The sequence below is a fragment of the Pantoea sp. UBA4549 genome (assembly GCF_002387285.1).
GTDB lineage: Bacteria > Pseudomonadota > Gammaproteobacteria > Enterobacterales > Enterobacteriaceae > Pantoea > Pantoea borealis.
In genome coordinates this window covers 51456-163951 of record NZ_DGLH01000006.1, presented here as the reverse complement: position 1 = coordinate 163951, position 112496 = coordinate 51456, and the positions used below count along the sequence as shown (strand labels likewise).

113 protein-coding genes, 1 tRNA gene, 1 other RNA gene and 1 other annotated feature (1 of these 116 only partly in view) are annotated in these 112496 nt (G+C 56.5%); of the genes, 64 read left to right on the top strand and 51 right to left on the bottom strand.

The window, feature by feature from the left end; all coding sequences use genetic code 11:
* The 13 genes from leuS to lipA all read left to right on the top strand — a co-directional run.
* Window positions 1–269, top strand: partial view of a leucine--tRNA ligase gene (leuS, locus tag B3041_RS04130; RefSeq protein ID WP_065649876.1) — the end only. It extends 2314 nt beyond the left edge of the window; the window shows 269 of its 2583 coding nt (coding positions 2315–2583); the start codon falls outside the window, past its left edge; the stop codon is at window positions 267–269.
* 14 nt (window positions 270–283) lie between these two features.
* Window positions 284–883, top strand: a complete 600-nt coding sequence (gene lptE, locus B3041_RS04125) for an LPS assembly lipoprotein LptE (protein ID WP_292969656.1) — start codon at window positions 284–286, stop codon at window positions 881–883.
* Window positions 880–1911, top strand: coding sequence for a DNA polymerase III subunit delta (gene holA / locus B3041_RS04120; protein WP_292969654.1), 1032 nt, complete (start codon window positions 880–882; stop codon window positions 1909–1911). Before lptE ends, holA begins: the two co-directional genes overlap by 4 nt.
* On the top strand, window positions 1904–2572 hold the full coding sequence (gene nadD / locus B3041_RS04115; protein WP_292969652.1) for a nicotinate-nucleotide adenylyltransferase: 669 nt from the start codon (window positions 1904–1906) through the stop codon (window positions 2570–2572). The genes holA and nadD overlap by 8 nt, the downstream gene beginning before the upstream one ends.
* Before the next feature lie 111 nt (window positions 2573–2683).
* Complete coding sequence (gene rsfS / locus B3041_RS04110) at window positions 2684–3001, top strand: ribosome silencing factor (RefSeq protein ID WP_065649880.1); 318 nt, start codon at window positions 2684–2686, stop codon at window positions 2999–3001.
* A 3-nt stretch (window positions 3002–3004) separates the two neighbouring features.
* Entirely contained in the window at window positions 3005–3475 is a 471-nt protein-coding gene (rlmH, locus tag B3041_RS04105) for a 23S rRNA (pseudouridine(1915)-N(3))-methyltransferase RlmH (RefSeq protein WP_013357098.1), read from the top strand.
* A 33-nt stretch (window positions 3476–3508) separates the two neighbouring features.
* A complete protein-coding gene (gene mrdA, locus B3041_RS04100; protein WP_292969646.1) occupies window positions 3509–5413 on the top strand; it encodes a peptidoglycan DD-transpeptidase MrdA in 1905 nt (634 codons plus the stop codon).
* An 8-nt stretch (window positions 5414–5421) separates the two neighbouring features.
* Window positions 5422–6534 (top strand): peptidoglycan glycosyltransferase MrdB, encoded by a 1113-nt coding sequence (mrdB, locus tag B3041_RS04095; protein WP_065650496.1) that lies wholly within the window; start codon window positions 5422–5424, stop codon window positions 6532–6534.
* A 10-nt stretch (window positions 6535–6544) separates the two neighbouring features.
* Window positions 6545–7618 carry an endolytic peptidoglycan transglycosylase RlpA gene (gene rlpA, locus B3041_RS04090; protein WP_292969644.1) on the top strand — a complete coding sequence of 358 codons (1074 nt, stop codon included), beginning with the start codon at window positions 6545–6547 and terminating at the stop codon, window positions 7616–7618.
* 124 nt (window positions 7619–7742) lie between these two features.
* Window positions 7743–8954, top strand: a complete 1212-nt coding sequence (gene dacA, locus B3041_RS04085; protein ID WP_065649883.1) for a D-alanyl-D-alanine carboxypeptidase DacA — start codon at window positions 7743–7745, stop codon at window positions 8952–8954.
* A gap of 95 nt (window positions 8955–9049) precedes the next feature.
* Window positions 9050–9313 (top strand): DUF493 family protein YbeD, encoded by a 264-nt coding sequence (gene ybeD / locus B3041_RS04080; RefSeq protein WP_065649884.1) that lies wholly within the window; start codon window positions 9050–9052, stop codon window positions 9311–9313.
* A 69-nt stretch (window positions 9314–9382) separates the two neighbouring features.
* On the top strand, window positions 9383–10033 hold the full coding sequence (gene lipB / locus B3041_RS04075; protein ID WP_065649885.1) for a lipoyl(octanoyl) transferase LipB: 651 nt from the start codon (window positions 9383–9385) through the stop codon (window positions 10031–10033).
* A gap of 176 nt (window positions 10034–10209) precedes the next feature.
* Window positions 10210–11175 (top strand): lipoyl synthase, encoded by a 966-nt coding sequence (gene lipA / locus B3041_RS04070; protein ID WP_039383121.1) that lies wholly within the window; start codon window positions 10210–10212, stop codon window positions 11173–11175.
* A gap of 98 nt (window positions 11176–11273) precedes the next feature.
* Here lipA and tatE read toward each other — a convergent pair whose 3' ends face one another.
* The 5 genes from tatE to pagP all read right to left on the bottom strand — a co-directional run bounded on the left by tatE (window position 11274) and on the right by pagP (window position 14112).
* Window positions 11274–11477, bottom strand: coding sequence for a twin-arginine translocase subunit TatE (gene tatE / locus B3041_RS04065; RefSeq protein WP_039383119.1), 204 nt, complete (start codon window positions 11475–11477; stop codon window positions 11274–11276).
* Window positions 11478–11576: 99 nt separating this feature from the next.
* Complete coding sequence (locus B3041_RS04060; protein WP_292969640.1) at window positions 11577–12371, bottom strand: deaminated glutathione amidase; 795 nt, start codon at window positions 12369–12371, stop codon at window positions 11577–11579.
* Between the two features lie 24 nt (window positions 12372–12395).
* Complete coding sequence (locus B3041_RS04055; protein WP_065649887.1) at window positions 12396–12821, bottom strand: GNAT family N-acetyltransferase; 426 nt, start codon at window positions 12819–12821, stop codon at window positions 12396–12398.
* A gap of 358 nt (window positions 12822–13179) precedes the next feature.
* Window positions 13180–13389 carry a transcription antiterminator/RNA stability regulator CspE gene (gene cspE / locus B3041_RS04050; protein WP_010615627.1) on the bottom strand — a complete coding sequence of 70 codons (210 nt, stop codon included), beginning with the start codon at window positions 13387–13389 and terminating at the stop codon, window positions 13180–13182.
* Between the two features lie 150 nt (window positions 13390–13539).
* Complete coding sequence (gene pagP / locus B3041_RS04045) at window positions 13540–14112, bottom strand: lipid IV(A) palmitoyltransferase PagP (RefSeq protein WP_065649888.1); 573 nt, start codon at window positions 14110–14112, stop codon at window positions 13540–13542.
* 942 nt (window positions 14113–15054) lie between these two features.
* On the opposite strand from pagP, the gene B3041_RS04040 reads away from it, so the two are divergent.
* Window positions 15055–15300 (top strand): hypothetical protein, encoded by a 246-nt coding sequence (locus B3041_RS04040; protein WP_065649889.1) that lies wholly within the window; start codon window positions 15055–15057, stop codon window positions 15298–15300.
* Between the two features lie 37 nt (window positions 15301–15337).
* Here B3041_RS04040 and gntT read toward each other — a convergent pair whose 3' ends face one another.
* Window positions 15338–16654 (bottom strand): gluconate transporter, encoded by a 1317-nt coding sequence (gntT, locus tag B3041_RS04035; protein ID WP_065649890.1) that lies wholly within the window; start codon window positions 16652–16654, stop codon window positions 15338–15340.
* 276 nt (window positions 16655–16930) lie between these two features.
* On the opposite strand from gntT, the gene B3041_RS04030 reads away from it, so the two are divergent.
* Entirely contained in the window at window positions 16931–18076 is a 1146-nt protein-coding gene (locus B3041_RS04030; RefSeq protein ID WP_292969612.1) for an iron-containing alcohol dehydrogenase, read from the top strand.
* A gap of 19 nt (window positions 18077–18095) precedes the next feature.
* Here the strand turns inward: B3041_RS04030 and B3041_RS04025 are convergent, their stop codons facing one another.
* Complete coding sequence (locus tag B3041_RS04025) at window positions 18096–18920, bottom strand: Cof-type HAD-IIB family hydrolase (protein WP_292969610.1); 825 nt, start codon at window positions 18918–18920, stop codon at window positions 18096–18098.
* Window positions 18921–19208: 288 nt separating this feature from the next.
* On the opposite strand from B3041_RS04025, the gene B3041_RS04020 reads away from it, so the two are divergent.
* Window positions 19209–19436 carry a hypothetical protein gene (locus tag B3041_RS04020; protein ID WP_292969608.1) on the top strand — a complete coding sequence of 76 codons (228 nt, stop codon included), beginning with the start codon at window positions 19209–19211 and terminating at the stop codon, window positions 19434–19436.
* A 325-nt stretch (window positions 19437–19761) separates the two neighbouring features.
* On the opposite strand, the gene B3041_RS04015 is transcribed toward B3041_RS04020, so the two are convergent.
* Window positions 19762–19992, bottom strand: a complete 231-nt coding sequence (locus B3041_RS04015) for a DUF1272 domain-containing protein (protein WP_292969606.1) — start codon at window positions 19990–19992, stop codon at window positions 19762–19764.
* Window positions 19993–20123: 131 nt separating this feature from the next.
* Between B3041_RS04015 and B3041_RS04010 the strand changes: the two genes are divergently transcribed.
* Window positions 20124–21227 (top strand): AI-2E family transporter, encoded by a 1104-nt coding sequence (locus B3041_RS04010; protein ID WP_292969604.1) that lies wholly within the window; start codon window positions 20124–20126, stop codon window positions 21225–21227.
* Window positions 21228–21593: 366 nt separating this feature from the next.
* On the opposite strand, the gene B3041_RS04005 is transcribed toward B3041_RS04010, so the two are convergent.
* Window positions 21594–21670 (bottom strand) — tRNA-Arg (locus tag B3041_RS04005).
* Between the two features lie 95 nt (window positions 21671–21765).
* Complete coding sequence (locus tag B3041_RS04000) at window positions 21766–22269, bottom strand: DUF1198 family protein (RefSeq protein WP_065649895.1); 504 nt, start codon at window positions 22267–22269, stop codon at window positions 21766–21768.
* A gap of 175 nt (window positions 22270–22444) precedes the next feature.
* Between B3041_RS04000 and folD the strand changes: the two genes are divergently transcribed.
* On the top strand, window positions 22445–23311 hold the full coding sequence (gene folD, locus B3041_RS03995; RefSeq protein WP_065649896.1) for a bifunctional methylenetetrahydrofolate dehydrogenase/methenyltetrahydrofolate cyclohydrolase FolD: 867 nt from the start codon (window positions 22445–22447) through the stop codon (window positions 23309–23311).
* The gene (ybcJ, locus tag B3041_RS03990) at window positions 23311–23523 is read left to right on the top strand and encodes a ribosome-associated protein YbcJ (protein WP_039383070.1); all 213 of its coding nucleotides are present in this window, start codon (window positions 23311–23313) and stop codon (window positions 23521–23523) included. The genes folD and ybcJ overlap by 1 nt, the downstream gene beginning before the upstream one ends.
* 33 nt (window positions 23524–23556) lie before the next feature.
* Here ybcJ and cysS read toward each other — a convergent pair whose 3' ends face one another.
* A complete protein-coding gene (cysS, locus tag B3041_RS03985) occupies window positions 23557–24942 on the bottom strand; it encodes a cysteine--tRNA ligase (RefSeq protein ID WP_292969599.1) in 1386 nt (461 codons plus the stop codon).
* Between the two features lie 215 nt (window positions 24943–25157).
* Between cysS and ppiB the strand changes: the two genes are divergently transcribed.
* The 4 genes from ppiB (at window position 25158) to purK (ending at window position 28070) form a co-directional block, all read left to right on the top strand.
* Entirely contained in the window at window positions 25158–25652 is a 495-nt protein-coding gene (gene ppiB / locus B3041_RS03980; RefSeq protein WP_039383066.1) for a peptidylprolyl isomerase B, read from the top strand.
* Window positions 25652–26368 (top strand): UDP-2,3-diacylglucosamine diphosphatase, encoded by a 717-nt coding sequence (locus B3041_RS03975; protein ID WP_065649898.1) that lies wholly within the window; start codon window positions 25652–25654, stop codon window positions 26366–26368. Before ppiB ends, B3041_RS03975 begins: the two co-directional genes overlap by 1 nt.
* Before the next feature lie 131 nt (window positions 26369–26499).
* Window positions 26500–27009: a 5-(carboxyamino)imidazole ribonucleotide mutase gene (gene purE / locus B3041_RS03970; RefSeq protein WP_065649899.1), complete on the top strand. Its 510-nt coding sequence runs from the start codon at window positions 26500–26502 to the stop codon at window positions 27007–27009.
* On the top strand, window positions 27006–28070 hold the full coding sequence (gene purK, locus B3041_RS03965) for a 5-(carboxyamino)imidazole ribonucleotide synthase (protein ID WP_292969595.1): 1065 nt from the start codon (window positions 27006–27008) through the stop codon (window positions 28068–28070). Before purE ends, purK begins: the two co-directional genes overlap by 4 nt.
* Window positions 28071–28106: 36 nt before the next feature.
* Here purK and ybbP read toward each other — a convergent pair whose 3' ends face one another.
* On the bottom strand, window positions 28107–30524 hold the full coding sequence (gene ybbP, locus B3041_RS03960; RefSeq protein ID WP_292969593.1) for a putative ABC transporter permease subunit YbbP: 2418 nt from the start codon (window positions 30522–30524) through the stop codon (window positions 28107–28109).
* A complete protein-coding gene (gene ybbA, locus B3041_RS03955; RefSeq protein ID WP_292969591.1) occupies window positions 30521–31207 on the bottom strand; it encodes a putative ABC transporter ATP-binding protein YbbA in 687 nt (228 codons plus the stop codon). The genes ybbP and ybbA overlap by 4 nt, the downstream gene beginning before the upstream one ends.
* Here ybbA and tesA point away from each other — a divergent pair.
* The 5 genes from tesA to B3041_RS03930 all read left to right on the top strand — a co-directional run bounded on the left by tesA (window position 31175) and on the right by B3041_RS03930 (window position 34971).
* Window positions 31175–31807 (top strand): multifunctional acyl-CoA thioesterase I/protease I/lysophospholipase L1, encoded by a 633-nt coding sequence (gene tesA, locus B3041_RS03950; protein ID WP_139074203.1) that lies wholly within the window; start codon window positions 31175–31177, stop codon window positions 31805–31807. The two genes, ybbA and tesA, sit on opposite strands and share 33 nt — an antisense overlap.
* A 25-nt stretch (window positions 31808–31832) precedes the next feature.
* Complete coding sequence (locus B3041_RS03945; protein ID WP_292969588.1) at window positions 31833–32606, top strand: SDR family oxidoreductase; 774 nt, start codon at window positions 31833–31835, stop codon at window positions 32604–32606.
* A 79-nt stretch (window positions 32607–32685) separates the two neighbouring features.
* Window positions 32686–33540 (top strand): co-chaperone YbbN, encoded by an 855-nt coding sequence (locus B3041_RS03940; protein ID WP_292969586.1) that lies wholly within the window; start codon window positions 32686–32688, stop codon window positions 33538–33540.
* A 58-nt stretch (window positions 33541–33598) separates the two neighbouring features.
* Window positions 33599–34513, top strand: coding sequence for an SPFH domain-containing protein (locus tag B3041_RS03935; protein WP_065649903.1), 915 nt, complete (start codon window positions 33599–33601; stop codon window positions 34511–34513).
* The gene (locus B3041_RS03930) at window positions 34513–34971 is read left to right on the top strand and encodes an NfeD family protein (protein ID WP_065649904.1); all 459 of its coding nucleotides are present in this window, start codon (window positions 34513–34515) and stop codon (window positions 34969–34971) included. Before B3041_RS03935 ends, B3041_RS03930 begins: the two co-directional genes overlap by 1 nt.
* Here the strand turns inward: B3041_RS03930 and cueR are convergent.
* Window positions 34947–35363 (bottom strand): Cu(I)-responsive transcriptional regulator, encoded by a 417-nt coding sequence (gene cueR / locus B3041_RS03925; protein WP_065649905.1) that lies wholly within the window; start codon window positions 35361–35363, stop codon window positions 34947–34949. The two genes, B3041_RS03930 and cueR, sit on opposite strands and share 25 nt — an antisense overlap.
* A 94-nt stretch (window positions 35364–35457) precedes the next feature.
* Here cueR and copA point away from each other — a divergent pair, with 94 nt between their 5' ends.
* From copA to ybaK, 3 genes are all read left to right on the top strand, one after another.
* The gene (copA, locus tag B3041_RS03920) at window positions 35458–37968 is read left to right on the top strand and encodes a copper-exporting P-type ATPase CopA (protein ID WP_292969583.1); all 2511 of its coding nucleotides are present in this window, start codon (window positions 35458–35460) and stop codon (window positions 37966–37968) included.
* Between the two features lie 68 nt (window positions 37969–38036).
* Window positions 38037–38846, top strand: a complete 810-nt coding sequence (locus B3041_RS03915; protein ID WP_292969581.1) for a TraB/GumN family protein — start codon at window positions 38037–38039, stop codon at window positions 38844–38846.
* Window positions 38847–39052: 206 nt separating this feature from the next.
* Window positions 39053–39532 carry a Cys-tRNA(Pro)/Cys-tRNA(Cys) deacylase YbaK gene (ybaK, locus tag B3041_RS03910; protein ID WP_065649908.1) on the top strand — a complete coding sequence of 160 codons (480 nt, stop codon included), beginning with the start codon at window positions 39053–39055 and terminating at the stop codon, window positions 39530–39532.
* On the opposite strand, the gene B3041_RS03905 is transcribed toward ybaK, so the two are convergent.
* On the bottom strand, window positions 39529–40401 hold the full coding sequence (locus B3041_RS03905) for a LysR family transcriptional regulator (protein ID WP_065649909.1): 873 nt from the start codon (window positions 40399–40401) through the stop codon (window positions 39529–39531). The two genes, ybaK and B3041_RS03905, sit on opposite strands and share 4 nt — an antisense overlap.
* 91 nt (window positions 40402–40492) lie before the next feature.
* On the opposite strand from B3041_RS03905, the gene B3041_RS03900 reads away from it, so the two are divergent.
* Window positions 40493–40924 carry a multidrug/biocide efflux PACE transporter gene (locus B3041_RS03900; protein ID WP_065649910.1) on the top strand — a complete coding sequence of 144 codons (432 nt, stop codon included), beginning with the start codon at window positions 40493–40495 and terminating at the stop codon, window positions 40922–40924.
* Window positions 40925–40972: 48 nt separating this feature from the next.
* Here B3041_RS03900 and ushA read toward each other — a convergent pair whose 3' ends face one another.
* On the bottom strand, window positions 40973–42667 hold the full coding sequence (gene ushA, locus B3041_RS03895; protein WP_292969840.1) for a bifunctional UDP-sugar hydrolase/5'-nucleotidase UshA: 1695 nt from the start codon (window positions 42665–42667) through the stop codon (window positions 40973–40975).
* A 407-nt stretch (window positions 42668–43074) separates the two neighbouring features.
* Here ushA and ybaL point away from each other — a divergent pair, with 407 nt between their 5' ends.
* Entirely contained in the window at window positions 43075–44763 is a 1689-nt protein-coding gene (gene ybaL / locus B3041_RS03890; RefSeq protein ID WP_292969577.1) for a YbaL family putative K(+) efflux transporter, read from the top strand.
* A 99-nt stretch (window positions 44764–44862) separates the two neighbouring features.
* On the opposite strand, the gene B3041_RS03885 is transcribed toward ybaL, so the two are convergent.
* The 4 genes from B3041_RS03885 to B3041_RS03870 form a co-directional block, all read right to left on the bottom strand.
* Complete coding sequence (locus B3041_RS03885; RefSeq protein ID WP_065649913.1) at window positions 44863–46164, bottom strand: inosine/guanosine kinase; 1302 nt, start codon at window positions 46162–46164, stop codon at window positions 44863–44865.
* A gap of 61 nt (window positions 46165–46225) precedes the next feature.
* Entirely contained in the window at window positions 46226–47185 is a 960-nt protein-coding gene (hemH, locus tag B3041_RS03880) for a ferrochelatase (protein ID WP_065649914.1), read from the bottom strand.
* Window positions 47186–47299: 114 nt separating this feature from the next.
* The gene (gene adk / locus B3041_RS03875; RefSeq protein ID WP_065649915.1) at window positions 47300–47944 is read right to left on the bottom strand and encodes an adenylate kinase; all 645 of its coding nucleotides are present in this window, start codon (window positions 47942–47944) and stop codon (window positions 47300–47302) included.
* A 151-nt stretch (window positions 47945–48095) separates the two neighbouring features.
* On the bottom strand, window positions 48096–48917 hold the full coding sequence (locus tag B3041_RS03870) for a DUF6024 family protein (protein ID WP_065649916.1): 822 nt from the start codon (window positions 48915–48917) through the stop codon (window positions 48096–48098).
* A 184-nt stretch (window positions 48918–49101) separates the two neighbouring features.
* Between B3041_RS03870 and B3041_RS03865 the strand changes: the two genes are divergently transcribed.
* Window positions 49102–49971, top strand: a complete 870-nt coding sequence (locus B3041_RS03865) for a LysR substrate-binding domain-containing protein (protein ID WP_065649917.1) — start codon at window positions 49102–49104, stop codon at window positions 49969–49971.
* Window positions 49972–50033: 62 nt separating this feature from the next.
* On the opposite strand, the gene htpG is transcribed toward B3041_RS03865, so the two are convergent.
* The 6 genes from htpG to B3041_RS03835 form a co-directional block, all read right to left on the bottom strand.
* Complete coding sequence (gene htpG, locus B3041_RS03860) at window positions 50034–51908, bottom strand: molecular chaperone HtpG (protein ID WP_065649918.1); 1875 nt, start codon at window positions 51906–51908, stop codon at window positions 50034–50036.
* A gap of 100 nt (window positions 51909–52008) precedes the next feature.
* On the bottom strand, window positions 52009–52614 hold the full coding sequence (gene recR, locus B3041_RS03855; RefSeq protein ID WP_039383019.1) for a recombination mediator RecR: 606 nt from the start codon (window positions 52612–52614) through the stop codon (window positions 52009–52011).
* The gene (locus B3041_RS03850) at window positions 52614–52943 is read right to left on the bottom strand and encodes a YbaB/EbfC family nucleoid-associated protein (RefSeq protein WP_031377860.1); all 330 of its coding nucleotides are present in this window, start codon (window positions 52941–52943) and stop codon (window positions 52614–52616) included. The genes recR and B3041_RS03850 overlap by 1 nt, the downstream gene beginning before the upstream one ends.
* A 50-nt stretch (window positions 52944–52993) precedes the next feature.
* Entirely contained in the window at window positions 52994–54985 is a 1992-nt protein-coding gene (gene dnaX, locus B3041_RS03845) for a DNA polymerase III subunit gamma/tau (RefSeq protein WP_292969563.1), read from the bottom strand.
* Window positions 53588–53649, bottom strand: a sequence feature (DnaX frameshifting element). (Overlaps the previous gene by 62 nt.)
* 228 nt (window positions 54986–55213) lie before the next feature.
* Window positions 55214–55765 carry an adenine phosphoribosyltransferase gene (gene apt / locus B3041_RS03840; protein WP_292969561.1) on the bottom strand — a complete coding sequence of 184 codons (552 nt, stop codon included), beginning with the start codon at window positions 55763–55765 and terminating at the stop codon, window positions 55214–55216.
* Between the two features lie 153 nt (window positions 55766–55918).
* Window positions 55919–56296 (bottom strand): DUF454 family protein, encoded by a 378-nt coding sequence (locus B3041_RS03835; RefSeq protein WP_292969559.1) that lies wholly within the window; start codon window positions 56294–56296, stop codon window positions 55919–55921.
* Window positions 56297–56348: 52 nt separating this feature from the next.
* On the opposite strand from B3041_RS03835, the gene priC reads away from it, so the two are divergent.
* Genes priC through rsmS form a run of 3 tightly spaced genes read left to right on the top strand, consistent with a single transcriptional unit; the run spans window position 56349 to window position 57317 of the window.
* Window positions 56349–56861 carry a primosomal replication protein gene (priC, locus tag B3041_RS03830; protein WP_292969557.1) on the top strand — a complete coding sequence of 171 codons (513 nt, stop codon included), beginning with the start codon at window positions 56349–56351 and terminating at the stop codon, window positions 56859–56861.
* A gap of 53 nt (window positions 56862–56914) precedes the next feature.
* Window positions 56915–57151, top strand: coding sequence for a hypothetical protein (locus B3041_RS03825; RefSeq protein ID WP_313066865.1), 237 nt, complete (start codon window positions 56915–56917; stop codon window positions 57149–57151).
* A gap of 10 nt (window positions 57152–57161) precedes the next feature.
* Complete coding sequence (gene rsmS, locus B3041_RS03820) at window positions 57162–57317, top strand: pleiotropic regulatory protein RsmS (protein ID WP_065649923.1); 156 nt, start codon at window positions 57162–57164, stop codon at window positions 57315–57317.
* Here the strand turns inward: rsmS and acrR are convergent.
* Complete coding sequence (gene acrR / locus B3041_RS03815) at window positions 57314–57949, bottom strand: multidrug efflux transporter transcriptional repressor AcrR (RefSeq protein WP_065649924.1); 636 nt, start codon at window positions 57947–57949, stop codon at window positions 57314–57316. The two genes, rsmS and acrR, sit on opposite strands and share 4 nt — an antisense overlap.
* 143 nt (window positions 57950–58092) lie before the next feature.
* Between acrR and B3041_RS03810 the strand changes: the two genes are divergently transcribed.
* The 4 genes from B3041_RS03810 (at window position 58093) to ykgO (ending at window position 62996) form a co-directional block, all read left to right on the top strand.
* The gene (locus B3041_RS03810; RefSeq protein ID WP_065649925.1) at window positions 58093–59289 is read left to right on the top strand and encodes an efflux RND transporter periplasmic adaptor subunit; all 1197 of its coding nucleotides are present in this window, start codon (window positions 58093–58095) and stop codon (window positions 59287–59289) included.
* 16 nt (window positions 59290–59305) lie between these two features.
* Window positions 59306–62461 (top strand): multidrug efflux RND transporter permease subunit AcrB, encoded by a 3156-nt coding sequence (locus tag B3041_RS03805; RefSeq protein ID WP_065649926.1) that lies wholly within the window; start codon window positions 59306–59308, stop codon window positions 62459–62461.
* Between the two features lie 124 nt (window positions 62462–62585).
* A complete protein-coding gene (locus tag B3041_RS03800) occupies window positions 62586–62843 on the top strand; it encodes a type B 50S ribosomal protein L31 (protein ID WP_039383008.1) in 258 nt (85 codons plus the stop codon).
* 12 nt (window positions 62844–62855) lie between these two features.
* On the top strand, window positions 62856–62996 hold the full coding sequence (gene ykgO, locus B3041_RS03795) for a type B 50S ribosomal protein L36 (protein WP_071668939.1): 141 nt from the start codon (window positions 62856–62858) through the stop codon (window positions 62994–62996).
* A 40-nt stretch (window positions 62997–63036) separates the two neighbouring features.
* Here the strand turns inward: ykgO and B3041_RS03790 are convergent, their stop codons facing one another.
* The 3 genes from B3041_RS03790 to B3041_RS03780 are packed head-to-tail and all read right to left on the bottom strand — an operon-like array spanning window position 63037 to window position 65414.
* On the bottom strand, window positions 63037–63915 hold the full coding sequence (locus B3041_RS03790) for a metal ABC transporter substrate-binding protein (protein ID WP_292969550.1): 879 nt from the start codon (window positions 63913–63915) through the stop codon (window positions 63037–63039).
* Window positions 63916–63936: 21 nt separating this feature from the next.
* On the bottom strand, window positions 63937–64776 hold the full coding sequence (locus tag B3041_RS03785) for a metal ABC transporter permease (protein WP_065649928.1): 840 nt from the start codon (window positions 64774–64776) through the stop codon (window positions 63937–63939).
* The gene (locus B3041_RS03780) at window positions 64773–65414 is read right to left on the bottom strand and encodes a metal ABC transporter ATP-binding protein (RefSeq protein WP_065649929.1); all 642 of its coding nucleotides are present in this window, start codon (window positions 65412–65414) and stop codon (window positions 64773–64775) included. Before B3041_RS03780 ends, B3041_RS03785 begins: the two co-directional genes overlap by 4 nt.
* A 327-nt stretch (window positions 65415–65741) precedes the next feature.
* Here B3041_RS03780 and B3041_RS03775 point away from each other — a divergent pair, with 327 nt between their 5' ends.
* The 3 genes from B3041_RS03775 to B3041_RS03765 all read left to right on the top strand — a co-directional run bounded on the left by B3041_RS03775 (window position 65742) and on the right by B3041_RS03765 (window position 66861).
* A complete protein-coding gene (locus B3041_RS03775; RefSeq protein ID WP_065649930.1) occupies window positions 65742–66095 on the top strand; it encodes a hypothetical protein in 354 nt (117 codons plus the stop codon).
* Window positions 66096–66240: 145 nt separating this feature from the next.
* Window positions 66241–66618 (top strand): Hha toxicity modulator TomB, encoded by a 378-nt coding sequence (gene tomB, locus B3041_RS03770; protein ID WP_039383003.1) that lies wholly within the window; start codon window positions 66241–66243, stop codon window positions 66616–66618.
* Window positions 66619–66642: 24 nt separating this feature from the next.
* Complete coding sequence (locus B3041_RS03765; protein WP_065649931.1) at window positions 66643–66861, top strand: HHA domain-containing protein; 219 nt, start codon at window positions 66643–66645, stop codon at window positions 66859–66861.
* Window positions 66862–66965: 104 nt separating this feature from the next.
* On the opposite strand, the gene ffs is transcribed toward B3041_RS03765, so the two are convergent.
* An RNA gene (ffs, locus tag B3041_RS03760) (signal recognition particle sRNA small type) lies at window positions 66966–67062 on the bottom strand.
* Window positions 67063–67215: 153 nt separating this feature from the next.
* Between ffs and B3041_RS03755 the strand changes: the two genes are divergently transcribed.
* On the top strand, window positions 67216–67527 hold the full coding sequence (locus tag B3041_RS03755) for an MGMT family protein (RefSeq protein WP_065649932.1): 312 nt from the start codon (window positions 67216–67218) through the stop codon (window positions 67525–67527).
* A gap of 36 nt (window positions 67528–67563) precedes the next feature.
* On the opposite strand, the gene B3041_RS03750 is transcribed toward B3041_RS03755, so the two are convergent.
* On the bottom strand, window positions 67564–68121 hold the full coding sequence (locus B3041_RS03750; protein ID WP_065649933.1) for a YbaY family lipoprotein: 558 nt from the start codon (window positions 68119–68121) through the stop codon (window positions 67564–67566).
* Between the two features lie 203 nt (window positions 68122–68324).
* Between B3041_RS03750 and tesB the strand changes: the two genes are divergently transcribed.
* Complete coding sequence (gene tesB / locus B3041_RS03745; protein WP_292969543.1) at window positions 68325–69188, top strand: acyl-CoA thioesterase II; 864 nt, start codon at window positions 68325–68327, stop codon at window positions 69186–69188.
* A gap of 41 nt (window positions 69189–69229) precedes the next feature.
* On the opposite strand, the gene amtB is transcribed toward tesB, so the two are convergent.
* The 5 genes from amtB to B3041_RS03720 all read right to left on the bottom strand — a co-directional run bounded on the left by amtB (window position 69230) and on the right by B3041_RS03720 (window position 75149).
* Window positions 69230–70519 carry an ammonium transporter AmtB gene (amtB, locus tag B3041_RS03740; protein WP_065649935.1) on the bottom strand — a complete coding sequence of 430 codons (1290 nt, stop codon included), beginning with the start codon at window positions 70517–70519 and terminating at the stop codon, window positions 69230–69232.
* A gap of 32 nt (window positions 70520–70551) precedes the next feature.
* Entirely contained in the window at window positions 70552–70890 is a 339-nt protein-coding gene (glnK, locus tag B3041_RS03735; RefSeq protein WP_003850469.1) for a P-II family nitrogen regulator, read from the bottom strand.
* 231 nt (window positions 70891–71121) lie between these two features.
* The gene (locus tag B3041_RS03730) at window positions 71122–72885 is read right to left on the bottom strand and encodes a SmdB family multidrug efflux ABC transporter permease/ATP-binding protein (protein ID WP_065649936.1); all 1764 of its coding nucleotides are present in this window, start codon (window positions 72883–72885) and stop codon (window positions 71122–71124) included.
* Window positions 72878–74665, bottom strand: a complete 1788-nt coding sequence (locus tag B3041_RS03725) for a SmdA family multidrug ABC transporter permease/ATP-binding protein (RefSeq protein WP_065649937.1) — start codon at window positions 74663–74665, stop codon at window positions 72878–72880. Before B3041_RS03725 ends, B3041_RS03730 begins: the two co-directional genes overlap by 8 nt.
* A 22-nt stretch (window positions 74666–74687) precedes the next feature.
* Window positions 74688–75149, bottom strand: a complete 462-nt coding sequence (locus B3041_RS03720) for an Lrp/AsnC family transcriptional regulator (RefSeq protein WP_065649938.1) — start codon at window positions 75147–75149, stop codon at window positions 74688–74690.
* Window positions 75150–75264: 115 nt separating this feature from the next.
* Between B3041_RS03720 and B3041_RS03715 the strand changes: the two genes are divergently transcribed.
* The gene (locus tag B3041_RS03715; RefSeq protein ID WP_065649939.1) at window positions 75265–76299 is read left to right on the top strand and encodes a PLP-dependent cysteine synthase family protein; all 1035 of its coding nucleotides are present in this window, start codon (window positions 75265–75267) and stop codon (window positions 76297–76299) included.
* 35 nt (window positions 76300–76334) lie between these two features.
* Here the strand turns inward: B3041_RS03715 and cof are convergent, their stop codons facing one another.
* Entirely contained in the window at window positions 76335–77156 is an 822-nt protein-coding gene (gene cof, locus B3041_RS03710; protein ID WP_292969451.1) for an HMP-PP phosphatase, read from the bottom strand.
* A gap of 93 nt (window positions 77157–77249) precedes the next feature.
* Between cof and B3041_RS03705 the strand changes: the two genes are divergently transcribed.
* Together B3041_RS03705 and queC are read left to right on the top strand one after the other, a co-directional pair.
* Window positions 77250–78959, top strand: coding sequence for an SgrR family transcriptional regulator (locus B3041_RS03705; RefSeq protein WP_292969450.1), 1710 nt, complete (start codon window positions 77250–77252; stop codon window positions 78957–78959).
* Between the two features lie 27 nt (window positions 78960–78986).
* Window positions 78987–79682, top strand: a complete 696-nt coding sequence (gene queC / locus B3041_RS03700) for a 7-cyano-7-deazaguanine synthase QueC (RefSeq protein WP_065649942.1) — start codon at window positions 78987–78989, stop codon at window positions 79680–79682.
* Between the two features lie 42 nt (window positions 79683–79724).
* Here queC and B3041_RS03695 read toward each other — a convergent pair whose 3' ends face one another.
* The 9 genes from B3041_RS03695 to bolA all read right to left on the bottom strand — a co-directional run bounded on the left by B3041_RS03695 (window position 79725) and on the right by bolA (window position 90101).
* Entirely contained in the window at window positions 79725–80129 is a 405-nt protein-coding gene (locus B3041_RS03695; protein WP_065649943.1) for an acyl-CoA thioesterase, read from the bottom strand.
* A gap of 101 nt (window positions 80130–80230) precedes the next feature.
* Window positions 80231–80551: a helix-hairpin-helix domain-containing protein gene (locus B3041_RS03690; RefSeq protein WP_065649944.1), complete on the bottom strand. Its 321-nt coding sequence runs from the start codon at window positions 80549–80551 to the stop codon at window positions 80231–80233.
* Window positions 80552–80690: 139 nt separating this feature from the next.
* Entirely contained in the window at window positions 80691–82559 is a 1869-nt protein-coding gene (gene ppiD, locus B3041_RS03685) for a peptidylprolyl isomerase (RefSeq protein WP_065650500.1), read from the bottom strand.
* A 235-nt stretch (window positions 82560–82794) separates the two neighbouring features.
* A complete protein-coding gene (gene hupB / locus B3041_RS03680; protein ID WP_065649945.1) occupies window positions 82795–83067 on the bottom strand; it encodes a nucleoid-associated protein HU-beta in 273 nt (90 codons plus the stop codon).
* A 211-nt stretch (window positions 83068–83278) separates the two neighbouring features.
* Window positions 83279–85633: an endopeptidase La gene (gene lon, locus B3041_RS03675; protein ID WP_065649946.1), complete on the bottom strand. Its 2355-nt coding sequence runs from the start codon at window positions 85631–85633 to the stop codon at window positions 83279–83281.
* Window positions 85634–85822: 189 nt separating this feature from the next.
* Window positions 85823–87094, bottom strand: a complete 1272-nt coding sequence (clpX, locus tag B3041_RS03670) for an ATP-dependent protease ATP-binding subunit ClpX (RefSeq protein ID WP_039382987.1) — start codon at window positions 87092–87094, stop codon at window positions 85823–85825.
* A 127-nt stretch (window positions 87095–87221) separates the two neighbouring features.
* Complete coding sequence (gene clpP / locus B3041_RS03665) at window positions 87222–87845, bottom strand: ATP-dependent Clp endopeptidase proteolytic subunit ClpP (protein ID WP_065649947.1); 624 nt, start codon at window positions 87843–87845, stop codon at window positions 87222–87224.
* Window positions 87846–88180: 335 nt separating this feature from the next.
* Entirely contained in the window at window positions 88181–89485 is a 1305-nt protein-coding gene (tig, locus tag B3041_RS03660) for a trigger factor (RefSeq protein WP_292969448.1), read from the bottom strand.
* Window positions 89486–89786: 301 nt separating this feature from the next.
* Entirely contained in the window at window positions 89787–90101 is a 315-nt protein-coding gene (gene bolA / locus B3041_RS03655; RefSeq protein WP_292969446.1) for a transcriptional regulator BolA, read from the bottom strand.
* A gap of 265 nt (window positions 90102–90366) precedes the next feature.
* On the opposite strand from bolA, the gene B3041_RS03650 reads away from it, so the two are divergent.
* The 8 genes from B3041_RS03650 (at window position 90367) to B3041_RS03615 (ending at window position 99247) form a co-directional block, all read left to right on the top strand.
* Entirely contained in the window at window positions 90367–90945 is a 579-nt protein-coding gene (locus tag B3041_RS03650) for a lipoprotein (RefSeq protein WP_039382984.1), read from the top strand.
* A gap of 56 nt (window positions 90946–91001) precedes the next feature.
* On the top strand, window positions 91002–92489 hold the full coding sequence (ampG, locus tag B3041_RS03645) for a muropeptide MFS transporter AmpG (protein ID WP_292969444.1): 1488 nt from the start codon (window positions 91002–91004) through the stop codon (window positions 92487–92489).
* A gap of 436 nt (window positions 92490–92925) precedes the next feature.
* Complete coding sequence (cyoA, locus tag B3041_RS03640; protein ID WP_039382982.1) at window positions 92926–93849, top strand: cytochrome o ubiquinol oxidase subunit II; 924 nt, start codon at window positions 92926–92928, stop codon at window positions 93847–93849.
* Window positions 93850–93853: 4 nt separating this feature from the next.
* The gene (gene cyoB / locus B3041_RS03635; RefSeq protein ID WP_292969442.1) at window positions 93854–95836 is read left to right on the top strand and encodes a cytochrome o ubiquinol oxidase subunit I; all 1983 of its coding nucleotides are present in this window, start codon (window positions 93854–93856) and stop codon (window positions 95834–95836) included.
* The gene (locus tag B3041_RS03630; RefSeq protein ID WP_039382980.1) at window positions 95836–96450 is read left to right on the top strand and encodes a cytochrome o ubiquinol oxidase subunit III; all 615 of its coding nucleotides are present in this window, start codon (window positions 95836–95838) and stop codon (window positions 96448–96450) included. The genes cyoB and B3041_RS03630 overlap by 1 nt, the downstream gene beginning before the upstream one ends.
* Window positions 96450–96779 carry a cytochrome o ubiquinol oxidase subunit IV gene (locus B3041_RS03625; RefSeq protein ID WP_039382979.1) on the top strand — a complete coding sequence of 110 codons (330 nt, stop codon included), beginning with the start codon at window positions 96450–96452 and terminating at the stop codon, window positions 96777–96779. The genes B3041_RS03630 and B3041_RS03625 overlap by 1 nt, the downstream gene beginning before the upstream one ends.
* A 13-nt stretch (window positions 96780–96792) precedes the next feature.
* Window positions 96793–97680: a heme o synthase gene (gene cyoE / locus B3041_RS03620; protein WP_039382978.1), complete on the top strand. Its 888-nt coding sequence runs from the start codon at window positions 96793–96795 to the stop codon at window positions 97678–97680.
* Window positions 97681–97882: 202 nt separating this feature from the next.
* Window positions 97883–99247 carry an MFS transporter gene (locus B3041_RS03615; RefSeq protein ID WP_292969437.1) on the top strand — a complete coding sequence of 455 codons (1365 nt, stop codon included), beginning with the start codon at window positions 97883–97885 and terminating at the stop codon, window positions 99245–99247.
* Window positions 99248–99280: 33 nt separating this feature from the next.
* Here B3041_RS03615 and adhP read toward each other — a convergent pair whose 3' ends face one another.
* Window positions 99281–100321, bottom strand: coding sequence for an alcohol dehydrogenase AdhP (gene adhP / locus B3041_RS03610; RefSeq protein WP_292969435.1), 1041 nt, complete (start codon window positions 100319–100321; stop codon window positions 99281–99283).
* Between the two features lie 29 nt (window positions 100322–100350).
* Window positions 100351–101871, bottom strand: coding sequence for an aldehyde dehydrogenase family protein (locus B3041_RS03605; protein WP_292969433.1), 1521 nt, complete (start codon window positions 101869–101871; stop codon window positions 100351–100353).
* Between the two features lie 249 nt (window positions 101872–102120).
* On the opposite strand from B3041_RS03605, the gene B3041_RS03600 reads away from it, so the two are divergent.
* Window positions 102121–103890 carry a sigma-54-dependent Fis family transcriptional regulator gene (locus tag B3041_RS03600; protein ID WP_292969431.1) on the top strand — a complete coding sequence of 590 codons (1770 nt, stop codon included), beginning with the start codon at window positions 102121–102123 and terminating at the stop codon, window positions 103888–103890.
* Here the strand turns inward: B3041_RS03600 and B3041_RS03595 are convergent.
* Complete coding sequence (locus B3041_RS03595) at window positions 103887–104378, bottom strand: YajQ family cyclic di-GMP-binding protein (protein WP_039382976.1); 492 nt, start codon at window positions 104376–104378, stop codon at window positions 103887–103889. The two genes, B3041_RS03600 and B3041_RS03595, sit on opposite strands and share 4 nt — an antisense overlap.
* A gap of 124 nt (window positions 104379–104502) precedes the next feature.
* On the opposite strand from B3041_RS03595, the gene panE reads away from it, so the two are divergent.
* Both panE and yajL read left to right on the top strand, forming a co-directional pair.
* Window positions 104503–105423: a 2-dehydropantoate 2-reductase gene (gene panE / locus B3041_RS03590; protein WP_065649957.1), complete on the top strand. Its 921-nt coding sequence runs from the start codon at window positions 104503–104505 to the stop codon at window positions 105421–105423.
* Entirely contained in the window at window positions 105377–105988 is a 612-nt protein-coding gene (gene yajL, locus B3041_RS03585; RefSeq protein ID WP_065649958.1) for a protein deglycase YajL, read from the top strand. Before panE ends, yajL begins: the two co-directional genes overlap by 47 nt.
* A gap of 478 nt (window positions 105989–106466) precedes the next feature.
* On the opposite strand, the gene thiI is transcribed toward yajL, so the two are convergent.
* Entirely contained in the window at window positions 106467–107915 is a 1449-nt protein-coding gene (thiI, locus tag B3041_RS03580; protein WP_292969424.1) for a tRNA uracil 4-sulfurtransferase ThiI, read from the bottom strand.
* 234 nt (window positions 107916–108149) lie between these two features.
* Between thiI and xseB the strand changes: the two genes are divergently transcribed.
* From xseB to B3041_RS03560, 4 genes are all read left to right on the top strand, one after another.
* Window positions 108150–108392 (top strand): exodeoxyribonuclease VII small subunit, encoded by a 243-nt coding sequence (gene xseB / locus B3041_RS03575; RefSeq protein ID WP_039382972.1) that lies wholly within the window; start codon window positions 108150–108152, stop codon window positions 108390–108392.
* Window positions 108392–109291, top strand: a complete 900-nt coding sequence (gene ispA, locus B3041_RS03570) for a (2E,6E)-farnesyl diphosphate synthase (protein ID WP_065649960.1) — start codon at window positions 108392–108394, stop codon at window positions 109289–109291. Before xseB ends, ispA begins: the two co-directional genes overlap by 1 nt.
* Window positions 109292–109310: 19 nt before the next feature.
* The gene (dxs, locus tag B3041_RS03565; RefSeq protein ID WP_065649961.1) at window positions 109311–111176 is read left to right on the top strand and encodes a 1-deoxy-D-xylulose-5-phosphate synthase; all 1866 of its coding nucleotides are present in this window, start codon (window positions 109311–109313) and stop codon (window positions 111174–111176) included.
* 68 nt (window positions 111177–111244) lie between these two features.
* The gene (locus tag B3041_RS03560) at window positions 111245–112219 is read left to right on the top strand and encodes an aldo/keto reductase (RefSeq protein WP_292969418.1); all 975 of its coding nucleotides are present in this window, start codon (window positions 111245–111247) and stop codon (window positions 112217–112219) included.
* Window positions 112220–112496 lie beyond the last annotated feature (277 nt).

The following is a 112496-nucleotide window of genomic DNA, read 5'->3' as shown; positions in this document are numbered from 1 at the left end:
TGTGGCAGGCGCTGGGTGGCGAAGGCAGCATTGATAATGCACCGTGGCCTGAAGCGGATGAAGCCGCAATGGTCGATGATTCAATGCTGGTCGTGGTACAGGTTAACGGTAAAGTGCGCGGCAAAGTCACCGTGGCAGCAGATGCTACTCAGGAGCAGGTGCAGGCGAGAGCCGCCCAGGAGCCACTGGTGGCAAAATATCTGGACGGCGTCACGCTGCGTAAAGTGATTTATGTCCCTGGCAAACTGCTTAACCTGGTCGTGGGTTAAGTTCAGGAGGAACTGTGCGACAACTAGTTATCAGGCTGTTTGTCCTGCTTGCGGTGCTGGCCACCGCAGGCTGTGGATTTCATCCGCGTGGCACCACTCAGGTGCCATCGGAGATGAAAACGCTGATTGTACAGAGTGGCGATCCCTACGGGCCGCTGGCGCGCACCGTGCGTCAGCAGCTGCGCATCAACGATGTCAACATCGTTGAGGACAGCAGAGAGGCCAGCGCAACTTACCCGACGCTGCGTCTGGGAAGTGTGCGACAGGGGCGTGACACCGCGTCAGTGTTTATCAGCGGTACCACGGCGGAATATTCGCTGGTGATGACGCTGACCGCGCAGGTCGTGCTGCCAGGCAAAGGAATTTATCCTATCAGCACCACGGTCTACCGCTCGTTCTTCGACAACCCTAACGCCGCACTGGCAAAGGATGCGGAACAGGATATGATCCTGCAGGAGATGCGTCAGCGTGCAGCAGAGCAGCTGGTGCGTAAACTGCTCACGGTGCATGCCGCGCAGCTCAATAACAAAGAGACGCTGCCGGAGCCGGAGGTTATTACGCCGGGTTCTGATTCACCGGAAGTGCCCTCCTCTTCCGCCACCAGTCTGCAATGATCAGGATTTATCCTGAGCAACTGCACGCGCAGCTTCGTGAGGGGCTGCGCGCCTGCTATTTTCTCGCCGGTAATGAACCCCTGCTGATTCAGGAGAGTGCGGATGCTATTCGCGCCGCTGCTGGCAGCCAGGGGTTTGAAGAGCACTTTGCGGTGACGCTTGATGCCCAGACCGACTGGCAGGCGCTTTTCGCCAGCTGTCAGGCGCTGAGTCTGTTCACCCTGCGTCAGACACTGACGCTGACGCTGCCGGAAAACGGGCCGAATGCTGCGATGGCTGAGCAGCTGGTTACTCTTTCTGCCTTACTGCACAGCGATATTCTGCTGGTACTGCGTATGACAAAACTGACCAAAGCACAGGAAAACAGCGCCTGGTATAAAGCGCTGAGTGCGCAGGCAGTACTGGTGCCGTGTCAGACGCCTGAACAGGCACAGCTGCCGCGCTGGGTCGCCGCTCGCGCCAAAGCGATGCAGCTCAGCGTCGATGACGCTGCTGTTCAGCTGCTTTGCTACTGCTATGAAGGCAATCTGCTGGCGCTGGCCCAGGCGCTGGAGCGGCTGTCGCTGCTCTGGCCTGACGGCAAGCTGACGCTGCCGCGGGTGGAAGCCGCAGTAAACGATGCTGCCCATTTTACGCCCTTTCACTGGGTGGATGCGCTGCTGGCGGGAAAAGGCAAGCGGGCGCTGCACATCCTGCATCAGCTGCAGAAAGAGGACAGCGAACCGGTGATCCTGCTGCGTACCCTGCAGCGCGATCTGCTGACGCTGCTTCATCTGCAGCGCAATCAGGCAAAGCAGCCTCTGCGTGCGCTTATGGACCAGCAGCGCATCTGGCAGAACCGGCGTGCGCTCTTCACCGGGGCGCTGCAGCGGCTGGACGCCGAACGGCTGCATCAGGCGATACACTTGCTGGCTGAGCTGGAGCTCACTATGAAGCAGGATTATGGTCAGAATCTCTGGCCGCAGCTGGAAACGCTCTCGCTGCTGCTCAGTCAGCGCCACTTTCCGTCAGGATTACATGATGTCTGAGCTCAGCGCCCTGTTTGGCGGCACGTTTGATCCGGTGCATTATGGTCATCTGCATCCGGCAGAGGCGCTGGCGCAGCAGGTTGGGCTGAAAAAAGTCACGCTGATGCCCAACAATGTGCCCCCCCACCGGCCACAGCCGGAAGCGAGTGCCGCACAGCGGGTGGCGATGCTGCAGTGTGCGATTGCCGACCGGCCCCTGTTTGATATCGACACGCGCGAGCTGCAGCGCCAGACCCCCTCCTGGACTGTCACCACGCTGGAAGCGCTGCGTGAGGAGCGCGGTCCCCGGCAGCCGCTCGGCTTTATCATCGGCCAGGATTCACTGCTGTCGCTGCATAAATGGCATCGCTGGCAGGAGCTGCTGTCACTCTGTCACCTGCTGGTTTGCAAACGACCCGGCTATGCAACAGAAATGGGGTCGCCTGAGATGCAGCGGTGGCTGGAACAGCATCAGACGCAGGATAGTGCGGCGCTGCACAACGCGCCGGCGGGCCATATCTGGCTGGCGGAAACGCCGCTTTATGCTATTTCTGCCACTGAAATCCGCCAGCGGCGTCATCAGGGGCAATCCTGCAGCACGCTGCTGCCGGCAGCGGTGATCGACTATATCGACCGCACCGGCCTCTATCGGGATGTTCCGCCAGCCGGCGCGGGTAAATAACCCGGATATATATCCCCCCCGGTTGTAGCATGCTATACTGCGCCGCTTAATTTTTGGCTGCATTTCCGGGCATTCAGCCAGCCCGCATTACCTGTTTTTAAGGGGAACCTTTTGCAAGGCAAAGCACTCCAAGAGTTCGTTATTGATAAAATTGATGATCTTAAAGGCCAGGATATCATTGCGATTGATGTTCAGGGCAAATCCAGCATCACCGATTACATGATCATCTGCACCGGCACCTCAACCCGCCATGTTGCCTCTATTGCCGATCACGTTATGCAGGAGTCCCGCGCAGCTGGCCTGACCCCGCTGGGCGTGGAAGGTAAAGCGGCAGCGGACTGGGTTGTTGTCGATCTCGGTGACGTCATTGTGCACGTAATGCAGGAAGAGAGCCGTCAGCTTTATGAGCTGGAAAAGCTCTGGAGCTAAGCAGTGAAACTGCAACTTGTAGCCGTTGGCACTAAAATGCCCGACTGGGTTCAGACCGGTTTTATGGAGTATCTGCGGCGTTTTCCCAAAGATATGCCGTTTGAGCTGACTGAAGTTACGGCCGGAAAACGCGGCAAAAACGCTGATATTAAACGCATTCTGGAAAAAGAAGGCGAAGCGATGCTGGCGGCAGTGGGCAAAGGTAATCGTATTGTCACGCTCGATATTCCCGGACAGCCGTGGGAAACCCCACAGCTGGCACAGCAGCTGGAACGCTGGAAACTGGATGGCCGTGACGTCAGCCTGCTGATTGGTGGTCCTGAAGGCCTGGCTCCGGCGTGTAAAGCCGCTGCCGAACAGAGCTGGTCGCTGTCGGCGCTGACGCTGCCTCATCCGCTGGTACGCGTACTGGTTGCTGAAAGCCTTTACCGCGCCTGGAGTATTACCACGAATCACCCTTATCATCGTGAATAAACGCCCGACAACCTCCAGATAAAAACGCAGCGGATGAAACTACAGAGCAACGCTTTTCGCGATTACACTGCCGAACAAAAACTGTTTGTCCGCCGCGCCCTTGTGGCGTTCATCGGCATTCTGCTGCTCTCCTGCGTGCTGATTTTCAACCTCTATCATTTGCAGATCCTGCGGTTTGATGATTACAGCACCCGCTCGAATGAGAACCGTATCAAGCTGGTACCGGTCGCCCCGAGCCGCGGCATCATCTACGATCGCAACGGCGTTCCGCTGGCGCTGAACCGCACGATTTATCAGGCGGAACTGGTTCCGGAAAAAGTTGACGACCTGAAGCAGACGCTGCAGGCGCTGCGACCGGTGCTGGATCTGACTGACGACGATATCGACGCCTTTGAAAAAGAGCGCAAGCGCTCGCGTCGCTTTACCTCTATTCCGGTTAAAACCGGCCTGAATGAAGTCCAGGTTGCACGTTTTGCCGTGAATCAATACCGCTTTCCCGGCGTGGAAGTTAAAGGCTACCAGCGCCGCTATTACCCTTATGGCCAGACGCTGACGCACGTTGTGGGATATGTATCCAAAATCAACGATCGCGATGTCAAACGCCTTGATGAAGAGGGTAAGTGGCCTAACTATGCCGCCACGCATGATATCGGCAAGCTCGGTATCGAAAACTACTATGAAGATGTGCTGCACGGCAAAACCGGCTATGAAGAGGTCGAGGTCAATAACCGTGGCCGTGTGATCCGTCAGCTGCATGAGCAGTCTCCGCAGGCGGGCCGCGATATCTGGCTGACCGTTGATCTCCGGCTGCAGCAATACATTGAAACCCTGCTGACCGGCAGCCGGGCAGCGGTTGTTGTCAGCGATCCGCGCACCGGTGAGATCCTGGCGCTGGTCTCCACGCCAAGCTACGACCCCAACCTGTTTGTCGATGGCATCTCCAGTAAAGATTACAAGGCGCTGCTGAGTGATGAAAACCGGCCACTCTATAACCGCGCACTGCAGGCCGCCTACCCGCCCGCCTCGACGGTAAAACCTTACGTCGCGGTATCAGCGCTGAGCGCGGGCGTCATTAACCGTAATACCAGCCTGTTCGATCCTGGCTGGTGGCAGCTCCCTGGTTCTGAAAAGCGTTACCGTGACTGGAAAAAATGGGGCCACGGCCGTCTTAACGTTACAAAATCGCTGGAAGAGTCAGCGGATACGTTCTTCTATCAGGTCGCCTATGATATGGGCATCGATCGCCTCTCGGAGTGGATGACCAAATTTGGCTATGGTCATCGCACCGGTATCGATCTGCCGCAGGAGAGCGCCGGTAATATGCCGACGCGCGACTGGAAAATGAAACGCTTTAAAAAACCCTGGTATCAGGGTGACACGATTCCGGTCGGTATCGGACAGGGCTACTGGACTGCTACGCCGGTACAGATGAACAAAGCGATGATGATCCTGATTAATGATGGGGTTATCAAAGTGCCGCATCTGCTGCGCGCTACGCGTGAGGGCAGCGCCATGGTGCCTTATCGTCAGCCACCGGATGCACCGATTGGCGATATTCACTCCGGCTATTGGGAGATTGCCAAAGATGGCATGTATGGCGTCGCCAACCGCGCCAACGGTACAGCACACAAAAGCTTTGCTGATGCGCCCTATAAAATTGCTGCCAAGTCAGGTACCGCACAGGTATTTGGCCTGAAAGAGAATGAAACCTATAACGCGCACAAAATTGCCGAACGCCTGCGCGATCACAAACTCATGACCGCTTTTGCGCCATACGACAAACCGCGCGTGGCCGTTACCATCATTCTGGAGAACGGCGGCGCCGGCCCGGCAGTGGGAACCGTAATGCGCCAGATCCTCGATCACATAATGCTGGGTGACAATAATACGGTGCTGCCTGAAGCCGCCCCGACGCCGCCCGGCTACGAAGGTGAATAATCATGTCGATGAACGATAGTCCGCAGAAAAGGACGATCTGGACACGTATCCATATCGACCCGCTGTTTATGTTAATTGTTATTGCGCTGCTGACTTACAGCGCCATTGTGATCTGGAGCGCCAGCGGGCAGGATCCGGGCATGATGGAGCGGAAGCTGGGTCAGATTGCTATGGGCACGGTGATCATGCTGGTGATGGCGCAGGTACCGCCGCGCGTTTATGAGAGCTGGGCGCCCTATCTCTATATTGTCTGCGTGATTTTACTGATAGCCGTTGACGCCTTTGGCCATATCAGTAAAGGCGCACAGCGCTGGCTCGATCTTGGATTTGTGCGCTTTCAGCCGTCAGAAATAGCCAAAATTGCCGTGCCGCTGATGGTCGCGCGCTTTATTAACCGCGACGTCTGTCCGCCCACGCTGAAAAATACCGGCATCGCCCTGGTGCTGATCTTTATGCCTACACTGCTGGTGGCAGCACAGCCCGATCTCGGCACCTCTATTCTGATCGCCGCTTCCGGCCTGTTTGTGCTGTTCCTGTCCGGTATGAGCTGGAAGCTGATTGGCGTGGCGGTGCTGCTGGTTGCCGCCTTTATTCCGGTGCTGTGGTTTTTCCTGATGCATGACTATCAGCGCGATCGCGTGATGATGCTGCTCGATCCTGAAAGCGACCCGCTCGGCGCGGGGTATCACATTATTCAGTCCAAAATAGCCATCGGTTCCGGTGGCCTGCGCGGTAAAGGCTGGCTGCACGGTACGCAGTCCCAGCTGGAGTTTCTGCCGGAGCGTCATACTGACTTTATCTTTGCCGTGCTGGCAGAGGAGCTGGGCCTGGTCGGCGTGCTGCTGCTGCTGCTGCTCTATCTGCTGCTGATTATGCGCGGCCTGATCATCGCCGCACGGGCGCAAACCACGTTTGGTCGCGTGATGTCAGGCGGATTAATGCTGATTCTGTTTGTTTATGTTTTCGTTAATATTGGCATGGTAAGTGGTATCTTACCGGTGGTTGGCGTACCGCTGCCGCTGGTCAGTTACGGCGGGTCGGCGCTAATCGTATTAATGGCGGGGTTCGGCATTGTCATGTCGATCCATACTCATCGAAAAATGTTGTCTAAAAGCGTTTAAGAGGCTGCACATGCGTAAGGACTGGCTTGGGGTTGCACTGGCGTCACTGGTATTAAGTGCCTGTACCACACAGGAACCGCAAACAAATACGCCACCGCCACAACCGGCGTATAACGGTCCGGTAGTGGAGATCCCGGGCGTTGAGCCGCGCTATGAACCGATCAATCCGGCCACCAGCCAGGATTACAGCGTGAATGGCAAAACCTGGCGCGTGGTCAAAAATCCGTCCAGCTTCAGTGAAGTGGGCCTGGCAACCTGGTATGGCGATGAAGCTAAAGGCAACCGCACCGCTATTGGTGAAACCTACGATCCTGATGCACTGACCGCCGCGCATCCTACCCTGCCCCTGCCGAGCTACGTGCGTGTCACCAATATGGCCAACGGCCGGCAGATTGTGGTACGCGTCAACGATCGCGGTCCCTACATGCCGGGGCGTATTATCGATCTGTCACGCGCCGCGGGCGATCGTCTGAATATTTCAAACAATACGCGCGTTCGGGTCGACTTTATCAACGTCGCGCCTGATGGCTCAGTTTCCGGCCCCGGTACAATTGGCACCACGGTGGCGAAGCAGAGCTACGCGCTGCCCGCCCGTCCCGATCTCAGCGGCGGTAATGTCATGAACGGCGGCAGCGCGCCGCAGCCCGCAGACACAGACGTGCGCGAAGTTGATAACCGTGCGCTGCAGGGCGACGACAGCCTGGGTGCCCCGGTACAGAGCAGCGGCTTTCTGGGCGCGCCGCAGCCGTTAGCAAACGGCGTGCTGGAGGGCAGCGAGCCGCCGCCGGCCCCTGCACCCGCAGTAGCCGCCCCTGCCGCTCCCGCCGCCGCGACCAGCCAGAGCGCACCGGCCAGCGGCAGCTATGTTGTGCAGGCTGGCGCGCTGAATGATGCAGGTCGCGCACAGCAGCTGGCCAGCACGCTGGGTAAGCGCTTTGGCGTGCCGGGTAAGGTTGAGAGCAGCGGTAATGTTTACCGCGTTCAGCTTGGCAGCTTTGCCCGCCGCGCGGATGCTGCGGCCCTGCAGCAGCGCCTCAGTACGGAAGCGCAGATTAACGCCTTTATTACCACAGCTCGTCCCTGAAAGTGACGGACAGTAACATTTACGGCTAAAACTGACCGGCAATGCGGGATGCTGCCCGATCCCGCATTTGCTATAGTAAGGCACTTTTTTCACCCTTAACCCCACGGATGTTGTAGTCCTTAACATGAATACGCTGAAACCTTCTCGTTTGCTGAAACGCCTGACAGTGGGATCACTGGTCGCCTTCTCTCTCAGCCATGTTGCCTTTGCTGATGATATCAATCTCAAAACCATGATTCCGGGTGTGCCGGACATTGATGCTGAGGCTTATGTACTAATCGACTATAACTCCGGCAAGGTACTGGCAGAAAAGAACGCTGATGCGCGCCGCGATCCCGCCAGCCTGACTAAAATGATGACCAGCTACGTTATCGGTCAGGCGGTTAAAGCCGGTAAGATCCATCAGGATGATATTGTTACCGTGGGCAAAGACGCCTGGGCTACCGGCAATCCGGTATTCAGGGGCTCATCGCTGATGTTCCTCAAGCCAGGCGATCGCGTGCCGGTCTCCCAGCTGACACGCGGCATCGTGCTGCAGTCCGGTAACGACGCCTGTGTTGCGATGGCTGATTACGTGGCTGGCAGCCAGGATGCGTTCGTTAACCTGATGAATAACTATGTTGGCGCACTGGGCCTGAAAAACACCCACTTCCAGACGGTACATGGTCTGGATGCTGACGGCCAGTACAGCTCCGCACGGGATATGGCGCTGATTGGCCAGGCGCTGATCCGCGACGTGCCGGATGAGTACGCTATCTACCGTGAGAAAGAGTTCACCTTTAACAATATTCGTCAGATGAACCGTAACGGTCTGCTGTGGGACAGCAGTCTGGCAGTAGACGGCATCAAAACCGGTCATACTGAAGCGGCGGGCTATAACCTGGTGGCGTCTGCTACCGAAGGCCAGATGCGCCTGATCTCCGCCGTAATGGGCGGCCACACCTTTAAAGGACGCGAGACCGAAAGCAAAAAGCTGCTGACCTGGGGCTTCCGCTTCTTCGAAACCGTGGCACCGCTGAAAGCGGGTAAAGAGTTTGCTTCTGAACCCGTCTGGTTTGGCAATACCGATCGCGTTCAGCTGGGCGTGGAGAAAGACGCCTATCTGACTATCCCGCGCGGCCGGATGAAAGATCTGAAGGCGAGCTATGTGCTGAACAACACTGAACTGCACGCGCCGCTGAAGAAAAACCAGGTGGTTGGCAGCATTAACTTCCAGCTTGATGGTAAAACGGTTGAGCAGCGCCCGCTGGTCGTATTGAATGAAGTTGAGGAAGGCGGTTTCTTTGGCCGCATCATCGACTACATCAAGCTGATGTTCCATCACTGGTTTGGCTGAGTCGCGGTTGAAAAATCACCAGCCCGCCCATAAATAAGATATGATCAAGGCTCTCGCCCAGGCGGGAGCCTGTTTTTTTAAGCACCGGAGTTAATATGAAAACCAAACTGAATGAACTGCTCGAATTCCCTACCCCCTTTACCTATAAAGTTATGGGACTGGCGCAGCCGGAGCTGGTTGATCAAGTGGTTGAAGTGGTGCAGCGGCATGCGCCTGGCGACTATACACCTGACGTAAAGCCCAGCAGCAAAGGCAACTACCACTCTGTATCCATCACCATTACCGCGACCCATATTGAGCAGGTTGAAACGCTCTATGAAGAGCTGGGTAACATCGATATCGTGCGCATGGTTCTGTAATACCGGCGCTGGCAAAGCCCGCTTTGCCAGCGTTATACTCAGGCTTTCCCTCTTTACCGGACCTCTGCTGTGTCTGCAAATACACTTCTTGTACGCAATCTTGGCCTGCGCGACTGGCAGCCTGTCTCTGACGCCATGCATCACTTTACCGATACCCGCAACGCGGAAACCCCCGACGAGCTCTGGCTGGTTGAGCACGCGCCGGTCTTTACGCAGGGACAGGCTGGTAAAGCTGAACATCTGCTGATGCCAGGCGATATTCCGGTGGTGCAGAGCGATCGCGGGGGGCAGGTCACTTATCACGGCCCGGGCCAGCAGGTCATGTACGTGCTGGTAGATATTAAGCGGCGCAGGCTGGGCGTGCGCGAGCTGGTTACGGCGCTGGAAGAGACCGTCATTGCCACCCTGGCAGAGTACGGCGTGGCGGCGCGCGCGCGCGCAGATGCGCCCGGCGTTTACGTGGGTGATGACAAAATCTGTTCGCTCGGATTGCGGATCCGTAAAGGCTGTTCATTTCACGGGCTGGCGCTGAATATCGCGATGGATCTGGCTCCGTTTCTGCGTATCAATCCGTGCGGCTATGCCGGGATGCAGATGACGCAGCTAAGCCAGTTCCGGCCCGGTGCTCTGCCGGCTGACGTACGTCCGCGTCTGGTGGCACACTTCGCGCGTTTAACAGGATTTGACGAGATGGCCTGGCAGGATGAAAGCGCTGACTGACCTTGTCTGTGCGTGCGTATTTACAAAATTGTAACCTTTCTCACCGCATAGCGGCTGCTTCTGCAGCGGCGAGATGATATAATTTTTGCAAATTTTTCAAAAAAAGTTGAAAGCCTGGTTCTCAGTTTGAGTGAGGAAGCTTTCAAATCGCAATCCCGATCGGAACCTGCAGATTTATGAGTAAACCAATTCAGATGGAACGCGGCGTCAAGTATCGCGATGCCGACAAAATGGCGCTGATTCCGGTGAAAACCGTGGTCACCGAGCGCGACGAAATTCTGCGTAAGCCGGAGTGGATGAAGATCAAACTGCCGGCCGACTCCAGCCGCATTCAGGGCATCAAAGCCGCGATGCGTAAAAATGGCCTGCACTCCGTTTGCGAAGAAGCCTCCTGCCCGAACCTGGCGGAGTGTTTCAACCACGGCACCGCCACCTTTATGATCCTGGGCGCCATCTGTACCCGTCGCTGCCCGTTCTGCGACGTGGCGCACGGTCGTCCTAATGCGCCTGATGCGAACGAGCCGCTGAAGCTGGCGCAGACCATTGCCGATATGGCACTGCGTTATGTGGTTATCACCTCTGTCGATCGCGACGATCTGCGTGACGGCGGCGCACAGCACTTTGCTGACTGCATTACAGCTATTCGTGAAAAGAGTCCCAGCATAAAAATTGAAACGCTGGTCCCTGACTTTCGCGGACGTATGGATCGTGCACTGGAGATCCTCACCGCCACGCCGCCTGACGTGTTTAACCATAATCTGGAAAACGTGCCGCGCGTCTATCGTCAGGTACGTCCTGGCGCTAACTATGAGTGGTCGCTTAAGCTGCTGGAGCGCTTTAAAGAGGCGCATCCTGATATCCCGACTAAATCGGGCCTGATGGTCGGCCTGGGCGAAACCAATGCAGAGATTGTGGAAGTGATGCGCGATTTGCGTCGTCACGGCGTAACCATGCTGACGCTGGGACAATATCTGCAGCCGAGCCGTCACCATCTGCCGGTACAGCGCTATGTCAGCCCGGCGGAATTTGATGAGATGAAAGAAGAAGCGATGGCGATGGGCTTTACGCACGCCGCCTGTGGCCCGTTTGTGCGCTCGTCTTACCATGCGGATATGCAGGCTAAAGGGCTGGAAGTAAAATAATCCTCTGCTGACATCTTTCTGATACAAAAAAACCAGTCTCTTTGAGTCTGGTTTTTTTTCATCACAACTTGTTACAGTTGTGCGGCCCGGGCACGCCGTTACTCTTTATGGCTGACGCGCTCTGCCGGGATCTCATCTGCACTGCTCTTTGCAACGGTGCTGTCGTCGTCTTTCATGGCTTTTTTAAAGCCCTTGATCGCCGATCCTAAATCACCGCCCAGTGAACGCAGCTTATTAGTACCAAATAACAGAACAATAAGCGCACCGATAATCAGCAGCTTGGCAATACTGATACCTTCCATACTCTACCTTCAGCTCTCACGTATAACGGACAGCCCTTATTAACGCGCACTCTGCGCCGGCACTCAACAGAATTCTGTAACAGAGTAAGATCGGATCGATCACTCCTGACGCAGCTGCGGCGTGGCAAAGCGGCGGTTCTCCAGCACCGGCAAAATGCGGCGTGCGTAAGCGAGTCGCTCCCTTTCCAGATCGGCAAAGATCAGCGCCGCAGATTCAGCGGCCTGCGCGATCGTCACCCCCAGCGGATCGATCGTCATACTGTTGCCAATATTACGCGGCCCGCATTCTCCGGTGGCAACCAGATAACAGGTATTTTCCAGTGCGCGGGTAGCAGTCAGTAGCGCCCAGTGACGCTCTTTTTGCGGACCTCTGACCCAGGCCGCGGGCAGTACCAGCACGTCTGCCCCATCCAGCGCCAGACGTCGTGCCAGCTCAGGAAAGCGAATATCGTAGCAGGTCATCAGCCCGACCTTCATACCCGCGACTTCAATCAGCGGCGGGATACTGCTGCCTGGCGTCACGCGCTGCGACTCCTGCATCGCAAAGGCGTCATAGAGATGCAGCTTGGCGTACCGGGCAATGATCCTGCCACTACGCAATGCAATCAGCATGTTTTGCGTTTTTCCTGCTGCAGCCGGCACGTGCACGCTCATAATAGTCGTGAGGCTGTTCTCTGCACTTTCAGCCAGCAGCGCGCTGACAAACGGGCCATCAAGCGGCTGTGCCGCCTGCAGAATACGATCGGGATGATCCCTGTCCTGCATCAGCACCGCTTCCGGCAGGACCAGCAAATCGGCCCCCCCTGCCCGCGCACGCTGCATCAGATCGCGGCAGGTAACGATATTCTCCTGCCACTCGCTACTGACGGCGAACTGCCCCATTGCCGCTCTCATTTTTTCTCCTCCGGTACCGCTGTGCTAACAGAGATCTTTTATATGATAGCGCGGTGACTCCACATAGCCTTCACGTGCGTAAAACTGATTGGCCTTAAGCCGCGAAGCGTGACAGTGCACCTCCATACGATCGCAGCCTCGCTGCCGCGCCAGCTGCTCAGCGTGGGACAGCAGCTGCTGGCCGCTGCCTTTACTGCGTTCACCTTCCGCAATGCAAAAATAGCTGATACGGGCGAAATCCCCTGCCAGCGCCAGCTGCGGGATAAAATGCAGCGACAAAAATCCCAGCACCTGCGCCCCGTGCTCCGCCACCAGCAGAATCTCATCCGGATGAGTACAAAGCTGCGCCAGACGCGCTTCAATAACGTGCTCAGTGCCGCTATAGCCAAGCTCAGCCAGCAGTGCGCTCAGGGCGAAACAGTCATCGGGCCGCGCTTTTCGTATATGCATCGTGCTCCTCCTTGTATCGGGCTGTTGTTATATAGCCTGTGAACAGGAAAAGCTGCAAGCGGTAGTGGTTAAAACTCTGTTGCATCCCCGGTTTGTGAAACAGCCAGCAAAAAGCAGCGATGCCCTATTTCTGTCATCCGGGCTTAAGGCTGACTTAATCTTGCTTTGGCATGCTGAAGAAAATCACATCTGAGGCGAGTAAAATGAAAAACTGGATCCCACGTTCTTCGGAAGAGATACTGGCACTGGCTTTTACTGCAGTAGTGGTTGCTGCCTGGCTGATCACCTGGTGGCAGAACTGAAAAATGGATAAAAAAAACCCGCCATCAGGCGGGTTTTTAAAATTCTGACTGTTAACTTACAGAGCGGTAACGTTAGCAGCAGATGGGCCTTTAGCGCCGTCGGTGATTTCAAACTCTACACGCTGACCTTCAGCCAGAGTTTTGAAGCCGTTGCTCTGGATAGCAGAGAAGTGTACGAATACATCTTTGCTGCCATCTTCTGGAGTAATGAAACCGAATCCTTTGGACTCATTAAACCACTTAACGTTACCTTTGATCTTGGACATCTATATTACCTTTACATGAAAAATGGACACTAAACTGTGTCGTCATCTAGTACAGCAATTGCAGTGGCATTTGTCCAGTCCGAATTGATGAAAAAGTGATAAATATCGGATTTTTGTTCCTGCATCACACTTTTGCACTTACCTGCTCGCTTAAAACTGGAATCTGAGCCAGGCAAAATAGACGTTGCCATTATTATAAGTACCGGGAATGTAAGTCATTTGAAAGGTAGCAGGCCCATAGCCTATGGAAGCCAGCGGCAGTACCAGCGGTACCGGAATATATTTCCAGTTGTCACGTGCAGTAAAGCCAGCGGTATAGCCCGCTCCCAGATGAAAATGCTGATCCTGCAGCGGACGCCACGTTGCTTCCCAGCCATAGCCGGCAATAGGTTCCCACTTGTTGAAGGAGTCTTTAAACGCCATGACATAGAGCCCGTTCCAGTTGCCTTTGTCATCCCAGCGCGAGACGCCGCCCCCTGCGCCCCACGGCCGTTCGTTATACTTTTTGATGTGCTCATCATCATATGTCCAGCGGTTGTGCCAGGTAATAGCCGGTACATAAAGATCATAATGCTGTGGCGCAGACCAGGTCTGCGCCACATTGTCACTGAAACTATTCCATCCCGCTTTAAGCGCGGCGCCTGCCGTAGCGGCTGAAGCAGAAAATGAGACCAGTATGGTCAACACGCAGCCCGATATGGCTGCTAAAACGTGTCGATTCACAAATAAAACCCTGTTATTGCGTAATGTAATGGCAAGCAGAACATCTGTAAGTTGCTCTGCAAAACTGATTGCTGCGTTTTTACGTCTGAAGTTACCAAAAAGAGTGGTAACGCTTTTCAGATATAGTCTGAAATGACATACACGCAAGAGGCGTATTGTACCTTTCAGCGTCGCAATCGCTAAAACCCTGGCTAAACAAAACAGAAAAAGGGTTTCTGTGACGTAAAGTGCACTTTTAGCAATTAGCTGAACGAAAAAAATCCTTATTTATCATGGATTAGATTAAATTTGCCGTGTTGTTATACATATAAACAGAATTAATCATTTGAACCCGGACTCTGATTGAGATATTTCTTGTTTTCTGCGAGGGAACAGGGAGAGGAAGGGTGACGATTTGTTGCAGCCAGTGCGGCAGTAAAAAGTTCTACTATACGTGCCAGCAGAGTGAGACTTCAGAGCCAGCAGGTCATCACGGCGCGCGCTGTGCAGTATGCAGGAAGCCGCTGAGTAGTGCAGATATTAAACCGCCTGAAATGACAGGCCGACAGCCCATTGTACGCTATGCGCGATAATAATTTCAGGCACCCGCAGGTGCCTGAACACGTCAGAAAATCAGCTTGAATACACCCGTAATAGTCAACAGCCCGACAATAAAGACAATCGCAATAATCCACAGAAATATTTTCATTATTCGCTCCTTCAATTTGAAAATTTATGCATCCGCTGCTGAGTATAGCTGAATATTCTGAACTCACCGTGCGCTGCCGGCGTGCGTTTCGCTTACCCGTCAGGAAAATAAGCCCATGGTATTTCTGCGAGCAGGGTCTCAGCTCAGTCATTAACTGGCCCTGCTGGCGCTCTTTACGGATAACGACAGGCTAAACTTAAAGCGCCTGCAACGGGCCTCAATGGTTATCTCTGTTAGCGAAACGAGGAGAAATTATGAGTACGATTAATACCAGCATGGGACGTTATAGCCTGAAGGCTAAAGATGTCGGCAGCCATATTAAAGGGAGTATCGCTATTAACGATGAAGGCGGTACACAGCTGACCATGCAGGAGTTTGATGAGCACTATCTGGATGATGTGGTGAATAATGTCATCTACCCGGTAACGGGGGGCAATCGTGAAATTACCCGCGCACTGCGCGAGCAGATGGTTAAAGCGGGTTTTGAGCAGCCACATTAAGGCTGTCGGGCCACAATTCTGTGGCCCGTTATAAGCATTACAGCGCAGCAGAGAGCAGCAGACAGCCTGCCAGACCGCATACGGAAATAATCGTCTCCAGCGCTGACCACGATCGGATAGTCTCACCGATGGTGAGATTAAAGTACTCTTTAAACAGCCAGAAGCCCGGATCGTTAACGTGCGAGAAAATCACGCTGCCGGAGCCTACCGCTATCACCATCAGTTCAGGGCTGGCCCCACTGGTCACGATCAGCGGTGCAACAATCCCGCCAGCCGTAATCGCGGCAACCGTGGCTGACCCCAGCGCAATACGCAGGATCGCCGCAATCGACCAGGCCATAAAAATCGGCGACAGGTTGGTCGCATGCATCATGCCCGCGATATATTTGTCCACGCCGCTGTCCACCAGCACCTGTTTAAACGCCCCGCCACCGCCAATAATCAGCAGCATCATGGCAATGATCTTGATGGAGTCGGTGATCGTGCCCATCACCTCATCCATGCTGCGTCCGCGATTCAGACCAAAGGTAAAAATAGCGATCAGTACAGCAATCAGCGTTGCCATAATCGGATCGCCAAAGAACTCTGCGTACGGCAGCAGCACGTGTCCTTTCGGCAGCAGCATCTCAGCCACCGCACGTAATGCCATCAGGATCACCGGCACCAGCGCAGTCCAGACGCTGACGCCAAATCCTGGCATCTCTGCTTCCGTAAAGGTTTTTGGATTCCACAGCCCTTCCGGAATCGGCTTATCGATGCCTTTCAGAAAACGCGCATACACCGGGCCAGCCAGAATTACGGTAGGGATCCCCAGCAGCGTGCCGTAAAGCAGCGTTTTGCCCATATCAGCGTTAAATAGCGTAGCGATTGCGGTCGGGCCCGGATGCGGCGGCAGAAAACCGTGCGTTACTGATAGTGCTGCTGCCATGGGAACACCGACGTAAAGCAGCGGCACGCGCGCTGATGCGGCGATGCTGAATACCAGCGGCAGCATCAGCACAAAACCCACCTCATAAAACAGCGCAAAGCCGACGGTAAAACCGGTCAGTACCAGCGCCCACTGGATATGTTTCTCACCAAATTTTTTAATCAGCGTAGTAGCAATACGCTGTGCGCCGCCACAGTCAGCCAGCAGTTTACCCAGCATGGCACCAAAGCCCATAATCAGCGCCAGGCTGCCAAGCGTTCCGCCCACGCCGGTTTTAATCGAGCCGATCACTTTATTAACCGGCATGCCCTGCATCATGCCCACCGCCAGCGCCACCAGAATCAGCGCGATAAAGCCGTTAAGTTTGAAGCGAATCATCAGCAGCAGCAGCAGCGCTACGCCAATCGCCACATAGAGTAATGGCATGGTTTTTCTCCACTTTTTTACGCGCGGCGTCAGTTGCCAGCGGGTTGCGTTGTTCTATCGGATCGGCCAGATGCGGCCGGATGTTGCAAAATGCGTCATACTGTTACCGGTATCATGTTAAGGGTAACATCAGACCGGTAACATCAGAGTGGCGGGCAGAATTTCGTTTTTGCGAAGGCGATCAACTTTTGCTCATTCAGCTAACGGCCTTTATATCGGCGTCTGCAGCGCTTTCGCTACACTGGCTGCCTGAAATCAATCTGAAAGGATAGACAGGTGAGTGAGAACCTGATTGCGCTTTACAGTAACCAGCAAACTCTGTGCGGACGCGGCAGTATTCACCGTCTGCTGCCGTTACTGGCTGAGGACCCGCAGCCTGCGCTGCTGTTCTGCGGCCGCTCATTTCTCGCTAGCGAGACGTGGCGTCAGCTGGAGGGTGAGCTGCAACACGCTATTCAGGACTATGAAATAGTCAGTCACGAAGCCTCTCCGGAAGAGATTGACGTCTGGGTCGCGCGCTGGCGCGGGCGGGTTGCGCGGGTGGTGGCGATTGGCGGTGGCAGCGTACTGGATGCGGCCAAAGCGTTCTGCGCCATGGTGCAACATCCTTTGCCGACGGCGTGCTATCTGGAGAAAGTGGGTGATACACCGGTGCAGGGCGATACGCTGCCACTGATTGCTATCCCGACTACTGCCGGCACCGGCAGCGAAGTCACGCAGAACGCTGTTGTCACCGATCAGCAGCAGATCAAAATCAAAGCGTCGCTGCGCCATCCGAACTTTGTTCCTCCTGTCGCGATTCTTGATCCTGATCTGCTGCGCGGCACGCCTGATAAGATCCTTGCCACCTGCGCTATTGACGCCTTTACCCATCTGTTCGAAGCCTACCTGTCAAAAAAAGGTAACTTTTTTACTCAGCAGATGGCGCTCAGCGGGCTGCGACTCTTTTTCCAGGCCTGGCCGCACCTGAACCGTGCTGACCAGCAGGGAGATGAGGCGCGCGAGGCTATTATGATGGCGTCATGGCTGGGCGGCCTCTGCCTGAGCAGCGCCGGGCTGGGAGTGATCCATGGCATCGCTGGCGAGCTGGGGGCAATCAAAGCGATTCACCATGGTGAAGCCTGCGGCCGCCTGCTGTTTCCGTTTCTGGAGCTGCTGGCAGAGAGCGATCACCCTGAGCAGCAGCATCTGATGGCCACGTTTGCCGCGCAGCTGATGCCCGGGGCGTCCGCCCCTGCCCCGCTGGCACTGAAGGCCTGGCTGCAGCAGCACGCTATTGTCCCGTTCTGGCAGGAGGGACCCGCGCTCTCTGCCACAGAGGTGGACTGGATTGTCGCACGCGCTAACAGTAAAAACAGCTGGGTAACCTATGACAGTACGCAGCTGACCGACATGCTTGTTCAGGCGTGGCGCGTTCTTTAATCCTGCCCGCGCGCTCTGCTCAGGCGAACGGGCCGTCGCCCGCCAGCATCTGCTCTATGACCTGCAGTACGCCAGCATGATTATTATCCGCGGCGCCATAGCGCGCCGCGGCTTTGACCCGATCCGGCGCGTTCTGCATAGCAAAGCTGAATCCTGACTGCGCCAGCATTTCCAGGTCGTTGCCGCCGTCGCCGAATGCCAGCACCTCACTGCTCTCAATCCCCCAGCGCTGCTGCAGCAGACGCAGTCCGTTGGCTTTGTGGAGTCCCGGCACAATCAAATCCACTGAACCGTGGCCGCTGGAGGTGGCCGCAGCCGATCCCTGATGCAGTCGCTCAATGTCTGCCATCAGAACCGGTACATACTCATCAGAGAGGTTCAGGGCAAATTTGAACAGCCGGTCACCGGCAATCTCATCCAGCGTCTCAATGGGCCGCAGGCGGTGACAGTAATGCCGCATCTTCTGCAGCCACTGCGCGTCCGCACCGGCAAAGTAGTAGGCGCTGTTGCGACCACAGATAAGAAAACGCAGGCCGGGATAGTTACCCTGCTGCAGCGTATCCAGCACGGCGTGCACTGCATCAGGGCTAAACGCACCGCAGAAAAGTTCCTCTTCACCGTCAAGGATCCACGCACCATTCTCTGCGACGAACGCGATCTCATGGGCAATGTCCGGAAAAAAGGATTTCAGCTGGTAGTACTGATTGCCGCTGGCGACGACAAACCGGATACCACGCTGTTTCATCATTTGGTAACAGGCCATAAAGCGCGGCCGGTCATACTGCTTGCGGTCATCCAGAAAGGTGCCGTCCATATCCACTGCTACCATTTTAACTGCGGCCATCACTGCTCCTTAGCATATGCGTATTAGCGATAGCTCACAGAATAGCCTGGCAAATGATGAAAACTGAAACGGAGCGGGAGTTATGGTGTATTCCGGAGGGAGATTACCTGAACGCGCCGCAGAGTAAGATGGCGGTGATAATGCCGGTTGCCGCTGCTGCCAGCACATAATTATTGTCGATGAAGGCCCGGAACTCACGTACCTGCCAGGCAAAACGGTCACTGTAATAATGTCCTTACGACCCGGTCCGCGGTGATCCCCTTCCCGGCCGGGTGCGGGCTGGTTTTTATGGAGATTCCCGTGGGGAGCCGCCAGGGCTTTCGCCTGACCTGGCAAGGAAACTGTATGCTGCATCTCATAAGAGAAATAGCGATCGGCACTTTATTTTTTTTCACAATGCTCTTCATCACTGCAGCAATAAAAGAAAAAAACATAAAAAAACCCGACCACAGGGATCGGGTAAATAAAAATGTTTCACTATTCAGAAACAGGGAAACCCTGCAAATCAGAGGGTAAAACTGAAGCACACAACGCCACATCACCAGCATTGCGCGCGCAGAATATCACTTCATCACTAAAATAATAAATAAAATTAACCGAATTTAAGAATATTACTTAACGCTGGCTCGCCAGTTAACGGTGTTATTAAATAAGGTCGGTGCTCTGACCTCACGCCTGCATTAGAATTAAAAACTCAGAGAAAACATTAAATTAAAATAATGGCCTTTTTAGCCTGAGATCAGGAAAATAACTGCCCTGTCATCCCTCTGATTTCACCCACAGTAAAATTATAAGCAGCATAATTAATTATCTGTTTGCTGGCTGATAACGCGCGCCAGAATTACGGCTGCCGGGTGTGCCGTAGCTGAGAAGCCGGATGCCGCGCCAGCGCTGCGGCAGGCCGTATCGGGCGGCGGACCAGTTCACCGCTGCAGTTCGGACAGCGCTGCAGCAGAACATGCTCAGCGCAGGTTGCGCAGAATGTGCATTCAAATGAGCAGATACGTGCCTCCGTGCTTTCCGGCGGTAAATCCGCATTGCACCACTCACAGTTAGGTCGCAGTTCCAGCATAGGGTTCTCCGGTTTAGCGCAGGCTCAGGACAGATTTTTATCCGTTACTGCATTCAATCATGTGAAACAGATTACATTCTGCGCCAGCCGTTCTATAGTTCTTTCGCTACGTTTATTTGCGAGGCTATGGAATGCGTGTTAAAGGCTTAAATATCGGTTTCTTTATTCTTATCCTGGCGATTGTCACCATCGCCTTTTTTGATGTGCTGTCACCTTATTTCTCCGCTATTCTCTGGGCGGCTATCCTGGCGGTGATTTTTGCTCCGCTCAAAGTGCTGCTGCGGCACAAAATGGGCGATCGTAACGGGCTCGCCTCTTTTGTCACGCTGCTGATTATCTGTCTGATTGTGTTTACGCCGCTGGCGATCATCACCTCATCGCTGGTCGTGGAGATCAATACCGTTTACGTCAAGCTGCAGAATAATTCAGCGCAGTTCCCGACGGTGTTTGCTGAGCTGCTGCAGCACCTGCCGGGCTGGGCGCAGCGCTATCTGGCCGACCACGATCTCAACAACTCTACCCAGATTCAGCAAAAGCTCTCTGAGTTCGCGCTGAAAGGCGGCCAGTATATGGCGGGCAGCGTGCTGCTGATTGGTAAAGGCACGTTTACCTTTACCGTGAGCTTTGGCGTGATGCTCTATTTACTGTTCTTCCTGCTGAAAGATGGCGCCTGGCTGGTGGGCCTGATCCTCGAAGCGCTGCCGCTCTCCACCTATGTGAAGCATCATCTGCTGATGAAGTTTGCTGCGGTGTCGCGCGCGACCGTGAAAGGGACCGTGGTGGTGGCAATTGTTCAGGGTGTACTGGGCGGCTTTGCTTTCTGGATCACTGACATCGACGGCAGCCTGTTGTGGGGCGCACTGATGGCATTCCTGTCCCTTATCCCGGCGGTCGGATCTGCCATCGTCTGGGTGCCGGCAGCAATCTTTTTCTTTGCCACCGGCGCGCTGTGGAAAGGTCTGTTCCTGGTCGGCTTCTTTGTGGTGATTGTCGGCCTGGTAGATAATATTCTCCGCCCGCTGCTGGTGGGCAAAGACACCAAGATGCCGGACTATATGATCCTGATCGCCACGCTGGGCGGCATGGAAATCTACGGCATCAACGGCTTTGTGATTGGCCCGCTGATTGCCGCTCTGTTCATCGCCTGCTGGAATCTCCTCTCCGGTCGCGATAACCGCGACAACGCCGAAGAGATTGATGAAGAGTTTATTGAAGAGGGCAAAACGCGCGAGTAGCGCTATGCGCTGAGCTGACTAAAAACCGCCTGCGGGCGGTTTTTTTATGGCTGCTGCTCTGGCTGACGATTAAAGGCCGCTGGCAAAAGCGCATCAGCCTGCTGACTCACGATAGTGGCGGAAAGCGCCGGATAGCGGCTATCAGGCCCGGTTTGCCTGTTGCAAAAAGGCAGTGGATACCGGGTATGAGCATGGCCGGGCGGATGGGAAAGTACAAAAAGGGGATAGCGATATGCGCACCTTGTGCCTGACTATCTTACCGGGCACGTGTGCAAAATTGACTCAATTTCAGGAAATAATGACACAACTATGACACAAGGAGAAAATCAGGTTGGTGTGTAGCTGACGTAACGGCTTGATTTGACTTGGCGCGCCCTACAGGATTCGAACCTGTGACCTACGGCTTAGAAGGCCGGTGCTCTATCCAGCTGAGCTAAGGGCGCTGAGGAGTTGGGTCGGATTATACGTCGGGAAGCGGGTACGTCAACGTTTTTGCCGTTTCTGTGCAGCGGAGTGCTGCGGGAATAACCAATTTGCGTCAATGACGCCTGCGCCATTCGCTGAGCGACACGAGATTACTGGTGCCGGTGGATTCCCCTTCCAGCTCAACCCCTTGCGGCGTAAAACGTGCATTAAATTGTTCACGCCGCGCATGCAGCTCCTGACTGTCCGGCTCCAGCTGGCGCAGAAAGCCCAGCGCGAGCAGCAGCTGCTGGCGGCTGATGAGTGCCGGAAAACCGGCGCGGCTGAGGATGGTATGCCAGCGCTGACTGTTCTCCTCGCTGCCATCAACAATCAGGACCTGCCAGATCAGCAGTACCGCTGCGCCATTATGCAGATGCGTTTCGTTATCGCGGCTGAGGTAGTCGGTGAACTCTTTCGCCGCCTCTTTACCCATCATAGAGAGCATGGATTCCACCTGCACCGGCGGCAGCTGCAGCCGTTTACTGAGCCGCTGGGCGGCGTGACGTGAGCCGGCGGTGAGCAGCTGAAACCCAGCGACAAACACCACCGCCAGAGTGGCAAGCATTATCCAGATCATTGCATCGTTCCCAGAGTGTCCTGCAGATATCATACGCATGCAGGCTGGCACGCGTCACCACGAAAAAAGCCGGAAAGCGCGTGCGCTGCTGAAACTGTGACTGACAGCCGCCCGCGCTTCTGCCAGAATAGGCGCCATCCCCGATTTAACTCTCTACAGATGGATTTCCTCTCTGATGGCAGCAAAAATTATTGACGGTAAAACGATTGCGCAGCAGGTGCGTAGCGAAGTTGCGGAAAAAGTGCAGCAGCGCCTGGCAGCGGGTAAACGTGCGCCGGGTCTGGCCGTGATTCTGGTAGGCGAAAACCCTGCTTCGCAGATCTACGTCACCCATAAACGTCGCGCCTGCGAAGAGGTGGGCTTTGTCTCCCGTGCTTACAACCTGCCCGACTCTACCGGTGAAAGCGAGCTGCTGGCGCTGATTGATGAGCTAAACAGTGACCCGACCATTGATGGCATTCTGGTGCAGCTGCCGCTGCCGGCCGGGATCGACAACGTCAAGGTGCTGGAGCGCATCACGCCGGATAAAGATGTGGATGGTTTCCATCCCTATAACGTAGGTCGTCTCTGCCAGCGCGCGCCAAAGCTGCGTCCCTGCACGCCGCGCGGTATCGTCACGCTGCTGGAGCGCTATAACATCGATACCTATGGCCTGAACGCGGTCGTGGTCGGGGCGTCTAACATCGTTGGCCGCCCGATGAGCATGGAGCTGCTGCTGGCGGGCTGTACCACAACCGTTACTCACCGCTTCACCCGCGATCTGCGCCATCACGTGGAGCATGCCGATCTGCTGGTCGTGGCCGTGGGCAAGCCCGGTTTTATTCCGGGTGACTGGATCAAACCAGGCGCGGTGGTGATTGATGTCGGCATCAACCGGCTGGAGAGCGGCAAAGTGGTAGGCGACGTTGATTTTGCCGCTGCCGCTGAGCGGGCCTCTTACATTACGCCAGTACCGGGCGGGGTCGGGCCGATGACGGTAGCGACTTTAATTGAAAACACGCTGCTGGCGTGCGAAGCGTATCACGACGTGGAGGAAGCATAATGGCGAGTTTCTCACTGGGTAAACATCAGCACGTTGATCTGTGCGATCTGCTGAAGCTGGAAGGCTGGGTAGAGAGCGGCGCGCAGGCCAAAGCGGTGATTGATGAAGGTGAAGTACGCGTAAACGGGGCAATTGAAACGCGCAAGCGCTGTAAAATTGTCGCCGGACAGACAGTAGAGTTCGCCGGTCAGCGCATCACGGTTGTTGCATAACAAAAAGGGCGAACCCGGGTTCGCCATTTTTTCTTATTTGCGCCGCCAGATGGTGCCCTGCGGACCATCTTCCAGCACAATGCCGAGCGCGTTGAGCCGGTCACGCGCCACATCCGCCTGCGCCCAGTCTTTCGCCTGACGCGCATCGTTGCGCATTTTGATCAGCTGCTCAATCTCTGCCACTTCGTCATTATTCGTCTGCGCTCCGCTCTGCAGGAACAGCTCCGGATCCTGCTGCAGGATCCCCAGCACATTCGCCAGCTCGCGCAGTCTGGCCGCCAGGCCGTCAGCCGCCGCTTTATCTTCGCTCTTCAGACGGTTCACGTCGCGCGCCATATCAAACAGTACCGAATAGGCTTCCGGCGTGTTGAAGTCATCATCCATTGCCGCCCGGAAACGCGCTTCAAACGCTTCGCCACCGGCAGGCGCTGCGCCGGTATCGGTATGCCGCAGCGCGGTGTAAAGACGCTCCAGCGCCGCGCGCGCCTGGTTAAGGTTATCTTCGCCGTAGTTAAGCTGGCTGCGATAGTGCCCCGACATCAGGAAGTAACGTACCGTTTCAGCATCATAGTGCTGCAGCACATCGCGCACGGTGAAGAAGTTGCCGAGTGATTTTGACATCTTCTCACGGTCAACCATTACCATCCCGGAGTGCATCCAGTAATTGACATAGGGACCGTCGTGCGCGCAGGTGGACTGCGCCACTTCATTTTCGTGATGCGGAAACATCAGGTCAGAGCCGCCGCCGTGAATATCAAAGTGGCTGCCAAGCTGCCTGCAGTTCATGGCAGAGCACTCAATGTGCCAGCCAGGGCGGCCGTTGCCCCACGGCGATTCCCACGATGGCTCATCGGCTTTGGACATCTTCCACAGCACGAAATCCATCGGGTTGCGTTTTACGTCTGCCACTTCCACACGGGCGCCCGCCTGCAGCTGCTCCAGATCCTGACGCGACAGCGCGCCATAATCGGTATCGCTCAGCACGTCAAACATCACATCGCCGTTGTCCGCCACATAGGCGTGACCGCGCTCAATCAGCCGCTGCACCAGCTCGATAATTTCCGCGATATGGCGCGTGGCACGCGGTTCCAGATCCGGTGGCAGAATGCCCAGTGCGGCAAAATCCTGGTGCATCTCCGCAATCATGCGGTTGGTCAGCGTCTCAATGGTTTCGCCATTTTCGTTAGCGCGGCGAATAATTTTGTCATCAATATCAGTGATATTACGCACATACTTCAGCTGATAGCCAATATAGCGCAGGTAGCGCGCCACCACGTCAAATGCCACAAACGTACGCCCGTGGCCGATATGACAGAGGTCGTAAACCGTAATACCACACACGTACATGCCGATTTCACCAGCATGAATAGGTTTAAATTCCTCTTTCTGTCGACTCAGGGTGTTATAGATCTTTAGCATTGAACGGTTCCGTTTTTATCGTGTGCGGGAGACGCCTTCTTTGGTAGCCTGATATTGTGCCGTATTTTTCTGACTTGTGCATCGCTGAGATACCAGATGCCGTTGCCTTGCTGACGCGTTCCGGGAAATTATGATATAAGAGGCGTCGACAAAATGCCCGTCCGCATGCGAACGCGGCAACTGAGACTGAATACAACCTCCACAGGACGAATATAATGGTCACTTTCCAGACGAACCATGGCGATATCGTAATCAAAACCTTTGATGATAAAGCGCCGGCCACCGTACAGAACTTCCTGGACTACTGCCGTGAAGGTTTTTATGACAACACTATTTTCCACCGTGTCATCAATGGCTTTATGGTTCAGGGCGGCGGTTTCGAACCGGGCATGAAGCAGAAAGCCACTAAAGCTGAAATCCGCAACGAAGCGAACAACGGCCTGAAAAACACCAAAGGCACGCTGGCGATGGCGCGTACCCAGGCACCGCACTCGGCAACCGCACAGTTCTTCATCAACGTTGCTGACAACGACTTCCTGAACTTCCGTGACGAAAGCCTGCAGGGCTGGGGCTACTGCGTGTTTGCTGAAGTGGTTGAAGGCATGGACGTGGTTGAGAAGATCAAAGCGGTGAAAACCGGCCGCAGCGGTATGCATCAGGACGTGCCGACCGAAGACGTTGTCATCCAGAAAGTGACCGTCAGCGAGTAATGTCGCGTACGCTGTTTATCGCAGATCTGCATCTGTGTCAGGAAGAACCGGCAATTACTGCCGGTTTTCTGCATTTTTTGCAGGGTGAAGCGCGTGAGTGCGAGGCGCTTTACATCCTGGGCGATCTGTTTGAAGCCTGGATTGGCGATGACGATCCCAATCCGCTGCATCAGCAGATCGCCGCTGCCCTGCGCGCGCTGCCGGTGCCGGTGTTTTTTATTCACGGCAACCGCGATTTTCTGCTGGGCAAACGCTTTGCCCAGGCCAGCGGCATGACGCTATTGCCAGAGGAGCAGGTGCTGGAGCTGTATGGTCAGCGCGTGCTGATTATGCACGGTGACACGCTCTGCACCGACGATGCTGGCTATCAGCGTTTTCGCGCAAAGGTGCACCAGCGCTGGCTGCAGCGGCTGTTTCTGGCGCTGCCACTGCGTCTGCGGTTGCGCATCGCGGCCAGAATGCGCGCCGGCAGCCAGCAGGCGAACCAGCATAAATCGCAGTCCATTATGGATGTGAACCCGCAGGCGGTGGCGGCAGCCATGCAGCGCCAGCAGGCCCCGCTGCTGATCCACGGTCATACGCACCGGCCGGAAATTCATACGCTCTCTCTGAATGGCCTTCCCGCGCAGCGCGCCGTCCTTGGGGCGTGGCACGATGCAGGTTCCATGATCCAGCTTGACGCCAGCGGCGTAAAACTGATCGCTTTCCCCTTCTGATTGCGCGGGTACAATTGCCCGTTTTCTGGCCGCGCAACCGTTTTCCTTGCTGCTATCTCATGCTATTCTCTGTGCCCTTCTTACCTGCCTCACCGGCCAGGTTCGTCTGTCTATTCACAGGAGTTGACCGCATGTCATCCACCGCCGCCCCGGCCCGTATCGCCATCGTCATGGGTTCCAGAAGTGACTGGGCTACCATGCAGTTCGCCGAGGAAATTCTCAACAGCCTGGACGTTCCCTTTCACGTGGAGGTGGTCTCTGCCCACCGCACCCCGGACAAGCTGTTCAGTTTTGCTGAAGGTGCCGCCGCACAGGGCTACCAGGTGATCATTGCGGGCGCCGGCGGTGCTGCGCATCTGCCCGGCATGATCGCAGCAAAAACGCTGGTGCCGGTGCTGGGCGTACCGGTGCAGAGCGCCGCGCTGAGCGGTGTTGACAGCCTCTACTCGATTGTTCAGATGCCGCGCGGCATTCCGGTGGGGACGCTGGCCATTGGTAAAGCGGGCGCAGCCAACGCGGCGCTGCTGGCCGCACAGATCCTGGCCACCCACGATGCGGCACTGGCGTCGCGTCTTAGCGCGTGGCGCCAGGCGCAGACCGATGAGGTGCTGGAGAATCCGGATCCGCGGGGTCAGTCATGAAGCCGGTATGCGTACTGGGTAACGGTCAGCTGGGCCGTATGCTGCGCCAGGCGGCTGAGCCGCTGGGTATTGCGGTCTACCCGGTGGGACTGGATGCGGAGCCCGCCTCGCTGCCCATTGCAGAGAGCGTGATCACCGCCGAGATTGAACGCTGGCCGGAAACCGCCCTGACGCGCGAGCTTGCCCGCCACCCCGCGTTTGTGAATCGCGATATCTTCCCGCGTCTTGCCGATCGTCTGACGCAGAAGCAGCTGCTGAATGAACTTGGTCTGGCTACCGCACCGTGGCAGCTGCTGGCCGCGCCTGATGAGTGGCCGGCGGTGTTTGAGAAGCTGGGCGAACTGGCGATTGTCAAACGCCGCACCGGCGGTTATGACGGCCGCGGCCAGTGGCGGCTGCGGGCGGGTGAAACAGCGACCTTACCCGCTGAGTGCTACGGCGAATGCATTGTCGAACAGGGCATTAATTTCAGCGGTGAAGTATCGCTGGTAGGCGCGCGCGGTCAGGATGGCAGCATGGTGTTCTACCCGCTGACGCATAACCTGCACGAAGAGGGCATTCTGCGCACCAGCGTGGCGTTTCCGCAGGCTGACGCCACGCAGCAGCAGCAGGCGGAAACCATGCTCAGCGCCATTATGCAGGCGCTGGATTACGTGGGCGTCATGGCGATGGAGTGCTTTATCACGCCGCAGGGGCTGCTGATTAATGAGCTGGCGCCGCGCGTCCACAACAGCGGTCACTGGACGCAGAACGGCGCGTCCATCAGCCAGTTTGAGCTGCATCTGCGCGCCATCCTCGGCCTGCCGCTGCCGCAGCCGGCGGTATTTGCACCGTCAGTGATGGTGAACCTGATCGGCAGCGACGTAAATCATGCCTGGCTGACGCAGCCGCTGGTGCACCTGCACTGGTATGGCAAAGCGGTACGCCCCGGCCGCAAGGTGGGACACCTGAACCTCACCGACAGCGAGCCGTCACGTCTTGCCGCTGCCCTGCACGCGCTGCAGCCGCTGCTGCCGCCGGAATATGCCTCGGGCCTCGCCTGGGCGCAGGCGAAGCTCTGATTTGCTGACGGGGTCCCTCAGCCTGAGGGCCCCCGGTTACGCCGCGTCAAAGCGCCGGAACAGCGCTTTTCCTTTCAGCAGTTGCACCCCCAGCCAGCCGCCGCACAGCGACAGCAGAAGCGCCCCGCACAGCGGTAGCGCAAACCACAGCGTCCAGTCGGGCTGCCAGGGAAAATCAAAGATTTTACGCTGCAGTGCCCATAGCGCGGCCTCTGCACCCAGCGCAGCCGCTATTCCGGAAACCACCCCAAGCAGAGCAAACTCACACCACAGCGTGCCGCGCAGCAGCCGCCTGCTCGCCCCCAGCGTGCGATAGACCACCAGCTCCTGACGGCGCTGACGCATGCCAATCTGGATCTGCGCCAGCAGCAGCAGGACACCACACAGCGTCACCAGCACCACCATGATTTCCAGCGCCTGGCTCACCTGCGCCAGCACCTGGCCAATCTGTTTCATGATGCTGCCAATATCGAGCAGACTCAGCGTCGGAAACGCCCGGTTCAGCTGCGCCAGCAGCGCCGGGTCGTTCGCCATGCGAAAGCTGGTCAGCCAGGTCTGCGGCTGCTGATCCAGCGCACCGGGTGGAAAGATAAAGAAGAAGTTGGGCCGCAGACTCTCCCAGTCCACCTTACGCAGACTGCTGATGCGTGCGCTGAACTGCTGAGTATCACCGCTGAAAGTCAGCGTATCACCTGGCTTAACGCCCAGTCGCTGCGCCAGCTCCGCTTCAATCGAAACTTCCCCTGCCCGCGGGGGCCAGCTGCCGGCCAGCAGCGGGTTATGATCCGGCCGCTGCGCCTGCCAGGTCAGATTGAGTTCGCGGTTCAGCGCATTATCCTGACGGGGATCGGCCGCTTTGCCGTTCAGTTCAACCAGACGCGCGCGCACCACGGGATAAAAGGTTTCCGGTTTGATCTGATGCTGCTGCAAAAAATCGCGTACCTGCGGCACCTGCGCCTGCGTAATATTCAGCAGAAAATAGTTTGGCGCATCCGGTGGCAGCTGCTGCTGCCAGCGATCGAGCAGATCGCCGCGCATAACCAGCAGCAGCGCCAGCAGCATAAAAGAGAGTGAGAACGCGGCCAGCTGGCTCAGCGTCATTGCCGGCTGTCGCAGCAGACGATTAATTGCCAGCCGCAGCGCCAGGTTACGCACCACCAGCCGGCGCAGCAGCAGCAGCGTACCCCAGCCCAGCACAGCGAGCAGCAGCGCCAGCAGCAGCACGCCGGTGAGCAGCGCCCAGAGCATTTTGCTCCCCCCCAGCAGCAGTGCCAGCAATGCAACCACCACCAGCGCCATTACCGGCAGATAGAGGCGCAGCGGCCAGACGCGCGCCACCGCATCACGTCGCAGTACGCGCAGCGGCTGGGTAGCCATCAGCAGACGATAAGGACGCAGGCCCACCAGCAGGGAGATAACAAACAGGGTGCCCAGCGCCCAGAACCATGGCCAGAGGCTGGCGGCTGGCAGTGACGCAGGCAGCACCGGTTTCAGCATAGTAAGCAGCAGCAGTTCGATCCCCTGCCCCAGCGCGCTGCCGGTTATGCCCGCTAACAGCAACACTGCCAGCCACTGGCCGATAATCAGCCGCTGCAGCGCACGCCGCGTGGCCCCCAGCGTTTTCAGCACCGCCACCAGATCGTAACGGCTGCGACAGTAGTGGCTCATCGCTACCGCCACGGCTGCGATGGCCAGCAGCAGCGTCAGCAACGCTGAGAGCAGCAGAAACTGCTGCGCACGCTGCATGGAGCGGCCCAGCGCATCCTCTGAATTTTCCGTACTTATCCAGCGTTCGCCCGCTTTAAGGCGCGGTTCAATCCAGCGATCGTAGCGCGCCAGCGGGGCCGCATCGCCGGAAAACTTATAGCGCCAGCTCAGGCGGCTGCCGGGCTGAATGGCACCGGTTTTCTCAACATCGGCAAGGTTCATTAACAGACGAGGCGCCGTCTGGAAGGGATTAAACCCGCTGTCCGGCTCCTGAATTACCGTACCGGCAATACGCAGCGTGGCGTCGCCGACCTCTATCGGCTCGCCGACGCGCAGATCCAGCAGCGCCAGCAAACGCGGTGCGACCAGCACGCTGCCTGCAGCCGGACGCAGGCCCGGGGGCTCAGTCTGCAGCGTACCAAACATCGGATAGGCGTTATCCACCGCTTTGACATCTGCCAGCTGCGGCGTCTCCTGCGCAAAGGTCATGGTGGTGAAGCTGAGCTGACGACTGATCGCTAACCCCTCCTCACGCGCCTGTGTCAGCCAGGCTTCCGGCACCGGCCGGCTGCTGCGCAGCGTACGATCGCCCGCCATAAAATCGCGGCTCTGCTGGCTGAGTCCTTTCTCCATGCGATCGCTGATGGATCCCAGCGCCAGCACGCAGGCCACCGCCAGCGTCAGCGCCAGCCAGACGATCAGCAGCGAAGGCGAGCGCCATTCGCGCCAGAACCAGCGCCAGATCATGCTTCCTCCCACAGCTTGCCGTCACGCAGCCGCAGCCGCCGATCGCAGCGCGCTGCCAGCTGCTCATCGTGAGTAACCAGGATCAGCGTCGTGGCGTAATCACGGTTGAGCGAGAACAGTAAATCGGCAATGCGCTCTCCGGTCTGACGATCCAGATTACCGGTGGGTTCATCCGCAAACAGCAGGCCGGGACGCCCGCTAAACGCGCGTGCCAGCGCCACCCGCTGCTGTTCGCCCCCTGAGAGCTGCGCCGGCAGATGATGCAGGCGTGCTTCCAGGCCGAGCTGTGCCAGCAGTTCGCTGGCCTGAGCACGGCTGTCGCGGTCGCTTTCACCGCGCAGCAGCGCCGGCAGCTGTACGTTCTCCAGCGCGTTCAGCGTGGGCACCAGCATAAATGACTGAAACACAAAACCGACTTCACGGGCGCGCAGCGCCGCGCGCTGCTCTTCGTTCATGCGGTGCAGCGGCTGCCCCAGAAGGTGTACCTCGCCGCTGCTGCCATCATCCAGCCCGGCAAGGATCCCCAGCAGCGTCGACTTCCCCGATCCCGATTCGCCAATCAGCGCGAGCGTCTCGGCTGGTTTGACAACCAGCTCAACTCCGGTAAGGATTGAGAGCTGATGCTCACCCTGACCGACGGACTTAGTAAGATGATGAACCGCAACAATGTTTTCCGCTGGCATTATCCCTTCCTGTGTATGGTGCTGCTGCTGGTATCGCGCATTGCTGCGGCCGATACCCTGATGGTATTAGGCGACAGCCTGAGCGCCGGCTATCGGATGTCTGCCAGCGCCGCCTGGCCTGCCCTGCTCAGTACGCGCTGGCAGCAGCAGCCAAAAGTCGTGAATGCCAGCATCAGCGGTGATACCGCCGGCCAGGGTCTGGCCCGGCTGCCTGCACTATTAAAACAGCATCAGCCGCGCTGGGTGTTAATCGAACTGGGCGGTAATGATGGTTTACGCGGTTTTCCGCCGCAGGCTATCGCGCAGGATCTGCGTGCGATTATCAGTGCGGTAAAAGCCGCTGACGCGCAGCCGCTGCTGATGCAGATCCGGCTGCCCGCTAATTATGGACGACGATACACTGACGCGTTCAGCGCCATCTATCCGCGTCTGGCGGAAGAGTATAGCCTGCCGCTGGTGCCCTTTTTTATGGAGCAGGTCTATCTGAAGCCGGAGTGGATGCAGCAGGATGGTATTCATCCCAATCCGGATGCGCAGCCGTTCATTGCCCGCATAATGGCTGACGCGCTGGCTCCGCTAGTTAAGCATGACGCACGCTGAGCCGTGCGATTTTACAGGTAAAGAAATGCAAAAATCGGTTTTGATCACCGGCTGCTCCAGCGGTATCGGGCTGGCAGCTGCCAGCGATTTGCAGGCGCGCGGCTATCACGTGCTTGCCGCCTGCCGCCGTGCGGAAGATGTCGCGCGGATGACAGCACTGGGGTATACCGGCATCCGGCTCGACCTTGATGATGCCGCGAGTGTGGATGCCGCGGCAGAACAGGTGCTGGCACTCACCGGGCATTGCCTGCACGGGCTATTTAATAATGGCGGATTTGGCCAGTACGGGCCGCTGAGCAGCGTCAGCCGCCAGCAGCTTGAGAAGCAGTTCTCCACCAATCTGTTTGGCACCCATCAGCTGACGATGCGGCTGCTGCCGGCGCTGCAGAACAGCGGCGACGGCCGCATTATCAATACCAGCTCGGTGCTGGGACTGATCTCCACCCCGGGGCGTGGTGCCTATGCCGCCAGTAAGTGGGCGCTGGAAGCGTGGAGCGATGCGCTGCGTATGGAGGTGCGCGCCAGCGGCGTGCGCGTCAGCCTGATAGAGCCGGGACCTATCGCCACGCGCTTCACCGATAACGTGCAGCAGGGTGAACAGGATAAGCCGGTGCAGAATCCCGGTATCGCCGCACGCTTTACCCTGCCGCCGGAGGCGATTTTACCCAAACTGCGCCATGCGCTGGAGAGCCGTCACCCGCGGCTGCGCTATCCGGTGACGCTGGTGGCCTGGGGCATGAGTTTTCTGAAACGGCTGCTGCCAGGCTGGATGCTGGATCGCATTTTGCGCAGCAACTGAGCGGTAACATCAGCCAGCGCTTGAAGCGGGCCACTTTATCCCCATATTCTCTAAACACTTTCTGCCAGGAGCGTTTTTCATGTCACACGCTTTGATCACCGATATCAATGAGTCCAATCTGCAGCAGACGCTGGAGCAATCCATGCAGCTGCCGGTTCTGTTCTATTTCTGGTCTGAACGCAGTCAGCACTGCCTGCAGCTGACCCCGGTGCTGGAGCGTCTGGCACAGGAGTATGCCGGCCAGTTCCTGCTCGCAAAGCTTGACTGCGACAATGAGCCAGTGGTGGCATCTCAGTTCGGCCTGCGCTCGCTGCCCACGGTTTATCTGTTCCAGAATGGACAGCCGGTAGATGGTTTTCAGGGCCCGCAGCCGGAAGAGGCGATCCGCGCGCTGCTGGAAAAAGTTTTGCCGCGCGAAGAGGAGCTGAAAGCGCAGCAGGCCATGGAGCTGATGCAGCAGAACAAGCCGCTGGAAGCGCTGCCGCTGCTGAAAGATGCCTGGCAGCTGAGTAATAAAAACAGTGAGATTGGCTTTCTGCTGGCAGAAGTGCTGATCACCCTGAACCGCAGTGATGAAGCTGAAGCGGTGCTGGATGTGGTGCCGCTGCAGGATCAGGATACGCGCTATCAGAGCCTGATTTCGCAGATCGACCTGTTGAAGCAGGCGGCGGATACGCCTGAAATTCAGCTGCTGCAGGAGCAGCTGAACGCCGAGCCGCAGAACGCTGCCCTCGCTGCTAAACTTGCATTACAGCTGCATCAGGTAGGCCGTAATGAAGAGGCGCTGGAGCTGCTGCTGGGCTTTCTGAAAAGCGATCTCGCTGCCGGTGACGGTGAAGTGCGTAAAATGTTCCAGGAGATCCTGGCCGCGCTTGGCACCGGCGACGCCCTCGCCTCGCGCTATCGCCGCCAGCTCTATTCGCTGCTCTACTGACGGGTACGCAGACGGGCCGAAGCGACTCGGCCCGGTTATCTGACAGCCAGGAGGTTATATGCTGACCGCTATTCCTGTTCTCATCGTGCTGGTGCTGGTGATTGTATGGGCCGGTATCAAGATTGTTCCGCAGGGCTATCAGTGGACGGTAGAGCGCTTCGGACGCTACACCCGTACGCTGTCGCCGGGCCTTAATCTGGTGGTGCCGTTTATGGATCGCGTGGGCCGCCGCATCAATATGATGGAGCAGGTGCTCGATATCCCCTCACAGGAGATCATCTCCAAAGACAACGCCAACGTCACCATTGATGCTGTCTGTTTTATTCAGGTTGTGGATCCGGCGCGTGCCGCCTATGAGGTCAGCAATCTGGAGCTGGCGATCATTAATCTCACGATGACCAACATCCGCACGGTCCTTGGCGGCATGGAGCTCGATGAGATGCTGTCGCAGCGTGACAATATTAATACCCGCCTGCTGCATATCGTTGATGAAGCCACGAACCCCTGGGGCGTAAAAATCACCCGCATTGAGATCCGTGATGTGCGGCCACCGCAGGAGCTGATTGCCGCCATGAATGCACAAATGAAAGCTGAACGTACCAAGCGCGCCGATATTCTGGCCGCTGAAGGCGTACGTCAGGCTGCCATACTGCGTGCTGAAGGTGACAAGCAGTCACAGATCCTGAAAGCAGAGGGTGAGCGCACTTCCGCCTTTTTACAGGCCGAGGCGCGTGAGCGGCAGGCAGAAGCAGAAGCGAACGCCACGCGCATGGTGTCAGATGCGATCGCCGCCGGTAATATTCAGGCGATTAACTACTTTGTGGCGCAGAAATATACTGATGCGCTGCAGAAAATCGGCGAAGCCGGCAACAGCAAAGTCGTGATGATGCCACTTGATGCCAGCAGCCTGATCGGCTCGGTAGCGGGCATCAGTGAACTGCTGAAAGAGCGTCGTCAGGAGCAGGCACCGTGATGCTGATGGAGCTGATCGCCCACCCACACTGGTTCTGGCTGACGCTTGGCGGGCTGCTGCTGGCAGCCGAAATGCTGGGCACCAGCGGCTATCTGCTCTGGTGTGGTATGGCGGCGCTGCTGGTAGGGCTGGCCGAGTGGCTGTGGCCTTTCTCCTGGGCTGGCCAGGGGCTACTGTTTGCCGCGCTGACCCTATTGAGCGCGCTGGGCTGGTATGGCTGGATGCGACATCAGGCTGGGCAGCAGCAGCCAAACACGCTGAACCAGCGCGGTAAAGAGCTGATTGGCCGGCAGCTAACGCTGGAGGCACCGCTTAAAAGTGGTATCGGCCATGTACAGATTGGTGACAGCAGCTGGCGCGTGCAGGCAGCAGACGATTTGCCAGCGGGCACGCGGGTGACCGTCACGGCGGTTGAAGGGATCACGCTGCTGATTCAGCCGCGCTTGCCACCGGTGTGACCGCAGCAGCCCGCCAGCTGATCAATTATCGGGCACTCGGCGCCCTCATCGCCGGGACACGCCTCTGCCAGCGACAGCAGGCGCGCCCGCATGGCGTGCAGCTCTTCAATATGTGCCGCAATTTCATCAGCCTTCTGCAGCGTGCGCGCTTTGACATCCGCACTGTGCCGCGCAGGATCGTTGAACAGCGCCACCAGCTCGCGGCACTCATCCAGCGTAAAGCCAACCTGGCGCGCCTGGCGCAGCAGGTGCAGCTCTTCCAGATGGCGTTCGTCATAATGCCGGTAGCCATTTTCGCTACGCAGCGGCGGTGTCACGATCCCTTTCTCTTCATAAAAGCGGATCGCTTTACTGGTCAGCCCGGTTTTTCTGGCGACGTCGCTGATATTCATGCTGGCTCCTTGACCTTCCCCCGAATGGAAGGTTTACGCTTATAACTACTGCAACCGGTGCAGCCGGTCAACTCTGTTCATTAAGGAGACCATGATGTCAGATATACAAACACTCGCGCTGGAGGGACTTTCCTGCGGCCACTGCGTCAAACGGGTTAAAGAGGCGCTGGAACAGCGCAGCGACGTGGAGCAGGCGGAGGTCACGCAACAGCAAGCGCGCGTGACCGGCGCTGCCAGCGCCAGCGATCTGATCGCCACTGTGGAGCAGGCTGGCTACCACGCCACGCTGCAGCCTGAGGCTACCTCCCCAAAGTCTGATCCGTTGACAGCTCAGGAGCCGCCGCCGGAGGCGCTGACAACGGCCTCTCAGCCGGCAGAAGCGGCGCTGCCGGTACAGCATCTGCTGATAGCAGGCATGAGCTGTGCCAGCTGCGTCAGCCGGGTAGAGAACGCGCTGCGCGCGGTACCCGGTGTCACCGAAGCGCGCGTTAACCTCGGCGAACGCAGCGCGCTGGTGCTGGGCGAAGTTAACGCACCGGCGCTGATTGCCGCCGTGGAGGGTGCAGGCTACAGCGCTGAAGCGATCGAAGATGAGCAGCGCCGGCGCGAGCGTCAGCAGGCGAGCGCGCGTCAGGCGATGCGTCGCTTCAGCTGGCAGTCGGCGCTGGCGCTGGGTTTTGGCATTCCGATGATGTTCTGGGGGATGGCAGGCGATCACATGATGCTGACGCCAGCGAATCAGACGCTGTGGCGTACGCTGGGCGCCGTTACGCTGCTGGTAATGATCATTGCCGGTGGCCACTTTTACCGCAGCGCCTGGCGCAGCCTGCGATTTGCCACGGCCACTATGGATACGCTGGTGGCGCTCGGCACCGGCGCCGCCTGGCTCTACTCCATGAGCGTGGCGCTGTGGCCGGAATTTTTTCCGGTGCAGGCACGCCATCTCTATTTTGAAGCCAGCGTGATGATCATCGGTCTGATTAACCTTGGGCACGCGCTGGAGCAGCGTGCCCGTCAGCGCGCCTCGCGGGCGCTGGAGCGGCTGCTGGATCTGACCCCGGCTCAGGCGTGCGTGGTTACCGACCAGGGTGAGCAGCAGCTGCCGCTGAGCGCCGTCACCGCCGGTATGACCCTGAAACTGGTCACCGGTGATCGGGTGCCGGTGGACGGCGACGTCACGCAGGGTGAAGCCTGGTGCGATGAAGCGATGCTGACCGGCGAAGCCGTGCCGCAGGAGAAAGCGCCTGGCAGCAAGGTTTATGCCGGCACAGTGGTGCAGGATGGCACGCTGCGCTTTGTGGCCAGCGCCACCGGCAGTCACACGACGCTGGCGCGTATTATTAATCTGGTACGTCAGGCACAAAGCAGCAAACCGGAGATAGGTCGCCTCGCCGATCGCATCTCTGCCGTCTTTGTACCGGTCGTCGTGGCAATTGCGCTGCTGAGCGGGCTGACCTGGTATCTGGTCGGGCCGCAACCGCAGCTCGCCTATGCGCTGGTAATTATTACCACCGTCCTGATTATCGCCTGTCCCTGTGCGCTGGGACTGGCCACGCCGATGTCGGTTATCGCCGGTACCGGCCGGGCGGCAGAACTGGGTATTCTGGTGCGCGATGCTGACGCGCTGCAGCACGCCAGCGAAACCAATACGGTAGTATTTGATAAAACCGGTACGCTGACGCTGGGATCGCCGCAGATCGGCGAGATCTGCCGCTATGCAGACTGGGATCAACAGCAGATCCTGCAGGCGGCAGCAGAGCTGGAGCAGGGATCCACGCATCCGCTGGCCAGTGCGATCCTCGCTGCCGCGCCGCAGCCGCCGGCCGCAGAGATCACCCGCTTCCGGACGCTGCGCGGCAGGGGCGTGAGTGCGCAGGTGGCAGGCCAGACTCTGCTGCTGGGCAATACGACCCTGCTTGATGAGCAGCAGATTAACTATGACGCCGCGCGGGCGGATATCGCACGCATCGCTGCAACGGGTGCCACGCCGGTGCTGCTGGCCGATGCGCACCAGCTGCTGGGCCTGCTCGCGCTGCGCGATAACCTGCGACCAGAGAGCAAAGCTGTGCTGCAGCGTCTGCATCAGGCTGGCTACCGGCTGGTGATGCTGACGGGCGATCATCAGGCCACCGCCAGCGCAATCGCCGCTGAAGCGGGAATTGATGAAGTGATTGCCGGCGTGCTGCCAGAGGGCAAGGCAGAAGCCATAAGCCGCCTGCAGCAGCAGGGATGCCGGGTCATGATGGTAGGTGACGGCATTAACGATGCGCCGGCGTTAGCACAGGCGGATACCGGTATTGCAATGGGCAACGGCAGCGATGTGGCGGTAGAAACCGCGGCGCTGACGCTGATGCGTAACGACCTGCACGGTGTGGCGGATGCACTGGCTATTTCACAGGCCACGCTGCGTAATATGCGTCAGAATCTGCTGGGCGCATTTGTGTATAACAGCCTGGGCATTCCGATTGCAGCGGGCGTGCTCTATCCCTTTACCGGCCTGCTGCTGAGTCCGATAGTCGCAGGGGCAGCGATGGCCCTCTCTTCTATCACCGTGGTCAGCAATGCAAACCGCCTGCTGCGTTTTACTCCGGTCGGGCGGCAATAGCAGCCAGCGCGCTGTTTTTAGGCGGCATAAATCGCTAGCATGGGCGTTTTACCCTAACAGGAGCGGACATGAACAGCCCTATCTGGCAACGTCTCTGGCAGCGGATCGCCGCGCTTTTTCCGTCTGCCTACCGCTGGCCGGCAATGGATATGCGCCTGGGCGACCGGCAGCTGCATCTGACCGGCAGTATTCATATGGGGACGCGCAACATGCAGCCTCTGCCGGCCGGGCTCTTGCGCCAGCTGCAGAAAGCGGATGCGCTGATTGTGGAAGCGGATATCACGCGTGGCGGCTCTCCCTTTGCCGATACAGCAGATTTACCGCCGCTGCACACCCGGCTGGATAGCGCCACGCTGACGCGGCTGCAGACGCTGTGCAGGGATTTGGGGCTGGAGAGTACGCTGTTTGATACCCTGCCCTGCTGGCAGATAGCGCTGATGCTGCAGGCGCACCAGGCGCAGCGGCTCGGACTGCGTCCGGAGTATGGTATCGATTATCAGCTGCTGCAGGCAGCAAAGGCCGCAGACAAGCCGGTTATTGAGCTGGAGGGGCCGGAGACGCAGATCGCGCTGCTGAAATCCCTGCCGCAGGAGGGCCGGGCGCTGCTGGTGGACACGCTTGAGCACTGGCATACTAATGCACGCCTGCTGCAGACGATGATCAGCTGGTGGCTTGAAGCGCCCCCCGCGCAGCAGCCGGTGTCGCTGCCCGCCACGTTTGGCGGTGAGCTGAGCGATACGCTGATGCGCAACCGTAATCAGCAATGGCGTGAACAGCTGCTGGCGCTGCCATCCGGTCGCTATCTGGTTGCCGTTGGCGCACTTCATCTTTATGGCGATGATAATCTGCCCGGTTTGCTGAAAAAGAAGCAGACGTAGCCAGACGTCTGGCCGCACAGGCCTGGCAGAAGGATAAGATAAAAAAAGAAGGCCGATATCACTATCGACCTGTCAAAGAGGAATTTGTTTATGATTTTGGTTATCGCCAGGGTAAGTGGCGCGGGATAATTCTCGCGCAAAGTTCAGATTTTCGCCACTGTTATTACTGCAATCTTTGAGAAGAATTTTTGTCGTAAGGATTAACGATGACCCCTGCAGTCAAACTTCTGGAAAAAAATGGCGTGGCGTTTACGCTGCACCCCTATGAGCATGACAGTCATGAAACGAACTTCGGCGATGAAGCGGTGCGCAAGCTCAATCTTGATGCGCGGCAGGTGTTTAAAACGCTGCTGGTCGCGCTGAACGGTGATGCGAAAGCGCTGGCAGTGGCGGTTACGCCGGTTGCGTCCCAGCTTGATCTAAAAAAAGTGGCAAAAGCGCTGGGCGCAAAGCGAGCAGAGATGGCCGATCCGCAGCTGGCGCAGCGCGTCACCGGCTACCTGCTGGGCGGCATCAGTCCGCTGGGCCAGAAAAAACGCCTGCCAACGGTGATCGACCGGCAGGCATCAGCGTTTGACACGATTTTTATCTCCGGCGGCAAACGCGGTCTCGACATTGAACTGGCCGCGCAGGATCTGGCGCGGCTGCTGAATGCCACCCTGGCTGACGTGGCACGCGGCGATTAATCGGGCTGCTGCGCGCAAAGCTGATCGATCATCCAGCGCCCGGCCGGGCCGGGCGGATTGCGCCGCGACCAGACCACATCCACTGCGATATGCTGCGGCCAGCCGGGAACGCAAAGCTCTTTCAGAACCTGATGGCCAAACTGCTCCACCAGCCAGCGCGGCAGCACGCTCCAGCCAAACCCCTGCTCCGCCATCTCCAGCAGCAGCAGATACGTCGGCGCTGACCAGGTTCGCCCCGCCGCCGGCAGCGGTCCGCGCGTCTGTACCCAGGTGTTCAGCCGCAGCTGCCGCAGCGCGCTGAGCTGCGCTTCACTTACCTGATCCTGCTGCGCCAGCGCGTGGTCCTGATGCAGGAAAATTGCCATCTGCGCCTCCACCTGCAGCCGTGCCACCGCCAGATCGGGCGGCAGCACGGGCTGCGTGCGAACCACGCCCAGATGTACCCGCCCCGCCTGCAGCAGATCCAGCACATCCTCATCCTCTGCGATCATGCATTCAAAGTCGATGTCGGGGTAGCGGGCATCAAACCGCGTCAGCAGATGTTCATGGTGGTCGGCCTGCCAGAAATCGGAAATAGCCAGACTCAGGCGCGGCTCTACGCCCTGCGACAGGCGCAGCGCCAGCTCATCCAGCCGCTGACTGGCGGCCAGAATCTGCTGCACCTGAGCCAGCGCGCGCTCACCCTGCGGCGTCAGCACCGGCTGACGGCCGCGACGGTCAAACAGCGTAAAACCTAAATCAATTTCCAGGTTAGCAATGGCAGCGCTGATGGTGGACTGGCTTTTTGCCAGCGCGCGGGCAGCGGCAGAGAAAGAGCCGCTTGCAACGGTCTGGACAAAAGCCTCAAGGGATTCCGGAGAGTATTTCATGGTTTACCATCGCTTTTTTCGATAGACGCTCATTTTATCTCAGATGCGTGCAGTGCGAAAATGCGCGTGATTACGTAACCGGAGGTTATTTATGCGTACCCGTTCGCTGAAAGAACGTATTCTTCACGCCGTGGGCTTTGAGGGCCTGGCTATTGTGACCATCGCGCCACTGGCAGCATGGATTATGGATAAGCCGCTGTTCCAGATGGGCACGCTGGCAATTGCACTCTCTACCGTCGCGATGCTGTGGAACATGATCTATAACACGCTGTTCGATCGCATCTGGCCGCCGCATCAGAAACGCGGGCTGGGGCTGCGCGCCCTGCATGCGCTCTGTTTTGAAGGCGGATTCATTCTGATTGGTCTGCCGATTGCCGCCGGCATGCTGCATATTTCGCTGCTTAACGCGTTTTTGGTAGAGGTGGGCTTTTTTCTGTTTTTCCTGCCTTACACCATGGTTTACAACTGGGTCTGGGATAAGCTGCGCCTGCGCTGGTTTGCGCAGGCGTCGTGCCGCGCGTGATGCAGGGACCACGCTGCCTCCCGGCGGAGGCAGCGTGGTCATTCTCCCTTAATCCTGCGCCGCCCGTGGCCAGATCCACGCCAGGAACATACGCGGATAGCTGCGCTTACGCTGTTTTTCCAGCGCCCTGTCGCGCTCCCGCACCTGCTCATCGGTCAGATGTACTATGGCTGGTGGCACAAAATCAGCGGTTTTCAGCGGCGAATGCTGAGTGACGTAGTCGCGCAGCACATCAGCATCGCGCAGACCGCTATTACGGTAGCCTGCCAGCGTCGTCAGCTGCGGATAGCCATCGCCGCCGCTGGCGTTAAAGCTGTTAGTGGCGAGGCGATAGGTCTTCTTCTTCTCCAGCGGCTTCCCGTTGATTTTGACATCACTGACTGATTTACCATCGGCCACCAGGCTGACGCCGGCTAACTGAGCAAAGCCGCCGGAGTTGGTTTTGATATTCGCCACGCGGGCAAGATAGTCCTGCAGCGCCTCACCGCTCAGCGTGACCGACACCACCTGATTGCCAAACGGCTGCACCTGCAGCAGATCGCGCAGGCGCAGTTCGCCAGCTGCCAGCGACGTGCGGATGCCGCCGCCGCTGATCACTGCCACATCTGCTTTGGTCGCGGCCATCTGCGCACGCAGGATCAGCTGTGCCAGATTGGTTTGCTCAAAGCGGACTTTATTGCGCTCGCCGACAAACAGCCCGTCACTGCGGCCAACGGCTACATCCAGCTGTTTACCGGCGCGCAGCTGGAAAGGCGTCAGCAGCTTCATCATCGCCGTATTAGGGACGATCGGCTCCTGATAAGGCAGCCAGGTTTCACTGCCATCCTGATTCGTGACTTTATGCTTCAAATTAACCGGAATGAGCTGATAATTTTCCAGCGTCAGCTCGCCATTGCGAAAGGTAAAATCGCCGCGACCGACATATTTGCCCCACTCCTTAGCCTGCATGATCCAGACGCCATTTTGCCGATCGGGCTGGCAGGGCTGGCCCGGCTGGTAATCCGGAACGCTGCTGTTAGCCTGCGCCATACAGACGGCATCGTGTGAGTGGCCGCCCACGATAACACTCAGGGTGCCAGGCGGCAGACTGCGCGCCAGCTCAACGTCGCCCGGGGCGTTACTGCCGTGCTGGCCGTCGTCATAGTGCCCCATATGCGTCAGCGCGATAATCACATCGGGTTTCTCCGTTGCGCGCAGCTCTGCTACCGCTTTCAGCGTCTCTTTAACCGGATCGCGTATCTCAAGCTCTGCAACATTTTCCGGATTGGTGATACGCAGCGTATCCGTAGTGGTCAGCCCGATAACCGCTATTTTCAGGCCCATACGGTTAAATATGGCCCAGGGCGAAAACAGTCGCCGATCGCTGCCTTTTTGATAGATATTGGCAGCGAGAAAAGGGAAACGCGCCCACTTTTGCTGCTGTTCCAGCACGCTCATGGGCTTGTCAAATTCGTGATTTCCCAGCGCCATAGCGTCATAGCCAACCAGATTCATGCCGCGAATGTCAGGCTCTGCATTCAGTAAATCTGACTCCGGCACGCCGGTGTTAATATCCCCGGCAGAGAGGATGAGTGCCCCTCCTCCGCGCGCCTGTACATCATAACGCTGCTGGTCCATCAGGGTCTTTTGTGCTGCCAGCCCATACTCACCCTGCGCGTTACTCCAGAAATGGCCATGATGATCGTTGGTATGCAGGATGCTGAAACGATAGCTGCGATCGGTTTGCCACGCCTGCGCCAGCATCGGCACCAGCAAAACCAGCAGCGCCAGCCAGGGCTTTTTAGGGGTAAGTAACAACACAACGCTCTCCTTGTTCGGTTTTTTCCACCACATCGTGGACCTGACAGATTTCTGCCCTCTGTGTCGCACAGTTCCTGCCTTAACTCAAGCCGAAAGGCAGTATCCGCTGCTATTTTCATCTGTTCTGCCCGGCAGGGCGCACCGGCAATGCTGCGCTTTTTAGCGCTGCCGTAATGCATTATCGCTATCTGCAGGCCAGGATAACTGCTGAAAATAGCGCTTCGGCACGTTTTTTATCGCATTTTTTCAGTTTATTCAGCTTTCATCCCGCAAATGTCTAAACGCTGCAGCAGGATTTGCATTACACTTGGTTGTTACAAGCGGACACATTTGCACACAAGGAGACAGGCATGCATCACACCACACCGTTGATCACCACTATTGTCGGGGGCCTGGTCCTCGCGTTTCTCCTTGGCATGCTGGCCAACCGCCTGCGCATCTCTCCGCTGGTAGGCTATCTGGTTGCCGGCGTGGTCGCGGGCCCTTTTACGCCAGGCTTTGTTGCAGATACCAATCTGGCACCTGAACTGGCAGAGCTGGGCGTGATTCTGCTGATGTTTGGCGTCGGACTGCACTTCTCACTGAAAGATCTGATGGCGGTAAAGTCGATCGCCATTCCCGGCGCCGTGGCGCAAATCGCGGTGGCCACGCTGCTGGGAATGGGTCTCTCCTGGACCATGGGCTGGTCGTGGATGACCGGCCTGGTGTTTGGCCTGTGTCTCTCTACGGCCAGTACCGTGGTGCTGCTGCGCGCGCTGGAGGAGCGACAGCTGATTGACAGCCAGCGCGGCCAGATCGCGATCGGCTGGCTGATTGTGGAAGACCTGGTTATGGTGCTGACGCTGGTGCTGCTGCCTGCCATCGCCGGTATGCTGGAGCAGGGCAATGCCAGCCCGACCCTGCTGGTATGGGATCTGCTGCTGACCATAGGTAAAGTGGCCGCCTTTATGGTGCTGATGATGGTGGTAGGCCGTCGCGCGATCCCGTGGATCCTGGCAAAAAGCGCGGCTACCGGCTCGCGTGAACTCTTTACCCTGTCGGTGCTGGCGCTGGCGCTGGGTATCGCCTTTGGTGCAGTAGAGTTCTTTGATGTCTCCTTCGCCCTTGGCGCCTTCTTCGCCGGCATGGTGCTGAACGAATCCGAGCTGAGCCACCGCGCGGCACGCGACACGCTGCCGCTGCGCGACGCCTTTGCCGTGCTGTTCTTTGTCTCAGTCGGCATGCTGTTTAATCCGATGATCCTGATTGAACAGCCGCTGGCGGTACTGGGCGCGCTCGCCATCGTGGTACTGGGTAAATCAATCGCCGCCTGGGCGCTGGTCACTCTGCTGGGGCACTCACGCCGCACCGCGCTGACCATTTCGGTCAGCCTGGCGCAGATTGGTGAATTTGCCTTTATTCTTGCCGGCCTCGGCATTTCACTCGATTTGCTCAGTGAAGAGGGGCGCAACCTGGTGCTGGCGGCGGCTATTCTGTCGATTATGCTGAATCCTATCCTCTTCTCGCTGCTGGAGCGCTATCTGGATAAAACTGAAACCGCTGAAGAGCAGACGCTGGAAGAGGCGATGGCGGAAGAGAAACAGATCCCGGTGGATATCTGTAATCACGCGGTGATTGTGGGTTATGGACGCGTCGGCAGCCTGCTGGGGCAGCAGCTGCTGGAAGCAGATATTCCGCTGGTGGTGGTGGAAAACTCTCGCCCGCGCGTTGAAGCGCTGCGTGAACAGGGTATCAGAGCGGTACTGGGCAATGCAGCACGCGCAGAGACCATGGAGCTGGCGCGGCTTGACTGCGCCCGCTGGCTGCTGCTGACCATCCCGAATGGCTATGAAGCGGGTGAAGTGGTGGTGGCCGCACGTGAGAAGCGCCAGGATATTGAGATTATCGCCCGTGCGCACTATGACGATGAGGTCGCCTATATTATGGATCGCGGCGCTAATCAGGTCGTGATGGGCGAGCGTGAAATTGCCAGCAGCATGCTGAATGTGCTGAAAAAAGAGATCGAGGTGGAACCCATTTCCCGCGAATGCCCGATTTAATCGTGACAGTTTCTGCCCGATTATCCCGCAGGGTAACCGGGCAGAAACAGCAATCGCTTACTGCAGGGAGCGCAGTGATGCGCCCTTTTTACCGAACGGTTATCTGTCCCAGTAAGACTCTTCCAGGCTATCTTCCCGCTCCGGCAGGCCGCGCGTCAGGCGCGGTGAATGCTGATTCAGCACCTGATAACTGACGCGGTTAGCGTATTTACACACCTGCGCCAGCGAAGAGTAGGTCAGATATTCACGTGCGTGCTTGCTGGAGTTGGGTACCTTGAGGCGATGGAAGTTATTCGCCGTGATATCGTGCAGCAGCGCCGCCAGCGCCCCGTCACCGGCGCCGTTGGTATTCATGATCTTTTCCGGGCCGCCCATATAAGGCGCGATATGCGAAAAGATGCGCAGCGGCTGCTGACAATCCTGCTGGCGCATCGCCCGGCTGAACTCATACTGGTTGAATTCCGCAATCGCGCCCGGCAGCAGCGGGTGATTCGTTTTACGTTTGAATTCATCTTCGGTAAAGCCCGCCATGTAGAGCCCGGTCGGCCCGGCGGTGCAGAGCACCAGATCGACCCACTCCAGCGCCATATCGGCTGCCAGCAGCGGATCCTGTTCACCGGTCAGCGCAAACGCCTCTTCTTCATTCATTGCGACAATAGAGACGTGATCGCGCAGGAAATCGCGCCAGAACTGCGGGTTATCCTGAATGACATATTTTGTACCCAGCGTTAATACCACCGGCACATTATGCTTTTTCGCATACGCAATGGCGCGCAGCGTGGCGTCCGGCATCGGTTCACCCGGCTGACAGCGCACCAGATAGGAGGTCAGCACCAGCGCTGACGCGCCGGCAATCACCTCTTCCGGGATACTCTCTGCCTGCAGCCGGTTCATCTGTCCCGGACTGATGGCAAAGGTTCGTTCACCGTGTTCGCCAATCAGGGTAAAGCAGCGGCCAATTGCGCCGTCCACGCCCTGCAGGAAGTTCAGATCCATACGGCTGGAGGTGTTGCAGAGATAGCGATAGGCGTAGCCGCCAATCTGGATGTTATTGCACATGACACCCAGCAGCACGGAACGATCGTCAGCCAGTACTGAATAGTTGTGCAACGTGTTGCCAATGGTGCCACCGGCAAACTGATGGCTGATCAGCTGTTCGCGCATCAGCTCGTTATAAAGCGCTTCCGCCGTGGCGTCGTCAATCACCAGCGAATGACCGGCACTCAGGCCGTAGCGCTGCAGGAACGCATCATCAACTTTGGCTTCGATATCCACCAGCGTCTGGTCGATACCCACCACCCAGCTGCCCTCCTCCTGCTCCTGCTGAATAGCCTGCAGCAGCGGATCGCGCGCGTTGACGGGGAAATAGTGTTTGGATTTACGTTTGCCGGGAAATTTCATGAAAAGCAGTCATCAGGGAAAATCAGGCAGAGAAGCATATCATACTCTCTGCCTGATGCGCTTAGCGGCGCGCGTTGACCAGCTGAACCATCATCTCGATGTGTTCGTCATCCGCGTTAAGCGCGGGAATATATTCAAATTTTTCGCCGCCTGCATGCAGGAAAATTTCGCAGTTTTCACCGCTTATCTCTTCCAGCGTTTCAAGGCAGTCAGCCGCAAAGCCGGGACTCATCACCTGCACATGCTTAACGCCTTTAGCCGGCAGACTTTTCATGGTCTCATCGGTGTAGGGCATCAGCCACGGCTCACGCCCAAAGCGCGACTGGAAGGTCATCATGATTTTTTCAGGGGCAATGTTCAGCGCGGCTGCCAGCGCGGCGGTGGTATCTTTACAGCGCAGCGGATAGTCATCGCCTTCATTGGCAAAACGCTGCGGAATGCCGTGATAGGAGAGTACCAGCAGATCCGGCTCGCCATGGCGGGCAAATGAGCGCTCAACAGAGGCTTTCAGCGCGGCGATATAGGCCGGATGCTCAGCATAATCGCGAATAAAGGAGACCTGCGGCAGCGAGCGCAGCGGTTTAAAGCTGCTGGCCAGACCATCCCATACGGCGGCAACGGTAGAACAGGAGAACTGCGGATAAAGCGGCAGCACAATCAGGTGCGTGACGCCCTGCTCCAGCAGACGATGCACTGCGCCGTCCAGGCTCGGCTGACCATAGCTCATGCCCAGCTCAACCGGCATGTCTACGCGCTGCGCCAGTGCCGCACGCTGCCGCTTGCTGAATACCATCAGCGGCGATCCCTCTTCCATCCAGACGGAAGCGTAGAGTTTCGACACGCGCGGCGAGCGAAACGGCAGAATAATAAAATTAAGAATGGGCCACCATAGCCAGCGCGGCGTATCAACCACGCGCGGATCGCCGAGGAACTGCTTCAGATAGCGTTTCACCGCCGGGGTGGTAGGGGCTTCAGGTGTGCCTAAGTTAACCAGCAGAACACCGGGCTTATCTTGCCTCATTGTATTTCCTTGATGTCGCAACGAAGAGTGGTGAATCGGGGGAAATTGTAGCGGAAATCACGGGCGGGAAAAGCAATTGCTGTAAAAGGGCCAGGCATCCGGCCCTTTTTGTACTTAGCCGAGGATACGGTGCAGTTCTTCACTGACGTCAGCCACCGGGCGGGTACCGTCAATTTTGTGATAGGCGGTGTTACCCGCTTCCGCTTCTTTGCTGTAGTAAGCAATCAGGGGTGCTGTCAGCTCATGATACTCGACCAGGCGCTTACGTACGGTCTCTTCCTGATCGTCTTTGCGTGTGGTCAGCTCTTCACCGGTCACATCATCTTTACCGTCCACTTTTGGTGGCTTGTTTTTGATGTGATATACGCGGCCAGATGGCGCATGTACGCGACGGCCCACAATGCGATCGACGATCAGTTCGTCCGGCACGGCAAATTCCAGCACGTAATCGACTTTGATGCCCGCTTCTTTCATGGCGTCAGCCTGCGGGATGGTGCGTGGGAAGCCATCGAGCAGGAAGCCGTTTTTGCAGTCTTCCTGCGCGATACGCTCTTTAACCAGCGCAATCACCAGTTCATCAGTCACCAGTTTACCGGCATCCATGATGGCTTTCGCCTGCTGGCCCAGTTCGGTGCCTGCTTTTACTGCGGCGCGCAGCATGTCACCCGTAGAGATCTGCGGAATACCGTAGTTCTCCATAATATACTGAGCCTGAGTGCCTTTACCTGCGCCCGGTGCCCCGAGCAGAATAATACGCATTGCGTAATTCCCCTTGCGAATCGCATTGATCAATCTATGAAGGCCAAGAACATACCATTATGACCCGCCAGCCACAAGGCAACGGGTACGCTATCACTGGCCCCTGTACTGTGACCTGCTTTGGGATTAAGCGCCAGATGGCGGATTGCTTTTAGGAATTCAGGCTACGCAGCAGCAACGCTTTCAGCTGCTTTTTCAGCGTCGCGGTGACATTCGTATGTTTACTGCCGCTGCCGCGCAGGCTGGCCGGCATCAGCAAACGTCCGCTCATCCGCCGGATCCCGGGCGGCAGGTCAACATGATGCAGTACCGGCGGCAGCTCAATCAGGGCAAACGGCAAACCGGGCTGCTGCAGTGATGAGAGAGGGAGCGGCGTCTCCAGCGTGAACCGGTCAACCAGAGCAACATTAAAGGGTTTCCACTCTGCGTGCTCCATCCTCGTCAGCGCCTGCTGCGGCGCGTTGCCCAGCGCCAGACCCTGCTCGATCAGCCGCAGTTCGCTGCGTACCAGCGTGCTGAATTTTGTCGTGCGCAGTGCAATCAGCACCAGATCGTCGCTCAGCGCTGCGTGGCGGTTCAGGTGCGCCACAAACAGATGGGATTCGGCGATCAGCGCTTTATGCAGCGCGCTGGCAAAGGAATCGGAAGCGTCGGTCACGCCCTGACTCTGGCAGGTATCAAGCGATCGTACCCGCCCTTCCGCCAGATCCACATGCTCTATCAGCGCGATATTGCCCGCCATCATGGGGACAGCAGGCAGTACGCTCAGCTCGCTGACCGGATGGTGCGAGGCGTAGCGCGTCTGATTGCGCGCCTGCTCCTGGCGTAAAAAAAGCTGGGACAGCACGACGCGCGCAATATGCAGCGAGGGTGCAAAGAAGAGATCGTAATTTTCCAGCCGATAGTAGCGGGATAGCTGGCTGCGCAGCCGATCGCATATCGCCGCCCTGGCAGAAGCGTATTGTGGGGCCATCGCGTAACGTTTCCCTGTATTGACTGCGAAGTAGTGCTTCCGGCAGGTAAACCGCGTGGCTGATACATAGCCAGCACGCCCCGTCAACCTGCCAGAATCTGGAGCAAAGGTTAGGGCAATGCGGCTGGACATTAAAATGATATAAACTGACAATCCCTGTTAGGTTTTTACACAAGGGACGAGTATGACCGCGCTTCCGTCACTACGGGCGCTGCGCTATTTTCATCAGGCAGCGCTGCACAGCAGTTTCAGTACGGCAGCGGAAACCCTGCATGTCACCCACAGCGCCGTCAGCCACCAGGTGCGCCAGCTGGAGAGCTGGATGGGCAAGCCGCTGTTTGTACGCACTAACGGACGCGTTAAATTAACCTCGCACGGTGAACGCCTGCTGGTCAGCTGTCAGAAAGCGTTCAGCGAACTCGCCACCAGCTGCGAAAGCATTCGTACCGGCATGCGGCATCATCTCTCTGTTTCCTGTGCGCCCAGCTTCCTCTCACAGTGGATGATCCCGCGCATCAGCAGTTTCTATCAGCGCTACCCGGATATTGACGTGCAGTTTCAGTCACTGGTCGACATTGACCAGCTGCGTAGCGAGCATACCGATGTACTGATCCTGAGCTACGAGCAGCAGCCCGATGACGACATTGAGGCCACGCTTATCAGCGATGACGCAATCGGGCCGCTCTGTGCGCCGCACTACGCCGAACACCTGCAGAGCGCGCGCGATCTGCAAACGCTGCCGCTGCTGCATGCGGATACCCGGCTGCACGCCTGGGCAGAATGGGCAAAAAACAGCGGAGTGCGGGGTGATTTCTGGCGTGGCAAACACTTTGATAATCTGATGCTGGCCATTCAGGCCGCCAGAAGCGGTCTGGGAATCATCATGGCGCCGCGACTGCTGGTGCAGCAGGAGCTGAAAGCGGGTGCGCTGATCGCACCGCTGGGCTTTGTACGCATCGATCGCGCCACCTGGATGATGGCTAAACGCTCACGCGAGCAGAATGCAGAGATCCGTCTTTTTCGCGCATGGCTTAGCGAACAGGCGCAGTGTTAAGGCAATAAAAAGGGCGCCATTAAAGACGCCCTTAGCGGTAGTTTTGCTCTCGCTGCGCGGCGTTATGCCGTCAGCAGCTGGTTCATGCGGCGGATAAACTGGTTAGGATCGTCCAGCGTGCCGCGCTCAGCCAGCAGCGCCTGATCCAGCAGCAGCTCAACCCACTCGGCAAAGCGCGTCTCATCCTGGGTGTCCGCTACGCGTTTCACCAGACCGTGCTCCGGATTGATCTCAAAGATATATTTCACTTCCGGAACATCCTGACCGGCGGCGGCAAACAGCTTCGCCATCTGCGTGGTCATTTCGTTAGCGTCAGTGGTCACGATGGCAGGCGTATCGGTCAGACGATGCGTCAGACGCACTTCTTTTACGCGTTCACCCAGCAGAGTTTTCACGCGCTCAACAAACGGCTCCAGCGCTTTTTCTGCCTCTTTCTGCTCTTCGGTCTCTTCATCCGCCAGTTTGCTCAGCGACTCATCGGCTTTGCTTACCGACTGGAACGTTTTGCCGTCGAACTCGGTGAGATAACTCATCATCCACTCATCGATGCGGTCAGAGAGCAGCAGCACCTCAATGCCTTTCTTACGGAACAGCTCCAGATGCGGGCTGCTTTTCGCCGCGGCGTAGCTGTCTGCCGTGATGTAGTAGATCTTCTCCTGCCCTTCTACCATACGGCTCAGGTAGTCATCCAGCGATACGTTCTGCTCGCTGCCTTCGCTCTGCGTGGTGGCAAAACGCAGCAATTTAGCAATCGCCTGCTGATTGGCGCTATCTTCCGCCGGTCCCTCTTTCAGCACCAGGCCAAACTCTTTCCAGAACTGCTGATACTTCTCTGCATCATCTTTTGCCAGTTTTTCCAGCATCTGCAGGCTGCGCTTAGTCAGCGCGGCGCGCAGGCTCTGGGTTACACGGCTGTCCTGCAGAATTTCACGCGAGACGTTGAGCGGCAGATCGTTAGAGTCAATCAGGCCACGCACAAAGCGCAGGTAGTTCGGCATGAACTGCTCAGCGTCATCCATGATAAACACGCGCTGTACATAAAGCTTAAGGCCATGCTTGCTGTCGCGGTTCCACATATCGAAGGGAGCACGCTGCGGGATGTAGAGCAGGCTGGTGTACTCCTGCTTGCCTTCCACGCGGTTGTGGCTCCAGATAGCCGGATCGCTGAAGTCATGCGCGATGTGCTTATAAAACTCGTTGTACTCGTCGTCGCTGATTTCCGCTTTATTACGCGTCCACAGCGCCTGGGCTTTGTTAACCTTCTCCCAGGTTACGGTGTCGTTCTCTTCATCTTTGGTCTCGATCTCTACCGGCAGTGCGATGTGATCGGAATATTTGCTGATGACATTACGTACGCGCCAGGCGTCAAGGAAATCATCTTCGCCTTCGCGGAAATGCAGCGTGATCTCCGTACCGCGATCGGCTTTTTCAATTTCTGCCAGGGTATATTCGCCCTCGCCTTCTGACTCCCAGAACACACCTTCGCTGGCCTGTGCACCGGCAGCACGCGTGCGTACGGTCACTTTGTCAGCAACGATAAAGGCGGAATAGAAGCCCACACCAAACTGGCCAATCAGCTGGCTGTCTTTTGCCTGGTCAGAACCCATAGACTCCAGAAACGCTTTGGTACCTGACTTAGCGATAGTGCCGAGGTTTTCAATCACCTCATCACGACGCATACCGATACCGTTATCGCTCAGCGTCAGCGTCCGTTTCTCCTTGTCGACCGAGATACGTACGCGCAGATCGCCGTCGCCTTCATAGAGATCCGGCACAGAAAGCGCGCGGAAGCGCAGCTTATCAGCGGCATCAGAGGCGTTGGAGATCAGTTCACGCAGGAAAATCTCTTTGTTTGAATAGAGGGAATGGATCATCAGGTGCAGAAGTTGTTTTACCTCTGACTGGAAGCCACGCGTCTCTTGTCCTTTCATGGTCATAGCTACCTCAACAGAATCGGGGTTGATCGAACGTTGAGAAAGAGATGGGGATGGCGGGAAAATTTTCAAGCCGGTTTCAGTGAATGAAACCGGCAAGTGCTTAGAATTTAATCTTGTGACGCCCGGCAAGAGAGTGTGACAGCGTGGTGCCATCAACCATCTCCAGCTCGCCGCCTACCGGAACACCGTGTGCAATACGGCTGGCGTCAACGCCATACTGACCGCACAACTCAGCGATATAGTTGGCGGTAGCTTCACCTTCTACCGTGGGATTGGTAGCCAGGATCACCTCCTGCAGCGTCTCATGTTCCAGACGCTGCTCAAGACGATCGAGCCCGATATCCTGCGGGCCAATCCCATCCAGCGGCGACAGGTGTCCCATCAGCACAAAGTAGCGTCCGCCAAACTGGCCGGTCTGCTCAATGGCGTGAATATCTGCCGGGCTTTCCACTACGCAAATCTGTCCATTCTGCTGCCGACGGGCGTTAGCGCAGATGGTGCAGATCTCCTGTTCAGTGAAGGTGCGGCAATCGGCACAGTGGCCAATCTCCGACATCGCGCGCGTCAGCGCCTGAGCCAGACGCATGCCACCGCTGCGATCGCGTTGCAACAGGTGAAACGCCATGCGCTGCGCTGACTTCGGGCCTACACCCGGCAGACAGCGCAGTGACTCCATTAAGGTTTCAAGCAGTGGACTGGTCTGCATCAGAACGGCATCTTGAAGCCAGGCGGCAGCTGCATACCGGAAGATACGGAGGCCATCTTCTCTTTCTGCGTCTCATCGATGCGACGCGCCGCATCGTTGAACGCTGCAGCGATCAGATCTTCCAGCATATCTTTGTCATCTTCCAGCAGGCTGGGATCCACTTCCACGCGACGGCAGTTGTGCGCGCCGTTGATAGTCACTTTAACCAGACCCGCACCCGACTCGCCCGTGACTTCCAGCGCGGCGATCTCTTCCTGAACCTTGGCCATTTTATCCTGCATCTGCTGGGCCTGTTTCATCAGGTTGCCCAATCCGCCTTTACCAAACATAGTTTTCTCTCTCTGCTGGGGCTGCGCGCAACGTCTGCGCGACAGCGTGATCATACGGGTCGGATACTCTCTTCATCCAGATCGGCATCAAAAAATTGCTGCAGCATCTGAATGTGGGTATCACTTGCGAGCGACTGGCGCGCCTGCGCCAGCTTCTCTTCATAGATGGCCTGTCGCCACTCCAGCGGCGTCAGCACCGCCGGATTATCATCTTCCACGATGGTCAGTTCAACCTCCTGACCCGCCGCCTGGCTTAGCGCAGCCTGAATGGCCTGCCGTGCTGCCGCAGAATTAAGGTGTCGCTGGCTGCTGCGCAGGTGCAGCGTCACACGCTGTTCATGGTGCTCTTTCCACGCATTAAGCGCTACCTGCTGCACCAGCTTTGGCAGCGTCAACCGGGCAATTTCAGCGGCCCACGCATCACGCTGCTGCGCTTCCTCTGTCAGCCGGGCGGCCAGCTCTGGCGTTTTCTCATGCTCCAGCGCTGAACGCAAGGCCTTTGGCGTCGCGACCGGCTCCGCTTTCACCTCACTCTGCTGCTGCGCTTTCCAGCGGTACGCTTCTGGTTTTACCGGCGCGCTTGCGGCCTCAGGCGTGCGCTGCTGCACGCGCTCTGTAACCGTTGCCAGGCGCTCCAGCGCCTGATTTGCCGGCCGCGCGGGACGCGCTGCCGGCTCACTCTTTTTTACTTTACCTGCCCCCTGACGCAGCAGTTGCGTACGCGCCTGCAGCAGCTGGCTGGTGGTGTCCGGCAGATTGCCGGCAGGCGGTGCCTGCGGTTCTGCGGGAGCCGGTGCAGCGGGCGGTGCCATCTGCGGTTGTGTAGCCGGTGCAACAGGCGGTGCCATCTGCGGTTGCGTAGCCGCAGCGGGCTGCTCAGACGGGGCGGCGGCAGGTACCTGCGGTGCCGCCTGAGGCGCCAGCGAGGGACGCGCCACCGGTTCAGCAAGTGTAGCCTGTGGATGGAAAGCCAGCGCGCGCAGCAGCGTCATTTCCACACCCAGCCGCCGATCGGGTGCCAGCGGCAGATCTTTGCGCCCCATCAGCAACGTCTGATAGTAGAGCTGTACATCAGCGGGCGGCAGCGTGCGCGCCAGCTCACGCAGACGTTGCGCTTCACTGAACTCTTCATCATTAAGGGAGCCGGGCAGCAGCTGTACCATCGCGATACGGTGCAGCAGACGCAGCATTTCAACCAGCAGCGCTTCCCACTCCACACCGCGCGAAGCGGCCTGATTCAGACGCGCCATCACCCGTTCGCCGCTGCCTTCCACCAGCGCTTCAATCAGCGCCAGCGGCTGTTCATCATCCAGCGTGCCCAGCATCTGCGCAACGGTCTCGCGCGTGACGCTGCCCTGCCCGCTGGCAATCGCCTGATCGGTCAGGCTCAGCGCGTCACGCATACTGCCATCGGCGGCGCGCGCCAGCAGATGCAGTGCACGCGGCTCTGCTGCTATCTGCTCCTGCTCCAGCACATAGCTCAGCTGCTGCTGAATCTGCTCAACGTCCAGCGCTTTCAGATGAAACTGCAGGCAGCGCGACAAAATAGTGATTGGCAGCTTCTGCGGATCGGTAGTGGCCAGTAAAAATTTAACGTGGGACGGCGGCTCTTCCAGCGTTTTCAGCAACGCATTAAAGCTGTGGCGCGACAGCATATGTACTTCGTCGATCAGATAGACCTTGAAGCGACCGCGTGCCGGCGCGTACTGCACGTTGTCCAGCAGATCGCGCGTGTCCTCTACTTTGGTACGGGAAGCGGCGTCGATTTCGATTAAATCAACAAAGCGGCCCTGCTCAATTTCCCGGCAGTTATCGCACTTCCCGCAGGGCGTGGCGGTAATACCGGTTTCGCAGTTCAATCCTTTTGCCAGCAGACGGGCAATAGAGGTTTTCCCTACGCCGCGGGTGCCGGAGAAGAGATAGGCATGATGAATACGTCCCAGTGATAACCCGTTGGCGAGCGCAGTCAGCACATGTTCCTGACCCACTACGTCTGTGAAGGCCTGGGGACGCCATTTTCGCGCAAGTACCTGATAGCTCATGTGGATGTGGTCACTGGATTGTATTGAGTTGGCACAGCAGCGCGGCCATCAGCCGGCAGCCACCGTCAGAAAAAGGGAAAAAATGCAGCTTCGCAAACCCTGTGTATTTGGGCAGTAGTTTACCAGCCACAGCGAAATATGCCTATAGCCGTGTCGGCAGGCGCAGGCGGCAAAGTAGTGAGCGAGGATAAGCACTGCGCTCCGCGAAACAGCAGAGCGCAGCAGGCCTTAGTGGCCGGGGAAGCTGACGAGGCTGTAGCAGTTAACGCCCAGCGCTGTCAGGCGCGCTTCGCCGCTGAGATCGAATAGGTTAATCACAAACGCGGCGTCGCTGACTTCACCACCTGCACGGCGGATCAGTTTTACCGTTGCTTCGATCGTGCCGCCGGTGGCCAGCAGATCGTCAATCACCAGCACAACGTCGCCGGGCTTGATGGCATCTTTGTGCAGTTCCAGCGCATCAGTACCATACTCCAGCTCATAGCGCTCCTGCCAGGTTTCACGCGGCAGCTTGCCCGGTTTACGCACCGGTATAAACCCGACGCCCAGCCCCAGCGCTACGGGCGCACCAAACAGGAAGCCGCGCGCTTCTGTACCCACCACTTTGGTGATGCCTTTGCCACGATAACGCTCCACCAGAATTGAGATCGCCGCAGCATAGGCCTGCGGATCTTCCATAAGACTGGTAACGTCGCGGAACAGAATGCCCGGCTTCGGATAGTCGTGAATACTTTTGATGCTGTTTTTGATCAGTTCAAGCTGCTGCGCAGTTGCGGTCATAAAGGTTACGCCTGGAAAAATATCTAAAACGCGCAGCTTTAACAGCGCCAATACCCGGAGACCGGGTTAAGCGAAGTCGTTTCACAGAGGGAAGCTACGCACGAAGATGCCCAAATCTATGCAAACGGCGGCCTAAATGCAACCCTGACGCGGTTAATGTTGCGTTGTCTCTTCTGCCACGACCGGAATACGCCACATAAAGAGCAGCAGTATCGCTAATAACACCAGCAGCAGCAGACGCAGCCACAACAGCTTCACCAGCCAGAGAGAAAATGCAAAGGTGACGACAATCAGCAGGATTGCCCGTCCTTTAGCGCCCGGCGGCATGGCGCGGTGACGCTGCCAGTGGCGCAGATAGCGGCCAAAAGGTGAACGCCACAGCAGCCAGTGGTGAAAGCGCGGCGATGAACGGGCAAAACACCAGGCCGCCAGTAACACAAATGGCGTTGTCGGGAGTAAAGGTAATACAATGCCCAGCGTGCCCAGCACTATCGCCAGCCAGCCGAGGCTCAACAGTAAAAAACGCTGCATGCCAGATGCCTGAATACTCAATATGCCTTTACGTTACCATGGAACCAAAGTGATGCCTCTTCTTTCCGCGCCTGAGCGACTGCAAAAAATTGTTGAAACGCTGCGCCAGCGTATAGCACAGCAGCCGGACGGGGCCTGCAGAGTGCCGCGCTTTGATACCGCGCTGTTTCATACGAAAGGCACCCGTCTGAGGGATTATTTGCAGGAGCTGGAGCAGAATCTGCAGCATCTGCAGCAAAAACAGCACGGCGCAGTGCAGCAGCAGTGGCTGGCGCAGCGTGTGCTGGATCAGCTGGCAGCGCTTCAGCGCGAATGCGAAAGCCAGCAGCTGCGGCCGTGGCGGGAGCGACCGCGTCATGATGTGCGCCAGCACAAACGCACCGAGTATCTGGGGTACGAAACGCGGCTACTGGCCATGCTGCGGCAGCGCGAGGCGCATCTTGCGCAGGCAGAAACCCTGAGCGTACAGCAGCAGCTGATGCGGGAAGTGGAGCAGCTGCAGGCGCGGTTAAACCGCTGTCGCGCTGCGCTTTACCAGCTCGATCTGCCCGCCGCGCAGGCGTAGCGTCGCGCTTCTATACTTAACGCATAAGTCAGAAGGAGGAACCGGTGACGCTGATGATCTGGATTGTGACGGGCCTGGTCGTGGGCTGGCTCAGGTACCTGCTGCTGCCTGGCAGGGCCGGCGGGATGATCCCCGGACTGGTTCTGGCAGCGATAGGCGCGCTGATAGGCGGTTACATTGCCACCTACTTTATGAATGGCGGGATCGGCACGCTGCATGTCGCCAGCGTGGCTGCCGCCCTGGCTGGCGCAGTGCTAATGCTGCTGGTCGTCATAAAACTACGGATATAGGAGAGAGAGTATGTCGCTTGAGCGCGCACCGGATGAGATTAAGCTTGCAGTAGATTTGATTCAGCTGCTGGAGGAGAACCAGGTGCCGCCTGCAACCGTGCTGGCCGCACTGGCGATCGTCCGGCGCGACTATGAACAGAAGCTGGCCGCCGCGCACGCAGATTAACGCGTGCTCAGCGTCGGGCTCAGCCGCAGCATATCGAGAAACGCGTCAACAATCTGCGGCGCTTCCGCTGCCAGGTCAAAGCTTTCCGGGTTAAACAGCCAGCTCTCCATCATGCCATTGATATAGCCGCGCATCAGCAGGGCTGCCTGGCGGGTATTGAGCGCACCGGGCAGCTGTCCGGCCTCAATACAGCTGCGCAGCACGGTTTCAATGCGGTCATAACACGCCTGCAGCAAGCCCTGCTGCATCGCCACCAGCGTTGACATTTCACCCACAAACTCGCATTTATGGAAGATAATCTCCATAAGTGCGCGTCTTTGTGCATCCTTTGCCGTGGCGTCAAGGATATAGATCAGCATCGAACGCATCACAGAAAGTGGATCGTCCGGATATTTTGTCTGATACTCAAGTTCCACATCGTCCAGCCCGGCGTCGCAGCGCAGCCAGATTTCCTGTAACAGATCGGCTTTATTTTTAAAGTGCCAGTAAATGGCACCGCGCGTGACGCCAGCCGCTGCGGCGATATCAGCCAGCGACGTGGCGGCAACACCCTGTTCAGAAAAGTGTGCTAATGCGGCATCAAGAATTTGATTACGCGTTTCAAGTGCTTGCGCTTTGGTTTTTCGTGCCATAGGGAGCTGTTTTTACAAACTGGCAAGTTTACATACATTTGTGAATGTATGTACCATAGCATGACCCGTGTTTTAACGCAGCAATGGGTTTATCGGTTTGTGATCCATTGATCATTTGATATCGGACACTAGAGGTTTTATTTATGAATAAAAACAGAGGGTTAGTGCCTCTGGCGGCCGCCGTGATGCTTTCAGGCAGCTTTTTGTTAACAGGATGTGATGGTGATAAATCTCAGCAAGCCGGCCAGCAACAGCAGCAGCCGCCGGAAGTCGGGGTAGTTACCTTAAAAGCTGAACCCCTGAAGGTCACTACTGAACTGCCCGGACGCACTTCTGCGTTTCGCGTTGCAGAAGTCCGTCCTCAGGTGTCGGGTATCATTCTGAAGCGTAATTTTGTTGAAGGCAGTGATATTAAAGCGGGCCAGTCGCTGTATCAGATCGATCCTGCTACCTATCAGGCGGCTTACGACAGTGCCAAAGGCGATTTAGCTCAGGCGCAGGCAAATGCCCGCGTAGCGCAGCTCACCATTAAACGTTACAAGCCGCTGCTCGGCACCAAATATATCAGTCAGCAGGATTATGATAACGCTGCGGCAACTGCCGCGCAGACAGCTGCTGCCGTGCAGGCTGCTCAGGCTAACGTTGAAACCGCCCGTATTAATCTTGCCTACACCAAAGTGACGTCACCTATCAGCGGTCGTATCGGCAAATCGTCCGTCACGGAAGGTGCCCTGGTCTCCAATGGTCAGACTAACGCGCTCGCGACCGTGCAGCAGCTGGATCCTATGTACGTAGATGTGACGCAGTCCAGCGACGACTTTCTGCGCCTGCGTGCCGAACTGGAAGCGGGTCAGCTGAAACAGACCGACGGTAAAGCTAACGTCACTCTGCTGATGCAGGATGGTAGCCCTTACAAACAGCCAGGGACGCTGGAGTTTTCCGATGTCACCGTTGATGAAACCACCGGTTCGATTACGCTGCGTGCCATCTTCCCTAATCCGGATAACCGTCTGCTGCCGGGTATGTTTGTGCGTGCCCGTCTGGATGAAGGTGTGAACCCTACTGCACTGCTGGTGCCGCAAACCGGCGTGACCCGTACGCCAACCGGCGATGCCAGCGCGATGGTCGTCGGCGCAGACAACAAAGTAGAAGTACGTAAGATCACTGCAAATCAGGCATTTGGTGACAAATGGCTGGTTACCGATGGTCTGAAAGAGGGCGACCGCGTGATTACCGTCGGTATTCAGCGTGCTAAAGCGGGTGCGCAGGTTACGCCAAAAGAGGTCTCAGATGATGCTAAGGCAGCCCAGGAATCTCAGTCTGCCAAATCATCGTCATAACAGGAGCCGTTGATACATGGCTAAGTTCTTTATCGATCGCCCCATTTTTGCCTGGGTGCTTGCCATCATTATTATGATGGCGGGTGCGCTGTCGATCATCAGCCTGCCGATTGAGCAATATCCCAATGTTGCGCCACCGGCTGTTGAGATCCAGGCCTCTTATCCGGGTGCGGATGCAAAAACGCTGCAGGATTCTGTTACGCAGGTTATTGAACAGAATATGAACGGCATCGACGGGCTGATGTATATGTCCTCGAGCAGTGACTCATCCGGTACGCTGACGCTGACGCTGACCTTCCAGTCCGGCACCGACGCGGATATCGCGCAGGTGCAGGTGCAGAACAAGCTGCAGCTGGCGATGCCGCTGCTGCCGCAGGAAGTACAGCAACAGGGGATTCAGGTTAAAAAATCCTCCAGCAGCTTCCTGATGGTAGCGGGTTTTGTCAGTGATGATGGCAGCATGACGCAGAACGATATTGCGGACTATGTTGCGTCTAACATCAAAGATCCTATCAGCCGTACCACAGGTGTAGGTGATACCCAGGTGTTTGGTGCGCAGTATGCAATGCGCATCTGGCTCGATCCGCATAAGCTGAACAACTACCAGCTGACGCCGGTTGACGTGATCAGCGCACTGCAGACGCAGAACACCCAGGTTGCCGCCGGTCAGCTCGGTGGTACGCCGCCGGTACCCGGCCAGCAGCTCAACGCCTCTATCATTGCCCAGACCCGTCTGACCTCAACCGATGAGTTTGGCAACATCATGCTCAAGGTGAACCAGGATGGTTCGCAGGTGCGCCTGCGCGACGTGGCAAAAATTGAACTGGGTGGTGAAAACTACGAGGTTATTGCCCGCTATAACGGCAAGCCTGCATCCGGTATCGGTATCAAGCTGGCTACCGGGGCTAACGCTCTGGATACGGCAGAAGCGGTGAAAGCCGAGCTGGGTAAGCTGGAGCCGTTCTTCCCGTCAGGCATGAAGACTGTCTACCCGTATGACACCACGCCGTTTGTAAAAATCTCGATCTTCGAAGTGGTTAAAACGCTGTTTGAAGCGATTGTGCTGGTGTTCCTGGTAATGTATCTGTTCCTGCAGAACTTCCGCGCCACGCTAATCCCGACCATCGCCGTCCCGGTGGTGCTGCTGGGTACCTTCGCTATCATCAGCGCCTTTGGCTACTCCATTAACACGCTCACGATGTTTGGTATGGTGCTCGCTATCGGCCTGCTGGTGGATGACGCCATCGTGGTGGTCGAGAACGTTGAGCGCGTGATGGCGGAAGAGGGACTGCCGCCGAAAGAGGCAACCAAACGCTCCATGGAGCAGATTCAGGGCGCGCTGGTTGGTATCGCGCTGGTGCTCTCTGCCGTGTTTATTCCCATGGCGTTCTTTGGTGGCTCGACCGGGGTTATCTACCGTCAGTTCTCGATTACTATCGTTTCGGCGATGGCGCTGTCGGTTCTGGTCGCGCTGATCCTCACCCCTGCCCTCTGTGCCACCATGCTGAAACCGATTAAAAAAGGTGAGCATGGTAAAACCACCGGCTTCTTCGGCTGGTTTAACCGCATGTTCGACAAAAGTACCAATCACTATGTCGATAGCGTCAGCCATATTATCCGCAGTACCGGCCGCTATCTGGTGATCTATCTGGTCATTGTTCTTGGCATGGCGTGGCTGTTCCTTAAGCTGCCAACCTCCTTCCTGCCGGAAGAAGATCAGGGACTGTTACTGGCACAGGCGCAGCTTCCAGCTGGTGCAACCCAGGAACGTACCCAGAAAGTGCTGGATCAGGTGACCGATTACTTCCTCACTAAAGAGAAAGATAGCGTAAATTCCGTGTTCACCGTCAACGGCTTTGGCTTTGCCGGCCGTGGCCAGAACACCGGTATCGCGTTTGTCAGCCTGAAGCCGTGGGATGAGCGTGGCAGCGCCGATCTGAAAGTACCGGCCATTGCCGGGCGTGCCATGGGTGCGCTGGGTCAGATTAAAGATGCCATGGTCTTCCCGTTCAACCTGCCGGCTATTATCGAACTGGGTAACGCTACCGGTTTTGACTTCCAGCTGATTGACCAGGGCAACCTGGGCCATGAAAAGCTGACCGAAGCGCGAAACCAGCTGTTTGGTATGATTGCCCAGCATTCAGATACGCTGGTTGGCGTACGTCCGAATGGTCTGGAAGATACGCCGCAGTACAAGCTGATTATCGATCAGGAAAAAGCGCAGGCGCTGGGGGTATCGCTCTCTGATATCAACACTACGCTGGGTGCCGCCTGGGGGGGATCCTACGTCAATGACTTCATCGATCGCGGTCGCGTGAAGAAAGTGTACGTTATGGGTAAAGCGGATGCGCGTATGCTGCCGGATGACATTGGCAAATGGTATGTGCGTAACAGCGCCGGCAATATGGTGCCCTTCTCCGCCTTCTCCTCTGCAAAATGGCAGTATGGCTCGCCGCGTCTGGAGCGTTATAACGGTCTGCCTTCCATGGAGATCCTTGGTCAGGCTGCACCGGGCAAGAGTTCGGGTGATGCGATGGATATGATGGAGGAGCTGGCGTCGAAGCTGCCAACCGGTATTGGCTACGACTGGACCGGCATGTCCTATCAGGAACGTCTGTCAGGTAATCAGGCCCCGGCGCTCTATGCTATCTCGCTGATTGTGGTCTTCCTCTGTCTGGCGGCACTCTATGAGAGCTGGTCTATTCCGTTCTCGGTCATGCTGGTCGTGCCGCTCGGTGTCATTGGTGCGCTGATCTTCACCACCCTGCGCGGACTCAGTAACGACGTCTACTTTGTGGTCGGACTGCTGACCACGATAGGTCTTTCCGCCAAGAACGCCATTCTGATCGTCGAATTTGCGAAAGATTTGATGGATAAAGAGGGCAAAGGTCTGGTGGAAGCGACGCTGGAAGCGGTACGTATGCGTCTGCGCCCGATTCTGATGACCTCACTGGCGTTTATCCTCGGCGTACTGCCGCTGGCAATCAGCAGCGGTGCCGGCTCCGGTGCGCAGAACGCAGTCGGTACCGGCGTAATGGGCGGCATGGTTACCGCTACCGCGCTGGCAATCTTCTTTGTGCCGGTCTTCTTCGTGGTGGTGCGTCGCCGCTTCAGCAAGCATAAAGCGGATCTGGAAGAGGGGCATCATCCAGCGGAACAAGCGAAACACTGAGTGACTCCTTAATGAAAAAGGCCGCAGATGCGGCCTTTTTTTTATGGTGCCTGATGCGGGTTGCAATCGTGCGATAACGGGCGCATAATATTGTTATATTATAACATTACATAGGAGCCTTCACATAAAGCCTGATATTCACCCGCACTACCGTCCGGTACTGTTCCATGACACCACCGCTGATGAGTATTTTAAAGTGGGATCAACCATCAAGACTGAACGCACTATAGAGTTTGAAGGCGAAGTTCTGCCCTACGTGACGCTGGATGTCTCCTCAAAATCGCACGTTTACTATACCGGTAAACAAAAAGAGTTTGCCAAAGAGGGCAGCGCGGCGCGCTTCAATAAGCGTTTTGGCAGCTTCCTGACGCGCACGAAATAAAGGAGTAAGACGATGCAGGTCGTGAGTTCACTTCGGTCGGCTAAAACCCGCCACCGGGATTGCAAAGTAGTACGACGTAAAGGCCGTATCTATGTGATTTGCAAATCCAACCCACGTTTCAAAGCGGTTCAGGGAAGAAAGAAAAAGCGCTGATGTGTTGTGAGAGTTTGGCCGGGATGCTCCCCGGCCTTTTTTATTGCATGCTTTTCAGCATTGCTTCTGCGTTATGCCTGAACGCTGCCGTATAGGTCGCAGCCGGACCACCGGCAGCAGAGAGCGCCTCCGGATAGAGTTCGCCGCCGGGCTCTGCGCCTGATTCGCGGGCAATCTGTTTAACCAGGCGCGGATCGGTCTGGTTTTCAATAAAGTAGCGACGGATATGTTCACGCCTGAGCTGCTGAACAATCTGCGCGACGTCGCTGGCGCTGGCCTCTGCTTCCGTGGAGAAGCCCACCGGTGCCAGAAAGGTAACGCCATAACGCTGTCCGAAGTAGCCAAACGCATCGTGGCTGGTCAGAACTTTGCGCGCGCTGCGCGGTACGGCGTCAAACGCGGATGTAGCCCAGCTGTCGAGCTGCTGCAGCTGCTGGATATAGCGCTCGCCGCTGCGCTGAATGTCTGCGGCGTCCTGCGGATCGGCTTTCATTAGCGCCTGCATCACGTTACGCGCATAAATTTCACCGTTCTGCAGGCTGTTCCAGGCGTGCGGATCGGTGACGGTGCTGCCCTCCTCTTCCATCGTACGCGTGCTGATGCCGCTGGATGCCACGACCACATCGCCGCGGTAGCCTGAAGCCGTGATGAGTCGATCCATCCACCCTTCCAGACCCAGACCGCTGACAAATACCACGCTGGCCTGCGCCAGCGCCTGGCTATCCTGTGGCGAAGGCTCAAAGGTATGCGGATCGCCATCCGGCCCGACCAGCGAAGTAACTCGCACATGATCGCCGCCAACCTGCTTTACGATATCGGCCAGCACGGTAAAACTGGCTACGGTATTGATAGTATTGGCCTGCGTGAACGGACTAACCAGCATCGCGCTGGTTAACAGACTCAGTGCAACAAACTTCATGTGTATCCCCTTATCATTGTATTAACGACGGCGCAGCACGCCGCCGCATGGCCCTGTCAGAACAGAGAGCAGAAACAGCCCGGCCGCACTCAGCACCACGGCTGGCCCGGCAGGCAGCGAGTAGTACCAGGAGAGCATCAGACCGCTTAATGCAGCAGCGATGGCCAGCAGCACAGCGATAAACAGCAGCGGAGTGAGCCGCCGGCTCCAGAAGCGGGCGCTGATAGCGGGCAGCATCATTAGCCCGACTGACATCAGCGTGCCCAGAATTTGAAAGCCAGCGACCAGGTTGAGTACAACCAGCAGCAGAAACAGTCCCTGTACCAGCGGTGCGCTCCAGCGGTTCTGCACCCGCAGGAAATCGGGATCGAAGGCGTCAATCACCAGCGGCCGGAAAATCAGCGCCAGCGTCAGAAGCGTGAACGCGGCGATAGCGGCTACCAGAATAAGTGCATGACTGTCCACCGCCAGCAGCGAACCAAACAGCACGTGCAGCAGATCCACGCTGGAGCCGCGCAGCGAAACCAGCGTGACACCCAGCGCCAGCGAGCCAAGATAGAATCCGGAAAAGCTGGCATCCTCTTTTAACGGGGTGTAGCGACTGACGGCACCGGAGAGCAGCGCCACGATCAGCCCTGCCAGCAGTCCTCCTGCGCCCATCGCCACCAGCGACAGGCCTGAGAGCAGATAGCCTATCGCCGCACCGGGTAATATCGCATGTGATAACGCATCGCCTATCAGGCTCATACGGCGCAGCGACAGAAACACGCCCAGCGGAGTAGCGCTCAGCGCCAGCGCAATACAGGCCACCAGCGCCCGACGCATAAAGCCAAATTCAATGAAAGGCTGCAGCAGCGTCATGATGTCACCTGCGCGCTCGTCGTCGTGCGGTCCAGCGATAACTCTGCGCTGAAGTAACGGCTGACCAGCGGTCTGTCGTGCAGGACCACCAGCAGCGTCGTGCCCTGCTGCTGCTGCTGCCGGAGCAGGGCCATCAGCAGGGTAACGGTAGATGCATCAATAGCGCTGAAAGGTTCATCCAGCAGCCAGACCCGGCTCTGCTGCATCAGAAGCCGGGCAAACAGGATCCGCTGCAGCTGGCCGCCAGATAGCATGGCCGGCTGCGCATCAGCAAATGCCCGCATCTGTACGGCGTCCAGCGCGGCGTCAATCTCTTTGCGCAGCGCCCGGTTAAGGCCGCCAAACCAGCCGCAGCGTGGCCAGCAGCCGGTAGCCACCAGTTCATACACCGTAAGCGGAAAACGTATTTCCAGCTCACTGCGCTGTGGCAGCCAGCCAATGGCGCTGGCAGGCACGCTGATCAGGCAGGAGCCGGAAACGGGTGCTATCACACCCGCCAGCGTCTTCAGCAGCGTTGATTTTCCGCTGCCGTTTGCGCCGGTCAGCGCTGTCATGCTGCCCGCAGTCAGTTCTCCGTCGGGAATTGCTGTTATCGCCTGCCCGCGGTATCCGACATGCAGCTGATTAAAATGAATCATGCTCTGATCCCCCAGAGGAGACAGAGCGCCAGCACAGTGATAAGCATCATGACAACCATCAGACGTCTGCCGACGGAAAGTAATATACCGCTGTTACGCATAGCCTTTACCATTACGTTATAACATAACAATATGGTAACGGGTTTACCGGCAAAGAACGTACAAAGAAGTGTTTCAAAAATTGAGCGCTGCTGAAAGTGGCTTCATCGGGCAGATGAGCTGATGATACGGCCCATTGCAATAATCGCCGTTAACATTAACGACCTGCTTGCATTACCATCAGCAAGACTCAATGATAGCGTTACGATCTTTTTTACGGGATACGCTATGCAGGCTATTATTAATGCGAACGTTGCGACAGGTGAACATGACTGTGACAAACTTCGCAACATCATTCAGGGGAATATTCTTAAAATAGCGGAAGCACTGGCCGGTGAGTTAGGCTGGTATTCGCAGAATGCCCAATTAGTTCCCGAAAGTTTTCAGGTCATTTCTATTAAAGCTGTTAATTCAGATAGTTTTAAAATGCTTTATGAATTTTCCTGGGATCTATTTAACCCCTGTCTGGATTTGAACGAAACCTTTACCCGACATGAAGAAGTCAGATTCCATGTAAAGCCCGGTGCACTGGTGTTTGATGTGATTGACAATTCGCGTCTCTCGCCTGCTGATGAATTGTAATATTTAGTAATTGAGGTGAGCAAAACTAATGATTGTGGATTATATTTAACAGGTCGCTGAATTATTTTTATTCGTGATCGCTCCCTGGTAGCTCTTTTAAAACTCGCCGCGCTGCGGCTCCTGTGCTCGCTATGGAGGGAAAAAGATGGACGAATACTCACCGAAACGGCATGATATTGCCCAGCTTAAATTCTTGTGTGAAAACCTGTATGACGAGAGCATGGCTACCCTGAGCGAAAATCATCGCGACTGGGTGAACGATCCTGCTTCTTCAGCTAATTTACAGCTCAACGATTTTATTGAGCATATTGCTTCTTTCACCATGAATTACAAAATTAAGCATACGGAAGATGAGTCGCTGATTTCACAAATTGACGAATATCTTGATGATACCTTTATGCTTTTTAGCAGTTACAGTATCAATGCAAAGGATCTTCAGCGCTGGCAGCGCTCCGCTAAGCGCTTATTTAATATTTTTGCCGAAGAGTGTGCTTATCTTCAGCAACCGAGCCATTCCTTTTAGCATCAGAGTGAGAATATTTTTTTCATGAGCAATCAAATCCTGACCAAGACCGACTATTTGATGCGCCTGCGTCGTTGTCGTTCAATTGACACCCTTGAGCGGGTCATTGAAAAAAATAAGTATGAATTACCGGACAGTGAACTGGCAGTATTCTATTCAGCGGCCGATCATCGTCTTGCTGAACTGACCATGAACAAACTCTACGATAAAGTACCAGGTTCTGTGTGGAAATATGTTCGTTAGGTGACGCTGTTTCTGTTGCCGGGCAGTAAAACCGGAATAAGGCAAAGGAGTGCCGGAATGCCCTGGGCAGGCGTGGCTATTTGATGGCCTGAAATGGGTGGAGGCCCTGCCAGCTACATCCCGGCACACGCGTCGCCTGCTGCGGCTGCTTCCTTCCGGACCTGACCGAGTTCACAAGTTAGCGTTGCGGGAGAACCAACAGGGCCTCCATTGAGTGCCCCCTTATCGGGAGCGGGGGCATTATCAGCGAACGCCTGTGCAATTGCAAGGGTAAGCCAGACAACCGTTGTTTTCTTGAACAGGCAGCCGCTGTTCACTCCCCTGCTTCCGCTTTCTTTTTTATTACACTGAATGATGAATGATTCGCTAAATTTTCCCGCGCGCGTCTGGCACATTGTGGCAGCGATACCGCGTGGTCAGGTGACCACCTATGGTGACATTGCCTTACTGGCGGGTTCGCCGCGGGCGGCTCGTCAGGTTGGGGGCGTACTGCGCCGTCTGCCGCCCGGGAGCACGCTGCCCTGGCATCGCGTTGTTAACCGACACGGACATATTTCTCTGCAGGGCGACGACCTGCGGCGTCAGCGTGATGCGCTGGAGGCAGAAGGGGTAAACGTCAGTGAGGAGGGTGAGATCGATATGGCACGTTATCGCTGGAAAATTTGATCAGCAGGCCCATGACAGGCCCGCTGATACTGCAGGTTACAGGCTGGTCGGAGCCGGCACTGAAGCGGATGGCGTTACCTGAGTGGGTGATGTCGACGGCACCGTGGTAGCGGCACCCGGCTGGGTTGGCATCGCGCGATTGGCTACCGGCACCAGCAGCAGTTCAGCTTTGGTACCGCCCTGGGTGATAACCGGCTTCACCGTATCGGTTACAAACGCCAGTTTGCCATCCATGGTGATAGCTGCGCTCAGCAAAATGCGTGCATCTGGCTGAATGTCTGCCGGATTAAAGGGCAGAATAAACTGGAAAGGTGACTGTTTGCCTTCGGTACGTACGGCACGCTGTGCCAGCACTTTAGAAGGCGCATCTGCCAGCGACGCGTCCGCCAGCGTCACAGTCAGTACCGCATCCGGCGGCAGCGCAATGCGCTGACGGATATAAACAGAACCACTTACGTTAGGCTGCTTGATAGCCGACTGCTGGCCGGCAACCGCCGAGCCGAGCGTAGGTGTCGGAACCGGTTTGCTGTGGTCAGCACACCCTGTAATAGCCGCAGCCAGTGTCATACCGCTAATAACCTGCCAGAGTTTCATCGATGTCGTCTCCTTATGAACACTATGATTGTCGGCGGTTAATTGTTTAACGGGTATTTCAACCGCCGATTGCTCTTAATTCTGGCACAGAAATCCGCATTGCGCCTGACCCGTCGCCCGTCACCAGAAATCAGCGCAAACCCGTTGCGCAAACTGGTCGGATCTTTCACACTTGCGCCATATCTGCTGATGAGGACATGACTATGAGTCAGGCGCTGACTAATCTGCTTACGCTATTAAATCTGGAAAAACTGGAAGAGGGCCTGTTCCGCGGGCAGAGTGAAGATCTCGGTCTGCGTCAGGTGTTTGGCGGTCAGGTTGTGGGCCAGGCGCTCTATGCCGCCAAACAGACGGTGCCGGAAGATCGCATTATCCATTCATTTCATAGCTATTTTTTGCGTCCCGGCGACAGCCATAAAGCGATTATTTATGATGTTGAAACGCTGCGCGACGGCAAAAGCTTCAGCGCGCGCCGCGTCAGTGCAGTACAGAATGGCCAGCCTATTTTCTATATGACTGCCTCATTTCAGGCCCCTGAAACCGGGTTTGAGCATCAAAACAGCATGCCTGCAGTACCCGGACCGGATGAACTGCCTTCCGAACGCGATCTGGCACAAAAACTTGCCGCGCATTTGCCGCTGAAGCTGAAAGAGAAATTTCTTGCTGAGCGGCCACTGGATATTCGTCCGGTGCAGATCCACAACCCGTTAAAGGGCCACGTAGCTGAGCCGGTGCGCCAGGTCTGGCTGCGCGCCAATGGTCAGATGCCCGACGATCTCCGCATACATCAATATGTACTGGGCTACACCTCCGATCTCAATTTTTTGCCGGTGGCGCTGCAGCCGCATGGCAAAGGGTTTCTGGAAGCCGATATGCAGGTGGCCACGATCGATCACTCTATGTGGTTTCACCGCCCGTTTGATCTCTCAGAATGGCTGCTTTACAGCGTGGTGAGCACGTCTGCCTCTGGCGCACGTGGCTTTGTACGCGGCGAGTTCTATACGCAGGATGGCACGCTGGTGGCAACCACGGTGCAGGAAGGCGTCATGCGTCAGCGCGACGCATAAAAAAAGGGGCGATCCGATCGCCCCTTTTCTTCGGTTTCAGCTTACTGGTTATACGCGTTTTCGCCGTGGCTGTTTACATCCAGACCCTCACGCTCCTGCTCTTCCGGTACCCGCAGGCCGACAATCACATCCGCCAGCTTGAAGCCGATAAAGGCCACCACACCGGACCAGACTACGGTCACGATACAGCTGAAGATCTGGACCCAGACCTGATGCCCCATAGTGACGCCTTCCGCATAGCCAACGCCACCCAGTGAGCCGGAGGCGAAGACGCCGGTCAGAATGCAGCCGAGGATGCCGCACACGCCGTGCACGCCAAAGACATCGCAGGGGTCATCAACGCGCAGCCATCTTTTCAGCGTCGTAACGCCCCAGATGCCCGCGAGCCCGCCCGCCAGACCAATGATCAGTGCGCCACCGACGCCCACGTAGCCACAGGCTGGCGTAATGGCAACCAGGCCGGCGATAAAGCCCGAGCAGGCACCCAGCAGCGAGGGCTTACCGCGCAGCGCCCATTCACCAAAGACCCAGGAGAGTACGGCACCTGCGGTGGCAACGACGGTGTTCACAAACGCCAGCGCAGCAATTTCATTAGCTGATGAAGCAGAACCGGCGTTAAAACCAAACCAGCCGACGTAGAGAATGGCCGTGCCAAGAAACACCATGGGCAGGTTATGCGGTTTGAACGCTTCTTTGCCAAAACCTGCACGTTTACCCACCAGATAAGCGCCCACCAGACCCGCAACAGCGGCGTTGATATGCACTACAGTGCCGCCGGCAAAATCCAGCGCGCCATCCTGCGCCAGATAACCGCCGCCCCAGACCATATGCGCAATCGGCAGATAAGAGAGCGTCAGCCAGACGCCGACAAAAATCAGCACCGCTGAGAAGCGAATACGCTCTGCCAGTGCGCCTACGATCAACCCGACGGTAATACAGGCAAATGAAGCCTGAAACGCGACGTGAATATATTGATAAAAGCTGCCCATCACGGCTTTCAGCTCAATGTTTTTCAGCATCACCCACTGGAAGTTACCGAAAAAGGCGTTGCCCTCACTGAACGCCAGCGAGTAGCCATACACAACCCATAATACGCAGACCAGGGCAAAGGTAACGGCAACCTGTGTGAGCATGGATAAGACGTTTTTGCCGCGGATCAGGCCGCCATAAAACAGCGCGATGCCGGGGATCGTCATAAAAAGTACCAGCGCGGTACAAATCATCATAAAGGCGTTGTCCGCTTTATCCGCGACCGCAGGGGCAGCAGCCAGCGTCAGAGTGGGTAACAGCGCCAGGCTGGCAAGGCCCAGTTTCATCATCATTTTTTTCATTCTTTTCATCCCATCTCAAGTCAGAACCCGGATCAGAGCGCCGCTTCGTCAGTTTCACCGGTACGGATACGTATCACCCGCTGCAGCTCAGCGACGAAAATTTTGCCGTCGCCAATTTTGCCGGTGTAGGCCGCTTTACTGATGACATCAACCACTTCATCCAGCTGGTCATCTGCAATCGCAATATCAATTTTTACTTTTGGCAGGAAGTTAACGCTGTACTCAGCCCCGCGATAGAGTTCGGCATGCCCTTTCTGGCGGCCAAAACCTTTAACTTCAGATACCGTCAGTCCCTGAATGCCGATGGAGGATAGCGCCTCGCGGACATCCTCCAGCTTGAATGGTTTGATTACCACGGTAACCAGCTTCATACGTCCCCTCCGGATTAAACACAACTGCACGATGTATACGCAGTGGTTGAAGCAAAGGGTGTGCCAGAAATGCAAAATGCCTGTTATTGCGGTGGCGGTGCAGGTTCAGCCCGGCGCAATACTGCCGGGCTGAATGAAGGGTGCGGAGCCTGCACCTCTTTGGTGCTCAGGGCATTAAAGCGGTGCAGAAGTGAAGGAGGAGCGGGTCAGCGTGAACAAAAAAGGTGCAATTCAGGCAGGTGCGCCCGCCGCCAGCTGTTCACCTGCCTGTTGCAGCTGATACATCTGCCAGTAGCGGCCCTGCTGCGCCAGCAGCTCTGCATGCGTTCCGCGCTCCGCGATATGGCCACGATGCAATACCAGAATCTGCTCCGCCTCCATAATCGTCGAGAGCCGGTGCGCAATGACCACCAGCGTGCTGTGCTGGCGCAGGGTGCGCAGCGCCTGCTGAATGGCCTGCTCAGTGCCGGAATCGATGTTCGCGGTGGCTTCATCGAGGATCAGGATCTGCGGCGGCGCGACCAGCACGCGGGCCAGCGCCAGCAGCTGTTTCTGTCCCACTGACAGCGTATTGCCCTGCTCCCCCAGCCGGGTATGAATACCGTCCGGCAGCGCACGGGCCAGCGCAGCAAGCTGCACGCTCTCCAGCACCTGCCATACCCGGGCTTCAGGGATCGCACGCCCCAGCTGCACATTAGCCAGCAGCGTATCGGCCAGCACAACCGGATCCTGCTGTACCATAGCAATGCCGGTGCGCAGTGCGTCGTGCGAGAGCGAAGAAACCGGACGACCGTCCAGCTCGATTATTCCGTGTTTTAACGGGTAGTAACCCATCAGCAGGTTTGCCAGCGTGCTTTTGCCGCTGCCGGTATGTCCGACCAGCGCCACAAAGCCGCGCGACGGCACGCTGAAGGTGATGTTGCTCAGCACGTCGCGGTCATCGCGGTAGGCGAAACTGACGTCGCGCAGCGCAATGTCTCCGGAGCGCAGCGGGGCACTCTCGCTGCCATACCCCTGCTGATGCGCATCAACCAGTTCAAATATGCGCTCACCTGATACCACCGCCTGCTGCAGCATCGACTGCTGCGTGGTCAGTTCGATCAGCGGCTCATTCAGCCGGCCCAGATAGGTGATGAAGGCGTAAAGCACGCCGACCTCAAAGGCGCCGGGGGAAGCAAAGCTGAACAGCAGTAGCAGACCGCACAAAATCAGTGCAGAAAAGAGGCTAAGCAGCGGACGCAGCAAAAACCCATCCAGTCGCAGCGTCTGCATGCGCGCCATATAGTGGGCACGACTCGCCTCGCTCATCCGTGCACCAAAGCGCGCCTGCTGCCGAAACTGCTGGATCACGCTCATGCCGTTGATCACTTCATTAAAGCCGTTGTTGATATCCGCCAGATAGCTGCGAACCCGGCGGGCAATCGGCGTACTGTAACGCTGATAGATCAGCATCACGGTCAGCACCAGTGGGAAAATAACCAGCGCCACCAGCGCCATACGCCAGTCGAGCGAAAACATGGCGACCAGCATCGCGCCAATCAGCGCGGCACTGCGCAGCACGGTGGCAACCACGGTGACATAGAGATCTTTGATCACCTCGGTGTCATTAGTGACGCGCGAAATAATCTGCCCCACCGGCTGGGTATCGAACGCGCTCAGCGGCTGACGCAGCGCCGCGTTCATGACATCAACGCGCAGCTGCTGCACCACCCCGATTGCCGCCCGGTTAAACAGCAGCGCCTGAAAATAGTGCAGCGCCGCTGCCATCAGCTGCAGCAGAATAAAGCTCACCAGTAATCCCGCCACAATGCCCCACGGCATCTGATGTCTGGCAATCAGATGATCGATAAAATAGCTGACCAGCACCGGGCCGGTCACCTCGGCGGCGGCGGCCAGCCAGAGCATGCCGGTTGCCAGCCACAGTGAACGGCGCCAGGGTTTTCCGTAGGCCAGCAGCCGTTTCAGCGTCGGCCACAGCCGCTGCGACTTAGCCATGCTGCGCTCCTGTTGCGGTTTCATCTTTGCTTTCACTCTCATCATCATCCAGCGCCGCTTCCAGCTGCTGATAGCGGTACATATCGCGATACCAGCCCGGCTGCGCCGCCAGCTGGTCATGATCGCCACGCTGCGCAATGCGCCCCTGCTGCAGTACCAGAATTTCACTCGCTTCGGTTAGCGCTGAGAGGCGGTGCGCGCTGATAATCACCGTGCGGTTCTGCCCCCAGATACGCAGGTTATGCAGAATGTCATGTTCAGTACGCCCATCTACCGCAGAAAGCGCATCATCCAGAATCAGGATCTCCGCCTCCAGCAGCAGCGCCCGGGCAATCGCAATACGCTGCTTCTGTCCGCCCGAAAGCATAACGCCGCGCTCTCCGACTTCTGTCTCATAGCCTTGCGGCAGACGCAGAATATCCTCATGCACGCAGGCCATTTTTGCTGCCTGCTCAATCTGCTGCTGCGTGGCGTCGGGGCGTCCCAGCGCCAGATTGTTTGCCACGCTGTCAGAAAACAGAAACGGCGTCTGGCTGACGACTGCCAGGCGGCTGCGCCAGCTGTCAAGCTGCAGCTGAACCAGCGGCAGCTCGCCGTAGCGGATCCCGCCCCGATCGACATCGAAGTGGCGCTGAATGAGACTGAGCAGCGTACTTTTGCCGCAGCCGGTGGGGCCGCATAATCCCAGCATCTGCCCCGGCTGCAGCTGCGCATGAATATTCTGCAGTACGGCATTTTCTGTACCCGGGTAGTGAAAGGCGTCAATGGCGAGCTGCAGCGCAGCCGGCTCAGGCGGTAACGCCAGAGTGCCATCAACCACGGCCGGCGCTTCAGCCAGCAGCGCACGAATACGGCTCCAGGCCGCACTGCCGCGCTCCACGATATTGATCATCCACGCCAGCGCCAGCATCGGCCAGATCATCAGTCCGAGATACATCACAAAGCTGGTGAGCTGGCCCAGCGTCAGAGTGCCGTGCCATACCATCCAGCCGCCGCCGGCGATCGCCAGCAGATTAGAGAAACCAACGGCCACATAGATAATGGGATCGAATCGCGCGTCCACCCGCGCCACATGCAGATTTTTACGTCCGGTATCGCTGGCGATGTCAGCAAACTGCTGCGACTGATGATCTTCCAGGCCAAACGCTTTAATCATACGGATACTGGTCAGGCTCTCCTGCGTCTGATCGTTCAGGCTTGAGAACGCCGCCTGCGCGACTTTAAAGCGCTGATGCAGTCGCGAACCATCTTTCTGGATCGCCAGCGCCATAAAGGGCATCGGGATCAGCGCCAGCAGCGTAAGCTGCCAGCTTATCTGCGTACTCATTACCGCCAGTACCACCAGCCCCATAACCAGTGAGTCCACCAGCGTCAGCACCCCTTCCCCCGCCGCAAACACCACGCGGTCCACATCATTGGTGGCGCGTGCGATGAGATCGCCTGTGCGATGACGCAGATAGAACGCAGGATGCTGCCGGCTCAGCTGACGATAAAAATCCTCGCGCAGTTCAACCGCCAGCTGATACGAGGCGCCAAACAGCAGCACGCGCCAGACATAGCGCAGCAGATAAACAATAACCGCGGTGAGCAGCATGACGCCGATCCATAGCATAATCTGTCTGGCAGAGAGCTGCTGCTGCGTGACGCCATCCACAATAACGCCCACCAGGTGCGGCGGGATCAGCTGCAGTAACGCGATAATAATAAGCAGGCAAACAGCACCGGCATAGCGGCGCCACTCACGCAGGAAATACCAACTAAGCTGGCTGAATAATCGCACAATCTCTCTCTTTATTTACGCTTCAGGGCACAACGGGCAGCGCGGTTGAATATTTAATCTCTTCCATCGCAAAGCTGGAGGTGACATCGATCAGGCCCGGCACGCCATTCACCAGCCGCTTATAAAACGCGTCGTAGCTCTTCATATCCGCAACCTGTATTCGCAGCAGATAGTCATACTCGCCGGCCATACGGTAGAAGGCCATGACTTCCGGCATTGGCTCCACCACGGCGACAAACTGCCTGAACCAGTCGCTGCTGTGCTGCTGGGTTTTGATCAGCATAAACGCGGTCAGTGACAGACCAAGTTTTTCACCATCCAGCAGCGCCACGCGCGCCCGGATGATGCCATCATCTTCAAGTTTTTTCAGGCGCTTCCAGCAGGGCGTGGTGGTCAGATTCACGGCCTCCGCCAGCGCCTGCAGCGAGAGCGTGCAATCCTTCTGCAGAAGGGCCAGCAGCTTACGGTCAATTTTATCTATCATCACGCCTCACCGGAGAAAAATTTTCTCTGAACCGCTGATTATACCCTGGTTTTAGCAACCTCTTTTTCCTGCCCGTGCCGTACACTGGCGGCAATAAAAACCGGAGAGAATTGCCATGCAAACGCCCTGGATCCGCCACGCCATTAATGAGATTAACGCTGATATCCAGCGCTCGGCTGACACACACCTGATCCGCTTTACGCTGGACGATTTCCCGGGCATCTTTTTCTACCTTAAGGATGAGAGCACGCACCCCAGCGGCAGCCTGAAACATCGCCTGGCGCGTTCGCTGTTCCTGTATGGACTGGCGAATGGCTGGATCGGTGAAAAAACCCCGATTATCGAAGCGTCATCCGGCAGCACCGCGGTATCGGAAGCCTACTTTGCCCGGCTGCTCGGCCTGCCGTTTATCGCGGTTATGCCGGCCAGCACCGCAAAGCGTAAAATTGAGATGATTCGCTTCTATGGAGGCGAATGCCATTTTGTTGCCGATCCGTGCCAGCTCTACGCAGAATCGGAGCGCCTGGCGCGTGAACTGAACGGTCACTTTATGGATCAATTTACCTATGCTGAACGTGCGACGGACTGGCGCGGCAATAATAATATTGCAGAAAGTATTTTTCGTCAGATGGCACATGAGCCGTTTCCGGTGCCCCATACGCTGATCATGAGCGCCGGCACCGGCGGTACCTCTGCCACGCTGGGACGCTATATTCGTTATCAGGGCTACCCCACCCGTCTGCTGGTCACTGATCCGCAGCACTCCGTGTTTTTTGACTACTGGCACAGCCGTGACAGCAGCCTGCGCAATGCGCGCGGCAGCCTGATTGAGGGCATTGGTCGCCCGCGCGTTGAACCCTCTTTTCTGCCCGACGTGATCGATGAAATGCTCAAAGTCCCCGATGGCGCAACGCTGGCAGCCATGCTGCGACTGGAACAGATCCTCGGGCGGCGGCCCGGCGCCTCAACGGGGACCAACTTCTGGGGTATGATGCAGGTCGCGAAGCGCATGCGTGCCAGCGGTGAACGGGGTGCGCTGGTGACGCTGCTCTGCGACAGCGGTGAGCGCTATCCCGACACCTATTACAATCCGGCGTGGGTCGCGGCGCAGATTGGCGATATTCAGCCCTGGCTGCAGGCGCTGCAATAAAAAAACCGGACTTCCGGTCCGGTTCACGGCAAGACTCAGCCCTGGGGGGAGTAATCAAGGTGGGGCGTTGTCAGCCAGTGATTTAAATAATGAGACACCGCCTGTGTCTCGCAATGGCCGATAACCGGCAAATGCGGCAGCGCGGCTTTAAGCTGATGCATGGCGTTGCCCATAACAAAACCTTTACCTGCCCGCTCCAGCATCTCGCGATCGTTCATCGCATCCCCGAAGGCCATACACTCCGCCAGCGGCAGATCGAGGTGTTCGCACAACCGCGTCAGCGCCGCGCCTTTATGGCAGCCTGACGGCAGAACCTCAAGACAGTCCCAGGCAGAAAAACAGATACTGGCACGTGCGCCCAGCGCCTGCTGCAGTTCTTCCTGCAGCGCCAGTAACATCTCATGGGGTGCGATAAAGCAGATTTTGGTGATGTTGTCTCCGGACATCTGCTGCAGATCGCACAGCTGATAGCTAAACCCGCTCAGCGAGTGCGCCTCCAGCGCGCCGGGCAGCGGCTTATCAGTGAACCAGCCCTCATCGGTAAACAGATGAATGGAGGCGGGTGTTTTCCAGCGGGTTCTCATGACCTGTTCTGCGACCTCCGCTGGCAGATCGCAGCCATAAAGCTGATTACCTTGCGGGTCATGAATACGCGTGCCGTTACCGGTTATCAGCCAGGCAGGCAGCGTGATCTGTGTACGAATCACCTGCATATCCAGCAGGTGACGACCGGTGGCAAAGGCCAGAATCACATTGCGCTGCTGCAGCGCGTGCAGGGTTTCCAGCGTCTCTTTACCTAACTGATGCGTGGGCAGCAACAGCGTGCCGTCCATATCAAATGCTGCAAGACGAGCCATGCCTGTACTCCTGTCGGGGGATGCCTTTTACTATCGCCTGGTAATTACGGAACGAATAGTGAATACTTTTTGAAAACTGTTCCGGGTTTAACTATGCGCGAACTTCATCGTGTCAGCCAGTTTCAGCGGCTGTGGCACGCCAGCCAGGGGGAGACGCAGCGCTTAAGCGTTGCCATGCTGGCTAAGCGCTGTTTCTGCAGCGAACGTCATGCGCGTACCCTGCTGAAAAAATGGCAGCAGGCGGGCTGGATCCGCTGGGAAAGCCAGCCGGGGCGCGGTAAACAGGGAGAGCTGCAGTTTTTGATCACACCTGAGGCGCTGCGCCAGCAGCTGCTTAACCGCCAGCTGCTGGCGGGCGAACCGGTTCAGATGCTGCAGACGCTTGACCTGCCGCCGGAACGTCTGCTGCAGCTGCTGCAGCCACTGATGGGCGGGCACTGGCAGGATCGTACGCCGGTACTGCGCATTCCTTATTACCGCACGCTCGCCTTCCCGGCACCTCTGCAGCCTCTCGGTCGCGCGGAGCAGCATCTGGCCCGGCAGATTTTCTCCGGCCTGACGCGCGTTGAAAACAACCGCGTCAGGGGCGACCTGGCGCATCACTGGCAGCACGACAGCAGCGGACTGAACTGGAGCTTCTGGCTGCGTCCGCAGCTTAGCTGGCATAACGGCGACCCGATGTATGCCGCACAGCTGGCAGCGGTACTGCAGCAGATTATCCGGAGCGCCAGCGGACGCGTGCTGCTTGCCAGCGTTGCGCAGATTGACGCCCCGCATCCGCTCACGCTGCGTATCCGGCTGCATCAGCCCGACTACTGGCTGCCGCAGCGGCTGGCTCACCAGTTCTGTCTGCTGCCGCATCCCGACAGCCCGCAAACTGGCAGCGGCCCCTGGCAGCTGATGCAATTTACCCCGACGCTGCTGCGGCTGGAGAGCTATGCGCGCTGGCATCTGCAGCGCGCGCTGATCCAGCGTATTGAATACTGGATCACGCCCACCCTGTTTATGCCGGAACAGGGCAACAGCTGCCGTCATCCGGTACAGATTGCGATTGGTGATGCTGACGAGCTGCAGCAGCTGCGGCCGGTAGATCGCAGTATCAGCCGCGGCTTCTGCTATCTGGCCACCCGCCCTTCACTGCGTTTCAGCGCGGCTCAGGCCCGGACGCTGATTGCGCTGATCCAGCGCAGCGATGTGATCCGCCAGCTGCCGCTGGCAGAAGGATTAATTACGCCAAGTCAGTGGCTGCTGCCCGGCTGGCCGGTTCCGCAGACCGGGACGGAACCCGTTGCCCTGCCTGCACGCCTGACCCTGCATTACCACCTGCCGGTTGAGCTGCACGTAATGGCGGAGGCGCTGGTTAGGCTGCTGGCCTCACACGGCTGTGAGCTGACCTGCGTATTTCATGAGGTAAAAAGCTGGAACAGCGAGCAGGATCTTACGGCAGCGGATATTGTCATGGGCGATCGTCTGATTGGTGACGCGCCGCAGTTCACCCTGCTGAACTGGCTGGAGCAGGACCGGCTATGGCAGCCGCTGCGTGACAGCTTCCGCCAGTCGCTTCAGCAAATCGCCTGTGAGCCAGATGATGGCGTGCGTTCGTCTGCCGTTCAGCAACTTTTTCATACGCTGATGAGCGAAGGTTATCTGCTGCCGCTGTTTAACTACCGTTATCAGGTACTGGCGCCACCGGGCGTGGAGGGTGTACACCTGACCGCGCTGGGCTGGTTTGACTTTACGCGAGCCTGGATCCCGCCGCCTGTCCCCTGCCCTGTTCAGTCCGCCCCTGACGCAGTACCATAAAGACACCACACCAGGAGATAAGAGTTAATGAAACGCGCCGTTGTCGTTTTTAGTGGTGGACAAGATTCCACCACCTGCCTGATTCAGGCCCTGCAGCACTATGATGAAGTTCACTGCGTTACTTTCGATTATGGACAGCGCCACCGCCAAGAGATTGAGGTGGCAGCAGAGCTGGCACATAAGCTGGGTGCGCGCGCGCATAAAGTACTGGATGTTACCCTGCTGAACGAGCTGGCGGTAAGCAGCCTGACGCGTGACAATATCCCGGTACCGGCCTATGAGGCTGATGCCAGCGGATTACCCAGCACGTTTGTACCCGGCCGTAATATTCTGTTTCTGACGCTCGCCTCTGTCTACGCGTATCAGGTAGAAGCTGAAGCTGTTATCACCGGCGTGTGTGAGACCGATTTTTCCGGCTATCCCGACTGCCGCGATGAGTTTGTTAAAGCGTTAAACCACGCGGTCAGCCTTGGTATGGCCCGCGAAATACGTTTTGAGACACCGCTGATGTGGCTGAATAAAGCAGAGACCTGGGCGCTGGCTGATTACTGGCAACAGCTGCCGCTGGTACGGTCAGAGACGCTGACCTGCTATAACGGCATCAAAGGTGATGGCTGCGGAACCTGCGCCGCCTGTCATTTACGTGCTCGCGGACTGGCAGAGTATCAGGATAATGCCGCAGCGGTAATGACGGCAATGAAGCAAAAAAGCGGCCTGCGCTGAATCAGCCCGCAGCCGGCGTGGCGTCAGTAGTGACGCCACGGTTTAACGCCCGTTCATCAGAGCCGCCAGGCGTTCGCGCAGTTCTCCCTCCAGCGGAACCGCCTTTTGCGTTCGCAAATCGATACAGACAAACGTCAGCATGGCGTCAGCCACCAGAGTGCCATCCTCTGCAAGCAGTACACGCTGTGCAATGATGCCGCTGCGGCCGCTGAGCTGTGACACCTCGCTTTCAATTATCAGGCGATCTCCCAGAACCGCAGGCCGGCGATAGTTGATATTGATGTTCACTACCACAAACGCCAGTTTTTGCGCTATCAGCCAGTTAAAGGCGTTTGCTTCTTCCAGCCACTGCCAGCGCGCCTCCTCCAGAAACTCCAGGTAACGCGCATTGTTAACATGCTGGTAAACATCAAGATGATAGCCGCGCACTTTTATGGTGGTTTGCATCAACACTCCTGAACAGGCTGAAACCGCTAACTGGTTGGACCTGTTGAGCATAGCACAGTCTGTTGCCGGGACTTACTGATACTTCAGCATCGCGAAGTGCTTCACAGTTTGAGTCGATCGCTGTTGCGTTCTACCAGCGCACTGCCGATACCGGGTACCTCTTTGAGCTGCTCCAGCGCAGTGAAGCGACCATACTCTTCGCGATAGCTAACAATCGCCTGCGCTTTTTTCAGCCCGATACCATTCATGGCGCTCGCCAGCTGCTCGGCTGTGGCATCGTTGATGCTGACCGGTCCGGCCGTCAGTGCCGCCAGCGGCTTTGCCTGTACTGCCGGCGGTTCTGCCGCCGCGAGGCTGCCGCTATAGAGTGCGCCGCCCAGCGCCAGTGTCAGACAAAATGCGTGAAAAGTGGATTTGTTCATGCTGTTTTTCTCCTTGTGTTTGACAGCATCAGCAGCGTGTCACAGCAGAGAAAAAGCCGCAAAAGGCGAAACGGAAAGATGGAAAAGGCCGCAGAAGCGGCCTTTGATTGTTGCAGAACATTACCTGTTTTTGTGAGGCTTACTGGGCTTGCGCCGCTGCACCGTATTTGATCTTCGCCTCTTTACGCAGATTCTCCAGCAGCGCTTCAAACGCGATCTGTGCATTATTCTGCGTAACGCCTTTAATCATCTCATCAACCTGATTCTGCGGCAGGCTGCCGGCAGAGACTTTATCCAGCGCAACCAGCACAACATTGCCCTGCATATCTTCGCCTGTGCCCCAGGACGGTTTATTGTCTGCCGGCTGCGGCAGCGAAAATGCGGTCTGTGCAATTGGATCCTGTGCGTTGCGATCAACCACTTTGCTGCTGCTCAGCGTCAGGCCTGCCGCGCTCAGCGCTTCACTTTTGCCTGCTTTCAGCTCAGCCAGCAGTTTATCTGCCTGCGCTTTAGCCTGCTGTGTCGCCTTATCGTGTTTGATGCGATCGGTAACCTGCGCTTTTACCTGGTCAAGCGGTTTAACCGCTTCCGGTTTGTGTTCGCTGATGCGCAGCACAAACGCGCGATCGCCATCCACGCTGATAATATCGGAGTTGTTGCCCGGCGCACCGTTCTGCCCGGTCAGGCCACCGCTGAAGACCGCCTGTTTAACCGCGTCAAAGTCGAGGTCAGCAGGCACATCATCACGGGTGAACCAGCCGGTTTCACTGACGTTAAGACCCGATGCCTGTGCCGCGCCAGCCAGCGATTCATTATCATTGCTGGCGGCTTCGCTGACCTTCTGCTGCAGCTTATAGAATGCGTCGAGCGCTTTCTCCTGCTTAACTTTGTCCGCAATGACGTCATGCACCTGCGCCAGCGGCTTTACCTGCTCCGGCTGGATATCGTCCAGACGCACTACCAGGAAACCCACTGAGGATTTAATCACGTCTGAAAGCTGGCCTTTCTCCGTCAGGCTGGCATTTTTCAGCTCATCTGGCGTGGTGGCAGGTTCCAGCCAGCCCATGTCGCCGCCTTTACGTGCGGAGATAGGATCGGCAGATTTGCTTTTCGCCAGGCTGGCAAAATCGCCGCCCTGCTTCAGTGCATCCAGTACTGACCGGGCTTCTGCCTCAGTTTTGGTCTGAATGATGCTGTAACGGCTGCGCTGCGGCTGTGAGTAGTCTGCTTTGTGTTGATCGTACCAGCTTTGAATATCCGCTTCGCTGACCGGCTGCTGCATCGCTGCTGCATCCATTTTGATATAGCTGACGCGGAACTGCTCTGGTGCCATGAAGCTGTTCTGATGCTGCTGATAATACTGCGCGATCTCGTCGTCAGTCACCGTCTGCTTTGCTGCCAGCGCGTTAACGTCAATCACCGCCTGACGGATTTCCCGCTGCTGCGAGACTAAATCTGTCAGCTTCGTGGTTTCATCTTTCAGCATAAAATCAGTGTTAGCGATGGCGTTGATCAGCTGCTGGTTAAGCAACTGCTTGCGCAGCGCTTCCGCATATTGATCGGCTGAGAAGCCCATACTGGTGATCAAACCATTATATTTGGCATTATCAAATTTACCGTTGGTCTGAAACGCTTTCTGATTGAAAATTGCCTGCTTTACCTGCTCATCACTGATACCAAGATGCAGATCGCTGATGTACTGATCCAGCAGCGCCTGATCTACCAGCTGTGACAGCGCCTGCTGGCGCATCTGCTGGATATAGCCATCATTGCTCGCCAGCTGTGAGAACTGATCGCCCAGCATCTGCTGCTGACGATTGCGCTCGCTGTTAAACGCCTGCTCCAGCTCAGCACGGCTGATTTCGTGGCCGTTAACTTTCGCCGCGTAATCGCCATTGCCACCGATCAGGTAGTTGCCCACCCCGGTAAGCACAAAGGACAGGATAATCAATCCCAGAATAACCTTGAGCACGACATGATTCGACGCCGCGCGTAAATTGTCCATCATGGTATGACAACACTCCGCTGTAGTGTGAATGTAAAGCTCAGACACGATGCCATCATCGTGCAGCTGCAGTTCAGGCTGGCAGCTGGCAACCATGCGGAGACTGAAGCCACTGGCTCAAGCTACGCATCAAATAAAAAAGGCACATCAGTAATGATGTGCCCGTATGTTACATGAGAACGGCTTTTTCGTCCTCAATCCAGAGAAGAAAATGCTTCACTGGTTAATCCAGACCGACTTAATTAACGGCGTCTTTCAGCGCTTTACCGGCACGGAATCCCGGTACCTTGCCAGCCGGGATCGTGATCTCTTTACCGGTTTGCGGATTACGGCCAGCACGCTCAGCGCGCTCGCGCACAGAGAACGTACCGAAACCCACCAGGGCTACTTCATCGCCGCTTTTCAGCGCGTCCGAAACAGATTCGGTAAACGCCTCCAGTACACGTCCGGCTGCTGCTTTAGAAATGTCTGCTTCTGCAGCAATTTTGTCGATCAACTGTGACTTATTCACTCTCTTCATCCCCTCTTTTATTATTCACTTTGCCCCGTCTCTTTTCGCCAGGGCAAACGCGCAGCCAGTTATAACAAGCTCATGATGCTGAAACAACGGTATTCATCTTAATCGCAGATCCAGCCGCCCTCTAACTTAGCAGGCAAAAAAAAGCTGGCAAGCCTGATGTAGCCTGCCAGCTTCGCTTTTTAGCCGCATTGACTGCCTGGCGCTATTTCGCCGTCACGACCTGCATACCGGATGGCGCATTTTCCAGGGCCAGATTCAGCACCTCTTCAATGCGTTTAACCGGATGAATGCTGAGGTCAGCAATCACATTTGCCGGAATATCTTCCAGATCGCGCTTGTTTTCATCCGGGATCAGTACGGTTTTAATCCCGCCACGGTGTGCTGCCAGCAGCTTCTCTTTCAGACCGCCGATAGGCAGTACCTGACCGCGCAGCGTGATCTCGCCGGTCATGGCCACATCAGAACGGACCGGGTTACCCGTCAGACAGGAGACCAGCGCCGTACACATGGCAATACCGGCACTCGGACCATCCTTCGGCGTAGCCCCTTCCGGCACGTGCACGTGGATATCACGCTTCTCATAGAAGTCACCGTTAATACCCAGTTTTTCCGCCCGGGCGCGAACCACGGTTAATGCAGCCTGAATTGACTCCTGCATCACCTCGCCAAGAGAGCCGGTATAGGTCAGTTTGCCTTTACCCGGCACACAAGCGGTTTCAATGGTCAGCAGATCGCCGCCCACTTCTGTCCACGCCAGGCCAGTGACCTGCCCTACGCGGTTTTCGCTATCAGCGCGACCGTAATCAAAACGCTGTACGCCGAGGAAATCTTTCAGGTTGTCGCCATCAATGGTGATGCTCTTTTGCGTTTTATCCATCAGCAGCGCTTTGACCGCTTTACGACATAACTTAGAGAGTTCACGTTCAAGGCTACGCACGCCTGCCTCACGCGTGTAATAACGGATGATGCCAATGATTGCGCTATCATCAACGCTGATCTCTTTCTCTTTCAGCGCATTACGCTCAATCTGTTTAGGCAGCAGGTGCTGCTTCGCAATATTGAGTTTTTCATCTTCGGTGTAGCCCGACAGGCGGATCACTTCCATACGATCCAGCAGCGGTGCCGGAATGTTCATGGAGTTAGATGTCGCGACAAACATCACATCAGAGAGGTCGTAGTCAACTTCCAGATAGTGATCGTTAAACGCGATATTCTGTTCCGGATCCAGCACTTCCAGCAGCGCCGAAGCAGGATCGCCCCGCATGTCAGACGACATTTTGTCAATTTCATCCAGCAGGAACAGCGGGTTTTTCACGCCCACTTTTGCCATTTTCTGGATCAGCTTGCCTGGCATCGAACCAATATAGGTGCGACGGTGTCCGCGAATTTCTGCTTCATCACGCACGCCACCCAGCGCCATACGCACATATTTGCGTCCTGTTGCCTTCGCAATCGACTGTCCCAGAGAGGTTTTACCCACGCCCGGCGGGCCAACCAGACAGAGGATCGGGCCTTTGATTTTGCTGACGCGACTCTGCACTGCAAGATACTCAAGGATGCGATCTTTGACGCGTTCAAGACCAAAGTGATCGGTATCCAGCGTCTCCTGCGCTTTGCGCAGATCTTTCTTCACCTTGCTGCGCGCGTTCCACGGAACCTGAACCATCCAGTCAATATAGCCGCGTACCACCGTCGCTTCTGCAGACATAGGCGACATCATTTTCAGCTTCTGCAGCTCAGCTTCCGCTTTTTCACGCGCTTCAGCCGGCATTTTAGCCGCGTCGATTTTACGCTTCAGCGCTTCATACTCGTCTGGCGCGTCATCCATCTCGCCCAGCTCTTTCTGAATCGCCTTCATTTGTTCGTTCAGATAATATTCGCGCTGGCTTTTTTCCATCTGCTTTTTGACGCGATTGCGAATGCGTTTCTCAACCTGCAACAGGTCGATTTCCGATTCCATCATCGCCATCAGATATTCCAGACGCTCGTTCACGTCGGACATCTCAAGCACAGACTGCTTATCCGCCAGCTTAAGCGGCATATGTGCCGCTACGGTATCAGCCAGACGTGCCGCATCATCAATGCTGTTCAGTGAGGTCAGCACTTCAGGCGGGATCTTTTTGTTCAGCTTGATGTAGCCTTCAAACTGATTAATCGCGGTGCGTACCAGCACTTCCTGCTCGCGCTCTTCAATTTCTGGCGAGGTCAGATATTCAGCCTGTGCGACAAAGTGATCGCCATTGTCAGACAGTGTGGTAATGCGGGCACGCTGCAGGCCTTCCACCAGCACCTTAACCGTGCCATCAGGCAGCTTTAACATCTGCAGTACGGACGCCACTGTCCCTACGGCAAAGAGATCGTTAATTCCAGGTTCATCCGTTGAAGCCTCTTTCTGGGCAACCAGCATGATCTTCTTGTCATGATCCATTGCCGCTTCCAGGCAACGAATCGATTTTTCCCGACCAACAAACAACGGAATTACCATGTGCGGATAAACCACCACGTCGCGCAGCGGCAACACGGGGATTTCAATGCGTTCAGAACGCTCAGGATTCATAGAGCTCTCTCTTAGTTTAATGTCCGCCAGGTGATGGGTACCGCGTAATACAGGCTGTATGCAGTTAAACCCACAGGATTATGAGTATATGGGGATGCTTGTCCGACATTCAATGTCACAGCGGTGAGAAAAGTAAAAGGGGAATAAAATTCCCCTTTTTTAAGATAACAACGTGATTTGGCTGCTTATTTATTCGCCAGAAGCTTGCGCTTCATGTTTACCATAAATCAGCATTGGATCGGACTCGCCATCAATCACCGAATCATCGATAACCACTTTCTCGACATCTTCCATTGAAGGCAGGTCATACATGGTTTCCAGCAGTGCCGCCTCAACGATAGAACGCAGACCACGCGCACCGGTTTTGCGTGACATCGCCTTTTTAGCGATAGCTGTCAGCGCTTCGTCGCGAAACTCCAGCTCAACGCCTTCAAGGTTAAACAGCGCCTGATACTGTTTGGTGAGCGCATTTTTCGGCTCACGCAGGATCTGGATCAGCGCTTCTTCGCTCAGCTCATTGAGCGTGGCGACAACCGGCAGACGACCGATAAACTCCGGGATCAGACCAAACTTGATCAAATCTTCCGGCTCAACCTGCGAGAGCAGTTCGCCTTCGCTGGCTTTTTGCGATTTGCCTTTCACCGTCGCGCCAAAGCCAATACCCGAGCCGGTTTCCACACGCTGTGAAATGACTTTATCGAGACCAGCAAATGCGCCGCCGCAGATAAACAGGATTTTCGACGTATCAACCTGCAGGAACTCCTGCTGCGGATGTTTGCGACCGCCCTGTGGCGGTACAGCTGCAACGGTGCCTTCAATCAGCTTCAGCAGCGCCTGCTGTACACCCTCGCCCGATACATCACGGGTAATAGAAGGGTTATCTGACTTACGGGAGATTTTATCAATCTCATCGATATAGACGATACCGCGCTGTGCCTTTTGCACATCATAGTCGCACTTCTGCAGCAGCTTCTGGATGATGTTTTCTACATCTTCACCCACATAACCCGCTTCGGTCAGCGTGGTGGCATCTGCCATGGTAAAAGGCACATCCAGCAGGCGCGCCAGCGTTTCTGCCAGCAGCGTCTTACCGCTACCGGTCGGACCGATCAGCAGAATGTTACTCTTGCCCAGTTCGATACCGTTACTGGTATCGCCATTGCGCAGACGTTTGTAGTGGTTATAAACGGCAACCGCCAGCACTTTTTTCGCCTTTTCCTGACCAATGACATAGTCATCAAGGTGGTGACGAATTTCATGCGGTGTTGGCAGGGCGCTACGCTCGCGATGCGGCGCAACCTCTTTAATCTCTTCACGAATGATGTCATTACATAAATCAACACATTCGTCGCAAATATAGACTGACGGCCCGGCAATCAGCTTACGGACTTCATGCTGGCTTTTGCCGCAGAAAGAGCAGTACAGCAACTTACCTGAACCGTCTTTGCGCTTATCTGTCATCAGCTAACCTCTTTTCGTTCTCAGACCTACTCTGGTGTACGGCACTGGCCGTACAACAACGGCCGGTATGCATGCAACTCATCTGCCTGCCCCCGTTAACTATAGCGTAAGGGCCAGCAGATGCGTCTTATTGACGGTGTGTCAGGATAGAGTCAACCAGGCCATACTCTACCGCTTCGCTGGCAGAGAGGAAACGATCGCGTTCGGTGTCGCGCTCAATCTGCTCCAGCGTTTTGCCGGTATGCTCAGCCATCAGTTCATTCATGCGCTGTTTTACTTTCAGGATTTCACGCGCATGGATCTCGATATCCGTTGCCTGTCCCTGATAGCCGCCCAGCGGCTGGTGAATCATCACGCGGGAGTTAGGCAGGCAGAAGCGTTTACCTTTGGTTCCTGCCGTCAGCAGAAATGCGCCCATTGAGCACGCCTGACCCATACAGATGGTGCTGACGTCCGGCTTAATAAATTTCATGGTGTCGTAGATCGACATACCCGCCGTGATCACGCCACCTGGTGAATTGATGTAGAGATAGATATCTTTTTCCGGATTCTCTGCTTCCAGAAACAGCATCTGCGCCACAATCAGGTTCGCCATGTGATCTTCAACCTGACCAGTCAGAAAGATAACGCGCTCTTTAAGCAGGCGGGAATAGATGTCGTAAGAACGCTCGCCGCGCGAGGTTTGTTCGACCACCATTGGCACCAGCGCATTAGTTGGTGCAGTAAATTCACGATCGCCACTGTATGACATTACCGTCTCCTGATAAATTTCATTGGCAACATTCTGTACCGATTCTACGTGAGACGCGCTGTGAAAACTATGCACAGCCGCCTCGTTCCGACATTTCAGGACGGTTAATCAGCCAGCCTCACGGTTCTCTCGCATTCTTCCTCTATCTGGGGATGCTGCCCGGTTGTTTCAAGCATAACAACCTTTTCTCTATTCGCTAACCTGGAAAAAGAGCATAGCGAATAATTTGCCGCTTAATTAGTCAAATAGACGTGCAGGAAGCGGTTTTTTATCATAAATAAAAAAAAAGCCCACGACAGAGGTCGCGGGCTGAGCACATTCCGTTAAGTGATTAATCAGGCCGCAGAGGTCTGGTTCATCAGCTCCTGGAAAGAGGTCGCTTTGTCGGCCACTTTGGCTTTCGCCAGCAGCGCTTCAACCGCCTGCTCTTCCAGCGCAACGTTGCGCATATTGTTCATCAGCTCATTGTTTTTGCTGTAGAACTCGATAACTTCCTGTGGATCTTCGTACGCAGAAGCCATCTCTTCGATCAGCGTTTTAACGCGATCTTCGTCTGCTTTCAGCTCGTTGATGCGGATCACTTCGCCCAGCAGCAGACCTACAACAACGCGACGTTTGGCCTGCTCTTCGAACAGCTCACGTGGCAGTTCCAGCGCCTGCTTCTCGTTACCACCAAAGCGCTGAGCAGCCTGACGACGCAGCACGTCGATTTCGCTGTCAATCAGAGCAGCCGGAACGTCAATGTTGTTAGCATCAACCAGACCATCCAGAACCTGAGACTTCACGCGGTTACGAATAGCGCCTTTGAGCTCACGCTCCATGTTTTTACGCACTTCTGCACGCAGGCCATCAACTGAACCATCTTCCACGCCGAAACGTTTGATGAAGTCAGCAGTCAGTTCTGGCAGCTCACGGGTTTCAACTTTCTTCAGAACGATATCAAACTTCGCATCTTTCCCTTTCAGGTTTTCTGCGTGGTAATCGTCCGGGAATTTAACGTCGATAGTAAAGGTGTCACCCGCTTTCTTACCGGTGATGCCCTCTTCAAAACCAGGGATCATACGACCCTGGCCCATCGCCAGGACGAAGTCAGACGCTTTACCGCCCTCGAACTCTTCGCCATCTACAGAACCGTTGAAATCGATGGTAGCGCGATCTTCAGCGGTAGCCGCTGCGTCAGTCTCTTTCCAGGTAGCCTGCTGCTTCTGCAGGGTATCCAGCATCGCATCCACGTCTGCATCAGTCACTTCAACAACCGGTTTTTCAACTTCGATTGCGTCCAGACCCTGTAATTCGACTTCCGGATAGACTTCAAACTCAACCGCATAGGTAAAGTCTTCGCCTTCTTTGTACTCACCCGGCACGTAGTGAGGCGCGCCTGCTGGGTTAATTTTCTCTTTGATGATGGCGTCAACGAAGTTACGCGTCATCAGCTCACCCAGCACATCCTGGCGAACAGAGGCGCCGTAGCGCTGATTGATAATGTGCGATGGTACTTTACCTTTACGGAAACCATCGATACGGACTTTCTTAGCCACTTCAATCAGTTCTTTCTTAACTGCAGCGTCAATGCTGTCAGCTGGAATAGTAATCGAAATGCGGCGGCCCAGACCCTGGGTGGTTTCTACTGAAACTGTCATTTTGTTACCTCAAAAAATCACGTGCTCGGTCAACTTCAGACACCACACAATTAATGCGCCGTATCCAATAACCGGGACGGCCTCTGCGGGCAGAACCACATCCCTGTCACCAGAAGCGTCCCGAAGACATTCCGGAAAAATAGACGCCGCATTATAGCGGCATCACCGGAATGAGTCGAGGCTGCAAACTCACCACTTTTTAACGACTTTGCTGCTTTTTTGCGCCGCAGATCGCGTTTAGCGCCTGAGAAACGAAAAAACGGCCCGCAGGCCGTTTCAGGAAACAGTAAAGATACAGGTATCAGGCAAGCGTACCGACTCCCCGGCAGTTAGGCGAAGCCAGAACGGTATCCTGTAGCCCGTGCCACTCTTTTTGCGTGTAGGTATGCAGTGCCAGCGCATGTACGCTGCCAGCCAGCTCAGCAGACAGCTCACCATAGATAGCGCGATGCCGCTGTAAAAAACGCTGGCCGGTGAAATGATCGCTGACAATCACCACTTTAAAGTGACTTTCAGAACCGGCAGGCACGTTATGACGATAGCTTTCATCATGCACTTCGAGGTGTGCAGGTGTGAAAGCGTTGCGCAGCTTTTCTTCTATTTGTTCGCGAATCATTGTTTACACCCTCTCCGGCGAGCGCTGTGCCCCATCTGTTTAAATATTAGTAGGTTTTGCATTACTGCCCGGTAAAAATCAGAAAATATTCCCGCTCTGCAGCGCATCATAACCGGCAATCCGGGCAGGTCAACCTGCTGGTTTTTCTCTGGTCTGAAAAAAGCCTTTACAATCAATTTCCCGGCGGGTGGGGCTTTTTTCACCTCGCTGCAATGCTATGATGACGCCGGATTTATCTCCCAACCTAACGCTAATGAGAATGAGTATGTTGAAAAAACTGTTATTCCCTCTGCTGGCTGCTTTTGTTTTAGCCGGCTGTGCCAGCAACAGTACAACCCTGAACATTCAGCCAAAAATCCAGCTGCCGCAGCAGGATCCGAGCCTGATGGGCGTGACCGTTAGCGTAAACGGTGCCGATCAGCGCAGCGATCAGGCGCTGGCAAAAGTTAACCGCGATGGACAGCTGGTTACGCTGACGCCGTCACGCGACCTGCGTTTTCTGCTGCAGGAAGTGCTGGAGAAGCAGATGACTTCCCGTGGTTATATGATTGGCCCGAACGGCGCAGTCGATCTGCAAATTGTGGTGAATGGCCTGTACGCTGACGTCACGCAGGGCAACGTGCGCTACAGCATCACAACAAAAGCGGATATCTCTATTATTGCCACGGCGAAAAACGGCAATAAGCAGGTGAAAAACTACCGTCAGACCTACAGCATTGAAGGCGCTTTCAATGCCACCAATGACAAAATCACCAACGCTGTTAATGCGACGCTGAGCGATGTGATCGCCGATATGGCGCAGGATACCAGCGTAAACAACTTCATCAAACAGAACGCACGCTAACCGCTCCGCTGTCATCTGCCCGGCCGTCTGGTGCCGGGCACTACCTCAGGCTGGCTATGACCTCTCACTATCTGCGAATATTTACCCAACGTAACGCTGCGGTACTGCTGCTGCTTGGCTTTGCCTCCGGCTTACCGCTGGCGCTGACCGCGGGCACGCTGCAGGCATGGATGACCGTAGAGAATGTCGACCTTAAAACCATTGGTTTCTTTTCTCTGGTAGGACAGGCTTACGTTTTCAAGTTTCTCTGGTCGCCGGTGATGGACCGCTACACGCCGCCGTTTCTGGGACGTCGCCGCGGCTGGTTGCTGCTGACTCAGCTGGCGCTGATTGCCGGCATTGTCGCCCTCGGCTTTATGCATCCGGCTCAGGATTTAACGCTACTGGCCGCTATTGCGGTACTGGTCGCATTCTGTTCAGCCTCTCAGGATATCGTCTTCGACGCCTGGAAAACCGATATCCTGCCGCCGGAAGAACGCGGCAGCGGCGCAGCCATTACGGTGCTGGGCTATCGTCTGGCCATGCTTATCTCCGGCGGACTGGCACTCTGGCTCGCCGATCGCTATCTGGGCTGGCGCGCAACTTACTGGCTGATGGCGCTGCTGATGATCCCGGGGCTGATTGCCACCCTGCTGGCCCGTGAGCCTGCCGCTGCCAAACGTGAACCGCACACGCTGCGCCAGGCCGTTACCTTTCCTCTGGCGGACTTTTTTCAGCGTAATAATGCCTGGCTGCTGATCACCCTGATTATCCTTTATAAGCTGGGAGATGCCTTCGCGGCGTCGCTGACGACGACTTTCCTTATCCGCGGCGTAGGATTCAGCGCAGGTGATGTTGGCCTGGTCAATAAAACGCTGGGGCTGATGGCCACCATTATCGGCGCGCTCTATGGCGGCGTACTGATGCAGCGTCTGAGCCTGTTTCGTGCGCTGATGCTGTTTGGCATTCTGCAGGCCGTATCGAACGCCGCTTACTGGCTGCTGGCAATCACCCCGCCCCATCTCTGGAGCATGGCCAGCGCGGTATTTATCGAAAACCTGTGTGGCGGCATGGGGACGGCAGCGTTTGTGGCGCTGCTGATGACCATGTGCAATAAGGCGTTCTCTGCCACCCAGTTCGCTCTGCTCTCGGCGCTGGCGGCTGTTGGCCGCGTTTACGTGGGTCCTGCCGCTGGCTGGCTGGTTGAGCTGTGGGGCTGGTCCGCTTTCTATGCGTTTACCGTGGTGGCAGCGCTGCCGGGACTGCTGCTGCTGTGGCTTAGCCGTACAACGCTTCTTCAGATGCAGCAAAGCGGCACGTTTATTACGCGTACCTGCTGGCCTGCAGGCTATCGCTGGATTGTCCGCCTGTTTACCGCAGGCTGCGCTTTGCTGGGTTGCTGGCTGCTGATGCTGGCGTTACATGCTGCCGGGGCAGCCCAGCTGGCCGGACTGCTGACGCCGCTCTTTGAGACAGGGCTCGGCGTTGCCATTCTGGCCGTCATGCTGGGTGTAATACTCGACTGCCTGGCGCTAAGAAAAACCAGCCGGCTCGCTGAACGATAGACAGACGCTATTTGCAGGCGGTATTTAATTTGTTTAAAAATAGCGCCTGCGAATTAGCGCAAATAGCATTTTTTTCATCGCGAAATAAAAACATTAATTTAACAACATCAGGCGATATTTAAATCCGGTGAGCAATCAGTTTGTGGGAAAATTATCGCTCAAATGATGCATAATTGTTAAATTAGTGAGCATTAAAAGTACGGTTTATGCTTTCCCTGTTTTTTCTGCGGTTTCTGTCATTGCTTTTTGTTATATTGCCGCCAACTGCTTGTCGCGGTTAATAATTTGTCACTCTGCGTAACATCTGTGACTCCCTTAGCAAAAGGTGTCAACACCCTTCTGACACATCCTTAAGCTGGTTTACACTGCATAAACCTTACCGTAAAATGCGCGCACACTTAAACGACAATAGAGCCCTTGTCATTGAGGTCGTTAAATGAGACTCATGAAATACAATAAATGTTTGGGGATTTTGTCATTAATCGCAGGCGCTGTATTACTCAGCGGCTGCGATAGTGCGTTGTTAAATCCCAAGGGACAGATTGCAATGGAGCAACGTTCACTGATTCTGACAGCCTTTGGCTTGATGATGATTGTCGTTATTCCGGCAGTCTTAATGGCTGTTGTGTTTGCCTGGAAATATCGGGCGACCAATACCGAAGCGAAGTACAGCCCTAACTGGTCACACTCCAACAAAGTGGAAGCCGTGGTCTGGACCATTCCGATCCTGATCATCATCTTCCTCGGCGTGCTGACCTGGAAATCAACGCATGCGCTGGAGCCGGCTAAACCGCTGGTCTCTGACGTCAAGCCTGTTGAGATCGATGTGGTTGCGCTGGACTGGAAATGGCTGTTCATTTACCCGGAACAGGGTATTGCCACCGTTAACCAGATTGCCTTCCCGGCAAATACACCAGTTAACTTCAAAATCACCTCTAACTCCGTGATGAACTCGTTCTTCATTCCTACGCTCGGCAGCCAGATCTACGCCATGGCGGGCATGCAGACTAAACTGCACCTGATCGCCAATGAGCCAGGAACGTTTGACGGTATCTCATCAAACTTCAGTGGTCGCGGTTTCTCTGGCATGAAGTTCAAGGCCATTGCAACTAAAGATGATGCGGAATTCCAGCAGTGGGTTGCCAAAGTTAAAGCGGCACCTAACACGCTGACCACCATGGATGAGTTTGAGAAACTGGCTTCGCCAAGTGAGAATCATCCGGTGGAATATTTCTCAACTGCGAATCCTGAACTCTTCAAGCAAATTATTGATAAGTTCAAGATGAGCCACGGGAAAATGGACATGTCACACGAAGGCATGGACATGAATCACGCCGCTGCTGCGGGAACCGGGGAATAATACGATGTTCGGAAAATTAACACTGGATGCAGTGCCGTACCATGAGCCTATTATCATGGTTACGGTCGCCGCTATCATCATCGGTGGTCTGGCGCTGGTTGCCGCTCTCACCTATTTTGGTAAGTGGAAGTATCTGTGGTCAGAATGGCTTACCTCCGTTGACCACAAAAAACTGGGTATCATGTATATCATCATGGCATTCGTCATGCTGCTGCGCGGCTTTGCCGATGCCGTAATGATGCGTACCCAACAGGTTATGGCTTCTGCCGGTGAGGCGGGTATTTTACCTCCGCACCACTACGATCAGATCTTCACCGCCCACGGCGTGATTATGATCTTCTTCGTGGCAATGCCATTTGTTGTAGGTCTGATGAACATCGCGGTTCCGCTGCAAATCGGTGCCCGTGACGTTGCGTTCCCGTTCCTGAACAACCTGAGCTTCTGGTTTACCGCGGTCGGTGTGATCCTGGTGAACATCTCTCTGGGTGTGGGCGAGTTTGCACAGACCGGCTGGCTGGCTTATCCGCCGCTTTCTGGCGCGGAGTATAGTCCTGGCGTCGGGGTCGACTACTGGATCTGGAGTCTCCAGCTCTCAGGGATCGGGACCACGCTGACCGGTATCAACTTCTTCGTGACCATTCTGAAGATGCGTGCGCCGGGCATGGACCTGTTCAAAATGCCGGTCTTTACCTGGGCATCACTCTGCACCAACGTCCTGATCATCGCTGCGTTCCCGGTTCTGACCGTGACGCTGGCACTGTTGACGCTTGATCGTTACCTCGACTTCCATTTCTTTACTAATGATATGGGCGGTAACATGATGATGTACGTCAACCTGATCTGGGTCTGGGGTCACCCGGAAGTGTACATCCTTGTTCTGCCGGTCTTTGGTGTCTTCTCTGAAGTTACCGCGACCTTCTCGAAAAAACGTCTGTTTGGTTACACCTCACTGGTGTGGGCGACCATCGCCATTACCGTACTGTCGTTCATCGTCTGGCTGCACCACTTCTTCACCATGGGTGCGGGCGCCAACGTTAACGCCTTCTTCGGTATCATGACGATGATCATCGCGATTCCGACCGGGGTGAAAATCTTTAACTGGCTGTTCACCATGTATCAGGGTCGCATCGAGTTTAACTCAGCGATGCTGTGGACCATCGGCTTCCTGGTGACCTTCTCAGTGGGTGGTATGACTGGCGTACTGCTGGCCGTACCGGGTGCAGACTTTGTCCTGCACAATAGCCTGTTCCTGATTGCACACTTCCACAACGTTATTATCGGTGGTGTTGTGTTCGGTTGCATGGCCGGTGTGACCTACTGGTTCCCGAAAGCATTTGGCTTCACGCTGAACGAAACCTGGGGTAAACGCGCCTTCTGGTTCTGGATCATCGGCTTCTTTGTTGCCTTTATGCCGCTGTACGCACTGGGCTTCATGGGTATGACCCGTCGTCTGAGCCAGGATATCGATCCACAGTTCCACTCGCTGCTGGTTGTTGCAGCTGGCGGTGCGGCGCTGATTGCCTGCGGTATTCTGTGCCAGCTGGTTCAGTTCTGGGTATCGGTACGTGACCGCGAGCAGAACCGCGATCTGACTGGTGACCCGTGGGGCGGTCGTACGCTGGAGTGGGCAACCTCTTCACCACCACCGTTCTACAACTTTGCTGTTATCCCTCATATCCACGAGCGTGATGCGTTCTGGGAAATGAAAGAGAAAGGCGAAGCGTACAAGCAGCCAGAAAAATATGAAGAAATTCATATGCCGAAAAACAGCGGCGCGGCCATTGTTATCGCTGCATTCGTAACAGTCTTCGGTTTCGCCATGATCTGGCATATCTGGTGGCTGGCGGGTCTCACTTTCCTGGGCACTATCGTGACCTGGATCGTGAAGAGCTTCGATGAGGACGTGGATTACTACGTTCCGGTTGCTGAAATCGAGCAGATCGAGAAGAAGCACTTTGATGACATCAGCAAAGCAGGTCTGAAATAATGTCGACTCAAACCGTAAAACACCACCACGACGCCCATGCGGAGCATGGGCATCACGATGCAGGAGCCAATAAAGTCTTTGGCTTCTGGATCTACCTGATGAGTGACTGCATTATCTTCGCAACGCTGTTTGCGACCTATGCAGTAATGGTCAACAACACTGCCGGTGGCCCGGCAGGTAAAGATATTTTCGAACTGCCGTTTGTGCTGGTTGAAACCGCGCTGCTGCTGCTGAGCTCCATTACTTATGGAATGGCAGTGATTGCGATGAACAACCAGAACAAAGGTTCGGTCATCGGCTGGCTGGCCCTGACCTTCCTGTTCGGTGCCGGATTTATCGGGATGGAAATCTATGAATTCCATCACCTGATCGCAGAAGGCTTCGGTCCGAACCGTAGCGGCTTCCTTTCTGGCTTCTTTACGCTGGTTGGTACGCACGGTCTGCACGTGACCTCTGGTCTGATCTGGATGGCGGTTCTGATGTTCCAGATCGCTAAACGGGGTCTGACTGAGAGCAACCGCACCCGTATCATGTGCCTGAGCCTGTTCTGGCACTTCCTGGATGTGGTGTGGATCTGCGTATTCACCGTTGTCTATCTGATGGGGGCCATGTAATGAGTCATTCTGTAAACGAACATGGTGCATCACACGGTAGCGTGAAGTCTTACATGATCGGCTTCATCCTCTCTATCATCCTGACGGCGATCCCGTTCTGGATGGTAATGGATGGCAGTGCCTCACACGGCACCATCCTGGGTGTGGTTCTGGTGTGTGCAGTGGTTCAGGTGCTGGTGCACCTGGTCTACTTCCTGCACCTGGACAGCAAATCAGAGGGTGGCTGGAACATGGTGGCCATTGTCTTCTCAGCAATCATCATTCTGATTGTTGTGATCGGTTCACTGTGGATTATGTGGAACCTCAACTACAACATGATGGCCCACTAAAGAGTCACGCGTAATGATTAAGCAATACCTGCAAGTAACAAAACCAGGAATTATTTTCGGAAATTTAATTTCTGTCATCGGTGGATTTCTGCTGGCCTCGAAAGGCAGCATCGATTATCCCCTGTTTCTCACCGCGCTGGCTGGCGTGTCGCTGGTGGTCGCATCGGGTTGTGTATTCAACAATGTGATTGACCGCGATATCGACATCAAAATGGAGAGAACGCGGAACCGGGTTCTGGTCAAAGGCCTGATCTCGGCGAAAGTAAGCCTGGTTTATGCCACTGCGTTGGGTATTGCTGGCTTTGCGTTGCTGTATTTCGGCGCCAACCCGCTGGCCATGTGGCTGGCGGTCATGGGCTTCGTGGTCTATGTTGGCGTTTACAGCCTCTATATGAAGCGTCATTCGGTCTATGGAACGCTGATCGGCAGCCTCTCCGGTGCTGCGCCACCGGTGATTGGCTACTGCGCAGTCACTAACGAGTTTGATGCAGGCGCATTGATTTTACTGGCTATCTTTAGCCTGTGGCAGATGCCGCACTCCTACGCGATTGCCATCTTCCGCTTTAAAGATTACCAGGCCGCTAACATTCCGGTTCTGCCGGTTGTGAAAGGCATCTCCGTGGCTAAAAATCATATTACGCTCTACATTCTGGCGTTCATGATTGCCACGCTGATGCTCTCACTGGGCGGTTATGCGGGCTACAAATATCTGATCGTGGCTGCGGCTGTCAGCGTCTGGTGGCTGGGTATGGCACTCTCAGGTTACAAAACCTCAAACGATAAAGTCTGGGCGCGTAAACTGTTTGTGTTCTCTATCATCGCCATCACCGCGCTGAGCGTCATGATGTCGGTTGACTTTATGGCCCCGGCCTCTAAAGACCTGCTCACTTACGTCTGGTAAGCGGGCACCGTCACTCTGAGAAAGGGCGCGATTTTCGCGCCCTTTCTTTTTGTTACCACTGCTTAAAAACAAATGTTTTACCCGCCCTCCCCTGCTCCCTAAAATGGGTGCTAAATGCCCGAAATAAATCGATTTGCAGCAACACGGTGTCACTGGCTGCTGCAGCATGGTGCATGACAGGCAGACACTTACAGAGGTTGGAATGAACGACAATAAAATGACGCCGGTAGAGCTGCGCGCTACATGGGGTTTAGGTACCGTTTTTTCCCTGCGTATGCTCGGAATGTTTATGGTTCTGCCGGTGCTGACGACGTACGGCATGGCGTTACAGGGTGCCAGCGAAACCCTGATTGGTCTGGCAATTGGTATTTATGGTCTGGCACAGGCAATTTTTCAGATCCCGTTCGGGCTGCTCTCTGACCGCATCGGACGTAAGCCGCTGATTGTCGGCGGCCTGCTGCTGTTTGTCCTTGGCAGCGTGATTGCTGCCACCACAACCTCAATCTGGGGCATTATTCTTGGTCGCGCGCTGCAGGGCTCTGGCGCGATTGCCGCTGCCGTAATGGCGCTGCTGTCCGATCTCACCCGTGAGCAGAACCGCACCAAAGCGATGGCGTTTATCGGCATCAGTTTTGGCGTGACCTTTGCGATTGCTATGGTGGCCGGGCCAATTGTCACGCATGCGCTTGGGCTGCATGCGCTGTTCTGGATGATCGCGCTGCTGGCAACGCTGGGTATCATTATTACGCTGCTGGTGGTGCCAAACGCACGCGGTCATGTGCTGAACCGCGAGTCCGGAATGGTAAAAGGCAGCATTCGCGCCGTTCTGGCGAATCCCAGACTGCTGAAGCTTAATATCGGCATTCTCTGTTTGCACGTGCTGCTGATGTCGAGCTTTGTCGCCCTGCCCGGCCAGTTCGAACTGGCGGGCCTGCCGGCAGCGGAGCACTGGAAAATCTATCTGGTAACCATGCTGGTGGCTTTTGTCGCCGTGGTGCCGGCCATTATCTATGCCGAAGTAAAACGCCGCATGAAGCGGGTTTTTGTCAGCTGCGTGGCGCTGATCATCATTGCGGAAATTGTGCTCTGGGGCGCTGAAGGTCACTTCTGGACGCTGGTGGCGGGCGTACAGCTCTTTTTCCTCGCCTTTAATGTGATGGAAGCCATTCTGCCTTCCCTGATCAGCAAAGAGTCGCCGGCCGGTTATAAAGGCACTGCAATGGGTATTTACTCCACCAGCCAGTTTCTTGGGGTAGCCATTGGCGGCAGCCTCGGCGGCTGGATCTTTGGTCATATCGATGCACAGACGGTGTTTCTCATCGGGGCGATTATCGCCGCTGGCTGGCTGTTTGTTGCCATGTCGATGCAGGAGCCACCTTACGTCAGCAGCCTGCGACTGGTGCTGAGCGACGCCGTGCTGGCCGTACCGAATCTGGAAAAACGGCTGAAAGCCCAGCCCGGTGTGGCATCCGTGTTTATCGTGCCGGAAGAGAAAAGCGCCTATATCAAAATCGACAGTAAAGTAACGAGCCGCGTTGAGATAGAAGCGCTGCTTGCCAGCTGCTGAATCATAAGCCCGACCGCTGCGTCGGGCTTTTTTTTACAGCGACATATCCACCACAATGCGCCCTTCAATTTTACCGGCGTGCATGCGCGCAAATATATCGTTGATGTTGCTCAGCGGTTCCACTGCTACGCTGGCTTTTACCTTATTACGTCCGGCAAAATCGAGCGCTTCCTGCAGATCTTTGCGCGTGCCGACAATCGAGCCGCGTACCGTAATGCCGTCCAGCACCATATCAAAAATCGACAGGTCAAATTTGCCCGGCGGCAGGCCGTTCAGCACCATTGTACCGCCACGCCGCAGCGTCCCGATCGCCTGCTCAAAGGCTTTCGGCGACACAGCGGTAACCAGAACGCCCTGTGCGCCACCGAAATGCTCGTGAAACACGCGTGCCGGATCGACCTCTTTCGCGTTTGCCACCACGCTGGCACCCAGACGACGGGCAAAATCGAGCTTGGCGTCATCAATATCCACTGCCGCTACGTTGAGTCCCATGGCAACCGCATACTGGATCGCCATATGCCCCAGCCCGCCAATGCCGGAAATCACCACCCAGTCACCCGGTTTGGTATCGGTCATTTTCAGGCCTTTATAGACCGTTACGCCGGCACACAGCACCGGTGCCACTTCATTAAAGGGGAGATTGTCCGGAATGATACCGACATAGTTCGCGTCAGCCAGGCAATACTCGGCAAAACTGCCGTTCACCGAATAACCCGCATTTTTCTGCTCGTGACACAGCGTCTCCCAGCTATCGAGACAGTGTTCGCAATGACCGCAGGCGGAGTAAAGCCACGGCACACCTACGCGATCGCCCAGCTTCAGGTGTTTTACCCCTTCCCCCAGCGCCACAACCTGCCCTACCCCTTCGTGACCGGGAATGAAAGGTGGCACCGGCTTCACCGGCCAGTCGCCTTCCGCCGCGTGCAGATCGGTATGACAGACCCCGGTGGCGGCAATTTTTACCAGCACCTGACCTGACCCGACGGCCGGCACCGGCACCTCTTCAATCACCAGCGGTTGACCAAACGCCTTAACCACTGCCGCTTTCATCGTGCTTTTAATGTGCATTGTCATTCTGCTTCTCCTGTTGCGTAAAGGCGCGATCAGAACAGACCCAGCGGCGCCGTGCTGTAGCTGACCAGCAGATTTTTGGTTTGCTGATAGGCACTCAGCGCCATTTTGTGCGTCTCGCGCCCGACACCGGACTGCTTGTAACCGCCAAACGCCGCATGCGCCGGATAGATGTGGTAGCAGTTCGTCCAGACCCGGCCCGCTTTGATACCCCGCCCCATGCGATACGCGAGATTGGTATCACGCGTCCAGACGCCAGCGCCCAGACCAAACTGCGTTTCGTTGGCGATGGCCAGCGCTTCAGCCTCATCTTTAAAGGTGGTTACGGCGATCACCGGGCCAAATATCTCCTCCTGGAAACAGCGCATCTGGTTACTGCCTTTAATCAGCGTTGGCTGAATATAGAAACCGTTGCTGAGTTCAGCGCTCATTGCAGCCTTATCGCCACCGGTAAGAATGTCGCCGCCTTCATCACGCGCAATAGTGATATAGGAGAGAATTTTGTCGAACTGCTGTCGTGAAGCCTGAGCACCAATCATCGTATCGGTATCCAGCGGATCGCCGTGCCGGATAGCGGCGACCTTCTCCAGTACCCGTGCCATAAACGGCTCATAGATTGATTCATGCACCAGCGCGCGTGACGGACAGGTACAGACTTCCCCCTGATTAAAGAAGCCGAGCACCAGCCCTTCAACCGCTTTATCGATGAAGTCCGCTTCACCCTCCATCACATCTGCAAAGTAGATGTTTGGCGACTTACCGCCCAGCTCTACCGTGCAGGGAATAATATTTTCTGCGGCGCAGGCCATGATATGACGCCCCACCGGCGTTGAGCCGGTAAACGCGATTTTGGCAATACGCTTGCTGGTGGCCAGCGCCTCGCCCGCTTCGCGGCCAAACCCCTGTACCACGTTGATCACGCCGGCCGGGAAAAGATCGCCCACGATCTCCATCAGCAGCGTGATGCCCAGTGGCGTCTGCTCGGCAGGTTTCAGTACCACGCAGTTGCCTGCGGCCAGCGCCGGTGCCAGTTTCCATGCCGCCATCAGCAGCGGGAAGTTCCACGGGATAATCTGCCCCACCACGCCCAGCGGCTCATGAAAATGGTAGGCCACCGTGGTTTCATCGATCTCCGCGGTACTCCCTTCCTGCGCACGCAGGCAGCCGGCGAAATAGCGAAAATGATCGGCTGCCAGCGGCAGGTCAGCATTGAGCGTTTCGCGAATCGGCTTACCGTTATCCCAGCTCTCCGCTACCGCCAGTTTCTCCAGATTCGCCTCAATACGATCGGCCACCTGCAGCAGCAATGCGGCGCGCTGCTGAACGCTGGTTTTCCCCCAGGCGTCGGCCGCCTGATGTGCAGCATCCAGCGCCAGCTCGATATCCCGCGCGTCTGAGCGGGGAAACTGCGCAATCTCACTGCCGTCAACCGGCGAGGTATTCATGAAGTATTGGCCGCTAAGCGGCTCCGTGAAGTTGCCTGCTATATAGTTGCCGTAGGTTGCCTGGAACGAGACCAGCGCGCCTGGCGTGCCGGGATGTGCATAACGCATCGCAAACTCCTTGATGTAGGGGTCAGATAGTATTACCGGGCGCTACGCCTGTACGACGCCGCGACAGGATGTGCTTTGCAGCCGGCATGCCAGGTTTAACAGCATCATTAAAATACGTAAAAACAAGATGATACAATCGGCTTTCCGGCAAGATACGCAGTAATCTCCCTATCTGTGTTGCATATCGCAACACCTGGAAAACCTGCACGCTACACTGGCGCAACACTTTGCACAGGCATGAGGTTACCCATGCAGGGATTTTCCGCCGCTTCGACCGCTGACGCCACGCCGCTTCTCAGCGACTCCTGGATGCGCAGCCAGCTCTATGGCCTTGATCCGACCGCAGACGATTTTCCGCGGCTGCGCCAGGGAGAACTGGCCGATGTCATCGCCAGCAACGCCAGCTGGCAGCCGTTTGCCAGGCCGGCTATCGACCAGCTGGCGCAGCAGATGGCAGAAAAACAGGCGGTGGTGATCCTTTCTGATGCCAGCGGTCTGGTTCTGAATACCTGCGGAGATATGCAGGCGCTGGCGCGTGCACAGCGTTTTGCTCTGGCGCCAGGCAATCTCTGGAGCGAGTGCGGACGTGGCACCAACGCTATTGGCACGGCGCTGGCGATCAACAACGGCTGCGAAATCGCCGGTGAGCAGCACTTTCTGACGCGCAACCAGGGGCTGTACTGTGCCGCGATGCCGCTGCAGATGCCTAATGGCCAGCTGGCAGGCGTTATCGATATTTCCGGCCCGGCGCACTATTCTCATGCGCATTCGCTGCAGCAGGTACGCGATGCGGCGCGGCAGATAGAGTATCTGTGGGTCAAGCAGAGTCTGCATCCTCAGCAGTGGCTGATGAGCCTGCACGCTGATCCTCAGGGCATCGACAGCGGTGATGAAATGCTGCTGATATTTTCTGACGACGTACTGACAGCCGCAAACCGGCTGGCGCTGGAGACGCTGGCGGTACGCCCTGAACAGCTCAGCAGCCTGACGTTTGCGGCGCTATTTCCGGCGCTGCGACAGCAAAACAGCTGCCTGACAGCGCCGCTGATGTACCACGGCCAGCGCTACTACTTTCGTTTACGTGCGCCGCAGCGCCGGCTGGTAAGCGTGGCCGCCTCCGCTGCGCCGCACGCTACATCCGCACCGCACGACAGGGATAAGCTGGTGCGCCTGCTGAATGCCGGTGTGTCACTCTGCCTGCAGGGAGAAACCGGCAGCGGTAAAGAGTTTGTCAGCCGGGCCCTGCATCAGCAGAGCCGCTGGCACAGCGGCAATTTTGTTGCAATAAACTGTGCGGCGATCCCGGAATCATTGATTGAATCGGAGCTGTTTGGCTATCAGCCCGGCGCCTTTACCGGCGCCAGCAAACAGGGCTATGCGGGCAAAATTCGTGAGGCTGACGGCGGCATCCTGTTTCTGGATGAAATTGGTGATATGCCGCTGGCGCTGCAGAGCCGTCTGCTGCGGGTACTGCAGGAGAAAGAGGTGGCACCGCTGGGGTCCAGCCGCAGCTACCCGGTGAACTTTGCGGTTATCTGCGCCACCCATCGTGATTTGAAACAGCAGGTTGCTGCAGGCCGCTTTCGTGAGGATCTGCTTTACCGGTTACAGGAGTTCTCTCTGACACTGCCGCCGCTGCGTGCATGGCCCAATCTGCCGGGGTTCATTTGCCAGCTATGGCACGAGCTGGGAGCCGCGGAGCGTAAGGTTACCCTGTCGAATGACGTGGTGACGATACTGGCACAGCACGCCTGGCCGGGTAACGTTCGCCAGTTGCGCAGCCTGCTGCGGGTATTGCTGGCACTGGCTGAGGATGGCGAACCCGTTACGCAGGCGCAGCTGCCAGCTGACTATCAGCATCCTGCTGATTTACCAGGCGGTGAACGTCAGCGTCATGATGACCAGCTGCTGAACGAAACGCTGCAGCGCTTTGATGGCAATATCACCAAAGCGGCCGCAGCGCTGGGGGTGGCGCGCAGTACGCTCTACCGCCGTGCAGCACGCGCCAGAGTACGTTAGTCGCGGAAGTTTTTGAACTGGAACGGCTGACCAAGGTTGCCACCGCGCACCAGCGCCATGGCGCCCTGCAGATCGTCGCGCGATTTGCCGGTCACGCGCAGCTCGTCACCCTGAATCTGCGTCTGTACTTTGAGTTTGCTGTCTTTAATCAGTTTCACCAGCTTTTTAGCAACGTCGCTTTCAATGCCTTTTTTCAGTTTGGCCTCAACGCTCCAGCTTTTACCGCTGTGTTCAATCTCTTCCGGCACCTCAATCGCGGCGTTTTCAATGCCGCGCTTCAGCAGCTTTTCACGCAGAATATCAACGATCTGCTTCACCTGAAAATCGGACTCAGTGGTGATTTTGATCGTCTCGTTCTTTTCATTCAGCTCAACGCTGGCGGTCACATTGCGAAAATCGAAGCGGGTTGAGAGCTCACGGTTGGTATTTTCTACCGCGTTGCGGACTTCCTGCAGCTCGACTTCGGAAACGATATCGAAAGATGGCATCTTTTCTTCTCCTGATACTAAAGTGACATGCATAATACGCGTCTTGATGCGCTAATAAAACACGCGGCAGCTCAAAGCTATACTGAGTATGTGATGTGAAAACACCCCGCCAGCAGGAGGCAGAATGAAAATTACCGTGCTGGGTTGTGGCGCGCTGGGGCAGGTCTGGCTGACCGCGCTGGCTCGTCAGGGTCACGACGTACAGGGCTGGCTGCGCGTGCCGCAGCCCTACTGTTCCGTTAACGTCACCGATCTGCAGGGCGAGGTGAGCAATCACACCTTTATCGCCAACGATCCGCTGTTTCTGGCGCGCAGCGATCTGCTGCTGGTTACCCTGAAAGCGCCGCAGGTATCGCCGGCGATCAAAAATCTTCAGAGCGTGCTGCGTGCGGACATGCCGGTCCTGCTGCTGCATAACGGCATGGGTACGCTGGAGGAACTGCGCGATTTGACGCAGCCGCTGCTGCGCGGGATCACCACGCATGCGGCGATGCATGACGGGACGGTGATCCGCCACGTGGCGGCAGGCATTACGCATATCGGGCCGGTCAGCCGTGACGCCGCATCGTTAAGCCATCTTGCGGATCTGCTGCATCAGGCGCTGCCCGATGTAGCCTGGCATGATGATATCGCCTCCGCCTGCTGGCGCAAGCTGGCAGTGAACTGCGTTATTAATCCGCTGACGGTGGAGCATGAGTGCCAGAACGGTGCATTGCGCGCCTGGCCGGAGCAGATCAATACGCTGTGCGACGAGCTGGCGCTGCTGCTGACGCGTGAAGGCCAGCATATGGACGTGGAGACGCTACGCGCCATTATTTATGACGTCATCGACAGTACTGCCGGCAACGTCTCTTCTATGCTGCAGGATATTCGTACGCAGCGACAAACTGAAATTGATTACATTACCGGCTACCTGCTGCGCCGCGCGCGCAGTCAGGGCATCACGTTGCCGGAGAATAGCCGCCTTTATGATCTGGTAAAACGCAAGGAGTCACAATATGAACGCCAGCCCATCCGTACTGGTATGCCTCGCTCATGGCAGTGAAGAGACCGAAGCGGTCACCACTATCGACGTGCTGGTGCGCGGCGGCATTACTGTCACCACTGCCAGCGCAGAGAGTGACGGCTCGCGGGAAATTATATGCTCACGCGGCGTGCGCCTGCTGGCTGATGCGCCACTGGCAGAAGTGGCAGATAACGACTTTGACGCCGTTGTTCTGCCCGGCGGGCTGAAAGGCGCGGAGACGTTCCGCGACAGCCCGTTGCTGGTGGAAACGGTGCGTCAGTTTCATCTGACAGGCAAAATTGTGGCAGCAATCTGCGCGGCGCCCGGCACGGTTCTGGTGCCGCACGATCTCTTTCCGGTTGGCAATATGACCGGCTTTCCGGGGCTCAAAGAGACCATTCCGGATGCGAAATGGATGGAGCGCCGCGTGGTATGGGATCCGCGCGTAAACCTGCTCACCAGCCAGGGGCCGGGCACGGCGTTTGATTTTGCGTTGAAGCTGGTGGATCTGCTGCAGGATAAAGAGACCGCACGCGAAGTTGCCTCACAGCTGGTGCTGGCAGCGGGCATTTATAATTATCAGGAATTTGACGAACGCGAATAAAGGACGCCCCTGCGAATTGCGTTGCGCGCGCAATTGATCCCGGTGTCACCGTAAGGGGCGCATTAATGCGCCCCTGGGTCGAATCGGGTACCGCGCATAAAACGGGCGCCATAAATGGCGCCCCTGCGACTTCCATGACGCGCAATTAATCCCGGTGTCACCGTAGGGGGCGCATTAATGCGCCCCTGGGTTGAATCAGGCACCGCGCATAAACCCGGGCGCCATAAATGGCGCCCCTGTGAACTCCATGACGCGCAATTAATCCCGGTGTCACCGTAGGGGGCGCATTAATGCGCCCCTGGGTTGAATCAGGCAACGCACATAAACCCGGGCGCCATAAATGGCGCCCCTACCGAGACAGCCGCAGGAAGCGCGCCCCTGGGTCGAATCGGATACCGCGCATAAAACGGGCGCCATAAATGGCGCCCCAACCAATTCCGGTGACGCCCCATGGGATCCCGGTGGCGTCCCTGACGTGCTATGGGCGGTAAACTTTCACGTTCGTAAAACCCTGCTCATGCAGATAGAGCGCCTGCAGTTTGCTCATCACGCCACGATCGCAATAGAGCAGCCAGGTCCGGTTCTGATCCAGATCGCCAAACTGCGTGCTGAGCTTATAGAACGGCAGTGACTTCACCTCTACGCCGCTGAGATCCAGCGGAGAGGCGTCCTGCTCGTCTGCGGCACGAATATCCAGCACGACATCGTTAGTCCCAAATGAGTCCACGGTCTCTACTTCAACCACTTCTTCTTCCGTCTGTTCAGCAATTTCGCGGATATCGAGGTTGGTCGCTTCCTGTACCACGCGGTTGAGAATATTAAAATTGAAATTCTGCTCTTCCGCTTCGATTTTGGCTTTCACCGCTTTAACCGTCGGGCTTTTTGAGATCACGCCGCAGTATTCCGGCATGGTACGCGCAAAATCTTCCGTACCGATCTGCCGCGCCACATTAATAATGTGCTCTTTATCGTGTGAGATCAGCGGACGCAGGATCAGCGTGTCAGATGCGTTATCGATCAGGCGCAGATTGGTCAGCGTCTGGCTCGATACCTGTCCCAGCGCTTCGCCGGTCACCAGCGCCTGTACGCCGTAGCGCTCGGCAATCATTGACGCGGCGCGCACCATCATGCGCTTCAGCACCACGCCCATCTGCCCGTCATCGACGTTTTCCAGAATTTCACCCACGACCGGCTCAAAATTGATCGCGACAAAGCGCACGCGGTGTGAGCGACCAAAACGGTTCCACAGATAGTGTGCTACCTGACGCACGCCAATCTCATGTGCCGCGCCGCCAAGATTAAAGAAGCAGTAGTGCACGCGGCAGCCGCGTCGCATCAGCATATAGCTCGACACACCGGAGTCAAAACCACCGGAGATCAGCGACATCACATCTTCCTGCGTGCCGATTGGAAAACCGCCCAGCCCTTCAAAGCGGCCGGTAATTAGCAGCAGACGATCGTCTTCAATCTCCAGATTAACCGTCTCATCCGGCTGCTTCAGCTGTACGCGCGCGCTGGCGATATGCTGATTCAGCCCGCCGCCTACATAGCGTTCCACATCCTGTGAACTGAAGCTGTGGGTGCCGCGACGTTTTACGCGCACGCTGAAGCTTTTATTTTCCAGGCGTTCACGGTTCAGTGCCAGCGTCTGCTCAAAGATATCGTGCATATCCGTGTAAGCACGATCTTCAACGGCAAGCACGTGGTGGATACCAGGAATGCGCGTCAGCTCATCCACAATGGTTTCACGCAGCGCTTCGTTTTTGGCGCGCACTTCAATGTGATCCCAGTGGCGCACCACCTTGATATCCTCATTCAGAGAACGCAGGGTATTGCGGATATTGCCGGTAAGAATTTTGATAAAGCGCAGCCGCACCGACTGACTTTTGATGGTGATTTCAGGGAAGAGCTTGATGATAAACTTCATGGCGACACAGCTTCGTTGGGCAAATAAGTGCTAAAATCATCAGCACTTAGCTGGTAAGATCATAATATTGCGGGGATCGCGAGAGCGTCCGCATCCGAGGCGCAAAAGTATACCACCTTTACTGCGTGACTGCTTCTGCTACCGCAATCACATTCAACATTTTGCTTATTATTCCCCGTCGGCTACCATGACCGATTGCACGAAGATGTCCCCAACTGTGAGTCGACACTGATTATGCCGAAAAAAGCCGAAGCGCCTGTGAGTTTTGAAACCGCCCTGCAGCAGCTGGAACAGATTGTCAGCCGGCTGGAAAGCGGCGAGCTGCCGCTTGAAGAGGCGCTGAATGAGTTTGAGCGCGGTGTGCAGCTGGCGCGCAGCGGTCAGCAGACGCTGCAGCAGGCTGAACAGCGCGTACAGATCCTGTTGAGCGATGATAAAACGGCCGACCTTACCCCTTTTACGCCGGATAACGACTAATGGATTTTGTCCAGCTACAGCAAACCTATCATGAGCGCGTAAATCAGGCGCTGACACGTTTAATCGATCCACTGCCTTTTCAGAGTTCCCCGCTGGTGAATGCCATGCATTATGGGGCACTATTAGGTGGCAAGCGCCTGCGTCCTTTTCTGGTCTATGCCACCGGTGAAATGCTTAATGCCGACGCAGCCAGCCTTGATGCGCCTGCCGCCGCCACAGAGTGCATTCACGCCTATTCGCTGATACATGACGATCTGCCGGCAATGGACGATGACGCGCTGCGCCGCGGACAGCCTACCTGTCATATTCGTTACGGTGAAGATACGGCCATTCTGGCGGGCGATGCGCTGCAAACGCTGGCTTTCTCTATTCTGGCCGATGAGCCGATGCCGGGCGTCAGCGCGGCGACGCGCGTAAAAATGATCTCTGAACTGGCACAGGCCAGCGGCGTTGCCGGCATGTGCGGCGGCCAGGCGCTGGATTTAGCTGCCGAAGGCCGGCAGATCGATCTGGCGCAGCTTGAGCAGATCCATCGCCACAAAACCGGCGCGCTAATCCGCCTTGCCGTGCGTCTTGGTGCCCTGGCCGCAGGGGAACCGGCTCGCCTGGCGCTGCCGCTGCTGGACACCTATGCTGATGCTATTGGCCTGGCGTTTCAGGTGCAGGATGACATTCTGGATGTCACCGGCGATACCGCCGTGCTGGGTAAAACGCAGGGCGCCGATCAGGCGCTGGGCAAAAGTACCTATCCGGCCCTGTTAGGACTTGAGGGCGCGCGCGCAAAAGCGCAGGCGCTCTATCAGGAAGCTCTGGGGGCGCTGGAGATCCTCGCCGGCCAGGGCTATGACACAAGCGTATTACAAGCGCTGGCAAGCTTCATAATTGAACGCGATAAATAACTTTCATAATGAGTCTCTGATGAGTTTTGATATTGCAAAATACCCGACACTGGCGTTAGCAGGCACGGTGCAGGAATTACGTTTACTGCCGAAAGAGAAACTTCCGGCCCTGTGCGACGAGCTGCGTCAGTATCTGCTGGATAGCGTCAGCCGCTCATCCGGCCACTTTGCGTCGGGTCTGGGCGTCGTCGAACTGACCGTCGCATTGCATTACGTCTACAACACCCCGTTTGACCACCTGGTCTGGGACGTAGGCCATCAGGCTTATCCGCATAAGATCCTGACCGGACGCCGCGATCGCATCGGTACGATCCGGCAGAAAAACGGCCTGCATCCGTTTCCGTGGCGCGGTGAGAGCGAATATGACGTGCTGAGCGTCGGACACTCCTCCACCTCCATCAGCGCCGGTCTCGGCATGGCGGTAGCCGCCGAGCGGGAAGGCAAAGGTCGTCGTACCGCCTGTATCATTGGCGACGGCGCGATTACCGCCGGGATGGCGTTTGAGGCGATGAACCATGCGGGCGATATCAAGCCCGACATGCTGGTGATCCTCAACGACAACGAGATGTCGATTTCGGAAAACGTTGGCGCGCTGAATAACCGTCTGGCGCAGATCCTCTCCGGTAAAACCTATTCGCGCCTGCGCGAAGGCAGCAAGCGCGTACTGGACGGCCTGCCGCCGATTAAAGAGCTGGTGAAGCGCACCGAAGAGCATCTGAAAGGCATGGTGGTACCCGGCACGCTGTTCGAGGAGCTGGGCTTTAACTATATCGGTCCGGTTGACGGGCACGATGTCCTGACGCTGGTCAGCACGCTGAAGAACATGCGCGATCTTAAAGGTCCGCAGTTCCTGCATATCATGACCAAAAAAGGCAAAGGCTATGCGCCTGCAGAGCAGGATCCTATCGCCTGGCATGCCGTGCCGAAGTTTGACCCGGCCAGCGGCGCACTGCCGAAAAGCGTACCCGGTCTGCCGAGCTACTCGAAAATTTTTGGCGACTGGCTGAGCGAGATTGCCGCTGACGATCCGCGCATGATGGCGGTTACGCCGGCGATGCGTGAAGGATCGGGCATGGTGAGCTACTCACGCGCCTATCCGCAGCAATATTTTGATGTGGCGATTGCCGAACAGCACGCCGTCACCTTTGCTGCCGGCATGGCGATTGGCGGTTACAAGCCGGTGGTGGCAATTTACTCCACCTTCCTGCAGCGCGCTTATGACCAGGTGATCCATGATGTGGCCATTCAGCAGCTGCCGGTGCTGTTTGCTATCGACCGCGGCGGTATTGTCGGGGCGGATGGTCAGACGCATCAGGGGGCGTTTGATATCGCCTATCTGCGCTGCGTGCCTGGCATGGTGATCATGACACCAAGCGACGAGAACGAATGTCGCCTGATGCTCTACACCGGTTATCACTATCAGGCGGGCCCGAGCGCGGTGCGCTATCCGCGCGGTACCGGTACCGGTGCCACGCTTGAGCCACTCACCAGCCTGCCGCTGGGTAAAGGGGTTGTGAAGCGTCAGGGTGAAAAACTGGCGATCCTCAACTTCGGCACGCTGCTGCCGGATGCGCAGGCCGCAGCGGAGGCACTGAACGCCACGCTGGTGGATATGCGCTTTGTGAAGCCGCTGGATGAAACCCTGATCCGCGAGCTGGCACAGAGCCATGAGGCGCTGGTGACGCTGGAAGAAGGTGCCATCATGGGGGGTGCCGGCAGCGGCGTAAATGAGTTTGTGATGGCGAAACGCCTGGCAGTACCGGTGCTCAACCTTGGCCTGCCGGATGAGTTTATTCCGCAGGGTACTCAGGAAGAGGTACGTCACGACTACCAGCTGGATGCCGCCGGCATTCAGCAGCAAATCGCGGCCTGGCTCGCGCAGTAACTCTCCTCTTCGCTCCTGCTGCTATGCTTACGGAATCCTTTTCCCACGCATAAGAGCAGGAGCTCTCAATGAAAACCGTTCGTTTAGGCCAGACCGATCTCCAGGTATCCCGACTCTGCTTAGGCTGTATGACCTATGGCGATCCGATGCGCGGCAACCACGCCTGGACGCTGCCGGAAGAGAGCAGCCGTCCGCTGATCAAACAGGCGCTGGACGCGGGCATTAACTTTTTCGATACCGCCAACAGCTATTCTGACGGCAGCAGCGAAGAGATCCTCGGACGCGCGCTGAAAGATTTCGCGCGGCGCGAGGACTTGGTGGTGGCGACCAAAGTTTATTTTCCGCTCAGCAACCTGCCACAGGGCCTGTCGCGGCAGAATATTCTGCAGTCGATCGATGACAGCCTGATGCGACTCGGCATGGAGCATGTGGATCTGCTGCAGATCCACCGCTGGGATTATGCAACGCCGATTGAAGAGACGCTGCAGGCGCTGGATGAGGTGGTGAAAGCGGGCAAGGCGCGCTATATCGGTGCCTCTTCCATGCATGCGTCTCAGTTTGCTGAGGCGCTGCAGCTGCAGCAAACGCATGGCTGGGCACGCTTTGTCAGCATGCAGGATCAGTACAATCTGATCCAGCGTGAAGAGGAAAAGGAGATGCACCCGCTTTGTCAGCGTGAGGGTATCGCCGTGCTGCCGTGGAGTCCACTGGCGCGCGGCAAACTGACGCGTCCCTGGGGTGAAACCACCGCGCGCTCGGTCTCTGATAATGTAATGGAGAAGCTTTATACCGGTACAGAAGAGAACGACGCCGCGATTGCGGAGCGGCTGGCTACCATTGCCGCTGAGAAAAAGGTCACGCGCGCGCAGGTCGCGCTGGCATGGCTGCTGCATAAACCGGCCGTGACGGCACCTATTATTGGCGCGTCACGTGAACAGCAGTTTGCCGAGCTGGTCAAAGCGGTTGACGTTGAGTTAAGCGCAGAAGATATCGCCGAGCTGGAGATGGTTTATCAGCCGCATCCGGCTGTGGGGTATGAATAAGCAATTGATATCCGCATAAACCAGGGCGGCATAAATGCCGCCCCTACGGTAATTCCGGCGTAGGGGGCGCATTTATGCGCCCCTGGCCAAATCATATACCGCGGTTATACGCATTCATGCGCCCCTGGCCGAGCCATATACCGTGGTTATACGCATTCATGCGCCCCTGGCCAAATCATGCACCTGAACCAGGGCGGCATAAATGCCGCCCCTGCGGTAATAATTACGCGGCGGGACACCTGTAGGGGGCGCATTAATGCGCCCCTGGCCGAGCCAT

Bases quoted from the DNA above. Each gene is read 5' to 3' on its own strand.
- B3041_RS03915 (WP_292969581.1), top strand. From the start codon at position 38,037: ATGAACAGCCCTATCTGGCAACGTCTCTGGCAGCGGATCGCCGCGCTT.
- B3041_RS03600 (WP_292969431.1), top strand. From the start codon at position 102,121: ATGCAGGGATTTTCCGCCGCTTCGACCGCTGACGCCACGCCGCTTCTC.
- mrdB (WP_065650496.1), top strand. From the start codon at position 5,422: ATGAACGATAGTCCGCAGAAAAGGACGATCTGGACACGTATCCATATC.
- cof (WP_292969451.1), bottom strand. From the start codon at position 77,156: ATGGCTCGTCTTGCAGCATTTGATATGGACGGCACGCTGTTGCTGCCC.
- B3041_RS03715 (WP_065649939.1), top strand. From the start codon at position 75,265: ATGCAAACGCCCTGGATCCGCCACGCCATTAATGAGATTAACGCTGAT.
- glnK (WP_003850469.1), bottom strand. From the start codon at position 70,890: ATGAAGCTGGTTACCGTGGTAATCAAACCATTCAAGCTGGAGGATGTC.
- nadD (WP_292969652.1), top strand. From the start codon at position 1,904: ATGTCTGAGCTCAGCGCCCTGTTTGGCGGCACGTTTGATCCGGTGCAT.
- bolA (WP_292969446.1), bottom strand. From the start codon at position 90,101: ATGATTCGCGAACAAATAGAAGAAAAGCTGCGCAACGCTTTCACACCT.
- B3041_RS03810 (WP_065649925.1), top strand. From the start codon at position 58,093: ATGAATAAAAACAGAGGGTTAGTGCCTCTGGCGGCCGCCGTGATGCTT.
- B3041_RS04025 (WP_292969610.1), bottom strand. From the start codon at position 18,920: ATGGCCGCAGTTAAAATGGTAGCAGTGGATATGGACGGCACCTTTCTG.
- B3041_RS03765 (WP_065649931.1), top strand. From the start codon at position 66,643: ATGAGCAATCAAATCCTGACCAAGACCGACTATTTGATGCGCCTGCGT.
- purE (WP_065649899.1), top strand. From the start codon at position 26,500: ATGTCATCCACCGCCGCCCCGGCCCGTATCGCCATCGTCATGGGTTCC.
- purK (WP_292969595.1), top strand. From the start codon at position 27,006: ATGAAGCCGGTATGCGTACTGGGTAACGGTCAGCTGGGCCGTATGCTG.
- ampG (WP_292969444.1), top strand. From the start codon at position 91,002: ATGACCTCTCACTATCTGCGAATATTTACCCAACGTAACGCTGCGGTA.
- B3041_RS03615 (WP_292969437.1), top strand. From the start codon at position 97,883: ATGAACGACAATAAAATGACGCCGGTAGAGCTGCGCGCTACATGGGGT.
- queC (WP_065649942.1), top strand. From the start codon at position 78,987: ATGAAACGCGCCGTTGTCGTTTTTAGTGGTGGACAAGATTCCACCACC.
- B3041_RS03690 (WP_065649944.1), bottom strand. From the start codon at position 80,551: ATGAACAAATCCACTTTTCACGCATTTTGTCTGACACTGGCGCTGGGC.
- gntT (WP_065649890.1), bottom strand. From the start codon at position 16,654: ATGCCATTACTCTATGTGGCGATTGGCGTAGCGCTGCTGCTGCTGCTG.
- ybbP (WP_292969593.1), bottom strand. From the start codon at position 30,524: ATGATCTGGCGCTGGTTCTGGCGCGAATGGCGCTCGCCTTCGCTGCTG.
- B3041_RS03730 (WP_065649936.1), bottom strand. From the start codon at position 72,885: ATGGCTAAGTCGCAGCGGCTGTGGCCGACGCTGAAACGGCTGCTGGCC.
- B3041_RS03850 (WP_031377860.1), bottom strand. From the start codon at position 52,943: ATGTTTGGTAAAGGCGGATTGGGCAACCTGATGAAACAGGCCCAGCAG.
- panE (WP_065649957.1), top strand. From the start codon at position 104,503: ATGAAAATTACCGTGCTGGGTTGTGGCGCGCTGGGGCAGGTCTGGCTG.
- rlpA (WP_292969644.1), top strand. From the start codon at position 6,545: ATGCGTAAGGACTGGCTTGGGGTTGCACTGGCGTCACTGGTATTAAGT.
- ybbA (WP_292969591.1), bottom strand. From the start codon at position 31,207: ATGCCAGCGGAAAACATTGTTGCGGTTCATCATCTTACTAAGTCCGTC.
- clpP (WP_065649947.1), bottom strand. From the start codon at position 87,845: ATGTCATACAGTGGCGATCGTGAATTTACTGCACCAACTAATGCGCTG.
- B3041_RS03785 (WP_065649928.1), bottom strand. From the start codon at position 64,776: ATGACGCTGCTGCAGCCTTTCATTGAATTTGGCTTTATGCGTCGGGCG.
- hemH (WP_065649914.1), bottom strand. From the start codon at position 47,185: ATGAGGCAAGATAAGCCCGGTGTTCTGCTGGTTAACTTAGGCACACCT.
- ushA (WP_292969840.1), bottom strand. From the start codon at position 42,667: ATGCTGGCGCAGGCGTGGCAAACCGATCGCAGCTATCGTTTCAGCATC.
- B3041_RS03825 (WP_313066865.1), top strand. From the start codon at position 56,915: ATGATCTGGATTGTGACGGGCCTGGTCGTGGGCTGGCTCAGGTACCTG.
- acrR (WP_065649924.1), bottom strand. From the start codon at position 57,949: ATGGCACGAAAAACCAAAGCGCAAGCACTTGAAACGCGTAATCAAATT.
- thiI (WP_292969424.1), bottom strand. From the start codon at position 107,915: ATGAAGTTTATCATCAAGCTCTTCCCTGAAATCACCATCAAAAGTCAG.
- amtB (WP_065649935.1), bottom strand. From the start codon at position 70,519: ATGAAAAAAATGATGATGAAACTGGGCCTTGCCAGCCTGGCGCTGTTA.
- yajL (WP_065649958.1), top strand. From the start codon at position 105,377: ATGAACGCCAGCCCATCCGTACTGGTATGCCTCGCTCATGGCAGTGAA.
- adhP (WP_292969435.1), bottom strand. From the start codon at position 100,321: ATGACAATGCACATTAAAAGCACGATGAAAGCGGCAGTGGTTAAGGCG.
- cyoA (WP_039382982.1), top strand. From the start codon at position 92,926: ATGAGACTCATGAAATACAATAAATGTTTGGGGATTTTGTCATTAATC.
- tig (WP_292969448.1), bottom strand. From the start codon at position 89,485: ATGACAGTTTCAGTAGAAACCACCCAGGGTCTGGGCCGCCGCATTTCG.
- ybcJ (WP_039383070.1), top strand. From the start codon at position 23,311: ATGGCGAGTTTCTCACTGGGTAAACATCAGCACGTTGATCTGTGCGAT.
- tomB (WP_039383003.1), top strand. From the start codon at position 66,241: ATGGACGAATACTCACCGAAACGGCATGATATTGCCCAGCTTAAATTC.
- rsmS (WP_065649923.1), top strand. From the start codon at position 57,162: ATGTCGCTTGAGCGCGCACCGGATGAGATTAAGCTTGCAGTAGATTTG.
- dxs (WP_065649961.1), top strand. From the start codon at position 109,311: ATGAGTTTTGATATTGCAAAATACCCGACACTGGCGTTAGCAGGCACG.
- B3041_RS04010 (WP_292969604.1), top strand. From the start codon at position 20,124: ATGCGTGTTAAAGGCTTAAATATCGGTTTCTTTATTCTTATCCTGGCG.
- cyoE (WP_039382978.1), top strand. From the start codon at position 96,793: ATGATTAAGCAATACCTGCAAGTAACAAAACCAGGAATTATTTTCGGA.
- cysS (WP_292969599.1), bottom strand. From the start codon at position 24,942: ATGCTAAAGATCTATAACACCCTGAGTCGACAGAAAGAGGAATTTAAA.
- B3041_RS04015 (WP_292969606.1), bottom strand. From the start codon at position 19,992: ATGCTGGAACTGCGACCTAACTGTGAGTGGTGCAATGCGGATTTACCG.
- B3041_RS03695 (WP_065649943.1), bottom strand. From the start codon at position 80,129: ATGCAAACCACCATAAAAGTGCGCGGCTATCATCTTGATGTTTACCAG.
- recR (WP_039383019.1), bottom strand. From the start codon at position 52,614: ATGCAGACCAGTCCACTGCTTGAAACCTTAATGGAGTCACTGCGCTGT.
- B3041_RS03605 (WP_292969433.1), bottom strand. From the start codon at position 101,871: ATGCGTTATGCACATCCCGGCACGCCAGGCGCGCTGGTCTCGTTCCAG.
- cyoB (WP_292969442.1), top strand. From the start codon at position 93,854: ATGTTCGGAAAATTAACACTGGATGCAGTGCCGTACCATGAGCCTATT.
- dnaX (WP_292969563.1), bottom strand. From the start codon at position 54,985: ATGAGCTATCAGGTACTTGCGCGAAAATGGCGTCCCCAGGCCTTCACA.
- B3041_RS04055 (WP_065649887.1), bottom strand. From the start codon at position 12,821: ATGCATATACGAAAAGCGCGGCCCGATGACTGTTTCGCCCTGAGCGCA.
- B3041_RS03625 (WP_039382979.1), top strand. From the start codon at position 96,450: ATGAGTCATTCTGTAAACGAACATGGTGCATCACACGGTAGCGTGAAG.
- B3041_RS03905 (WP_065649909.1), bottom strand. From the start codon at position 40,401: ATGAAATACTCTCCGGAATCCCTTGAGGCTTTTGTCCAGACCGTTGCA.
- tatE (WP_039383119.1), bottom strand. From the start codon at position 11,477: ATGGAAGGTATCAGTATTGCCAAGCTGCTGATTATCGGTGCGCTTATT.
- tesB (WP_292969543.1), top strand. From the start codon at position 68,325: ATGAGTCAGGCGCTGACTAATCTGCTTACGCTATTAAATCTGGAAAAA.
- B3041_RS03870 (WP_065649916.1), bottom strand. From the start codon at position 48,917: ATGGCCCCACAATACGCTTCTGCCAGGGCGGCGATATGCGATCGGCTG.
- B3041_RS04020 (WP_292969608.1), top strand. From the start codon at position 19,209: ATGGAGATTCCCGTGGGGAGCCGCCAGGGCTTTCGCCTGACCTGGCAA.
- B3041_RS03935 (WP_065649903.1), top strand. From the start codon at position 33,599: ATGCTGACCGCTATTCCTGTTCTCATCGTGCTGGTGCTGGTGATTGTA.
- B3041_RS03945 (WP_292969588.1), top strand. From the start codon at position 31,833: ATGCAAAAATCGGTTTTGATCACCGGCTGCTCCAGCGGTATCGGGCTG.
- htpG (WP_065649918.1), bottom strand. From the start codon at position 51,908: ATGACCATGAAAGGACAAGAGACGCGTGGCTTCCAGTCAGAGGTAAAA.
- ispA (WP_065649960.1), top strand. From the start codon at position 108,392: ATGGATTTTGTCCAGCTACAGCAAACCTATCATGAGCGCGTAAATCAG.
- ppiD (WP_065650500.1), bottom strand. From the start codon at position 82,559: ATGATGGACAATTTACGCGCGGCGTCGAATCATGTCGTGCTCAAGGTT.
- B3041_RS04000 (WP_065649895.1), bottom strand. From the start codon at position 22,269: ATGATCTGGATAATGCTTGCCACTCTGGCGGTGGTGTTTGTCGCTGGG.
- cueR (WP_065649905.1), bottom strand. From the start codon at position 35,363: ATGAATATCAGCGACGTCGCCAGAAAAACCGGGCTGACCAGTAAAGCG.
- priC (WP_292969557.1), top strand. From the start codon at position 56,349: ATGCCTCTTCTTTCCGCGCCTGAGCGACTGCAAAAAATTGTTGAAACG.
- ykgO (WP_071668939.1), top strand. From the start codon at position 62,856: ATGCAGGTCGTGAGTTCACTTCGGTCGGCTAAAACCCGCCACCGGGAT.
- ppiB (WP_039383066.1), top strand. From the start codon at position 25,158: ATGGTCACTTTCCAGACGAACCATGGCGATATCGTAATCAAAACCTTT.
- dacA (WP_065649883.1), top strand. From the start codon at position 7,743: ATGAATACGCTGAAACCTTCTCGTTTGCTGAAACGCCTGACAGTGGGA.
- B3041_RS04060 (WP_292969640.1), bottom strand. From the start codon at position 12,371: ATGAGAGCGGCAATGGGGCAGTTCGCCGTCAGTAGCGAGTGGCAGGAG.
- ybaL (WP_292969577.1), top strand. From the start codon at position 43,075: ATGCATCACACCACACCGTTGATCACCACTATTGTCGGGGGCCTGGTC.
- B3041_RS03930 (WP_065649904.1), top strand. From the start codon at position 34,513: ATGCTGATGGAGCTGATCGCCCACCCACACTGGTTCTGGCTGACGCTT.
- B3041_RS03755 (WP_065649932.1), top strand. From the start codon at position 67,216: ATGAATGATTCGCTAAATTTTCCCGCGCGCGTCTGGCACATTGTGGCA.
- clpX (WP_039382987.1), bottom strand. From the start codon at position 87,094: ATGACAGATAAGCGCAAAGACGGTTCAGGTAAGTTGCTGTACTGCTCT.
- B3041_RS03750 (WP_065649933.1), bottom strand. From the start codon at position 68,121: ATGAAACTCTGGCAGGTTATTAGCGGTATGACACTGGCTGCGGCTATT.
- lon (WP_065649946.1), bottom strand. From the start codon at position 85,633: ATGAATCCTGAGCGTTCTGAACGCATTGAAATCCCCGTGTTGCCGCTG.
- B3041_RS03885 (WP_065649913.1), bottom strand. From the start codon at position 46,164: ATGAAATTTCCCGGCAAACGTAAATCCAAACACTATTTCCCCGTCAAC.
- B3041_RS03940 (WP_292969586.1), top strand. From the start codon at position 32,686: ATGTCACACGCTTTGATCACCGATATCAATGAGTCCAATCTGCAGCAG.
- B3041_RS03835 (WP_292969559.1), bottom strand. From the start codon at position 56,296: ATGCAGCGTTTTTTACTGTTGAGCCTCGGCTGGCTGGCGATAGTGCTG.
- B3041_RS04040 (WP_065649889.1), top strand. From the start codon at position 15,055: ATGAGTACGATTAATACCAGCATGGGACGTTATAGCCTGAAGGCTAAA.
- B3041_RS03595 (WP_039382976.1), bottom strand. From the start codon at position 104,378: ATGCCATCTTTCGATATCGTTTCCGAAGTCGAGCTGCAGGAAGTCCGC.
- tesA (WP_139074203.1), top strand. From the start codon at position 31,175: ATGATGAACCGCAACAATGTTTTCCGCTGGCATTATCCCTTCCTGTGT.
- ybaK (WP_065649908.1), top strand. From the start codon at position 39,053: ATGACCCCTGCAGTCAAACTTCTGGAAAAAAATGGCGTGGCGTTTACG.
- B3041_RS03975 (WP_065649898.1), top strand. From the start codon at position 25,652: ATGTCGCGTACGCTGTTTATCGCAGATCTGCATCTGTGTCAGGAAGAA.
- xseB (WP_039382972.1), top strand. From the start codon at position 108,150: ATGCCGAAAAAAGCCGAAGCGCCTGTGAGTTTTGAAACCGCCCTGCAG.
- copA (WP_292969583.1), top strand. From the start codon at position 35,458: ATGTCAGATATACAAACACTCGCGCTGGAGGGACTTTCCTGCGGCCAC.
- apt (WP_292969561.1), bottom strand. From the start codon at position 55,765: ATGACCGCAACTGCGCAGCAGCTTGAACTGATCAAAAACAGCATCAAA.
- B3041_RS03790 (WP_292969550.1), bottom strand. From the start codon at position 63,915: ATGAAGTTTGTTGCACTGAGTCTGTTAACCAGCGCGATGCTGGTTAGT.
- holA (WP_292969654.1), top strand. From the start codon at position 880: ATGATCAGGATTTATCCTGAGCAACTGCACGCGCAGCTTCGTGAGGGG.
- B3041_RS03560 (WP_292969418.1), top strand. From the start codon at position 111,245: ATGAAAACCGTTCGTTTAGGCCAGACCGATCTCCAGGTATCCCGACTC.
- B3041_RS03780 (WP_065649929.1), bottom strand. From the start codon at position 65,414: ATGATTCATTTTAATCAGCTGCATGTCGGATACCGCGGGCAGGCGATA.
- B3041_RS03630 (WP_039382980.1), top strand. From the start codon at position 95,836: ATGTCGACTCAAACCGTAAAACACCACCACGACGCCCATGCGGAGCAT.
- B3041_RS03805 (WP_065649926.1), top strand. From the start codon at position 59,306: ATGGCTAAGTTCTTTATCGATCGCCCCATTTTTGCCTGGGTGCTTGCC.
- adk (WP_065649915.1), bottom strand. From the start codon at position 47,944: ATGCGTATTATTCTGCTCGGGGCACCGGGCGCAGGTAAAGGCACTCAG.
- B3041_RS03650 (WP_039382984.1), top strand. From the start codon at position 90,367: ATGTTGAAAAAACTGTTATTCCCTCTGCTGGCTGCTTTTGTTTTAGCC.
- B3041_RS03865 (WP_065649917.1), top strand. From the start codon at position 49,102: ATGACCGCGCTTCCGTCACTACGGGCGCTGCGCTATTTTCATCAGGCA.
- ybeD (WP_065649884.1), top strand. From the start codon at position 9,050: ATGAAAACCAAACTGAATGAACTGCTCGAATTCCCTACCCCCTTTACC.
- mrdA (WP_292969646.1), top strand. From the start codon at position 3,509: ATGAAACTACAGAGCAACGCTTTTCGCGATTACACTGCCGAACAAAAA.
- B3041_RS03720 (WP_065649938.1), bottom strand. From the start codon at position 75,149: ATGATAGATAAAATTGACCGTAAGCTGCTGGCCCTTCTGCAGAAGGAT.
- lipA (WP_039383121.1), top strand. From the start codon at position 10,210: ATGAGTAAACCAATTCAGATGGAACGCGGCGTCAAGTATCGCGATGCC.
- B3041_RS03705 (WP_292969450.1), top strand. From the start codon at position 77,250: ATGCGCGAACTTCATCGTGTCAGCCAGTTTCAGCGGCTGTGGCACGCC.
- B3041_RS03775 (WP_065649930.1), top strand. From the start codon at position 65,742: ATGCAGGCTATTATTAATGCGAACGTTGCGACAGGTGAACATGACTGT.
- folD (WP_065649896.1), top strand. From the start codon at position 22,445: ATGGCAGCAAAAATTATTGACGGTAAAACGATTGCGCAGCAGGTGCGT.
- B3041_RS03900 (WP_065649910.1), top strand. From the start codon at position 40,493: ATGCGTACCCGTTCGCTGAAAGAACGTATTCTTCACGCCGTGGGCTTT.
- cspE (WP_010615627.1), bottom strand. From the start codon at position 13,389: ATGTCCAAGATCAAAGGTAACGTTAAGTGGTTTAATGAGTCCAAAGGA.